At 51.2% G+C, this 115,343-nt stretch carries 100 protein-coding genes, 1 rRNA gene and 1 pseudogene (1 of these 102 running past the window's edge); 45 read left to right on the top strand and 57 right to left on the bottom strand.

The window, feature by feature from the left end:
* From CVU71_08945 to CVU71_08920, 6 genes are all read right to left on the bottom strand, one after another.
* Positions 1-242, bottom strand: the beginning of a protein-coding gene (locus CVU71_08945; GenBank protein ID PKN18908.1) for a hypothetical protein. It extends 433 nt beyond the left edge of the window; 242 of the gene's 675 nt are visible here — the first part of the coding sequence; the start codon lies at positions 240-242; its stop codon lies off the left edge, out of view.
* Complete coding sequence (locus tag CVU71_08940; protein PKN18907.1) at positions 197-754, bottom strand: hypothetical protein; 558 nt, start codon at positions 752-754, stop codon at positions 197-199. The genes CVU71_08945 and CVU71_08940 overlap by 46 nt, the downstream gene beginning before the upstream one ends.
* A gap of 296 nt (positions 755-1,050) precedes the next feature.
* Entirely contained in the window at positions 1,051-1,563 is a 513-nt protein-coding gene (locus CVU71_08935) for a hypothetical protein (protein PKN18906.1), read from the bottom strand.
* Positions 1,564-1,868: 305 nt separating this feature from the next.
* Positions 1,869-2,798 (bottom strand): haloalkane dehalogenase, encoded by a 930-nt coding sequence (locus tag CVU71_08930; GenBank protein ID PKN18905.1) that lies wholly within the window; start codon positions 2,796-2,798, stop codon positions 1,869-1,871.
* 133 nt (positions 2,799-2,931) lie between these two features.
* Positions 2,932-3,726, bottom strand: coding sequence for an enoyl-CoA hydratase/isomerase family protein (locus CVU71_08925; protein ID PKN18904.1), 795 nt, complete (start codon positions 3,724-3,726; stop codon positions 2,932-2,934).
* 81 nt (positions 3,727-3,807) lie between these two features.
* Entirely contained in the window at positions 3,808-5,523 is a 1,716-nt protein-coding gene (locus CVU71_08920; GenBank protein ID PKN18903.1) for a glutamate decarboxylase, read from the bottom strand.
* A 196-nt stretch (positions 5,524-5,719) separates the two neighbouring features.
* Here CVU71_08920 and CVU71_08915 point away from each other — a divergent pair, with 196 nt between their 5' ends.
* Together CVU71_08915 and CVU71_08910 are read left to right on the top strand one after the other, a co-directional pair.
* Positions 5,720-6,565, top strand: coding sequence for a hypothetical protein (locus CVU71_08915; protein PKN18902.1), 846 nt, complete (start codon positions 5,720-5,722; stop codon positions 6,563-6,565).
* 52 nt (positions 6,566-6,617) lie between these two features.
* A complete protein-coding gene (locus CVU71_08910) occupies positions 6,618-7,280 on the top strand; it encodes an oxidoreductase (protein PKN18901.1) in 663 nt (220 codons plus the stop codon).
* Between the two features lie 98 nt (positions 7,281-7,378).
* Here the strand turns inward: CVU71_08910 and CVU71_08905 are convergent, their stop codons facing one another.
* The 21 genes and pseudogenes from CVU71_08905 to CVU71_08805 form a co-directional block, all read right to left on the bottom strand.
* Positions 7,379-8,920: a hypothetical protein gene (locus CVU71_08905; protein ID PKN18900.1), complete on the bottom strand. Its 1,542-nt coding sequence runs from the start codon at positions 8,918-8,920 to the stop codon at positions 7,379-7,381.
* A 389-nt stretch (positions 8,921-9,309) separates the two neighbouring features.
* On the bottom strand, positions 9,310-9,552 hold the full coding sequence (locus CVU71_08900) for a hypothetical protein (protein PKN18899.1): 243 nt from the start codon (positions 9,550-9,552) through the stop codon (positions 9,310-9,312).
* 215 nt (positions 9,553-9,767) lie between these two features.
* Positions 9,768-10,316 (bottom strand): hypothetical protein, encoded by a 549-nt coding sequence (locus CVU71_08895; GenBank protein PKN19154.1) that lies wholly within the window; start codon positions 10,314-10,316, stop codon positions 9,768-9,770.
* 363 nt (positions 10,317-10,679) lie between these two features.
* Positions 10,680-10,966, bottom strand: a pseudogene (locus CVU71_08890) (hypothetical protein).
* Positions 10,967-11,011: 45 nt separating this feature from the next.
* On the bottom strand, positions 11,012-11,434 hold the full coding sequence (locus CVU71_08885; protein ID PKN18898.1) for a GNAT family N-acetyltransferase: 423 nt from the start codon (positions 11,432-11,434) through the stop codon (positions 11,012-11,014).
* A gap of 171 nt (positions 11,435-11,605) precedes the next feature.
* The gene (locus CVU71_08880) at positions 11,606-12,673 is read right to left on the bottom strand and encodes a hypothetical protein (GenBank protein PKN18897.1); all 1,068 of its coding nucleotides are present in this window, start codon (positions 12,671-12,673) and stop codon (positions 11,606-11,608) included.
* Positions 12,674-13,162: 489 nt separating this feature from the next.
* Positions 13,163-13,750, bottom strand: a complete 588-nt coding sequence (locus tag CVU71_08875; GenBank protein PKN18896.1) for a hypothetical protein — start codon at positions 13,748-13,750, stop codon at positions 13,163-13,165.
* 142 nt (positions 13,751-13,892) lie between these two features.
* A complete protein-coding gene (locus tag CVU71_08870; GenBank protein PKN18895.1) occupies positions 13,893-14,390 on the bottom strand; it encodes a hypothetical protein in 498 nt (165 codons plus the stop codon).
* Between the two features lie 69 nt (positions 14,391-14,459).
* Complete coding sequence (locus CVU71_08865; protein ID PKN18894.1) at positions 14,460-14,954, bottom strand: hypothetical protein; 495 nt, start codon at positions 14,952-14,954, stop codon at positions 14,460-14,462.
* A gap of 555 nt (positions 14,955-15,509) precedes the next feature.
* Positions 15,510-16,697: a hypothetical protein gene (locus CVU71_08860; protein ID PKN18893.1), complete on the bottom strand. Its 1,188-nt coding sequence runs from the start codon at positions 16,695-16,697 to the stop codon at positions 15,510-15,512.
* A 130-nt stretch (positions 16,698-16,827) separates the two neighbouring features.
* The gene (locus CVU71_08855) at positions 16,828-17,529 is read right to left on the bottom strand and encodes an ABC transporter ATP-binding protein (GenBank protein ID PKN19153.1); all 702 of its coding nucleotides are present in this window, start codon (positions 17,527-17,529) and stop codon (positions 16,828-16,830) included.
* A gap of 14 nt (positions 17,530-17,543) precedes the next feature.
* Entirely contained in the window at positions 17,544-18,314 is a 771-nt protein-coding gene (livG, locus tag CVU71_08850; protein ID PKN18892.1) for a high-affinity branched-chain amino acid ABC transporter ATP-binding protein LivG, read from the bottom strand.
* Positions 18,301-19,311: a branched-chain amino acid ABC transporter permease gene (locus CVU71_08845; GenBank protein ID PKN19152.1), complete on the bottom strand. Its 1,011-nt coding sequence runs from the start codon at positions 19,309-19,311 to the stop codon at positions 18,301-18,303. The genes livG and CVU71_08845 overlap by 14 nt, the downstream gene beginning before the upstream one ends.
* 35 nt (positions 19,312-19,346) lie before the next feature.
* Positions 19,347-20,222 (bottom strand): branched-chain amino acid ABC transporter permease, encoded by an 876-nt coding sequence (locus CVU71_08840; protein ID PKN18891.1) that lies wholly within the window; start codon positions 20,220-20,222, stop codon positions 19,347-19,349.
* 39 nt (positions 20,223-20,261) lie between these two features.
* Positions 20,262-20,630 carry a hypothetical protein gene (locus CVU71_08835; GenBank protein ID PKN18890.1) on the bottom strand — a complete coding sequence of 123 codons (369 nt, stop codon included), beginning with the start codon at positions 20,628-20,630 and terminating at the stop codon, positions 20,262-20,264.
* Positions 20,631-20,974: 344 nt separating this feature from the next.
* A complete protein-coding gene (locus CVU71_08830; GenBank protein PKN18889.1) occupies positions 20,975-22,141 on the bottom strand; it encodes an ethanolamine utilization protein EutJ in 1,167 nt (388 codons plus the stop codon).
* Positions 22,142-22,313: 172 nt separating this feature from the next.
* Positions 22,314-22,979, bottom strand: coding sequence for an amino acid ABC transporter permease (locus CVU71_08825; GenBank protein ID PKN18888.1), 666 nt, complete (start codon positions 22,977-22,979; stop codon positions 22,314-22,316).
* 5 nt (positions 22,980-22,984) lie between these two features.
* The gene (locus CVU71_08820) at positions 22,985-23,722 is read right to left on the bottom strand and encodes an amino acid ABC transporter ATP-binding protein (protein ID PKN18887.1); all 738 of its coding nucleotides are present in this window, start codon (positions 23,720-23,722) and stop codon (positions 22,985-22,987) included.
* Between the two features lie 12 nt (positions 23,723-23,734).
* On the bottom strand, positions 23,735-24,388 hold the full coding sequence (locus CVU71_08815) for an amino acid ABC transporter ATP-binding protein (protein PKN18886.1): 654 nt from the start codon (positions 24,386-24,388) through the stop codon (positions 23,735-23,737).
* Positions 24,389-24,407: 19 nt separating this feature from the next.
* On the bottom strand, positions 24,408-25,160 hold the full coding sequence (locus CVU71_08810) for an amino acid-binding protein (protein ID PKN18885.1): 753 nt from the start codon (positions 25,158-25,160) through the stop codon (positions 24,408-24,410).
* A gap of 237 nt (positions 25,161-25,397) precedes the next feature.
* Positions 25,398-26,489: an NAD(P)/FAD-dependent oxidoreductase gene (locus tag CVU71_08805; GenBank protein PKN18884.1), complete on the bottom strand. Its 1,092-nt coding sequence runs from the start codon at positions 26,487-26,489 to the stop codon at positions 25,398-25,400.
* A 418-nt stretch (positions 26,490-26,907) separates the two neighbouring features.
* On the opposite strand from CVU71_08805, the gene xth reads away from it, so the two are divergent.
* From xth to CVU71_08760, 9 genes are all read left to right on the top strand, one after another.
* Entirely contained in the window at positions 26,908-27,687 is a 780-nt protein-coding gene (xth, locus tag CVU71_08800; protein PKN18883.1) for an exodeoxyribonuclease III, read from the top strand.
* A complete protein-coding gene (locus CVU71_08795) occupies positions 27,687-28,259 on the top strand; it encodes a hypothetical protein (protein ID PKN18882.1) in 573 nt (190 codons plus the stop codon). The genes xth and CVU71_08795 overlap by 1 nt, the downstream gene beginning before the upstream one ends.
* Positions 28,252-28,599 carry a molybdopterin converting factor gene (locus CVU71_08790; GenBank protein PKN18881.1) on the top strand — a complete coding sequence of 116 codons (348 nt, stop codon included), beginning with the start codon at positions 28,252-28,254 and terminating at the stop codon, positions 28,597-28,599. Before CVU71_08795 ends, CVU71_08790 begins: the two co-directional genes overlap by 8 nt.
* 264 nt (positions 28,600-28,863) lie before the next feature.
* Positions 28,864-29,463 carry an NAD(P)H oxidoreductase gene (locus CVU71_08785; protein ID PKN18880.1) on the top strand — a complete coding sequence of 200 codons (600 nt, stop codon included), beginning with the start codon at positions 28,864-28,866 and terminating at the stop codon, positions 29,461-29,463.
* Positions 29,464-29,471: 8 nt separating this feature from the next.
* Entirely contained in the window at positions 29,472-31,331 is a 1,860-nt protein-coding gene (locus CVU71_08780) for a potassium transporter (protein PKN18879.1), read from the top strand.
* 311 nt (positions 31,332-31,642) lie between these two features.
* Positions 31,643-31,837, top strand: a complete 195-nt coding sequence (locus CVU71_08775; GenBank protein ID PKN18878.1) for a DUF2892 domain-containing protein — start codon at positions 31,643-31,645, stop codon at positions 31,835-31,837.
* A gap of 85 nt (positions 31,838-31,922) precedes the next feature.
* A complete protein-coding gene (locus tag CVU71_08770) occupies positions 31,923-33,314 on the top strand; it encodes a hypothetical protein (protein PKN18877.1) in 1,392 nt (463 codons plus the stop codon).
* The gene (locus CVU71_08765) at positions 33,311-34,435 is read left to right on the top strand and encodes a hypothetical protein (protein PKN18876.1); all 1,125 of its coding nucleotides are present in this window, start codon (positions 33,311-33,313) and stop codon (positions 34,433-34,435) included. The genes CVU71_08770 and CVU71_08765 overlap by 4 nt, the downstream gene beginning before the upstream one ends.
* On the top strand, positions 34,432-37,665 hold the full coding sequence (locus tag CVU71_08760) for a multidrug transporter AcrB (GenBank protein ID PKN18875.1): 3,234 nt from the start codon (positions 34,432-34,434) through the stop codon (positions 37,663-37,665). The genes CVU71_08765 and CVU71_08760 overlap by 4 nt, the downstream gene beginning before the upstream one ends.
* A gap of 101 nt (positions 37,666-37,766) precedes the next feature.
* Here the strand turns inward: CVU71_08760 and budA are convergent, their stop codons facing one another.
* Positions 37,767-38,459, bottom strand: a complete 693-nt coding sequence (gene budA, locus CVU71_08755; GenBank protein PKN18874.1) for an acetolactate decarboxylase — start codon at positions 38,457-38,459, stop codon at positions 37,767-37,769.
* A 424-nt stretch (positions 38,460-38,883) separates the two neighbouring features.
* Here budA and CVU71_08750 point away from each other — a divergent pair, with 424 nt between their 5' ends.
* From CVU71_08750 to CVU71_08735, 4 genes are all read left to right on the top strand, one after another.
* Positions 38,884-40,005 (top strand): 2-hydroxyacyl-CoA dehydratase, encoded by a 1,122-nt coding sequence (locus CVU71_08750; protein PKN18873.1) that lies wholly within the window; start codon positions 38,884-38,886, stop codon positions 40,003-40,005.
* Positions 40,006-40,295: 290 nt separating this feature from the next.
* Positions 40,296-41,480 carry a 2-hydroxyglutaryl-CoA dehydratase gene (locus tag CVU71_08745; protein PKN19151.1) on the top strand — a complete coding sequence of 395 codons (1,185 nt, stop codon included), beginning with the start codon at positions 40,296-40,298 and terminating at the stop codon, positions 41,478-41,480.
* Between the two features lie 94 nt (positions 41,481-41,574).
* Complete coding sequence (locus tag CVU71_08740) at positions 41,575-42,342, top strand: 2-hydroxyglutaryl-CoA dehydratase (protein ID PKN18872.1); 768 nt, start codon at positions 41,575-41,577, stop codon at positions 42,340-42,342.
* Between the two features lie 98 nt (positions 42,343-42,440).
* Entirely contained in the window at positions 42,441-42,881 is a 441-nt protein-coding gene (locus CVU71_08735) for a hypothetical protein (GenBank protein ID PKN18871.1), read from the top strand.
* Here the strand turns inward: CVU71_08735 and CVU71_08730 are convergent.
* The gene (locus tag CVU71_08730) at positions 42,878-44,650 is read right to left on the bottom strand and encodes a hypothetical protein (GenBank protein PKN18870.1); all 1,773 of its coding nucleotides are present in this window, start codon (positions 44,648-44,650) and stop codon (positions 42,878-42,880) included. The genes CVU71_08735 and CVU71_08730 overlap by 4 nt on opposite strands.
* 154 nt (positions 44,651-44,804) lie before the next feature.
* Here CVU71_08730 and CVU71_08725 point away from each other — a divergent pair, with 154 nt between their 5' ends.
* Complete coding sequence (locus CVU71_08725; protein ID PKN18869.1) at positions 44,805-45,239, top strand: acyl-CoA thioesterase; 435 nt, start codon at positions 44,805-44,807, stop codon at positions 45,237-45,239.
* Between the two features lie 356 nt (positions 45,240-45,595).
* On the top strand, positions 45,596-48,187 hold the full coding sequence (locus CVU71_08720; GenBank protein ID PKN18868.1) for a hypothetical protein: 2,592 nt from the start codon (positions 45,596-45,598) through the stop codon (positions 48,185-48,187).
* Positions 48,188-48,205: 18 nt separating this feature from the next.
* On the opposite strand, the gene feoB is transcribed toward CVU71_08720, so the two are convergent.
* Genes feoB through CVU71_08705 form a run of 3 tightly spaced genes read right to left on the bottom strand, consistent with a single transcriptional unit; the run spans position 48,206 to position 52,072 of the window.
* A complete protein-coding gene (gene feoB, locus CVU71_08715; GenBank protein ID PKN18867.1) occupies positions 48,206-50,443 on the bottom strand; it encodes a ferrous iron transport protein B in 2,238 nt (745 codons plus the stop codon).
* Between the two features lie 19 nt (positions 50,444-50,462).
* On the bottom strand, positions 50,463-51,323 hold the full coding sequence (locus CVU71_08710) for a hypothetical protein (GenBank protein ID PKN18866.1): 861 nt from the start codon (positions 51,321-51,323) through the stop codon (positions 50,463-50,465).
* A 35-nt stretch (positions 51,324-51,358) separates the two neighbouring features.
* Positions 51,359-52,072, bottom strand: a complete 714-nt coding sequence (locus CVU71_08705; protein ID PKN18865.1) for a hypothetical protein — start codon at positions 52,070-52,072, stop codon at positions 51,359-51,361.
* 98 nt (positions 52,073-52,170) lie between these two features.
* Between CVU71_08705 and CVU71_08700 the strand changes: the two genes are divergently transcribed.
* Positions 52,171-52,515 (top strand): mannose-6-phosphate isomerase, encoded by a 345-nt coding sequence (locus CVU71_08700; GenBank protein ID PKN18864.1) that lies wholly within the window; start codon positions 52,171-52,173, stop codon positions 52,513-52,515.
* Positions 52,516-52,580: 65 nt separating this feature from the next.
* On the opposite strand, the gene CVU71_08695 is transcribed toward CVU71_08700, so the two are convergent.
* Genes CVU71_08695 through CVU71_08685 form a run of 3 tightly spaced genes read right to left on the bottom strand, consistent with a single transcriptional unit; the run spans position 52,581 to position 55,565 of the window.
* Positions 52,581-54,284: a YgiQ family radical SAM protein gene (locus CVU71_08695; protein PKN18863.1), complete on the bottom strand. Its 1,704-nt coding sequence runs from the start codon at positions 54,282-54,284 to the stop codon at positions 52,581-52,583.
* A 1-nt stretch (position 54,285) separates the two neighbouring features.
* Complete coding sequence (locus CVU71_08690) at positions 54,286-54,765, bottom strand: hypothetical protein (protein ID PKN18862.1); 480 nt, start codon at positions 54,763-54,765, stop codon at positions 54,286-54,288.
* A complete protein-coding gene (locus CVU71_08685) occupies positions 54,726-55,565 on the bottom strand; it encodes an MBL fold metallo-hydrolase (GenBank protein PKN18861.1) in 840 nt (279 codons plus the stop codon). The genes CVU71_08690 and CVU71_08685 overlap by 40 nt, the downstream gene beginning before the upstream one ends.
* A gap of 159 nt (positions 55,566-55,724) precedes the next feature.
* Here CVU71_08685 and CVU71_08680 point away from each other — a divergent pair, with 159 nt between their 5' ends.
* Positions 55,725-55,901 carry a mercury transporter gene (locus tag CVU71_08680; protein PKN19150.1) on the top strand — a complete coding sequence of 59 codons (177 nt, stop codon included), beginning with the start codon at positions 55,725-55,727 and terminating at the stop codon, positions 55,899-55,901.
* Positions 55,891-58,380, top strand: coding sequence for a copper-translocating P-type ATPase (locus CVU71_08675; GenBank protein ID PKN18860.1), 2,490 nt, complete (start codon positions 55,891-55,893; stop codon positions 58,378-58,380). The genes CVU71_08680 and CVU71_08675 overlap by 11 nt, the downstream gene beginning before the upstream one ends.
* A 329-nt stretch (positions 58,381-58,709) precedes the next feature.
* Here CVU71_08675 and CVU71_08670 read toward each other — a convergent pair whose 3' ends face one another.
* The 3 genes from CVU71_08670 to CVU71_08660 all read right to left on the bottom strand — a co-directional run bounded on the left by CVU71_08670 (position 58,710) and on the right by CVU71_08660 (position 62,828).
* Positions 58,710-59,981 (bottom strand): hypothetical protein, encoded by a 1,272-nt coding sequence (locus tag CVU71_08670; GenBank protein PKN18859.1) that lies wholly within the window; start codon positions 59,979-59,981, stop codon positions 58,710-58,712.
* Positions 59,978-61,870: a hypothetical protein gene (locus tag CVU71_08665; GenBank protein PKN18858.1), complete on the bottom strand. Its 1,893-nt coding sequence runs from the start codon at positions 61,868-61,870 to the stop codon at positions 59,978-59,980. The genes CVU71_08670 and CVU71_08665 overlap by 4 nt, the downstream gene beginning before the upstream one ends.
* Positions 61,871-62,132: 262 nt before the next feature.
* Positions 62,133-62,828: a High molecular weight rubredoxin gene (locus CVU71_08660; GenBank protein PKN18857.1), complete on the bottom strand. Its 696-nt coding sequence runs from the start codon at positions 62,826-62,828 to the stop codon at positions 62,133-62,135.
* Positions 62,829-63,059: 231 nt separating this feature from the next.
* Here CVU71_08660 and CVU71_08655 point away from each other — a divergent pair, with 231 nt between their 5' ends.
* The 14 genes from CVU71_08655 to CVU71_08590 all read left to right on the top strand — a co-directional run bounded on the left by CVU71_08655 (position 63,060) and on the right by CVU71_08590 (position 74,462).
* Positions 63,060-63,650, top strand: a complete 591-nt coding sequence (locus tag CVU71_08655) for a bifunctional 3-hydroxydecanoyl-ACP dehydratase/trans-2-decenoyl-ACP isomerase (protein ID PKN19149.1) — start codon at positions 63,060-63,062, stop codon at positions 63,648-63,650.
* A 112-nt stretch (positions 63,651-63,762) separates the two neighbouring features.
* The gene (locus CVU71_08650) at positions 63,763-64,134 is read left to right on the top strand and encodes a hypothetical protein (protein PKN18856.1); all 372 of its coding nucleotides are present in this window, start codon (positions 63,763-63,765) and stop codon (positions 64,132-64,134) included.
* A 63-nt stretch (positions 64,135-64,197) separates the two neighbouring features.
* The gene (locus CVU71_08645; GenBank protein PKN18855.1) at positions 64,198-64,467 is read left to right on the top strand and encodes an acyl carrier protein; all 270 of its coding nucleotides are present in this window, start codon (positions 64,198-64,200) and stop codon (positions 64,465-64,467) included.
* Positions 64,468-64,535: 68 nt separating this feature from the next.
* Complete coding sequence (locus tag CVU71_08640; GenBank protein ID PKN18854.1) at positions 64,536-65,885, top strand: B12-binding domain-containing radical SAM protein; 1,350 nt, start codon at positions 64,536-64,538, stop codon at positions 65,883-65,885.
* Positions 65,886-66,695 carry a polysaccharide deacetylase family protein gene (locus CVU71_08635; protein ID PKN18853.1) on the top strand — a complete coding sequence of 270 codons (810 nt, stop codon included), beginning with the start codon at positions 65,886-65,888 and terminating at the stop codon, positions 66,693-66,695.
* Positions 66,696-66,870: 175 nt separating this feature from the next.
* Entirely contained in the window at positions 66,871-67,275 is a 405-nt protein-coding gene (locus tag CVU71_08630; GenBank protein PKN18852.1) for a hypothetical protein, read from the top strand.
* A gap of 13 nt (positions 67,276-67,288) precedes the next feature.
* The gene (locus CVU71_08625) at positions 67,289-67,540 is read left to right on the top strand and encodes a phosphopantetheine-binding protein (protein PKN19148.1); all 252 of its coding nucleotides are present in this window, start codon (positions 67,289-67,291) and stop codon (positions 67,538-67,540) included.
* 21 nt (positions 67,541-67,561) lie between these two features.
* Positions 67,562-68,641 (top strand): radical SAM protein, encoded by a 1,080-nt coding sequence (locus tag CVU71_08620; GenBank protein ID PKN18851.1) that lies wholly within the window; start codon positions 67,562-67,564, stop codon positions 68,639-68,641.
* 46 nt (positions 68,642-68,687) lie between these two features.
* The gene (locus tag CVU71_08615; protein ID PKN18850.1) at positions 68,688-69,683 is read left to right on the top strand and encodes a radical SAM protein; all 996 of its coding nucleotides are present in this window, start codon (positions 68,688-68,690) and stop codon (positions 69,681-69,683) included.
* Between the two features lie 217 nt (positions 69,684-69,900).
* Entirely contained in the window at positions 69,901-71,148 is a 1,248-nt protein-coding gene (locus tag CVU71_08610) for a beta-ketoacyl-[acyl-carrier-protein] synthase family protein (GenBank protein PKN19147.1), read from the top strand.
* 135 nt (positions 71,149-71,283) lie between these two features.
* Positions 71,284-72,549, top strand: coding sequence for a beta-ketoacyl-[acyl-carrier-protein] synthase family protein (locus tag CVU71_08605; protein PKN18849.1), 1,266 nt, complete (start codon positions 71,284-71,286; stop codon positions 72,547-72,549).
* 1 nt (position 72,550) lies between these two features.
* Positions 72,551-73,036: an acyl-CoA thioesterase gene (locus CVU71_08600; protein PKN18848.1), complete on the top strand. Its 486-nt coding sequence runs from the start codon at positions 72,551-72,553 to the stop codon at positions 73,034-73,036.
* On the top strand, positions 73,009-73,884 hold the full coding sequence (locus CVU71_08595) for a hypothetical protein (protein ID PKN18847.1): 876 nt from the start codon (positions 73,009-73,011) through the stop codon (positions 73,882-73,884). Before CVU71_08600 ends, CVU71_08595 begins: the two co-directional genes overlap by 28 nt.
* On the top strand, positions 73,866-74,462 hold the full coding sequence (locus CVU71_08590) for a hypothetical protein (protein PKN18846.1): 597 nt from the start codon (positions 73,866-73,868) through the stop codon (positions 74,460-74,462). The genes CVU71_08595 and CVU71_08590 overlap by 19 nt, the downstream gene beginning before the upstream one ends.
* On the opposite strand, the gene CVU71_08585 is transcribed toward CVU71_08590, so the two are convergent.
* Positions 74,459-74,716 carry a DUF493 domain-containing protein gene (locus tag CVU71_08585; protein ID PKN18845.1) on the bottom strand — a complete coding sequence of 86 codons (258 nt, stop codon included), beginning with the start codon at positions 74,714-74,716 and terminating at the stop codon, positions 74,459-74,461. The genes CVU71_08590 and CVU71_08585 overlap by 4 nt on opposite strands.
* A gap of 166 nt (positions 74,717-74,882) precedes the next feature.
* Here CVU71_08585 and CVU71_08580 point away from each other — a divergent pair, with 166 nt between their 5' ends.
* Together CVU71_08580 and CVU71_08575 are read left to right on the top strand one after the other, a co-directional pair.
* Positions 74,883-75,536, top strand: coding sequence for a hypothetical protein (locus tag CVU71_08580; GenBank protein ID PKN18844.1), 654 nt, complete (start codon positions 74,883-74,885; stop codon positions 75,534-75,536).
* A gap of 141 nt (positions 75,537-75,677) precedes the next feature.
* A complete protein-coding gene (locus tag CVU71_08575) occupies positions 75,678-75,962 on the top strand; it encodes a hypothetical protein (protein PKN18843.1) in 285 nt (94 codons plus the stop codon).
* A 74-nt stretch (positions 75,963-76,036) separates the two neighbouring features.
* On the opposite strand, the gene CVU71_08570 is transcribed toward CVU71_08575, so the two are convergent.
* The 8 genes from CVU71_08570 to CVU71_08535 all read right to left on the bottom strand — a co-directional run bounded on the left by CVU71_08570 (position 76,037) and on the right by CVU71_08535 (position 92,163).
* Entirely contained in the window at positions 76,037-78,286 is a 2,250-nt protein-coding gene (locus CVU71_08570; GenBank protein PKN18842.1) for a hypothetical protein, read from the bottom strand.
* Positions 78,287-78,879: 593 nt separating this feature from the next.
* Positions 78,880-81,333: a hypothetical protein gene (locus CVU71_08565; protein ID PKN18841.1), complete on the bottom strand. Its 2,454-nt coding sequence runs from the start codon at positions 81,331-81,333 to the stop codon at positions 78,880-78,882.
* Between the two features lies 1 nt (position 81,334).
* Entirely contained in the window at positions 81,335-83,089 is a 1,755-nt protein-coding gene (locus CVU71_08560) for a methyl-accepting chemotaxis protein (protein PKN18840.1), read from the bottom strand.
* Between the two features lie 471 nt (positions 83,090-83,560).
* On the bottom strand, positions 83,561-84,889 hold the full coding sequence (locus CVU71_08555) for an amidohydrolase (GenBank protein PKN18839.1): 1,329 nt from the start codon (positions 84,887-84,889) through the stop codon (positions 83,561-83,563).
* 17 nt (positions 84,890-84,906) lie between these two features.
* Positions 84,907-88,875 (bottom strand): hypothetical protein, encoded by a 3,969-nt coding sequence (locus CVU71_08550; GenBank protein PKN18838.1) that lies wholly within the window; start codon positions 88,873-88,875, stop codon positions 84,907-84,909.
* On the bottom strand, positions 88,872-90,989 hold the full coding sequence (locus tag CVU71_08545; GenBank protein ID PKN18837.1) for an outer membrane protein assembly factor: 2,118 nt from the start codon (positions 90,987-90,989) through the stop codon (positions 88,872-88,874). Before CVU71_08545 ends, CVU71_08550 begins: the two co-directional genes overlap by 4 nt.
* A gap of 169 nt (positions 90,990-91,158) precedes the next feature.
* Entirely contained in the window at positions 91,159-91,533 is a 375-nt protein-coding gene (locus CVU71_08540; GenBank protein PKN18836.1) for a hypothetical protein, read from the bottom strand.
* Positions 91,534-91,602: 69 nt separating this feature from the next.
* A complete protein-coding gene (locus CVU71_08535; GenBank protein PKN18835.1) occupies positions 91,603-92,163 on the bottom strand; it encodes a hypothetical protein in 561 nt (186 codons plus the stop codon).
* Between the two features lie 124 nt (positions 92,164-92,287).
* On the opposite strand from CVU71_08535, the gene CVU71_08530 reads away from it, so the two are divergent.
* The 7 genes from CVU71_08530 (at position 92,288) to CVU71_08500 (ending at position 103,331) form a co-directional block, all read left to right on the top strand.
* Positions 92,288-93,607 (top strand): cytochrome ubiquinol oxidase subunit I, encoded by a 1,320-nt coding sequence (locus CVU71_08530; GenBank protein PKN18834.1) that lies wholly within the window; start codon positions 92,288-92,290, stop codon positions 93,605-93,607.
* An 83-nt stretch (positions 93,608-93,690) separates the two neighbouring features.
* Positions 93,691-94,701 (top strand): cytochrome d ubiquinol oxidase subunit II, encoded by a 1,011-nt coding sequence (gene cydB, locus CVU71_08525; GenBank protein ID PKN18833.1) that lies wholly within the window; start codon positions 93,691-93,693, stop codon positions 94,699-94,701.
* 18 nt (positions 94,702-94,719) lie between these two features.
* Complete coding sequence (locus CVU71_08520) at positions 94,720-95,193, top strand: hypothetical protein (GenBank protein PKN18832.1); 474 nt, start codon at positions 94,720-94,722, stop codon at positions 95,191-95,193.
* A gap of 97 nt (positions 95,194-95,290) precedes the next feature.
* A complete protein-coding gene (locus CVU71_08515; protein PKN18831.1) occupies positions 95,291-95,899 on the top strand; it encodes a response regulator in 609 nt (202 codons plus the stop codon).
* A gap of 58 nt (positions 95,900-95,957) precedes the next feature.
* Positions 95,958-102,383 carry a hypothetical protein gene (locus CVU71_08510; protein PKN18830.1) on the top strand — a complete coding sequence of 2,142 codons (6,426 nt, stop codon included), beginning with the start codon at positions 95,958-95,960 and terminating at the stop codon, positions 102,381-102,383.
* Complete coding sequence (locus tag CVU71_08505) at positions 102,380-102,697, top strand: Hpt domain-containing protein (GenBank protein ID PKN18829.1); 318 nt, start codon at positions 102,380-102,382, stop codon at positions 102,695-102,697. The genes CVU71_08510 and CVU71_08505 overlap by 4 nt, the downstream gene beginning before the upstream one ends.
* Positions 102,687-103,331 (top strand): hypothetical protein, encoded by a 645-nt coding sequence (locus CVU71_08500; protein ID PKN18828.1) that lies wholly within the window; start codon positions 102,687-102,689, stop codon positions 103,329-103,331. The genes CVU71_08505 and CVU71_08500 overlap by 11 nt, the downstream gene beginning before the upstream one ends.
* A gap of 32 nt (positions 103,332-103,363) precedes the next feature.
* Here the strand turns inward: CVU71_08500 and CVU71_08495 are convergent, their stop codons facing one another.
* The 10 genes from CVU71_08495 to CVU71_08450 form a co-directional block, all read right to left on the bottom strand.
* Positions 103,364-103,543, bottom strand: a complete 180-nt coding sequence (locus CVU71_08495) for a hypothetical protein (protein ID PKN18827.1) — start codon at positions 103,541-103,543, stop codon at positions 103,364-103,366.
* A 28-nt stretch (positions 103,544-103,571) separates the two neighbouring features.
* Positions 103,572-104,642, bottom strand: coding sequence for a hypothetical protein (locus tag CVU71_08490; GenBank protein ID PKN18826.1), 1,071 nt, complete (start codon positions 104,640-104,642; stop codon positions 103,572-103,574).
* Positions 104,643-104,709: 67 nt separating this feature from the next.
* Entirely contained in the window at positions 104,710-105,840 is a 1,131-nt protein-coding gene (locus CVU71_08485) for a hypothetical protein (protein PKN18825.1), read from the bottom strand.
* Between the two features lie 168 nt (positions 105,841-106,008).
* Complete coding sequence (gene trmE, locus CVU71_08480; GenBank protein ID PKN18824.1) at positions 106,009-107,391, bottom strand: tRNA uridine-5-carboxymethylaminomethyl(34) synthesis GTPase MnmE; 1,383 nt, start codon at positions 107,389-107,391, stop codon at positions 106,009-106,011.
* Positions 107,392-107,438: 47 nt separating this feature from the next.
* Complete coding sequence (locus tag CVU71_08475; protein ID PKN18823.1) at positions 107,439-108,452, bottom strand: hypothetical protein; 1,014 nt, start codon at positions 108,450-108,452, stop codon at positions 107,439-107,441.
* A gap of 6 nt (positions 108,453-108,458) precedes the next feature.
* A complete protein-coding gene (locus tag CVU71_08470; GenBank protein ID PKN18822.1) occupies positions 108,459-110,150 on the bottom strand; it encodes a protein translocase component YidC in 1,692 nt (563 codons plus the stop codon).
* 23 nt (positions 110,151-110,173) lie between these two features.
* Complete coding sequence (locus CVU71_08465; GenBank protein PKN18821.1) at positions 110,174-110,401, bottom strand: membrane protein insertion efficiency factor YidD; 228 nt, start codon at positions 110,399-110,401, stop codon at positions 110,174-110,176.
* Between the two features lie 3 nt (positions 110,402-110,404).
* The gene (gene rnpA / locus CVU71_08460; GenBank protein ID PKN18820.1) at positions 110,405-110,761 is read right to left on the bottom strand and encodes a ribonuclease P protein component; all 357 of its coding nucleotides are present in this window, start codon (positions 110,759-110,761) and stop codon (positions 110,405-110,407) included.
* A gap of 39 nt (positions 110,762-110,800) precedes the next feature.
* Positions 110,801-110,938: a 50S ribosomal protein L34 gene (locus CVU71_08455; GenBank protein PKN18819.1), complete on the bottom strand. Its 138-nt coding sequence runs from the start codon at positions 110,936-110,938 to the stop codon at positions 110,801-110,803.
* 142 nt (positions 110,939-111,080) lie between these two features.
* Positions 111,081-112,028 carry a hypothetical protein gene (locus CVU71_08450; GenBank protein PKN18818.1) on the bottom strand — a complete coding sequence of 316 codons (948 nt, stop codon included), beginning with the start codon at positions 112,026-112,028 and terminating at the stop codon, positions 111,081-111,083.
* Positions 112,029-112,430: 402 nt separating this feature from the next.
* Between CVU71_08450 and CVU71_08445 the strand changes: the two genes are divergently transcribed.
* Positions 112,431-114,314: an acyl-CoA dehydrogenase gene (locus CVU71_08445; GenBank protein PKN18817.1), complete on the top strand. Its 1,884-nt coding sequence runs from the start codon at positions 112,431-112,433 to the stop codon at positions 114,312-114,314.
* Between the two features lie 640 nt (positions 114,315-114,954).
* Positions 114,955-115,343 (top strand): 16S ribosomal RNA (locus CVU71_08440); the annotation flags it as partial.

Here is a 115,343-nt window from a genome sequence, read left to right as displayed (position 1 = left end):
GTGAGGGCCCGAAAGAGGGCCGTGGCCCTGGAACTGCCGATATCCATGGATGCCCCCCAGGCGCCGTTGTAAGCCAGCCTGGGGTTGCGCACGTCTTTCCCCTTCTCCAGAAAGACGTCCAGCCCCGGGAGAAGTGTGTACCAGCCCACTCCGAATCCGATGACGGCGATCAGTAATAAAAACAGGATGATTTTTTTCATGATCGCTTGTCCTCCTGCTTGTATTGATTCAAGGGGGTGCATTTCATTTGATCCTGAAGGCGCACGACCGCGGGAATATCGGCCGGTCCATCGATCAGAATCCGGCCGAAAAGCCACACCCGTCCGGTGGGCGCCTGGACAACGTCAAGACCGTGGCTCTCTCCGGCATATCCTTTGGGAACCAAGAGCGCGCGTGCGGGTTTATTCAGACCCTGAAGGCGGGATGCCAGATAGTGAAAGGTGTCCGTATTATCCTGAAGAAACTGAATGGACCAGTAGCGGTCGACGGGAGGCATCTCGATCACATAAGGCCCTTTGGACAAATCGACCATGCAATAGGAATAAAGCGTGTCGTTGCTGGGGCGCGGGAAATCGGTAAAGTTGTGATCGTTTAGCTGGCGGCGGTGAACCCAGCGGGCTTCTCCGCCTTCGCGGACGATGTTCTCATAATGCTTTCCAAAAGCCTCCCTGGGATAGTAATACAGGTGGCTGATCAGTCCTGCCGCATACCCGGCCACTAAAATCAATAAGCCGATAATAATATTCTTAAACATATCCGTTCTCCAACTGGTCCTGTTGTCTTTTCCGCCCCGGTCACATCATCGTCTGCGGCAATCGAAATACCCTTTGTTCATAAGCGGTATTCACGGATATTTGCAAGTATATTATTAAAAAGGCATGCCCGCGTTTCAGTCATGAAAAATACGATGGCCTTGGTAAAATCCTCGTCTTTAGCTTCCTGAAGAAAATATCCCGCTCCCCTTGAATTTGCCGAAGAGAAGAGATCCGGTGGATATTTAAATCCTCAGGTCGTGTAAACCAGGAAAAATTTTCCCATCCCGGGTAAATTTTATTTAGTTTCATCCTTTTGAACGGCCGCTTGAAGAGCGGCATTTTCCCCCCCTTTTGTCTTTGGAAGGAAAACCCAGTCCATCCCTGCCGCCATTTCCGGCAAATTGTACATGACGGCCATCCGGTCATCGCCTTTTTGCAGGATAGACTCCGCCGCCATGCGTTTCTGAATTTCCTCTGCGATGGTTTTTTCAACGGCCGCTCGCTGCTCGGGGGTCATTTTTCCCAGATCTTCTTCTGTTAATCCCATGGATTCCAGGACCTCTTCCCGGAGTCTCCTGGCATGAAGCTCCATGATGTAGGCAACCAGTCCCTTTTCTTTAATGATGGCCATATCTGCGGTAAACGGATCATCCGGCCCGGCCTCCCGGTCGACAGCCGAATTCCCGCCACTGGCCATCTGTTTTTCCAAATGCAAAGCAAAAGGTTCGTTTGTAATGATGTTTTTAACATTCAATGCCTGCTTGCCTGCCGGGAAGCCTCCCATGGTATAGTTTGTATCGATTGCCATATTATCCTCCTTCCGGGTTGATGACAGACGAAATTATTAGCAATAATCGGGCCTGAACGGGTTAATGGAACCATGAGGCGCTGCAAAATGTGCAATGTGGAGTTTCCGGGATGCGGAAAACGGATAAGGTCATCCAGGCAAAGGCCTCCAATGCCGAAGAATGTTCCACAGCGGCGGAGGCAATCAGCGGGCCAATAGTTGAGAGCAATAGAAGGCGATGAATCTTAAAGATTCTCCGCTATGCCAGGGTCCGGGACCTGGGAAATATTATGGGCATGAAGTGTTGATGCAACCGGAGTCACCCGTTATTTGTCAGACATGAAAGCTGCAATGACGTTGGCAAATTCCTCTCCTTTATCTTCCTGAAGAAAATGCCCCGCTCCCCTGATGGTTGTGTGGGGTTGACCTTTGGCGCCGGGAATCAGCTTTTGCAAAAGAAGATCACCGCCGCGCGTTATCGGATCACCGTCGCTGAAGGCCGTCAGGAATGGCTTCTTAAAGGCGGAAAGCACTTCCCAGGCTTTGCGGTTAGCCGCAGCGGCAGGATCATCCGGCGTTGTCGGCACAAGCGAGGGGAAGATGCGGGCGCCTTCCTTGTAGGAATCATCGGGAAACGGCGCGTCGTAGGCGGCGGCAACTTCGTCGGAAAGGATCGGCAGATTATTGTCTTTTCCAAAAACCACGTTGGAGCTTTTAACAATGTTGCCCACGTCAAACTGCGGTGACTCCCTGGAAAATTTCTGCCAGGCGAGGAATGCATCCGAAATCGCGGCGTCCCCGGTGGGCAGTCCCGTATTGGCGGCGACTACACGGTCGAAGAGATCGGGCCTTGCGGCCACCAGGCGAAGCCCGATGAGCCCGCCCCAGTCCTGGCAGACAAGGGTCATCCGGTTCAACTTGAGCGTATCGAGCAGAGACAACATCCAATCGACGTGGCGCTGGAACGAATAATCATGGCGGCTTGCCGGTTTATCGGATTTGCCGAAACCCGCCAGATCGGGGGCAATCACCCGGTGCCCGGCTTTTACAAAGACGGGAATCATCTTTCGATAGAGGAAGGACCACGTGGGCTCCCCGTGAAGAAGCAAGACAACATCGGCATCTTGCGGCCCCTCATCGACGTAATGGATTCTCAGCACTCCGCCTTCACCGTCGGGAACTTCCACATAATGCGGCGCGAAAGGATAAGCGGGAAGGTTTCTGAAACGCTCGTCTGGTGTTCTAAGGACTTTCATTTTTTGCCACCTCCGGATTTCAATGCGTGCAATGTTAATCTTGAAGGCCCCGAAAGTAAACCTTCTTTTTGGCCGGGATCATTGCGTATATAAAAGGGGGCATTTTACGACGCCCCTTTTTGGGGGCCATGGTTTATCTTCCGTTAAATACGGCTTTGCCGGGGCCCTGCGACATCAGCACTTCGATGCCGTTTTTCATGTCTTCGCTTTCAAACAGCGGCGAGGCGATCTCCGGAAGGCGCTTGTCGGCTGCGGCAACGCCGTTATCCAGGGTTTCGCGGATCATGAGCTTGGTTGCGGCATGGGCAAGCGTTGGCCCCTGGGAAAGTTTTTTTGCATACTTCAGTGATTTTTCCATAAGTTCCAGTTTGGGCACAACGCGATTGATGATGTTCCACTTTTCAAAGGTGGCCGCGTTATAGAAACCCGCCCCCATGATGATTTCAGCCGCCCTGGCCGCTCCGGCTCTCTGCGTCAGCCGGGGTGTCCCCCCGCCCATGGGTGTCGTTCCGATCACCGCCTCGACCTGGCCGAAATTTACCGAGTCGGCCGCCCACGCCATGTCGCAGGCGAGCACCATCTCCAGTCCCGCCGTCAGGCAATCGCCCTGAACAACCGCAAGGCTGGGGAGCGGCAGTCTTTCAAACCGGTAAAGGGTCCGGTTGAACCGCTTCAACATGTCCAGCGCTTCCGGTTTCGATCGGCCTCTAAACATATCGTCAACCTGAACCCCCGCGGAAAACATATCGCCCTCCGCGCGAAACATCAGCGCCCGCAGGTTTAATTGGGGAATGTCATTCAGTATCTTTTCGATATCCTGGATAACTTCCATGTCGATCAGGTTCAGGGGCGGATTGGTCAACGTCAGAATACCGAGCGTTCCATCTACTTCAAATCTTGTCTTTGCCATGGTTGCGTGTCCTTTCATTTTTATTGAAACCGGCTGAAGGCCTTATCGGGTAGGGTAATGGACAGGGTTGAACAGGGTCAGGTCTTGAAACAGTAATTTTCAGTCCGGAGTTTTGAGGCGTCCTTTGGCGTCAAGACAACCCTTTTTCATGTCGCGCCATAGTTTGACGCCCATGCTTCTGTGCTCGCCCAGAATCTTTCTCAGCATGCCCCGTTCCGTGTTGGGGTTGATGGTGATGGCCCGGAGCACGACGGTCTTTCTGGGGGCGTATTGGGTGGATTCAATCTGGGTGCGGGATACGAAAGACATGTCGTGATCGCGGATGGTCTTGTGCAGTTCAATGTTGAGGTTGTTGATCAGCGCGTTGATGGCGGTGATGCGCGCCGAATTCTTTTGGGGATGCTTCATCAGCTTGTCCAGTTCGGATCTCAGTTCCCCGGGGATGAACCGGTAATTGATGATAAAGAGCTCAGGCACATTCATCAGTTCGAAAAGCGGGTCCCGTTCGATGAATTTGACGAAGGTATTTTGCAGATCACGCGCATGATCAAACAGGAGCTTGTAGCCGGTTTTGCCGAAGATCTTGATGGATGCCCAGGGTTTGAGGCAGGCAAATGGCCGTGAGCCTTCAATGGTAAATCTGCCCTGATCCACGGAACCTTTGCGGATGATGTAGTTGGATGTGTGGTAGAGGTATCGGGAATCGTCCACATTCCTGAATACGCAGATTCCCAGGCTGTTGGGGACGAAAAGGAGCTTATGGCCGTCCATGGTCACGGAGTCGGCCTTCTCGATGCCCCGCATCATTTCCCGTGCGCCATCCATCAGCAGCGCTCCGCCGCCCCATGCCGCGTCCACGTGAAAGTGGGCGCCCAACTCTTGCGAGATTGCAGCCAGAGCATCCAGGTCGTCAATGTTGCCTGTCTCTGTCGTTCCGGCAATGCCGATGACGGCGACAAATTTTGTCGGCTTTCCGGCCAGCTGGTCTTCTTTTCTGATCTTTCGCACAATGGATTGAAGTTTATGGATATCAATTTTATTGATGCAAGGCTGGACGGGAATACGGATGACCCCCTGATCGCCGATGCCGAGGATGGCGCCTGCCTTGCTGATGGAGTAATGCCCGCGCGTAGAAACGATGAAGATGGCCTGCCTGTATCCATAGTGATCAAGCGCTCTGGCCAGCCCTTCAGCGCGGATTCCCTTAAAGCCCCGGTGATCGGGTGGAAACGCCTTGGCCATGGCCAGCGTCAGGGCCGTCAGATTGGCGACTGTCCCGTCCGAGGTGATATTGCCCAGGGCAATTTTATGGTTCTGGATGTTCTTCTGATAAAAGTCAGGCGTGCCGTCATAGATCAGCCGGTGAATCCAGCACAAAAACTCCCTTTCTAAAAAGGATGAGGCCTTGGCGCTCTCAATCTTCACCTGGTTCTGGTTGAGGCTTACGGCAATCATTTCCAGCAGGATCATGAAGTAGGGAACGGCGCTGGTCATGTGGCCGATATAATAGGGGTTGGCTACTTTTACCGAATGTTTGACAACATTGTGTTTGATCTCGTCTAAGACATCCAGGATGAGATGAGGCTGGTCGGGCATCTCGGTGTTGTTGAAAATTTTTGCCAGATCTTCCATGGAGATGGAAGAATGGATGCCGCCCTTCTCTTTAAAAAAATCGTGAATCAGGTCGATCAGATGAACGCCGAACTCCACAAACCTGTCCGACGAGTCGGGCATGATGAAGAGCTTCCGCATGTATTCCGGCGTGCTTTCAATCGTTTTTTTTATCGGCTTCCCGCCGAGCTTGAGTGATTCCATTGCAGGGGGCTCTTCCTTCCATGAGCGGTAAAGATTATCTATATCATAAGACAGGCGCCGGTAAAAAGGATAATGTACAAAAGTTTGCGGATATATCGATCCTGGGATCATCAGCGTCGCCGCCCGTCAACTTTTGCTGGACAGAATTCTCCGGACGGCATAATTATAAGCCACACTTCAAAAAAGGGGATTGAATTTGTTTGAGTGGTTTGCCGATCATCGCCGTAAGAAACTCACCGTTGTTCCATTTCCCGCCTTGTGGGAAGACATTGTGCGGCGGAATGTCGCCCACTACTGCATGCTGTCGGAAGACGAGCGCGCACATCTGCGCGCGCTGATCCAGGTATTTATCGCTGAAAAAGACTGGGAGGGCGCGGGCGGCCTTGAACTGACTGATGAAATCCGCGTGACCATCTCCGCGCAGGCCTGTCTGCTGCTGCTCGGACTGCCCCATAATTTTTACCGGAATGTTGAAACCATCATCGTTTATCCCTCCACGGTGGTTCCGCCCGAACGCAAACTGGGCTTTTTTGAAACCGCGTCGGCGCCGGTGGAACTGAGCCATCCGATTCTCGGGCAGGCCTTTGCGCAGGGCCCGGTCATCATTATCTGGGATGCCGCATTGCAGGGCGGCCGCCATCCCGAGTCGGGGCATAATGTGATCTATCACGAATTTGCTCACAAGCTGGATATGCTCGACGGCGCGGCGGACGGCACGCCGCCGCTCAAAGACCGGGCTGAATACCGCGATTGGGTGCAGACATGCGAAAGGGAATATCTTCGTCTCAAGCATGATGCCGAACACGGCAAAAAATCGTTTCTCGATGCCTACGGGGCGACCAATGAAGCTGAATTTTTCGCCGTGGCCACCGAGCAGTTTTTCGACCAGCCCCTCTTAATGACGAAGCGCTCGCCTGATCTTTACCGGGTGCTCAAAGAATATTACCGTCAGGATCCTGTTTTGCGTCTGGGACAAAATAACTGCGTTGCCGAAGGCAGCGGGAACAATGGCCATGCAGGTAAAAAAGCCCGTGAGGCTTAATCGATATGAACCCTGCTGCGTCTTTAACCGTGATCATTGAAGGAGGCAAAAAATGTTAAAGCATCTTTATTTTAAGCTTTCTTTCTTGCTGGTTTTGTTTATTTTGCCGGGGGCGGCCAATGCTTCCGAAGAGCGCCGGGACACCGGCGAACTGAAAAGCTATCAGGGCCGGGCGCTGGGATCGGTAGAAGATTTTCGTGAAAATTCCATTGACGGCGTTCAAAAAGTCGACCTGAAGAAATACCGGCTGCGCATCGATGGGCTGGTCAAAAAACCATTGTCCTACAGCTATCAGGAACTGCAAAGTTTTCCGCATCAAAAGAAAGTTGTCACGACCCATTGCGTTGAAGGATGGCAGGTCACGGTTTTGTGGGAAGGCATTCCCGTCAGTGAATTCATCAGGCGGGCCGGCGTGGATTCCAAAGTGAATACCGTGATATTTCACGGCGTGGACGGCTACACCACGTCACTGGCGCAAGACGCCGTGACCGGCAAAAACATGCTGCTGGCCGATTCGGCAAACGGCATGACCCTTCCGGCCAGGCTCGGGTTTCCTTTTATTCTGGTGGCCGAGGACAAATGGGGTTACAAGTGGGCGCGCTGGATAGAACGGATTGAGTTTTCCGACCAGGCGGATTTCCGCGGCTACTGGGAGCAGCGAGGCTATAATCAAAAAGGGGATGCCTCCGGTCCCGAACTCGACGAGCTCCGCTGAAAAACAAGCGTGAAGGGAAGCAGGGGCGCCCTTTGGCATCAGTCGCACCGCGCCTCACAATTCAGCTTCTCACGACCGATTGCCGGATGATCCGGGTATCAATGCGGTGTTTCCTTTCGCTTCGCCAGTTCCGCCGCCGCCGCGCGTCCCGCAACGCGGCCGGTCAGGATGGAGGCCCCCAGGAAAGTTCCTTCCAGTGTGCACTTCCCGTTGACGCCGGCAAGGCCCGTCAATTCACCCGCGGCGTACAATCCGGGGATGGTCTGACCCGAGACATTGATGACACGGCAGGACTGATCAATGGCGACGCCGCCCATACTCTTGCGGGTCAGCGGCATGAAGTGCAGGGCGTAAAACGGCGGCTTTTCGATCCGGGGAGGATGCGCCCAAGTTGATCGTGAAGTGCCGATGCGTCCGAAATCCATATCGCGGCCTGCCGTCACCATCTCGTTCCAATGGCGCACGGTCTCCTCCAGGGTCTCGGGAGGAAGTCCCGCAGCCTGGGCCAACTCACGGATTGTTGCCGCCTGCTTTACGAAATCAAGGCTCTGCGGGTTGTTGAACAACTGGCTTTCTATGGCTTCACGCGTCCAGCCGGAAACGTGGAAATCCTTGCGTGCCGCACTGTCAAAAATTGCCCAGTACGAGCCGCCGGGCTGCCTCACAACTTCGGGAAAAGTTTTCCGGGTGTCGCGGGATTCTTTCATAAACCGTTTGCCCGTTTTATTGACCCAGATGGACATATCGCAGTAGGCATTCAAACCGCGATTGCCGGACGGGTCGGATGGACGTTTCAAACCGGTCGGGTAATTCAACTGATAGTGCATGTTTGTCAGGCGGGCGCCGGCGGCCTGTGCCATTTCGTGGCCCGAACCATCGGCATTCTGGCCTCCTCCGATCAGGATCTGATCGGGAAACGACAGATCCTTCGGCCAGTTCTTGCGGACCATGTCCAGGTTGCTCTGGAATCCCCCCGTGGCCAGGATTACGACCGGCGCCATGAAATCGGTCTGTACGCCGTCTTTAAGCCTTTGCGTGCGAACGCCCCCGATGCGGCCGTTGCCGTCCCTGAGCAGGGCAATCGCCTTGAACCGGTAATAAAATTTTACATTGCCTTTTTTGCCGCACTCCCGGTAGATCGGGGCAAGAAGACCCCGGCCTTTGCCGGCAACCTTGTGCCAGCGCGGCACGGTATTGTCGGGCATCAGGATGACCTTCTTTTCAAAACGGACGCCGAATCCGGTCAGCCAGTCGTAAATTTCACGGCGGGATTCATTGACGTAATAGGTGACCCAGGCGGCATCGGGACCGGGGCCCTGCTCATCATGTCCGGCCTTCATGAAATCCGCGTAGGCCACGCGGGGGTTGTCCGGTTCGCCGCCCTGTTCCTGCTCGGGCGTGCCGACAATACAGAGGGCGCCTTCGCTCATCAGTCCGGTCCCGCCATAGGTGGGTGACATCTCAATTACGGCAACGTCGAAGTTTTTTTGCGATAACTCCCAGGCTGCTGAAAGCCCGGCGATGCCCGCCCCGACCACAAGCACATCATGCCGTTGTTCTTGTTGGGCCGCCATGACCATAGCCGGTAAACACAAGACCATGGCCATGGAAAGAAGCATTACTTTTTTGAATATCTTCATCTCAACCTCTTAAAAATTTATTGCGTCAGACATTGCTTTTTGCAATCGATTCAAAAATGATTTCAGCAGCTGAAAAGGGTGCACGGATTCGGGTAAAAGTGTCATTGGAATAAGCGAATGTCTCCGAAAAGCAGGCGACCCCCGATGAACGCGTGTAACAAAATATCGGGTTAAATTCCACACTTTTTTCCCGGAGGGGCATCTCATGAGCCTGATAGGAAATGAACGTTGTCAGCGGCGGCAGGGCCTGCTTCCGGCTGCCGTCACCGGCATTATTCCGAAAGCGGCGGTGGATCCGGTTAAGGAAGTTCTCGAACTTTTCGGGTTTCTTGATCGGGTGATATCGAGTCAGGGACTAGCGGGCGTTATCTTATTTTTGCTTCTGCCGCTTATTTTCCCTTCAGGACTTGCCAGGCTTCTTCAAACAGTTCAATAAAGCAGCCGACAATGCCCAGCAGAAACAAACCCAGCATGAATATCGGTTTGGTGTCCAGCAGTTCATCCAGAAGGTGACCGAGCCAGAGAAACAGGAAGGAAACAACCACCAGCACAAATCCCCAGGCCGATAACATAATGATGATGTGAAACGACGTGGAGGGAGTATCGTGCGTTTTGTGCGGGGTCACCGGCATGATTTATTTCCTCCTTTCGTCTGCTTATCTTTATGATCGGAATAATCCGGCCCGAATATTAATGCATCCCGGCGCTGTTTTTATTCCTTATCCATAAGATAATCTTCATCTCACGGTTTTGCAAGAGGAGGACGCTTTTTACTTTATGGTTGATGTTGGATGATAGAACGCCCTTAGAATTCTAAGGGCGTCCTGTTGCCTGCGCATGACCTCTTCTATTTTGGCACATCTGTCGAGTTACCAAACGCGCAGTATGCCGGAGTTTCGTCTAACAAAGGATCTCTGACGCCATCATTAAATAATATTCTTCTGTATTCTTTCCAATCTACATTATCAGGAAAATCCAGACGATGGGGTGGAATTATCTTAGGCAGTCCTGCTTCTCTTTCTTTCTTATTTGAGTTCCATGCCGGTTCGCCGCCTTTCCTGACCCCTTGATAAACGGTGTAACATTTTCGTTTAGAAACGCTGCTTTCTTTCATGGCCATTAGAAAAATATTATCTGCTTGTTTACGCGTACATTTCTGCGTCCAGTAAAGATAATCATGGACTATTGCTGCTCTGCTGTAATTTTCATATGGTGACAGTATCGGCCATAAAATTCGTGGCACACTGGCAAAATCTGTCACAAAACCTTTGGGTACGGAAATTTTGACGCCTGAATTCCCAATAGAATATTCAAGATTTCTGACCAGAATCCAATCGCGATTATTTAAAAATGGTTGAACTGTTGGTGACGTAGGCGCGCCTTTGCTGATTTCCATTTCGTGACTGGATTCCTTGAAATCCTTGAGCAGAACCGAACCGTTGTCATCCCAGGCCGATTCAACGGTCGGCGGCAAAATAACCACATAACACCCGATGAAAACAAAAATTGTCAAAAATAATAATCGTTTCATTATTACCTCCTTCAAAATTATTTTGACCAACCCGTGCAGATATTAAGAACAGCGCCCTGTTTCTTTTTTTTGCTGATTCGCAATTATTTGATGATGTGAGGCATCATAATACAACTTATTCGGAACAATGCAGGGGGAAACAGGTAGTTGCCGGTAAAGAAGAAAGATTGCCAGATCCCGGCGCGGCAAGACGCGCAATGACAGGGGGTAGATGCCGTGCAGCACGCTTTACTGCCCGGCAGGGACGACCGCACTGCAGAAGCTTGGCCAGAAGAGCCATAACACCATCGACCCGATCATGGAAAAACGATCGGAGGTATCATCGCTTGTTACGGCGACATTCCGATGTTCTTCTCTGGTAAACGCCATGGCCAGTCCCAGCCCGAAGTAAGTGCCGAAGGCGTGAATAATGATGGAGTCCGCGAGTCCTGAAAGCCTTTCGTAATGCCCAGTCCGCCGTCGAGGACAAGCCATCCGTCTGCTGGTTCAATCTGCAAAATTGAACCAGCAACAATTCATTACCCGGCTAACCGATTCGGCGTTTTTATTTATATAAGTATTTACTCTGTGAAACCCCGTTCTTGCATTGATTTACTTTTTATAAATTTTGCCATTCCAGTTTTCATCTTTCGAAAACCTAGTTTTTCGTAGAAACCTTCCTTGCCAAGAGAGGCGTATAAGATGACATTACAATCTTGCAGTTTAGATAAAATGTTTTCCATTATCATTCTACCAATGCCTTTTCCCTGGTACTCTATAGCCACAGCACAGTCATATACTGCTGCCTGATAGGCGCCATCTGAAATAGCACGACCAAAGCCCACTAATTTGTCAGCGTCATACAAAAAAACTTTTGTGTAACTTGCTTCAAATGCTTTTCTGTGCTTTTCAGGCTCATGGTAGGCCATTCCGACTGACTTCAGTGTTTCCGATACTGTTTGCCAGTTCACCCTAAAACAATCATTTTTAACCGAGATTTCCATTTGTTCTTCGTCCTCCTGGTTCAATCATTCTGATTAAACCTTCTATTTGATCTTGCTATAAAGCAAAAACCTGTAAGTCAAATCAAGAATTGGGAAAACACTCTGGGGCAATCTGCAAAATTGGCCCAGCAACAGAAATTACTGTCCGGAAACTGATTTTCGTCCCGTCATTCATTGGGGGGAAGCATCCGCCAGTCCGAAAAGCGCCCGGGCGTTGCCGCCCAGCATCAGGTCCACTTCTTTCCCGGTAAAGTGAATGCCGGCCGGCGCTTTTTGCGGCAGGTCCCGGATGAACCCGATCATGGTTTTAATCGGATACAGAAGCGTCTGAATGGGAGCATCGGAGCCGAACAGAATTTTTGTGGGACCGGCCAGATCAACTGCCTCTCGCAACTGTCGGCAGAAAAGGCCGTAATTCTTATAGGCCAGCGTGTCCCAAACCGCCAGGTCTCCGTGCATATTGGATTGATAGGCGGCCAGAGATGCCCAGGGCCGCCAGTTGATGTAACCGCCCATGTGGGCGGCAATCACTTTTATTTCCGGAAAGTCCACGGCGATGTCGCAAAGCATCAGGGGGTCGGCAAATTTGCTGCGTCCCCGGGGCATCAGCGGGCCGGTGTGGGAAAGAAGAATCCCTTGATGTCTGGCCAGGACTTCCAGAACTTTGCAGGATTCAGGGCCCGCCGGGTCAAAGCCGTGATCCGGATGATATTTAATGCCCCGCAGGCCATACTCTTCCAGGCAGACGCAGGCCATTTCCGCCGCTTCCGGCCTTCTCGGGTCGATGCCCGCCAGGCCGATGATGCGACCGGGATGTCTTCGGACCGCTTCGCCCAGCATCCGGTTTTGCTTTTGCATGATTTCGGGAGTTAACGGTTTAATTTGTATGTTGTCCACATTCACGGCAACGGTGATGTCAATGCCCCCTTCATCCATCCTGTCGATGAGCCGGTCCGCCAGCGGATCTCCCCAGTTCTCCCCGGCGGTTTTTAACAGAGCGTCATAATCCGGATTCATCCCCATTGTTTTCGCTTCATGGGCGATCATTCCAACCATCTCCGCCGCTGCTTTCTCGCTCATGCCGGTCATATAGTGGTAATGGGAATCGATGATCATGCTGTCCTCCTCATTTTTCGTAATCACAATGCCACCGATATGTCTTTCCATAGCAATCGGCTGTGCATTTTTTATAATGGCATGTATTGTCGGTGGGCTTGCCGTTTTGCCATAACGGGACATCGCGTCCAAACCAATTGGCTGAAAGTTCTGCGGGCGTTGTGCCCCAGCAAACCCTTGCGGCCGCAGTCGGGTTGTCTATTCGTCTCTTGGCGCCTCCTCCGGAAGCTAAAGTAAGCGTCGGCGATACAGTCCCGCCGATCCAATAAGTAACCAGCAAAACATCTGGTGAATCGTTGGCCAAGGTCAACTGCATCGACCCAGCGCAGGCGGTATTGGCCGATAAACCAATAAAGAGCATCGCGGCCAGGACTCGCATGGTTTTTTTCATGACATTTCTCCTTTGATTTTTGAGTGAAAAAAGGGGACGGTCGTTCCCATTATATTTCTGTCGCTTTCGTTATCTTCGTCATTCCCGCGACGGCGGGAATCCAGTTTTTTCGCTCTTCTTAATCGCGGAACTTACTATTTTACGGGCGTCCCTCTCGTTCACCGCTAACGAAAAAATCACCCGGAGCGTAGCGATCGGGTGTATTGATTTTGTTATGTATTCTATTCAACCTCTTTGAGTGTTTTTGGAATATGGTTTATACCAAGTGCTAATTCTTCAACTAAAGCAGCCATGAATGCATTTCTATTCTCTTTCTTTTTCTTCCACCATGGCTCTTTTTCATTGCTTAAAGCAGTAATGGCTGCTCTGGTCTTTGGGCCAAAGTATATACTTGCTAAATATATTACACTATCAAATTCACCTTGGTAATCAGCTAGTTTTTCTGCTAATGGAACTGGCGCTTTGAAAACACCATTTTTTTCAAATTTAGTGTTCTGAAGATATTCTGTCCAGATGTCTTCTATTCCTGGAATTTTACCAAATATATTTGCAGCTCTCTCTATCACTTTCAGCCGTTGTTGGAAGAGAAATGTTTCCATATTGATTGCAACTTGCGTCCGTGCAACGCGATCATAATGCCGGTTGGCTATCATGACCCCACCTAAAGTGCCAGATACACCAACAAGACCAACTATTATTGGTATTATAATAAACTGAATTATTTGATTTATCCGCTTTCTTTCTCCATTGGGGTGCCTTCTTCTAACGGAATCGGGTGCCTTTTTGCAGCGGATTCTCCATTTATTCATATTTTAATCCTTTTACATAACGCAGAGTTGAGCCGGAGCGTAGCAATCGGCTCAAACAAATTGTTGGACAATTATTAATATTTTAGTCCTACTAATTTAGCTTCTCTCCCGATTTGTTGGTCCTAATTCAGAAAATTATTATTTATTTCAGTTCAATGGTTTTCTCGAATAGAGGATAAGTTCCATATCGCTGAAAAAACTCCCTTTGTATTTGTGATAACGTTCCGAATGCAAGCATGTACAAATACCTTTTAAGGGGGTTGCTATTTTTCTTCACGACTTGTTTCAAGTTTATTTCTCTCTGTCCTTCTTTGTCATTTCTGCTGTAACAAAAATCAATTTTCGCTTCGTCCAAGTTGAGCTTGTGGGCTAATTCATTCCTAATTCGATTAAGGCGGGTAATGTTGTTGAACACATGCTCTGGCAGGTCATTGCTCTCAAAGAGCAAGCGTGCCTTTACCGAGAAAGAGTAAGAGCGATGATCGCTTAAGATTGCGCGAGGTTGTTTAAATCCCTTCTCAATCATTAAATTCATGACATGTTCAAGAAGTAGGTGCCCCTTCAATACTATACCAAGTTCATCATCGTGTTTCTTGACACGGGCTACATACTGATAGGTTATGTCGTGGCTAATATCCATTCATTGTCCTTTTCGTCCAACGAAAAAATCAGCCGGAGCGTAGCGATCGGGTGTATTGTTCTTGTTGGCTTATATCAAATTTCTCTTTATCAAATACTCTCTGCCTTTTTGAGCAAGGGAATATGTAGTTTCATCTTCCATTATCAATGATGAATAGACGAACTCTTTATCTGATAGATCTTCGAGCCAATATTCAGTGCGAACACGATCAAGTGAAATACCAAGCGCAATTAGACCAGATGAAAGATCTTCATTCTTAGCGAGGAACAGAAGCATTTTTTCTGCGTCTTCCGGAAGTTTATCAATTTTATCCGCAGGTATATTTCTTATATTCGTTATTTCTCGTTGAAGTTCAGATATCTTTTGCTCCAAAGAAGATATAGTTTGCCTCAGATTTTCATTCTCCGTCATCAGTGCAATGCGTTTCTCGTGTATAGCCGCATGCTCGGACTGAATTCCGCCTATCATGCCTTGAATTTGGCGAAGTTCTGCAGCAAACTTCCTATCATCCATACTGCTGGAGAGTTGCGAAACCAAATCGACTAAATCTTTTATAGCACCCATGTTCACCCCTTTTGCAAATATATATTTCAAGCCAACAGTGTAATTAGCGGAAAACGTTCCCTCATATCAGACCATATAGATGGCCCTATTTTCCACTTATTATGATATTAAGATACAAAACATGGAAAATCAGACATTCTATTTTCCACTTATTACAATTATCCATACCAAATTCCACTTATTACGATATTAAACGGGTAAACATGGAAAATAAACCAATTCCGGCATTCCATTGCACCCTTTTTCCTCTCCCGTTCGCAAACTAAAAACAGCCTATAGATCCGTTGAAAACACAGGGGACCCATAATTGCTGGACTGAAATAAAAAGAGGAAAGTGACAACCGTCGCTCTCCTCTTACTTAAAAGAAGTTCCGTAAAATTTGAATTCGTCTGTCTCTGCATGCCGTGTTTGATCATGAGCCGTAGCCCCGCCGGAGATTTTTTTGCCGCAGACATCTTTTTTGTGAGTTGGTACTTATGACTGGTTGATTAATTAACGCAGGCTTCAGTAAATGTCAAAGAATATAATGGCCTCCAGCCTCCAGTCTTCGGCCTTCAGTCTTCAGCCTTCTTTTTCACAGTCAGGTACATCGCCATACCCGCAAGCAGCATCGCGGCTGCTCCGTAGAAAAGGGTTAGGTATCCGAAATGGTCGATCATCAATCCGGCGACGACCGGTCCGATGAGCAGCGTCCCGTTCTGACAGGAATGATAGAGGCCGACGAACGAGGCGGTATTGCCCTCCGGGATCAGGCTGAGGAAGAATGGGTAAGATACGGCCAGTACCGTCCCGTATCCCGCGCCGGAGATGATCATAAAAACAATCAGGGTCGAATACGATTTGATAAAAGGAATACAACAAAAACAGACGATCAGAGTGGCCACCCCGAGGATCGTTGTCTTTTTCAGTCCCAGCCTGGGCGCCAACAGCCCCGCGGGAAGCGCGAAGAAAACAAAGGAAGCATTCATCGCAAAAAACGCCTGGACCGCACGTTCTACGGTCAGCCCGAAAAGCGCCATGCAGGTGATGACAAAAAACGCGCTCACCATCCAGAGGCCGATCCATTGCAGCGTCATGCCGGCAAAGAAGCGCAGCAGATTTTTTTGGCCGGCAAGTCCCTTTAGAAGGTTTGAGTGGGTCGTCGGGCCTGGCGTCCTTGACTCCCGCACGGAGAAGGACATGATGGCAACGGAAACGGCAACTGCAATCACAACCCAGATAAACGGACGGGTATGCGACGTTTCCCACAGGCGGGCGGCAAACATCAGGTAGCTCAACATCCCGATGCCCCCGACAAGAAACATGATGCCCGAGGCGAAACTTCGCTGCGATACGGGGACCGTATCGGGAAGAAGCGCGAAATAGGGGCCGATGGCGAGAAAGAATCCCGCGTAGGCGAGAACGATCACGGGCAATGCCACAAGGAGGGAATCAATCCGCATCAGGAGCAGGACCATCATGCAGGTCAGAATCCATCCCCCCACGATCAGCGGTCTGCGCCGGCCCAGCGGCGTGTTAATCCGGTCGGATACCGCGCCCGCGAAAATCGGAAAGAACAGGCCGGTGATTCCTGTTGTCGATATGATAATGCCTGTTGCCGTATTCGAGCCGGTGAGTTCCTTCAGGTAGAGGGGCAGAGTGGCCCAGGTAAATCCCCAGAACGTCTGGACCGCAAACAGCCCCATGGCAAAACCCGCGAGTTTCGGAATCGGAACAAACGAAGAGCTATTGTAATCGGACATTACAACCTTTCGGGTTAATGTTTTAAACTGCCATCCTGCATCCGCCGGTCTGTGTACAAAGTGTTCCGTTTTTTACTATGCGCCATGAATGGTGAACCGATAACAGTGAACAGTGAACAGTGAACCGGTTTTAACCTCCCAAATACGCCTCTTTCACTCTTGGATTTCCCGTCAGTTCTTTGCCGGTGCCGGAAAGGACGATACGGCCGGTCTCCAGAACATAACCCTGGTGCGCGATGTGCAATGACATATTGGCGTTTTGTTCGACGAGCAGAATGGTTTTTCCCGCCCCATTAATTTCCTGGATGATCTTGAAAATTTCGCGCACCAATACGGGGGAAAGGCCCATGGAGGGTTCGTCGAGCAGCACCATTGGCGCATCGGTCATGAGCGCGCGGCCCACCGCCAGCATCTGCTGTTCGCCGCCGGAAAGCATACCGCCTAACTGCTTTGTTCGTTCACGCAGGCGGGGGAACAATTCAAAGACATGTTCCAGGTCGGCGGTAATTTTGGCTTTGTCCCTGCGCTGCCAGCAGGCGAGCTTCAGGTTTTCCAGCACTGTCAGGTTGCCGAAGATGCCGCGGCCTTCCGGCACGTGGGCAATGCCTGTGGCGACAATCTGATCGGCGGCGATGTTCATCAAATCTTTTCCCGCATACGCGATGCTGCCTGTATAGGGAATCAGGCCTGAGACGGCGCGCAGAATGGAAGATTTTCCCGCGCCGTTCGCGCCGATCAGTGTAACGATTTCTCCGCGCGCGACAGCAAAGGAAATGTCATCCACGGCCTTGATGCTGTCGTAGGAGACGGACAAGCCGGCAACAGACAGCAGAATATCAGCATCGGTCATGAGACAACCTCCTCACCCAGATAGGCTTCCAGGACTTTGGGATTTACCTGAATCTCGGCGGGCAGTCCCTGCGCGATGGTTGCGCCGAAGTCCAGCACCACCAGGCGTTCGCAAATGCCCATGACCAGACGCATCTGGTGTTCAATCAGAATGATGGTGACGGAAAAGGTTTGACGAATCCAGCGGATGAATTCCATCAGCTGGATAATTTCGTTGGGGTTCATGCCGGCCGCCGGTTCGTCGAGAAGCAAAAGCCTGGGTTCGGTCGCCAGCGCCCGGGCGATTTCCAGACGCCTCTGCAAGCCGTAAGGCAGGTTTTTGGCTTTTTCATTGGCGTATTCATCGAGTTTGAAGACAGCCAGCAGATCAAGCGCCTGATTGGTGATGCGTTTTTCCTCGGCGTGGAAGCGGCCGATGTGCAAAAGCGCCTCGGCGGGCGTGTAGGTAATCTGTCCGTAATGCGCGATGCGGACGTTGTCCAGCACGGAGAGTTCGCGGAAGAGCCGGATGTTCTGGAAGGTGCGGGCAATGCCTGAGAAAGTGATCTGGTGCGGCGTCAGGCCCACCAGTTCTTTGCCCTCCAGTTTGATACTGCCCTCGCTTGCCCGATAGACGCCGGTGATCAGGTTGAACACGGTGGTTTTCCCCGCGCCGTTGGGGCCGATGACGCCGATCAGTTCATGCGGTTCGACAGCCAGGTTGAAGTCGGACACCGCGCAGAGCCCCTCGAAGCGATGTGTGACTTTATTAAGTTCAAGGAGTGGCATCCGTGGCCTCCTTTTTCTTCTGCCGCCAGATTTTCTCCGTGACCAGGTCGCGAAGCGATGTGAACAGGCGGGCTTCCCGGAGCCCCATGATGCCGCGTGGACGGTAGATCATCAAAAGCACCAGCATGAGCGGCATGAGCACCATCCGCCAGATGCCCAGGGGACGCAGGATTTCCAGCAGGATGGTATAAATGACCGCGCCGAGAATCGATCCGGAAATTGAGGCGATGCCGCCTAAATAAACCATGATCAGAATATCGGTGGATTTGAGAATGTCGAACATGCGCGGGTTGATAAACTGCAGCGCGTGGGCGAACAGGCCCCCGGCAATGCCTGCAAAGAAAGACGAAACGACAAAGGCGATGATCTTGACCTGGCGCGTGTTGACGCTCATCAGGTCGCTGGCGATTTCATCTTCGCGGATGGATAAAACGCCGCGGCCGAAATTGGAATAAACCAGGTTGCGGATCACCCAGACGCTAAGCGCCGTCCAGAAAAATACCCAGGGCAGGGTGGTAAGCTTCTCCATGCCCAGAAGTCCGCGCGGCCCGCCGACGGCATCGATGTTTTCCAGAACGGATTTGACAATCATGCAGAAGGCCAGCGTGACGATGGCCAGATAATCGCCGCGTGTTTTAAAAGAAGGGATGGCCACCAGAAAGCCGACCAGCGCGGCGCCAACGCCACCGGCCAGAATCGCCAGCGGGAAAAGAACGCCTGCCGGGCCCTGCGGGAAAACATAAACCGTCAAAAGAGAGGCAATGTAGGCGCCCACGGCCATGAAGCCCGCGTGTCCCACGGAGAATTCGCCCATGTAGCCGTTGATCAGATTCAGGCTGACGGTAAGGATGATGTTGATGCCCACGTAAATTAAAATCAGTTGCAGGTATAAATCGACAAAGTCGAAGGTGTCGACGGCAATACAAAAAGCGAGACCCGCAAGCACGAAGACCGGCCAGAAATATTTGTATCCGGTCAGTGTATGCCAGTGTTTCATCAGGGCATGATGTGCGGTTTTGACTGAAGCCATACTTATACCTTTTGCGGATGGGGCTTGCCCAGAATGCCGTAGGGCCTGACAATCAACAGAATAAGCAGCAGCGTAAAGGCCACAAAGTCGCGGTAGGTGGAGGGGAAGAATGCGGCGACCATGATTTCCACACCGCCCAGAATAAAGCCGCCGATCATGGCGCCGCGGATATTGCCGATACCGCCCACAACGGCGCAGATAAACGCTTTCCAGCCGACCATGATGCCCATGTAGGGATCAATTACCGGATAGGCCAGTCCATACATGACGCCTGCCGCGCCGCCCAAACCCGTGCCGATGGCAAAGGTCAGCGAGATGATTTTATTGACCGGCACGCCCATCAGCGGGACAATGGTCTTGTCCCATGAAATGGCGCGCATGGCCATGCCTGCTTTGGTGTGCTGCACGACAAAATCCAGAATCAGCATCAGGCAAAGCGATAGGACAATGACGATAATCTGCAGGGAAGAAAGGGAAAGTGAGCCGACCGTCCAGGTGACGTTTTCGAGGAGCGGCGGAATATGTTTGGGATAGGGCGAAAGCGCCAGTGTGAAGTTTTCCAGAAAGAGGCCGACGCCCAGAGCGGTGATAATGGCGGAAACACGCGGAGCGTTGCGCAGCGGTTTGTAGGCGAAGCGCTCAATGACCACACCCAGGAAGGCCACCCCCAGCATGGATAAAAGCAGCGTCGGGACAAAGGACAGATGGAGATAGACGGCAATAATAAAGCAGAAGAAAGCGCCGACCATGAACAGATCGCCGTGGGCGAAGTTGATCATGGTCAGAATGCCATAGACCATGGTGTAGCCCAGCGCAATCAGCGCATAGATGCTCCCCAGCTGCAGGGCATTAAGAATCTGTTGAAAAATATAAGCCATATATTCGTGAAAATAACTTCCTTATTGCTCCCTCCTTTCTTAAAGGAGGGTTGGGGTGGATTTTAAATGTTCATGAATTCTTTCAATGACCCCGTCAATGTTTTTAAGCACGTCAATGTCGGAAAAGCGCAGTACGGATAATCCGAGTCCTTGAAGGTATTGATCACGCTCCTGATCTTTTTTCATGCCCTCTGTTTCATAATGCTGTCCGCCGTCTACTTCTATAATGAGCTTTCCTTTTGGGCAATAGAAATCCACGATGTAATTGCCAATGTTTTTCTGCCGGTAGAATTGTACATCTTTGATCTGCTTCCTTCTGATCTTTGACCAGATAAGCAGTTCAGCATCGGTCAGGTTGGTTCTTAAATTCCGGGCCAGCGGTTTAAGTTTTCTGTTGAAGGGCAGCATTAAATCCCCCTAAATCCCCCTTTAGAAAAGGGGGCTATCTTGAGCTCCGCTCAAATCCTCCCTCATTGTTCCCTCCTTTGCTAAAAGAGGGTTGGGGTGGCTTTGTAAAGAATCAAATCCCCCTTTAGTAAAGGGGGAAGAAAAACATGAAACCTGTTCCACTGCATTCCCCTTCTTTTGCTTGTGGCACTTCAGGCTATTTGCGGGAACGACAACTTTAAGATGGCTTGATAAAATGCCCAGAGACAAGGCGCACGAGTTGCGAGGAATGAGACGTACTTTATGTACGTCGCAGTGACGAGCAACGAAGTGCAACGCAGTATATGGGATATTTTATCGAGCCGTCAGGGTTTGGCGTTGGCAAACCACGTAAACTTCCCATCTTTAATTTTTAAAATAACGGCGCTTTTGATCGGGTCGCCGGAGCCTTCCTTAAACTGCATGTTGCCCGTCACGCCCTCATACTGCGGGATTTTAGCCAGCGCGTCGCGGACGGCCTGACGGTCGTTCTTTCCTGCGGTTTTGAGTGCCTGCAGCAAAAGGCCGAATGAATCGTAGGTCAGCGCGGCTACGTCATCGGGTGTGGAATTGTATTTGGCCTTGTAGTTCGCAATGAATTTTTTGGTGGTCTCCGTTGCGGCGTCGGCGGCATAATGCGTGCTGAAATAATAATCGTTGCAGTCAGCGCCGCAAAGTTTGATCAGCTCCGAGCTTCCCCAGGCATCGGCGCCGATAAACGGGACGGTGATGCCCAGTCGCTTGGCCTGCTGGATCTGCAGCGGCACTTCGCTGTAATAGTTGGGCAGGAAGATAATGTCCGGTCCGGCCTTTTTGATCTTCGTGAGCTGCGATGAAAAGTCCTTGTCATTGGTTGTGTAGGTTTCAAACGCGACAACCTTTCCGCCGTTTTTCTCATAAACATCCTTGAAGATTTCGGCGATGCCCTTGTTGTATTCGGAAGCCACGTCATAAAGGACCGCTGCTTTCTTCAGCTTCAGATTGTCCAGTGTGAATTTAGCCAGGACCCCTCCCTGGAACGGATCGATAAAGCAGGCCCGAAAAACATATTTTTTAGAGGCGTTGGTTTTGGAAGAAAGCGTGGCTTTCGGCGCGGTGGACCAGGGGGTGATTAAAACCACTTTGCCGGTTTCAGCGATTTCCGCGGCAGGCAGCGCGTAGCGGCTGGCATTGGGGCCGATGATGGCGAGAACTTTATTTTGCGTAATCAGCTTCTGCGCGGAGGACGCTGATTGATCGGCCTTTCCGGCATTATCTTCGATGATTAATTTGATTTTATATTTTTTGTCGCCCAGCTGAATGCCGCCCGCGTCGTTGACTTCCGCCGCGGCCATTTCCGCCGCGTTTTTGCAGGAGGCGCCCACGGCCGGAATATCGCCGGTCAGTTCAGCAATGATGCCGACTTTAATCTGGGAAGAATCTTCTTTGCCACAACCGCAAACACCCAGAGAGAAAATCACCAGAAGAATAATTAAAACAACTGATTTTTTCATGAACCGTCTCCTTGTCTGACTCGATATTGTGCCACCGTTTATAAGAGATACCTCCGGGAGTGTCAATACAAAAGATGCTTAATGGATGAAGTTCCGCCATGATGGGCCGCCATCCGGCATATCCGGCATGCGCCGGAGTTCCTGCCGGATCAACAAAAAACCGTCAAACGATTCAGGTCTGGAAACCTGGCAGACTGATGCGACGTTCCAGCCGCCGCGCCGCGATGACAATGATCGAAACCATCACCAGATAAACCAGTCCGGCTGCCATATATGTTTTGAAAAACTGGAAGTTGGTTGAAGCGATTTCCTGCATCTGGGCAAAAAAATCAGGGAACTGGATGAGGAAGGCGACGGACGTATCTTTAAGATTCTGGATGATCTGGTTGGTCAATGACGGGACGGACAGGCGCATCACCTGCGGCAGAATAATCAAACGGAATATTTCGGGATGCGTAAAGCCCTGGGTCTGGGCGGCTTCCAGCTCCATTCTGTCCAAACCGTGATAGGCGGTCATCAGGTACCTCGCGTTATAGGCCGATACATTCAGAGTAAAGCCGATGACGCAAACGGTGAACGACGACAAATGAACTCCGAATTGGGGCAATCCGTAATACATTAGAAAAAGATGGACCAGCAGCGGCGTCCCGATGAAGAAGGAGATGTAACGTTCCGTCCATGTCCGCACAGCATTCGTCCTGCTGAGGGTCAGGTAAAAGACAGCGATCCCGCCCAACAGTCCCGTGACCGACATGATGACCATGAGGAGCAGCGTGTTTTTCAGGCCGGCCATGATCTGGGGTGAATAAGCGATCAGGTCTTTGATTAAAGCGTCCATTCCGTTCACCTGTGGTCGATCACGCTCAGGAAAAACTGCCTGACGCGCGGATCCGGGTGATCATAAAAGAGCCGCTCGGCAATATCCTCCGCCACGACCACCCCTTCATCCATAAAAACAATGCTGTCGGAAATGTATTTGGCCAGAAAGGCATCATGGGTGACGCAAAGCATGGTGATGTTGTCCAGATAGAGTTTGTTGATGACCGTGACCACTTCCCGGGTCATTTGCGGATCAAGCGCGGACGTCGGTTCATCAAGAAAAATCACCGCAGGGTCCATGGCCAGCGCCCGGACGATGGCTACCCGCTGCTTCTGCCCGCCGGAAAGCTGCGCGGGATATTTGTTCCGGTGTTCGATCATGTCCACGCGTTCCAGTTCGTATAAGGCTTTCTCAACGGCTGCTTTGACCGGCATTTTCTTGAGCTTGCGAAGCCCCAGGGTGACGTTGTCCTGCACCGTCAGATGCCGGTACAGGGCAAAATGCTGAAACACAAATCCGATATCCTGGCGCAGCTTGCGGACATCCACTTCCGGACGGGTAATATCCTCACCCTTGAAGATGATCTGTCCCGACGTCGGCTGGACAAGAAGGTTCAAACAGCGAAGCAGGGTGGATTTGCCGCATCCCGACGATCCCATCACGACTTTGGATTGACCTTCATGAAGCGCCACGTTGATCCCTTTGAGGACATCCTTATCATCAAATTTTTTTACCAGATTTTTAACTTCAAGCAGGGCCATGGTTATTCCTTCTCATCCCGCAGCCAGTCCGGGGATCCGGAATTTTTTCTCAAGCGCCATAAAAAGCATCACAAACAACTTGTAGATGACAAAGTAGATCATCCCGACGGCCAGATAGATTTCAAGCCCCCGCAGGGTCACGGCGGTAAGACTCATGGCCTCTTTCATGATTTCGGGGATCCCCACGGTGTAAGCGAAAGGTGTATACTTCAAAACGGAGGTAAATTCATTGATCATGCCCGGAATGGACATTCTGAACATCTGCGGAAGAATGATGTAGAGAAAACTCTGCATCCGGTTCATGCCCATGGCTTCGGCAGCCAGGATTTCATCCCGATCCACGGCGGATATGGCCCCCCGGAATATTTCCGCGAGATACGCTCCGGAGACAAACCCCAGGCTCAAGACCATCGACGTGAATGGTGGAATCCGGACGCCGATGCCCGGCAGACCGAAAAAGACGATAAAAAGAAGGACCAGAACGGGGACCGAGCGGAAAACATAGATATAAGCGGCCAGGAAAAGCGCGACAGGCTTCCAGTGCAATCTGCTCAAAACCGCCATTAACAGTCCAATGGCCAGGCCGGCCCCGATACTGGCTATCGTCACCAGGATCGTATATCCCGCGCCTTTGGCCAGAACCATTAAGATATCCCAGAATGTCATTTTGCCGGTTCGCGCCCTTCTATTTCATCCACTTGTCGATGATTGCTTTGAGTTTCACGGGGCCCAGTTCGGTAAGATAGCGGTCGAAGTTTTCCCGCAGGGAAGATCCTTTGGGGAAAGCGAAACCGAAGACATCGAATCCCGTTAAAACGTAGCTGTCCTGGATGTCCATTTTTTTCTTGTAAACCATGGAAACCCCGCCTTCCACAAAGGCCAGATCCAGCTTCCCGTTTTTCAGATCGGCAAGGACCTCATTGTAGGTTGGATACAATTTGACGTCGATCAGCTTGTAAACACCCTGTGGTTCCCATTTGTCCTTGATGAATCCGCTGTAGGCCATGCCGCGGGGGTAGCCGATGGAATATTTTTTTATTTCGGCGAGGTCTTTGATGACAATATTTCTACTCTTCAAACTGACCAGATTCCAGGTATTGTCCATGTAGGGTTTGGAAAAATCCATCACCTCTTTACGTTTGTCGGTAATCGAGATGGCCGAAAAGGCAACGTCGGCCTGTTTTCCGATCACCGCTCCCAGCATGCCCTGCCAGTCGTAAGAGGTGATCGAATACTTAAATCCCCGGGCCTTGCAGAAGCCCTCAAATAATTCCAGGTCAAGCCCCTGGTACTTTCCGTTTTCTTCAAACATATTCGGCGGCGATGTCGGGCAGACGGCGACTTTAATCATGGAGGTTTCTTCTTCTTTTTTGCTGCAACCGCAAATTCCCAGAGCGAAAATCATCAAAAGAATAATTAAAACAGCTGATTTTTTCATGAACCGTCTCCTTGTCGGCTAGATATTTTATCCGCAGTTTATAAGAGATACCTCCGGGAGTGTCAATATAAAAGATGCTGAAAGTACGAAATCCCGATAGGATGGGACGCCATCCCGCGCATCCGGCATGCGCCAGCGTTCCTGCCGGATCAACGAAAAAGAATTAAAATGCTCACATCATCCATGCCGGTCAAGATTTCTCATCCCGTCATGACGGGAGTCGCAGTAACATTGATGTCAGATCATTTTCTTAACAAGACGGGCGATGGCGGGCGAGGCGGTCAGGCCCGGCGATTCAATGCCGACCAGATTGATAAAACCGGACGCGTCCCCGCGGATGACAAAATCGGCAAACGCATCACGAGGGCCCTGAAGCTTCGGACGGATTCCGGCCATGTCGGGGTGGACATTTTCCGGTTTCAGAAAGGGCAGATATTTTCGGGCATGCTCATAAAAAAGGGCGGCCTTTTCCGACGCCACGCTGTAGTCTTCCACGCGGTCAATGTAAGTTGCGTCCGGCCCAAGTTTGAGGCGTCCATTTAAATCCATGGTGAGATGCACGCCAAGTCCCACGTGGTTCTTAAGCGGCGCGGGATAGATCAACCGTTGTGTAAGCCCGGGTTTTACGCCGGAAATGCCGCAATAATCACCTTTGCAATAATGCAGGTGATATTTGCCGCCCGCCAGATTGGCCATGGTGTCGGAAGTGAGCCCGGCAGCGTTGATGACTGTGGCGGAAGCAAAAGTGAAATCCTCTCCCCAGTCGTTTTTAGCCAGGATGCGCCAGCAGCCCGGGTCGCGTTCAATATTCAGCACCTCTGTCCGGCAGACCAGATGGGCTTTCCCGGCCTGCGCCCGCGCCAGGTAAAGATTCATCAGATCATGAGCGCTGATAATACCGGTTTCCGGAGAGTAAAGGGCGGCTTCGGCCTGAATATTCGGCTCCATCCGGGCAATCTGATTTTTGCTGATCATCTCCAGCGAGGCGACGCCGTTTTTGCGTCCCTGTGCAAAAAGCCGCTCCAGTTCTTCGATTTCTTCCGGTCTGTTCGCCACAATCAGCTTGCCGATCTTTTTGTGGGGAATGCCTTTCCCTGCGGCCATGTCATAAAGCAGTTGTCTGCCTTCAACGCACAGGCTGGCCTTGAGCGACCCTTCCGGATAATAAATTCCCGCGTGGATGACTTCGCTGTTGCGGGAACTGATCCCGCCGCCATGCGATGGATTCTTCTCCAGAATGAAGACGTTTAAATCCGGGCGAGCCACTTCGGCGGCTATGGCCAGCCCTATAACACCGGCTCCGATGATAGTGATGTCCGCTTTTTCCATTCTCAACCCAAATTGTATGTTTTTTACTTCCCCCTTGGCAAAGGGGGATTGAGGGGATTTTCTTCTCTTAAAATCCTCCCTAACCCTCCTTTAGAAAAGGAGGGAACACAAGTAAAAGGAGGGAACACAGGCTATCGCCCGATCCTCCCTAACCCTCCTTTATACCCTGAAGGGCACAAGTAAAAGGAGGGAACACAGGCTATCGCCTGATCCTCCCTAACCCTCCTTTGTACCCTGAAGGGCACAAGTAAAAGGAGGGATGAGATCACTGATATCAGAAGTCACCCTGACTTACTTAGGTTGCTGCTGCTATCCATATCTTACCTATACACGATTTCATACTCCCCTGCAAAAAATCTTGAGCGTAATCGCCGGGCGTGATAATAAACGCCCATCCGATGAAAGGTGCTGCTGAAATTTGAAGATTGCCTCTTACAATGTCAATTCCATCCGTTCCCGGCTGCATATTGTTTTGCCCTGGCTGCAAAATAATATGCCGGACATTTTCTGCATGCAGGAGACGAAAGTTGAAGACGCCAAGTTCCCCGCCGCAGAGTTTGAAGCGCTGGGTTACACGGTGAGCTTTCGCGGCAACAAGCAATACAATGGCGTGGCCGTTGCCTCCAAAATGAAACCGCAGAAAGTCAGCTTCGGTCTTCCCGATGAACCGGCTGATCCCGACCGCCTGGCCTGCGCGCAATTCGACGACCTGATCATTATCAATGCCTATGTGCCGCAGGGGCAGGATGTTGATCGCCCGCAGTTTGCCTATAAGCTCGCGTGGCTCAATCGCCTGAAAAAATATCTGCAAAAGAATTTCAAGCCGGATCAAAAATTAATTCTGTGCGGTGATTTTAACGTCGCGCCCGGGCAAATCGACGTGCACGATCCCAAACGGATTCTCGGTCATGTTTCGTTTAATCCGGAAGTCTGGAAAGTCTATGAAGATGTTGTTTCCTGGGGATTGACGGATGTGTTTCGAAGGCATCACCCGGATGAACCGGGACAATATACTTTTTTTGATTATCGCGTCCGCGATTCCGTCGGCCGCAATCTGGGCTGGCGGGTTGATCATATTCTGGCAACAAAACCAACGGCTGAGGCATCCATCCGATGCACCATTGACATGGCGTCACGCCTGGCCGAAAAACCGTCTGATCATGCGGTGATCTATGCCGAGTGGAAAGGAAAATTCTGATGGGTAAGAAAGAAGATATTCAACTTATTAACGATGAAATTGCCGCGCGATTCTGTAAAATTGAATCCGGCATTGCCGCTGCTGAAACCATTGCCGGGCTTTTTGAATTCCTGCTGACCGGGATTGAAAAAGAATTTAAGGTCCCTTTTGTGTGGCTGACGATAATCGACAACGTCGGCACTGCGCCCCTGATTGATGCGGTTAACGCGTCGGAGATTTTAAAAAACAGACTTTGCGTCATCTCACAGGATGCGTTTGAAAAGATTCTCCCCCACGGTTTGAAGCCGGTATTGGCCAATAAAAACTTGCAGCCTTTTTATAAAATGATGCCGTCCAGCCGGAAATATTTTGTCCGGTCGATTGCCGTCGCGCCTTTTACGCTGGATGGTCAGGTCGTTGGGGCCTGGAACAACGGTGATGCGGACCCGGATCGTTATGCCGCGGATATGGATTCGACGCTGCTTGCGGCGCTGGCGCGCAAAATATCCCTGAAACTGACCGCACTTGTTGCAGGGAAAGCCGCAGTGTCCGATAACCGGAATACTGAACAACCGGGAGGGCTTCATGGTTGACGAGTGGCTCAAAGAGATAAAGAAATCGTGCCCGCCCGACCAGCTCGGGATGATCCTGGTGCATAACGGCATTGTGCGGGCGACATCCAAGCAGGGCGAACCTGTCTTGAGTATGAACCTTTCTTATGACAAGGTCGCGCTGGAAAAAGCGGTGCAGCGCTTTAAAAGCGTGAACGGAATTGTGGATATTCGGGCCCGGATCAATGAAGGGGCTCTGAAAATCGGCGACGATATCATGTATGTCTGTGTAGCGGGAAGATTTCGCAAGGACGTTCTGCCGGTTTTTCAGGAGTTGATTGCCCTGATCAAGACGGAAATTGTGAAAGAAGAGGAACTCTGATCGGAGATGGTGTTTCCCCTCCTTTCACTTGTGCCCTTCTGTGCATAAAGGGGGTAGGTAGGATCGGACGATAGTCAGGGTATAAAGGAGGGTTAGGGAGGATCGGGCGATAGCCTGTGTTCCCTCCTTTTCTAAAGGAGGGTTAGGGAGGATTTTAAGAGAAGAAAATCCCCCTCAAATCCCCCTTTTCCAAAGGGGGACTCAGAACCGGAATGACCAAGAAGAGATCTTTTCAAAGTCATCATAGTGATTAAGGAATGCCTTATGAACAAAGTTCTCATCCTTTTTGCCCATCCCCGGCTTGAAAAATCAAAAACCAACCAGGCCCTGCTTTCCGGCATTGCTAAGATTGACGGCGTCACCTTCAATGATCTCTATGAGCAGTATCCCGATTTCAACATAGACGTTGATCGCGAGAAAGAGCTTCTGCTTGCGAACGACGTTATCATCTGGCATTATCCCCTGTATATGTACAGCGCTCCCGCCATGCTCAGACAATGGACGGATCTGGTGCTGGAGTATGGTTGGGCGCACGGCGGCCAGGGGAACGCCCTGAAAGATAAGATCGTCTTTAATGTTCTGACCGCGGGCGGCGCCAGAGAATCCTATGCGGCGGGTCAGCACAATCGATTTACGATTCGGGAATTTCTTGTTCCCTTCGAACAGACCGCCGCGCTCTGCAAAATGATTTATCTGCCGCCTTTTGCCGTCCATGGCACGCACATGCTGACCCGTCAGCAACTGGCTGAACAGGTGGCGCTTTATCATGAATTGCTGAGGCGGCTGATCTCAGGTGAGTTTTCCATAGAATCCATCCGCGGGTATGATTATCTCAATGACTGGCTTTTAACAGGCAAAGGATAAGCGAAACGATGAGCAGTGCTTTTATACAGGATGCATTAATCTATCTGGCTGCCGCGGTTGTTTTCGTGCCGATTGCCAAAAAGCTCGGAATGGGCTCCGTGCTGGGCTATCTGATCGGCGGCATTATCATCGGCCCTTTCTTCCTGGGTTTTATCGGCGCGGAAGGCAAGGACATCATGCACTTTGCCGAATTCGGTGTGGTGATGATGCTTTTTCTGATCGGTCTGGAACTGGAGCCCACAACCTTCTGGCGAATGCGCCGGTTGATTCTGGGCGCCGGGATGCTGCAGATGGGCGCAACGACGCTCCTGTGCTTTGCCGCTCTGTCCATGCTTGGCTTTACCTGGCAGGCGGCGCTGGCCTGCGGGCTTGCGCTTTCCATGTCTTCCACGGCCATCGTGATGCAGACGCTCAAGGAAAAAGGGTTGGCCAAAACCGAATCGGGCAGAAGTTCTTTTGCCGTGCTGTTGTTTCAGGACATTGCCGTTATTCCCATTCTGGCGCTTCTGCCGCTTCTGGCGATGACCGGTGTGAAACCGCCTTCGGGAGGGCCGGCGTCACTGCTTACGGGATTATCCGGTTGGACCCAGACGCTGGCGCTGCTCGCTGCCGTCAATGCCGTTGTGCTGGTCGGCCGTTTTGTTTTTGTGCCGTTTCTGCGCTTTATCGCCCGCATCCGCCTTCGGGAGCTCTTTACGGCGGCGGCGCTGCTGATTGTGATTGCCACAGCCTATCTGATGATGCTGGTGGGTCTAAGCCCCGCCCTGGGAACCTTTCTGGCCGGTGTGGTGCTCGCGACGAGCGAATTCCGCCATGAACTGGAAAGCGACATCGAACCTTTCAAAGGCATCCTGCTGGGTTTGTTCTTCATTGCCGTCGGGGCGTCCATTAATTTCAAACTTATTTTTGATAATCCGCTGCAAGTAGCGGCGCTGATCTGCGGTGTTGTTGCGATTAAATCCGCCGTGCTGTATGCAACAGGAAAAATCACCAGGCTTAGTTTTGATCAGAATATGATTTTTACGCTGGGCCTGGGGCAGGTTGGAGAATTTGCCTTTGTTTTGTTCGCGTTTATTGCGCAGCTGCAAATTTTATCTGCAAAATGGACGGATATGATGATGGGAGCAACGGCAATCAGCATGACGATAACGCCGCTGCTTTTACTGATTAACGAGCGCCTGATTCTGCCGCACTTTGGGACAAAGGAAGCGGCCCGGGAGAAAGAAGCGGATCATATCGAAGGCGGGCATCGGGTGATTATCGCGGGCTTCGGCCATTTTGGCAGCACCATCGGAAGGTTTCTGCGGGCAAACGGTGTGGAGGCAACCATCCTGGATAATGATTCGGACCGGGTCGATGTCTTAAGAAAAATGGGTTTTACGGTTTTTTACGGCGACGCGACGCGTTTGGATATTTTAAGATCAGCGGGCGCCGATTCCGCTGAAATTTTAATTGCCGCCATTGATTCGCCGGAAATCAATTTTGATCTGATCGAAAAGACAAAGAAGGAATTCCCCTCTCTCCGGGTAATGGTAAGGGCGAAAAGCCGTTTGGATGCCTATGAACTTCTGGATATGGGCATTGATGATGTTTATCGCGAATCCCTCGACACCTCTGTGCGCCTCGGCGTTGATGTGCTGAGCAAACTGGGCTTCCGCAAATACGCCGCCACCCGCGCCGGTCAGAACTTTATCCGGTATGATGAAGCGGCGCTGCGTAAGCTGGCGGCTCATCGTCATGATCAGGAATCCTATATTTTCAATACCCGCGAACAAATTGAACTGCAGGAGCAACTCCTGACGGTTGACCGCGAAGCGGCGCCCAATGTCCATGACGACGCCTGGGACAGCGAAAAACGGGAAGAGTGAGGGCGCCTGCCGCCGGGCGCGGACAGGGCTTTGTTTCATCCTTGCGCGCCGGAGCAAAGTTTGGCGCGCAAGGATAAGATATTCCTGCTGTATTTGACCGGACGGACAGTCTCTCTTTAAAAAGCATCTTGATGCTTATTGCACCTCATGCTGAGCGAGCAACCGGCAGTATAAAATATTTTGCATCCGCGATGGATGACCGCTCTTCGTGGCGTCTGACTCATTTTTAGTGGACAGAGAAAAAATCATTATTATAATAAGGCAAAAGATTAAATGAACTCAAAGACATGAGAACAGGGAGGGTCAAAACCATGAAAATGGAACAATGGATTCGCGCTATTGCCGGTACGCTCATTTTGATCTCGGTCGGATTGGGCTGCTTCCATCACCGGTACTGGTTTTTTGTTACCGCTTTTGTTGGAGCCAATCTCCTGCAGTCTGCTTTTACAAAATGGTGCCTGATGGAAAACATTCTCGAGAAACTGGGCGTGGCCCGAAAGAGTTAATGCAAAGAAAAATATCGAAAATCGGCAGCGGAAAAGCTATGGCGGCGGTCGTTGTATCAGGAATTTGCTGCCGGAGGATTGAATCATGCTTGATGAGTTTTATCTTTTAAAGCGATGGAAGAGGGCGGCGTCTCTGCTGATTACGGGACTTTTCCTTTATTTTGTGCTTTTGATTCCATCTGTCCTTGCACAGGGACAAACGGAAGAGCGGCGGATGACGGTTGTTGAAGCTGTGAAGACAGCTCTTCAGGACAACCACGAAATAAAAGTCCTGCAAAGCGCCGCTCATGCCCGGGAAAGCGATATCGGCATTGCCCGCAGCTATCTGCTGCCCAGAATATCGTTCGAAGAACGTTATCTCCGGACAACAAATCCAAGTTATGCTTTCATGTCCAGACTCAATCAGGAACGCATCGAGCAGCAGGACTTCAATCCTGAACTCCTGAACCATCCGGATGCCATCAACGACTTTCAATCTTCCTTAACGGTTGAACAACCCCTGTTTGTGAAAAAGGCCTATGTTGGTATGGACATGTCCAGGACCGAAGCCCGGGCAAAGGAAAAAGAACTCCTCCGGAAACGTGAAGAAATAGCCTTTCATGTTGTCAAAGCCTGCCTCATGCTGGGAAGTTCCAAAGAGTATGCCCGCGCGGTTGAACTGGGAGTAAAGGATGCCCGGGAAAACAAGCGCGTGGCTGATTTGCGTTATCAAAACGGCCTCGTTCAGTATGCCGACAGTCTTCGTGCTTCTACCGCATTAATGGACGCCCGGCAGAAAATGAATGTTGTGGATAAAAATGTGAGCCTGGCCAAGCGGGGCCTGGGGCTTTTGCTCGCAACAACCGAATCAATTGATGTGGTGGATTCTGCGGCCAACCTTCCCCTGAATATCCTTTCTGTCTATGTGAAGGCCGCTGAATCACGAAGTGATTTGCAGGCTATGCAACTTCGTCATGAGAACGCCGAACAAAATATTCGAATGGCCGAGGCAGCGTATTTCCCCAATATTGGCGTGGGAGGAACCTATCAGCTAAACGATCATCGCCAGCCCTTTGGGTCCGATGGAAAAAGCTGGCAAATGACGGCTTTTCTGCGATGGGATCTTTTCGACGGAACGAAGCGGGAATATGAACGGACAAAGGCAAAACATCTGGCGGCAGTGGTCAGGGAGCAAGTTTCCGCCATGAAAAAAGGCGTCTCGTATAGAATTTACGAAGCTTACATGAATGTGGAGGAAGCGCGTAAAAACACAGCACTGGCCCTGGAATCTCTGAAAACGGCCGAAGAAGGCGCGCGTCTGTTGAAGGTGCGCTATGAGAACGGTTTTTCGTCTCTGGCCGAACTTCTCAATGCCCAGGAAAGCCTGGAACAGGCGCGTGCAGGCCTTGTGGAGCGTGAAAATAACTACAAAATGGCGGTGGCGACACTGAGTTTTGAAAGCGGGACAATTTTAAAGGATCTAAATCTCGAAAAATGAAACCTCTTGATGGAGAAACAACCATGAAAGAATGGCGTCATCGCAAATTTATCATATCTTGCCTGTTGACCGTAATATTCCTGTTTGCCGCCCTGACAACGGGCTGCAAAGGCAATCCGGAAAAAGAAGCAGTCAAGCGCCGCGAGGTGGCCGGCATAACGGCCACGCCTGTTTCCCTGTCCACCGTGGATGAAGTTTATGAGGCCACGGGGACCGTCCGGTCCGACAACACGAGCGTGATTGCCAGCCGGGTGATGGGTGTTGTCACCTCCCTCCTTGTTCGGGAAGGCGACACCGTCAAGGGCGGGCAGGTTCTTTTAATGATTGATAACCGGGATGCCCTACAGAGGGTGCATGCCGCAGAAATGGCTGTCGAGTCGGCAAAACAAAACAAGCTTCTGGCCGAAACAACCTGGCGGCGATATAAAAATATGTATGATGAGAAAGCCCTTTCCCGACAGGAGATGGATCAGATTGAAACACAGAAGAAAGTTGCGGAATCGGAATATGAGCGGACAGTAGCCATGGCAAGGGAAGCCCGAACCTATTTGTCTTTCGGCCGGGTTACGGCTCCTGTCTCCGGACGAGTGACGGAGAAACGCATTGATGCCGGCAGTATGGCCAGTCCCGGCTTGCCCCTTCTGGTCATCGAAAGCGGCGGCGGCTCTTTTATCGAAGCATCCGTCGATGCCGGTCTCGGAAACAAGGTAAAAACCGGGATGATGGTTGAGGCGGTGGTTGAAACGATCAGCCAGCCCCTTTCGGGAATGGTCCGCGAAGTATTCCCCGCCGTTGATCCCCAGTCCCGGACCTTTACGATTAAGGTGAGTCTGAAGGATGCCCGGCCCAGAAGCGGTTTGTTTGCCCGCGTACGGATTCCCGTCGGCAGAAAGCAAGCCATCCTTGTTCCGAATCAGGCTATTGTCCAAAAGGGACAACTGACGGGTGTTTATGTTGTTGACGACAACAATATCGTCATTTATCGTCTGGTCCGCGCAGGAAGCATCACTCCCCATGGAACGGAGATCCTGTCCGGTCTGACCGTTCATGACCGTGTCATCATGTCCGGCATGGAACGGGTGATGGACGGAGATAAACTGGCGGGAGGCAAACCGAAATGACAGGAATCGGGATTTCCGGGAAGATTGCCAGGTATTTTATCAGTTCAAAGCTGACACCCCTCCTCATTATCGCAGCCCTTCTCCTCGGCGTCTTTGCCGTCATCGTGACACCCAGGGAAGAGGAACCCCAGATCGTTGTTCCGATGATTGATGTGTTTGTAAGCTACCCCGGGGCATCCCCCAAAGAGGTGGAAGAACGGGTCACGATCCCGATGGAGAAACTCCTTTGGGAGATCAAAGGGGTTGAGTACGTCTATTCCACCGTCAAACCCGGCTCCAATATGACCATAGTCCGCTTCTACGTCGGCGAAAATATGGAAGAGAGTCTGGTGAAGCTCCACAACAAGCTGATGTCCAATTACGACCTTATTCCTCCCGGCGTCTCCCGACCCATGGTTAAACCCAAGTCCATCGATGATGTCCCCGTTCTGGCCCTCACCCTCTGGAGCAAAGAACCACAATACACGGGCTACGAGCTGAGAAGGATTGCCACCGGATTATGCGGCGAACTCAAGAAAGACGCCAATGTGTCGGAATTTTCCGTCATCGGAGGCCAGCGCCGCCAGATCAGAGTAACGATTGATCCCCAGCGTCTGCGGGCCTATCACCTGTCGGCTTTCCAAATCATGGACCGCCTGGAGAAAGCCAATGTGGTTGTTTCTTCCGGCGCTTTTTCGTCCGGCAACCGCGAAACGATCGTGGAGACGGGCCGTTTTCTGAACAATGCAGAGGATGTGGGCAATCTGGTCGTTCATGTATCGAACAGCCGCCCCGTTTATCTTAAGGATGTGGCGCAAATTGCCGACAGGCCGGAGGAAGCGGCAAACTATGTCTTCATGGGCCTGGGGGCTGCGGCTGTCAAAAAAGGAATGGCGGGAGACACGGCAGGACAGTATGAAGCCGTAACGATTGCCGTCTCCAAAAAGAAAGGAGCCAACGCGAGCATCGTTGCCGATGAGGCTCTGAGAAAAGTGGAGGCGTTGAAAGGGCCCCTGATTCCTAAAGATGTTCAGGTGACCGTTACCCGCAACTACGGGGCAACAGCCAGGGATAAATCTGATGAACTTTTGTATCACATGCTGCTGGCCACCCTCTCTGTAATCGTTCTGGTTGCCGTGTTTCTCGGTTTACGGGAAGCCGTTGTGGTAGCCGTTGCCGTACCGGTCACGCTGGCCCTGACTCTTCTGATCAACTACTTGTACGGATATACGCTGAACCGCGTTACGCTTTTCGCCCTGATTTTTTCCATTGGCATCCTGGTCGATGACGCCATTGTTGTCGTGGAAAATATCAACCGCCATTTCCGCATGCACAAGATTCAACCGCTGACGGCAGTCTATGCGGTGGACGAGGTGGGCAATCCCACCATTCTGGCGACTTTTACGGTGATTGCAGCGCTGATGCCCATGGCGTTTGTCTCCGGCCTGATGGGACCCTACATGCAGCCTATTCCCGTGGGCGCGTCGGCCGCCATGATTTTTTCCCTCCTGGTTGCATTTATCGTCAGTCCTTGGCTGGCTTACATCGTCCTGAAAAACGTCCGCCACGGCCTTGACCATGGAGAAGAAAAAAGGGGACTGGCCAAACTGTATGAGAAACTGCTCGGTCCTCTGGTGGATATCCGGAAAAAGCGCCTCATCGCTTTTGCCGTAATCGGCGCGCTGCTTGGGCTGGCCTTTGTCCTTGTGCCGTTAAAGCAGGTCACCATGAAAATGCTGCCTTTCGACAACAAAAGCGAGTTGCAGGTGATCATCGACATGCCCGAAGGAAGGACTCTGGAAGAAACGGCCGCCCTGACCCGCGAATTGTCCGAATATCTGAAGACCGTGCCGGAAGTGACGGATTATCAGGCTTATGTGGGGACGGCAGCGCCTTATAACTTCAACGGACTGGTGCGCCATTATTTTCTCCGCTCCGGTAGCAATGTCGCCGATATTCAGGTTAATTTTGTGTCCAGAGACGAGCGAAAAGCCCAGAGTCACGATATTGCCAAACGCATACGGCCTGGATTGAAGCGTATTGCCGATCGCTATGACGCCCGGATTAAAGTAGCGGAGCTTCCTCCGGGGCCACCGGTTTTGAGCACCCTTGTTGCGGAAATCTATGGTCCGGAAACATCGCGCCAGATCGAAATCGCTGAAAAGGTGCGCGGTATTTTTGAAAAAACCGACGGTGTCGTTGATGCCGACTGGCTTGTGGAAGCTGATCAACGTAAAATTATGTTTGAGGTCGACCAGAAAAAGGCGGCGGACAATGGCATCAGCACAGAAGCAATTGCCGGGAGTCTTCGCATTGCGTTATCGGGTGCGTCTGCCGGCCTTGTGCACATGGACAGCGAGAAGGAGCCCGTCATGATTTTTCTGCGTCTGCCGCAGGAGTTGCGGTCCAGTCCGGCCTCGCTTCAGTCCGTGACCATTCCCGCCCCATCGGGTAAGCTCATCCCTCTTGCAGAGTTAGTTAAGACCAGAGAGGGAATTGAAAATAAAACAATTTACCATAAGAATTTGAAAAGAGTGACCTATGTGACAGGTGATGTGGCGGGGACCGAAGAGAGCCCCGTTTATGCCATTCTGAAAATGAAGTCGGACATCGGGAAGTTAAAACTTGCCGAAGGGTATGAATTGCAGCAGTTCTACACAACGCAACCCTGGCTGGAAAACCGTTATTCCATGAAGTGGGATGGGGAATGGCATATTACCTATGAGGTTTTCCGGGATCTGGGCATTGCCTTTGCCGCGGTGCTGATCATCATCTATATCCTGGTTGTGGCCTGGTTTAAGAGCTTTGTAACGCCTCTGGTCATTATGGCCCCCATTCCTCTGACCCTCGTGGGCATATTGCCCGGCCACTGGATTTTCGGCGCTTTTTTCACGGCCACATCCATGATCGGGTTCATTGCCCTGGCGGGAATCGTCGTGCGAAATTCTATTCTGCTTGTGGATTTTATCCAGATGGAATGGCGCGACAAGGAAGACCTGCGTCAGGCGCTGATTAACGCGGGCGCCGTCCGTTTCCGGCCGATTGTACTCACGGCTGCCGCAGTCGTTGTCGGTTCTTTCGTGATGCTTTTCGACCCCATCTTCCAGGGGTTGGCCATTGCCATGATGTTTGGAGCCGTCGCTTCGACCATGCTTACCCTCGTCATTATCCCCCTGATGTATTATGAATTTTTTAAAAACAAATCATGTCCATTAACGAAGGAGCAGACAACCGGGGACGAAAATCTCTGATGCATCGGGCACTGGAATCGCGATTGTTAATGCATTCGAATGAACTTTTGTCAGGAATATTTTGTAAAGATTGGCGACCGTCGTCATGAACTCATTTTGATTCAGGTCTCGGCCTTTTCCAGATCCTTCTTCGCATCTCGTGTGAAAGAGACCGTCAGGTAATCAAGCGTTTTGGGCAACGTCAGCTCCATGCTGAAGAAAATCTGCAACCGGATGTCCAGACGTTCCGGTTGACAGCAAAGCAGGTGTCCGCCCGCGGAAAGCGTTTTATCGATAAAGTGGAAGTGGTATCCCGGTACGTTGACCGACGGCATGAAGGATGGTGTGTAAAACCCGACCAGATGCCCCTCGATTTCCTTGAAATGGCGGATTTTCTGATGATCCGTCGCTTCCGAAAGCGGCCGGTAGTTCTCGGTCCGCGGCACCGAGCGTGTTTCGACCGCCTGAAAGCGGCCCTCCATATGAATGGCGTAAAACATGTTATCCGACGGCAGCATCCGTTTCAGATGTTCGCCGAATTCCGCATAAGACAGCGGTGCGGCTATTTCCTCCGTCAATGCGGGTTGGAAATGGCACACCGTAGCGAACGGGGTTTTCATTCCGCTGGCCGCCGGATAGGCATCGCCGTTAAGATCGAGGTGGAAGAAAGAACCGTTCAGGGCAATCATTTCGCCGTCGAGGTTATTGAACGTGCCGATGCCGAAATCGCCCTTCTCTTTAAGCGTTTCGATCGTGATGTCATCCCGGTAAAGCCCTTCCAGCAGGGCATTGATCGGACTGCTGATATACAACATGGATCAGATCCTTCGCAGCGCAATGTTATTAGTCCGGCCGCCCATTTTCCGCCGGTACTTTAGATTGCGGGTTGTTTTTTACGGATACCTGGCTGCCCTGACGTTGTAACAGCATTTCGATTTATCCCAACCCCTCACTGATTTAAGTATCACATACTCGGGAAGGAAGATCAATGGTTACAGTTTGAAAGCCTGGATGTCTGTTAAAACCTGCGTCCCCCGCTTTCGGAAAGCAAGTCACTTTTTTTATATCCGATGGAAAAAAACGCCCCGGGGAAAGATAAAGACTCAAAACTGCTGGATTTTAGTCTGTCCGACGTGCAGCCTGTTAATAAGCATTCCACTTTTGACTTCAAATATGCTAGCTTGCCGATACAAAATGGCGAAGCATTAAATACTATATTCCGGCGGGGAAGGAAGCGCTATGGACAGAATCGCTGAGCTTTTGACAATCGTTGAAAATCCTTATTTTTATCTGCAACAACTTAAAGACAAAACTGGCAAAAAAATTGTGGGCACGGTCTGTTCCTACGCGCCTGAAGAATTGATCTTTGCGGCAGGCGCTTTGCCCGTCAGACTGTTTGGCTCCGATTCGGGTATTCATCGCGCCGATCTCCATCTGCAATCCTACTGCTGTTCGCTGGTGCGCGGCATTCTGGAAGAAGCCCTCTCCGGAAGACTGGATCTTCTGGATGGAATGGTTTTTCCGCATACCTGTGATTCCATTCAGCGGCTCTCGGATGTCTGGCGGCTGAATCTGGTGAAACCTTTTCATGCGGATGTTGTCCTGCCAGTCAAACTGACCACGCCCAGCGCCAGACAGTATCTGATCGATGTTCTGGCAAAATTCAAAACAGATCTGGAGCGCGGACTCTCTCGGGAAATTACGGAAGCGGGCCTGATCCATGCCGTTAAAATCTATAACGCGATCCGCGCGCAGATGACGCGTCTTTATCAGCTGCGTTGTGAAAACCCGCAAATCATCAAGGGGCAGGATTTTCACACCATCGTGCGGGCGGCGATGATCATGGAACGCGAAGCTTTCCTGGAAACGCTCAGCGCCATTGTCGCGGAACTTACGAAAACCGCGCCTGGGAAAAAAGCATCCGGCGCCCGAAGGCTGGTGCTCTCCGGCGGGATTTGCAATCATCCGGATATTTACGACGCGATTGAGTCTGCCGGGGGCGTTGTGGCCGGAGATGATTTATGCACGGGGTCCCGGTATTTTGAAGGCGTTATCAATGAAAATCTTCCGCCGCTTACAGCCATTGCCCACCGATATGCCGAACGCGGGAGCTGCCCGGCCAAGCATGCGGGGCTGACCCGGCGTGGTGAGAGCCTGGTCAGGATGGCTAAAGACTGCAAGGCGGACGGCGTCGTTTTTATGCTGCTCAAATTCTGTGATCCCCACGCTTTTGATTATCCTTACCTCAAGGAAATGCTGGATCGGGAAAAAATTCCTTCTCTGCTTTTAGAGGTGGAGGAGCAGACCGGGGCGGGCGGGCAGTTGCAAACGCGGTTAGAGACGTTCATTCAAATTTTATAATGCACGTGTTATGAAAGAATGTCATTGCGAGACGCCTCTCAGGCGGCGTGGCAATCTTAAAAAACAATATTTTTCGCTATGCTTCGAAACGAGTGACCTGAAAGGTTATGACATCATAACGAACTTTAACGCAATTTCGGATACCGGGTGAAACAGCTTTCCATGAATTTGAACCAAAAGACAGAGGCGGCGATATGAATAATGACAACTCTGATTTTCTGAAAATGCTCGGCATTTATCTGTTTGGGCAGGCGAAAAAGTTTTCTCTGAAGTTCAAGAAAGCGCCGACCATGAAAGAGCTGATGATGGTCTATTACAGCGAGGCCAAGTCGGCAAGACTCACCGGTAAGAAAGTGGCCTGGATCACCAGCGGCGGTCCGGTGGAGCCGCTGATTGCGATGGATATTATTCCCGTCTATCCGGAAAACCACGGCGCGATGATCGGCGCATCCAAGATGGGCGCGGGGCTTTGCGAAAAAGCGGAAGCCATGGGCTATTCCAATGATCTGTGCTCTTACGCCCGCTCGGACATTGCCTGCGCAACCGTCAACGGCGGACCCATCGGCGGACTGCCGCGCCCCGATATGCTGGTTTGCTGCAACAATATCTGCGGGACGGTGCTCAAATGGTATGAGGTGCAGGCGCGCTATTTCGATGTGCCGCTGTTTATTCTGGACACGCCTTTCTGCCATACGGGTTATTCGCCGGAGGCGGCCCGTTATGTCCGGGCTCAAATTGACGAATACATTCTTTTTATCGAAGAAGCCTGCAAGAAAAAATATGATTTTGAAAGGCTGAGAGAGGTCGGGCATCTGTCTTATGAAGGGCAGCAGCTCTGGCAGGCGGTGCTGGAGACGGCCGCGCACCGGCCCGCGCCCATGAGCGCTTTTGACGCTTTTTATCATCTGGCGCTGATTGTGACGCTCAGGGGCACGAAGGAGGCGGTGAATTATTACAAGCAGCTGCTGGCCGGCATGCAGGACCGGGTCGCCCGCGGCATCAGCGTGGTGCCGAATGAAAAATACCGTCTTTTGTGGGACAACATTCCCATCTGGCCCCGGACGCGCTGGCTCTCCAAGAAGTTTGCTTCACACAATGCCTGCCTGGTCGCGGACACCTACACGTCGGCCTGGTGCGGGGCAATGAAGTATATTGACGAAAGCAAGTTCCTCGATTCGATGGCGGAAGCCTATACCCGGATTTATCTGAATATCGGCGTTGATGAAATGGCGAGAATGGTTATTGAGATGATCGACAAGTATGACGTTGATGGGTTCGTGCTGCATTCCAACCGCAGCTGCAAACCTTATTCGTTCGGGCAACTGGACATTCAGCGGATCGTGGAAAAGGAAAGAGGGATTCCATGCCTGATGATCGAAGCGGATATGGTTGATGACCGGAGTTTTTCCGAAAGCCAGATTTCAACCCGGATCGACGCGTTTATGGAAATTATTAAAGAAAGAAAAAAGACGTGAAGCGTGGGTCGTGAAGCGTGAAGCGTGAGACGAACGACGAGCTACGAGATACCACACTGCGGGTGGCAAGCGAACGACGAGATGCGAGATACGAATGAAAACAGCGGGGATTGATATCGGTTCAATTACGGCGAAGGCAGCCGTTGTGGAAAACGGGAAGATTATCGGGACGAAAATTGTTTTTACCGGTTATAACGCGGAGGCGGCGGGTGTCAGGGTTTATGAGGAGTTGCTTGCCGAAACCGGTCTGGACACGTCCGCCATCGATAAGATTGTTGCCACCGGCTACGGCCGTAATTCGGTTAAGTTTGCCGACAAGACCTTTACGGAAATTATGGCCCATGCCGCCGGGGCCTATTCACTGAATCCGAAGATCCGGACGATTATCGATATCGGCGGGCAGGACTCGAAAGCCATGGCGCTCGATGAAAAGGGCAAGGTTAAGAATTTTGTCATGAACGACAAATGCGCCGCGGGAACGGGCCGTTTTCTGGAAGTGATGGCGCGGGCGCTGGAAGTCAATCTGGATGAGTTCGGCGCGATGTCGCTGCAATCGGAACGGCCCTCAAAAATCAGCAGTTTGTGTACGGTTTTCGCGGAGTCGGAAGTGATCTCGCTGATTGCCCGGGGTGAAAAAAGGCCCGATATCATTGCCGGGATCCATGAATCCATCGCTGCCCGCGTTTCAGCCATGCTCGCGCGCGTCGGGGTTGCCGAGCCGGTGATGATCACCGGTGGCGTGGCGCGGAACAAAGGCGTTGTGGACGCGCTCACGAAAAAACTTGGCGTAACGATAGAAGTGTCTTCCTATGCGCAGGTCAACGGCGCGATCGGCGCGGCTGTTTTGGCCTCATCCCTGTAATCTTATTCATATTAACACTTACGGTCAATTATTCATTAGGACATCTTCGGGCAATCTGATATAGCTGTCTTCCATATAAACATAAAAAGGAGAATATTGTGCTTGCTGTTGGTGAAAATATTGATGCTTATTGTCTGAAATGTAAGCTGGTTTTGGCTCATGTCATATTGTTCAAAGTTGATGAAGCGGTGAATCGTGTAAAATGTAAAACCTGCGGCGCCGAACACAAATACCGGGGAACGGGGCCTGCCGCCAAAAAGGCCGCCGCCGTGCGCGCTCCCGGTGTTGCTCGGACAAAGAAGCCTGCCGCGGCAAAGGCGGTGGTTAATGACGCGCCCCTGCAGTGGGATCTGAAAAGCCGTAACATGCCGCCGGAAACGTCCATACGGAATTATTCCATCAGAGAAATTTTCAAAGTTAATAATGTCATCAATCATCCGGTATTCGGGGTGGGTTTTGTCGAGAAAGTTGTCACGGACAAAAGCATATCCGTGTTATTCAGTGATTCCGTCAGATTGATGGGCATGAACGTTTCTTAACGCTTCGGCGGATCATCCGGTGAATCAATTATACAATCCTTTTGATCAGGGTCCTGCTGAAAATAAGCCTTAATCTTCATTCGGACTGAGTCAGGCAGATTGATGCCTATTTCTTTGATCCGGCGCTCATACTTTTTGAATGAACGGGTATGCTCCGACGTATTGATGAAGATTCTGAAATAGGAACGAATACTGCCTTCCAGTTCTGAACGGTATTCCATATCCTGATTGAGCAGATCCTCAACGGGGGCGATGAACCGGTAGTTGATCGGCCGGCAGATGGCGCGATAGGCTACAAAACGCATGGCCATTTCGTTTTCATAATCCTTTTCCCGGATAGCTTTTTCAACAAGGTTCAGATCGATGGTGTCCATGATCTGAAAAGCGTACTGGGGCCTCAAGACATCCTCGATAATCTTTTCGGCGTCCTTGTACTGTGAACAGGAATTAATCTCTCCCGTAAAACCGGGGTCGCAGCGGACGTAAACCACAAAGTCGATGTCCGATGTATTTTCACAAAGCCCCATGTTGGTCGAACCCATAACATCCATGGCGATATCGCCGTGAACATTCTCTTCAATCAGCCGGGCAATCTGTTCGAGCTTTTCCAGGCGCTCTTCCGTTTCTTCGGTCTGGAACGTGCGGTAAAATTGTTTAATCTCATTATAAAGCCGGACTTCCGGAATATGCGAATATTTTACTTCCTGAGCATCGAAATTACGGCCTTCTTTGAGTGCCGCGTACCGCTCGGCGTCGACCAGTGATTCACGCCATTGGCCGTTTTGGGGATAATAATCGGCAATGTCATGAATCCGGTCTAAAACGAGCTTTCTAAAGATGATTTTCTCTATCCGCCTGCCGTTCATTTCAATGTCAAAGAAAAAACCGCCTTCCGCGACACCGCCGGAAAGCGTCGTGACTTCTCCGAAATTGGAGGGGTTAAGATAAATCGTGTTTTCGGTCATCTGAAATCCCCAGTCCATGTGGACATGGCCGGTCAGACACATCAATACCGGGTTGTTGTCGCAATAATACCGCAGCGCCGGCGATCCCGATGTTCCAAATTGATTCACCCGGTCATGAATGCCGTGCGCGGGTTGATGACTGACAATGATGTCCGGTTTCACGGCCTTGAAGAAATTATACATTTCGTTGCGGCCGCTTTCCAGCGGCACGCTTCCCTGATAGTTTACGACGTAGCGTTCCGGGATTCCCGGTGTCCAGATATCCGCGCCGCCGTAACCGGCGATTTTAAGATTTTTCATGTTATGCCAGTGGAGATGGAGGTCCCGCTCATGCAGGGATGTGTATTTCAGGTCCATGTCATAATTGCCGGGCAGGGCGAACATCTGTGCTTTCTGTTTGATGGAAAGAATGTTTTCCAGGACTTTGTATTTTTGCTGAAGGACCCGGCGGGCGCGGATGGTATATTGCTGATACTTTGTCCCGTGTTCTTCAATTTCGGGCGACGTGTTCGGCATGTCGAGCAATTCATCCACGAAATCTTCGACGGTCATGGATTCTTTATGCATCCTGACGCGCAGACCATGAAAATAAGATTGAAGTTCATGATAATTAATCGCGGTGTTCATGTTGTAGAAGGGGATATCGATCAGATCGCCGGCAATGATATAAACATCGGCCACCGTTTCGGACAACAGCTGTTTGACACGGTCAAAAGCGCCATGAATGTCAGCGATATAAATAATTTTCAAAAGATATATCCTCCAGTATCCGCCGGGAAACTTACCCCGGGCGTGTCTGCGCATCCCATGTGTTGCTGTAAAATTGTCATATGTCCGGATAAAAGTCAATTCAGGATATCCCGCATTGCTTTTTGAATAACCGGATATTATATTGATAACGATTCGTGGCGGTTATGTTTTCAATTTTTAAAAATAAAACACGAAGCAGGGAGGAAATATGGAAGATGTCTTATCAGCTTGTACGGTGACGATGAATATTCCCGTGGCCTGGGGCGAAATGGACGCCATGGGGCATGTCAACAACATTATCTATTTTCGCTATTTTGAAACCGTGAGAATCGAGTACTTCAACCGTCTGGACATGATGGGTTATCAGCGCGAATCGGGCATCGGGCCGATTCTGGCTTCTACGGAATGCCGCTTCAAGATGCCCCTGCAATATCCCGATACCATTATTGTCGGAGCCAAAATACTGAGCATGGAAGAAGACCGGTTTGTAATGGGCTATGAAGTCTTCAGCACAAAGCACAAAAGAATCGCCGCCGACGGCGAAGGCGTTGTGGTGACCTATGATTATAAAAACAACAAAAAAGTAAATATTCCCGACGCTTTAAGAGCAAAAATTCTGGAACTGGAAAAAATGGGGGAGTAAGGGTTCAACGGTTCACGGTTTAACGTTTACGGTTAAACATTGAAGGTATCCATCGAATCAGGTTGGACGGCGGGAAAGGTGCTGCCGGTATTGATAATCTGAACCATGAACCTTCAATCTTCAGTCTAAATCCCCAACCACCTGACCGGTTGATACGCCCCGCCCAGACAGGAAACCATTCGCTTCATGACGACCAATAGCGGCAAAAATGAAACGGTCCTGAGCCTGCCGGTATTTTGCTGGTTGATATTTTCTTGACATCCAAGTTTTCGTTTCTTATGCTTATCCACCAGATGATGTTCTGATCAAATTAAGTTTGTTTTTTTCTGCAAGGAAACTTTTTCCGGGGGCGCTATATGAAAAAAAAGTCTGAACATGCAGGAGTTTCTTGTTTCTCCGTCATTAGCCTGATCGTGGTGATGATCGGCCTGACCATGGTGCAAAACGCCTTCAGCTGGGGCGTCATGGCTCCGGCAACCATCCATCAGCATATTGCTCGCGGGGCGTATGATCTGCTGAAGTCCGATCCGGCTTTTGACGCCGCGACGTTTCCCTCCCTGGACGCCATCTTGTCCCACGAAGGAGTATACTGGGCCAATATCGAGTTTACGGGCGAAGGGACCACGGGGCTCGACGTCAGCAAGATTGAAGGTCCCGGCCCCGACAGCAAGGGCAATTCCCCCTTCTCCTGGCATTACTACAACCCGGTCAGGAAAGAAGGAGGCGCGCCCGACGCCGTGAAGAAGTTTTACCGGTACCTGGCGGCGGGCATGGCCGCGTCCAAAAAGGAAGCGCTGCCCAAGTCCGCGGCCTGGGGCGCGCATTTCCTGGCCGACATGTATTGCATTTATCACGTGAACGGCGTGAGCCGGGCGACGGCCGAAGCTATTTACAAAGAGCAGCTGGGAGGCTTGTCCACCGATAAAATTGTCACGCTGGGCGACGATATCAAGGGTTCAGTCAAACTCAGTTACCTGACGCCCGTCAAGGGGTATTCCAATAATTTCCATACAGAGCTCATCCGCTTTCTCAAAACAAGCGAAGACTGGTTTGACCCCTGGTATTTCAACGGCAATACGGAAGCCATGATGTCCAATATGTCCAGCCATATCGCCTGGGAAACCATCATCAATCCATCGCCGTACGATCTTAAGGGGTTTGCCCCGGGCTGGGAAAACGGACGACGTTCGTTTGAGGGAGCCCTGGATACCCGCTCTGATCAGGTGACCGCGCTGGCGAGGAGAGCGGCGGGCCAGACGTACGCACAGCGGGAATACCTGTTTGACTATCCCCAATCCGCCGTCAACGAGGCCATCCGCGGCGTCTACACTCTCTGGCGATCGTCCTTTTCGGCACTGAAGCCGGAGCTCAACGTGAAAGAGGAAAGCGGCATCCTCATCGTAACCGGCAAAGTGACCAACCGGGGGAGCGCGGAGATGAAAAATGTGGAGATCCGTTTGAAAGCCGACGGTTGCCAACCGGAGAAGGAATTAAAAAACCAGCGCTTTGACGCGCTGATTGCCGGAAGTGCGAAAGAAACAGACGAATGGCGCATCAAAAAAGGCGAAGGAGAGTGCCGGTTTACGCTTGAGGCCATTGCCGATTCCCCTATTCCGGACCTGCAGTATGCGGCGGTTCAGACGGTGGATGCTCCCTCCCTCATGATCAAGCCCGGCAAAGCGACGTTGACCAAGGGAACCCAGCTGCCGTTCAAGGCGCTCTACCAGGGCCGGGAGATAAGCGACGTGGTGTGGAGCGTCAAGCAGGGCAGCACGGGAGGGTCGATTGCGGCCGACGGCCTGTACAAACCCCCGGAGGGCGGCGGGACGTTTACAATCCTTGCCAGGGGAAAGACCGATCCCAAGCTTTCGGCTGAGGCCGTTGTCGTGATTCCCGGCATATTCCTGGAGACGACCATCACCATCGGCGAGCCCAACGCGCTTCTGCCCTTTACGGTCAAGGTGACCCATCCTCCGGATCAGCCTGTTTTCCGGTGGGATTTCGGAGACGGCGCGGTGATCGAAAAAACCGATCAGAAAACCGTGACCCACGCCTATGCCAAAGGCGATTACCAGATCACGGTCACGATGACGGACGCCAAAACAGGCGCCGTGATCGACAAGGCGACGGGGAGTGTCAAAATTGAAAAAGACGACAAGGCGGCCAATGTCAGCCGCCAGTATTGCTACAACAATAAAACCCGGATCGAGCGGGAATACGGATACTATAAAAAAGACGGCAAAGAAATGCTGCACGGAAAGTACATGACCTATCACTGTTCCAACGGCCAGCTGGCCTTCCGGGGCCAGTACCGTGATGATCAGCCGGTGGGGCTGGCAGAGAGTTTCGACGAGGATGGCAAGCCGACCAACATCACGGACAACGAGGCGAAGACGGTTGTGCGGTATGACTATTACGACTCACGGCAGTTAAAATCCGTTGTGCGAACCAGGGACGGGAAAAAACACGGTTTACAGGAATCTTACTATCCTTCCGGCAGGAAGATGAACGAGAACGGGTATGAAGCCGACCAGCAATCAGGAAAATACGCCGCCTGGTGGGAAAACGGCAACCAGGCCTCGACGGGATTCTACAAGCTCATCCGGCATCCCGAGGGGTATTACAACAGCGTGAAGCACGGAACGTTCAAGGAGTACCAGGAGAACGGCGCCCTCCAGCGGGAGGAAACTTACATGGACGGCAACCCCAGCGGTATCTTCCGAAGATATTATAAAAACGGCAAGCTCTTGGAAGAAGGCGAATACAAAACCGAAAACAACAGGGCCAACAAAACCGGCGTCTGGCGTTATTATTATGAATCCGGAGCCAAGAAAAGGCAGGAGGTCGGTGGAAAATACCCGCAAAGCTACGGTGTCATCACCTACGAGGGCGAAATCGAATGGGATGAGAAAGGAAACGTTACCTTCAAGAGGGGCGTGTATAAATAAAACCGGTTCGTGCCGATTTTAGAGTCCCAGGTACCTGACCAACTGGTACGCTGCCATGCCGCCCAGATAGGAAACCATCAGCGTCATGACGATCGTTGCGTAAAACCACTTATTACTGTTCATCTCCTGGCGCAGGACGGCGATGGTAGCCACACAGGGGATAAAGAGCATCATCACAACCAGAAAAGCGGCGGCCGACGGATGGCTCATCACCGTCGGAAGAACGGCGACCAGTCCATCCTTGCCCACGGAATAAAGCACGCCCAGTGTGGCCACGACGTTTTCCTTCGCGACAAGTCCGGTCAAAAGTGCGGTGATCATCTTCCAGTCCAATCCCAGTGGTACACCCAGGGGTTGAAGCAACCGGCCGAAATAAGCCAGGAAGCTTTCGTCAACTTGCCCTGTTGGAAAATACGATAAAAGCCAGATCAGAAGCGAAACACCCAGGATAACCGTTCCCGCCTTGCGGACAAACGAAATGGTTCTTGCCCAGATGACCATCAGAATCGTTTTTAAAGCGGGGCGGTGATAAATCGGCAGTTCCATGATGAACGGCGCGTCCTGCTTCCAGAGAGTCTTATTGACAAAAGCCCCGGCAATACCCAGCACCAAGATATTTAACGCCAGGATGCTCCACGACACATAAGCGGCGTTTTCCCTGAAAATAGCCGCCGAGACCAGCGTCAGGACGGCAAGCCTGGCGGTGCAGGGGACAAAAGGAATCAGCAGCAGGGTAATCATCCGGGCTTTGCGCGTTTCGATGATGCGGGCGCCGAGCACTGCGGGAACATTGCAGCCGAAGCCCAGGAACATCGGAATAAAACTTTTGCCGTGCAGGCCGACCAGATGCATAATTCTATCCATCACAAAAGCGGCGCGCGCCATATAGCCGATGTCTTCCAGCAGGGCCATAATGGCAAAAAATATTAACAACACCGGTAGAAAAGTCAGGACGGAACCCGCGCCGCCGATAACGCCGTTGAACAGCATTCCCTGAAGCCAGGCGGGCCAGCCGCTGGTGGCGGGTGTGCAAAAAGCAATAAATTGCTGGATTAAATCGGCCAGACGGGTTTGCAGGGGCACGCCGATGGAATAGGTCAGGAAAAAGACAAAGGCCATAATGGCCAGCAGAATCGGAATACCGAAAACCGGACGCGTCAGGATATGATCGATTCGGTCGGTCAGGACAACTTCGCCCATCTTAAAGCGCGACATGGATGCGCGGGTGACTTTTTCAATCCAGTCATAGCGGCCGTTGACAACCGCGTGCAGCGCGTCTTCATGTTTGCTCAAGAGGGACTGGACATGTTTCCACGCGGTTTTGTCGGCAAGTTTTTCGACCAGCCCCGTGGCTTCCGGGTCGCCTTCCATGATTTTAACGGCAGTCCATTCGGCTGTATAAGGTTCGGGAATCAGGGGACGGACTGTCCGTAAAATCTCCTGGTAAATCTGGAGGTGATCCGCGGAGACTTCCGGCCCATCCGGCTGAATTTTAACGCCGCCCACGGCAAAAGCGGAGATCTGATCCACCAGTTCCTTGATGCCGCTGTTTCGCTTCGCGACCATGGGGATAACGGGAATGGCCAGTTCGTCCTGCAGAGTTTTCATGTTGATCTGGATGCCCTGTCCGGAGGCGACATCGAGCATGTTGATGGCGGCGATGACCGGACGGTTAAGCAGCAGCACTTCGGAAAGCAGGTAAAGACTTCTTTCGAGTGCTGCGGCATTCAGCACCAGGATAACGAGATCAGGCTTTTCCCGGATGATGAAATCGCGGGCGACCCGTTCCTCTTCGGAAAACGAAGTCAGACTGTAGGTGCCGGGCAGATCGATAATCCGGATCAGGAGATTGTCCGCGCGGTGTTCGCCCTCTTTTTTTTCCACGGTTTTGCCGGGCCAGTTTCCGACATGCTGCGACAGACCAGTCAGAATATTGAAAATGGTGGACTTGCCGACATTCGGCTGTCCGATCAGCGCGACCGTGATTTCCTTTTCAACGGGAGGTTCACAGACCGCGTCCGCCGGATCGATTTTATAAACCGAAATCTTTGAGGCTTCTCCCTGCCCCAGGGCGATGCGGGTGCCGGACACCTGAACAACGATCAGCCCGCCGCTGACCTGAGCAATCCTGAATCTGGCGCCCGCGACAATGCCCATGCCGGCCAGATGGCTGGTCAGGGCGGAACCGCCGTCAATGGCATGAATAATTCCCTGATCGCCTTCGCGTAAACTGGTTATGATATCCGGAGGTGCCATGTTTCCTATCTTTCGGGCGTCAACGGGCCAGACTGACGCGATATTTTTTTAAAATTTGTTCCGGGCCGTAAGAACTTTTTGTTTTGCGCAGATTTTTGTTGCCCATGTCTTCTTCCAGATTCAAATAGCGGTACTGCGGCTGCAACTTAACGGCCGTGTCGTTAAACATAAACTCATAAATGCCATGATATGCTTTGGACGCTTTGGCAAAATGCAGACAAAACATATCGTCGTTGAGCGCCTCGCCGATGATAAATCCAGCCGGTTTGTTCTCAATATAATACAGGGTTCCCCACAACGCAAGCTCCGGGAATTTTTGTAAAGCTTCCTTGCATACCGCAAAATCGGTTTTGCCTGCGGCCGTGATGGATTCTTCCTGCCAGGCCTCCAGAACGGTCATGGCATCCTGCAGATTATCCGCGCCCAGAGGAATATCCAGCGGATGGTAAGCGCCAACAAACTGATTCAGGTGATTGCGGTGGCGTGTATATTGTTTGCCGGCGAATGACGCCATGTTTTTAGTCAGATAAATGTAATCCGATTCACTGTCGTCCGATGATATGCAAAAAATATCGGCGGGGAAAAAAGGCAGCCATTCTTCCGCGATGGGAAAGAAAAAATTGCTGCCGTTCAATAAATGTTTGAGTGTGTCCGGCGAACAGGTCTGCGGGGTATCGAGCGGCATGATGTAATTCTGGTTCTGCCGGTTGTATGCCGAAATGAACGTGCCGCAGTCTTTCGTCAGGATTGTATAACGGCTGACATTGCGGAATAAATAGACATTGGCAAACGTATAGTCGGAAATATTCAAATGCATTTGCCGGAAACGGCAGGAAAGAAAAGGCTGGTGCGGGAGGTCAATGGTTTCGATAATATCCATATAAAAAATGTCTAAAGCCTTTCTTGGTCATGCGTTTAAAGATTAAAATAATGCTGATGTTCGCGAAGCCAGCGCCGGTGCGCTTTGTAATCCGGGAGCACTTCTACCACCAAGTCCCAGAATTTTGAAGAATGATTTTTCTCCCGGATGTGCATCAGCTCATGCACCACCACATAATCAACGACCTCGGGCGGCGCCATCATCAGGCGGAAGCTGAAGGATAAATGATTATCTTCCGAACAGGACCCCCACCGCCTCTCGGCTGCCGATATCCGAACACCGCCGGAAATCAAATTAAGCATGCCGCCATAGAAATCAACCCGCTCACTTAAATATTGCAGTGCTTTTTTCCTGTACCAGGACATAAAGTAATGTTTTCTCATTTCCGTATTTACGGGGCAGTTCAGAAAAAAGCGGTTATTCCAGAAAATAACGCCTGCGTTTTCCAGTGGTTCAAAATAAGCTTCCAAAGGATAGGCCTGCCCCAGATAATAAAAGTTTTCACCGGTCACAAAGGCTTTTTCCTGATGCGATGCCTGCTGCGCGGCCTGCCTGCGGATGGCCTTATCAATCCAGCTTTGTTTTTCTTCCACAAAGCGGGTGATTTCTTTAACCGGCGTAAAGTACGGCGCGTGAATCGTTACTTCCGAGTTATTGCCGATTTGCAGTGAAATCGTTTTCTTTCTTTTTCTGCTGCGTTTGAGTGAATATTTGATGTCCATAATCATGATCCGGGAACGATTTATCATATCATTTCCATAAAAGCGAGACGGGAAAAGGGGACAAGGACGGCTTTTCAATAACCTGTAAATATGGTAGGGTCGTTTAAAATTTGTGCGGGAGTTCAATGGAAAACATCAACAAACGTCCCTGGGGCTATTATCAGGTCTTGTCCGACGCTCCGGATCATAAAGTCAAAAGGATTGTGGTCGAGCCGGGCGGCAAATTAAGCCTGCAGCGCCATCGGTTGCGTTCCGAACACTGGTATGGCATTGCCGGCGAAGGACTCGCCATCATCGACAGCCGTGAGCAAACGCTGCGCGCCGGTTGCGCCGTGGATATCCCGCAGGGTGCGACGCATCGCCTCGAAAATATTTCCAGCGTAAATCTGGTCATCATCGAGGTGCAAACAGGCACGTACTTCGGTGAAGATGATATCGAGCGGCTGGAAGATCAGTACGGAAGAGCGTGAAGAACAGGCTGTAGTCCATCAGCAGAAACGTAATAAGTGCAGTGCGCCCGGCCAACCTGACAGCCTCAGGCGTGGCGCCTTGTCCCGCCTGCTGTTGCAATATCCTTCTGCTGCTGCTTTTTTGCCGTGTCTTTTTCCACATAAATCTTTTTGCCGGTTGCCGGATTGATGCCCGTCCAGTACATGAGCGCCGAGGTGGTGGAGGGAAGGGGCGTGAAAATCTGCACCTGCTGCGGTGTGGTATGTAGTTCACGTGAGGCGAAGGATTTCAAGTCCCGCATATCTTCTTCGGTGCAGCCCGGATGAGCGGCGATAAAATAGTAAGTCAGAAATTGTTTGAGTCCCGCTTCCGCATTCATCTTTTCGAAAAGATTTTTAAACCCGACCAGCGTCTGTGGATTCGGTTTGCCCATGAGCGCCAGCACAGCGGGTGTGGCATGCTCCGGGGCGATCTTCAATTGTCCGGAGATGTGATGTTTAGTGAGCTCGCGCAGATAAGACGCGCCATGTCTTTTATCCGCCAGCACCAGATCGTGCCGGATGCCGGACGCGACAAATATTTTTTTGATGCCGTCAATGGTGCGAAGATTTTTCAACAGATGAATTTGTCTCCCGTGATCGGCTTTCAGAGAGGGACAGGCCTGAGGATACAGGCATCGTTTGTCGGGACAGGCGCCCCGCTCCTGTTTGCGGGAGCAGTCGATGCCATACATGTTGGCCGTCGCTCCGCCCACATCCAAAAGGTAGCCTTTAAAATCAGGCAGCGCCGCTATTTTCCGGGCTTCAGCCATGATGGATGCTTCGCTGCGGCTGAGAATCGTCCGGCCTTCGTGCAGGGCGATGGAGCAGAAATGACATTCGCCGAAGCAGCCCCGGTGCGTGGTCAGAGAAAAAGCGATGGTATCCATCGCGCGGACGTGGCCCTGTGCCCGGTAAAAGGGATGGACGCTGCGTGAAAAATTCAGGCCGTAAACCGTGTCCAGTTCACTGACGGAAAGATGCCGGGCGGGCGGATGATGCGCCAGATAGCGGTTGCCATGCTGCTGATAAAGGCCGCAAGCGGTGACCGGATCATTGTTGGAGGCAAAAATATTAAACATGTCCGCGAATGTTTTTTTAGAAGCGGCGGCATTTTCGAAGGAAGGAAGCTCCCGGTAGCCCACAGGCTGCTCGCTTTCAATCGTGCAGGTGCCTGGAATGTTCCTGATATCCATTCCAGCCGCCAGCCTTCCGGCGATTTCAACCACGGCCCGCTCCGCCATGCCGTAGGCCAGAATATCGGCGCGCGCGTCAAACAGAATCGAGCGGCGCACGGCATCCGACCAGTAATCATAATGGGCGATGCGGCGGAGGCTTGCCTCAATGCCTCCCAAAACAAGGGGTTTTGTGTTTTTAAAATATTGCCGGATGAGATTGGCATAGACGACGGAAGCCCGGTCGGGACGGCGGTTGTTCTTGCCGCCGGGGGTCAGGTCATCTTCATGCCTTCTTTTTTTTGCGGCCGTGTAATTGGCCACCATGGAATCCATGCAGCCGCCGGTGATGCCCCAGAAGAGGCGCGGCTCACCCAGCCGACTGATATCGGCGGCGCTTTTGATATCCGGCTGTGCGATAATCCCGACGCGATAACCCTCATTGGCCAACACCCGGCCGATGACGGCCACACCGATATGGGGACTGTCGATATAGGCGTCGCCTGTGACCAAAATGACATCAAGCCCGTTCCAGGCTCTTTTTTTTAATTCTTGAGGAGTGGTCGGAAGAAACATTTTAAAGGACACCGATCATTCTTAAACCCAGAGCCAGCGCGGTACCCATGGCGAGCATGGAGATCCGTCCCGTCCACCGGTGCGCCATGCGGACATCGGGTTTGTTTGCGGTTTTCAACAGGGAGAATCCGAGATACAGCGTCACAGCAGTCAGAACGAAAGTGATCAGGCCGATCCATTGATGAGGCCCCTCCAGATGCTCGTCGCCGGATATCGCAACATGGGTGAAAGCCATCGCGGCGCCGGAGGCGAGCAGGCAAAAACCGGCTGTATTGAAGCGTCTGTGCCATTTCAACCAGAATTTCTTTTTTCGCCCGAACATGGCCAGGCCGATGCCCGCCGCGACGCACAACAAAGCGGCGATCATCAGAGACAGGTGAACAATGATCAGCATGGTGTATTCTCCCGGTAATCTTTCAGTCAGAAGGTTTGCGACGAATGCTACAGGGCCAGTTCCATTCCCTGATGGACGGCAAAACATTCCAGCGGAGAATTCTTTTCAGAGATGATGCGGCGGCATGCGGCGACCATATCGTCAATGTCGGCATCGAAACGGTCCTGATTGTGATGGAAAAGCCCCAGCTGCTTGACGCCGGCGTTCAGCGCGAGATTTACCGCCTGCTCGATGGTGGAATGCCCCCAGCCGCATCGCTTCGGGTATTCTTCGTCCCGGTATTCGGCGTCATGAATCAGCAGATCGGCGCCTTGGCAGAATTCACGATAGTCGTCATACGCAAGCCCGCCTTCATGCCGGAATCCCAGTTCGTTGTCGGTCAGAAAAATAAAGTTTTTGCCGGCCTCTGAAAATTTATAACCGTTTCCCTGATTGGGATGGGAGAGCGCAATAGGCGAGATGGCCATGTCCCCCATCTGATAAGTGTCTCCACAGATATTCGCATAAGAGACATTGGCGTGAATGGCATCATAGTCAATCGGGAAGTAGGGAGCGGACATGACGCGCGCCAGCATTTCCTTAATGGAGTCCTGAGCGAAAGCGCAGCCCCAGACGGTAATATTGGTATCCTGCCGGTAAAGCGGCTTAAAAAAAGGGAATCCTGTGATATGGTCCCAGTGGGCGTGTGTCAGGAGCAGAATTAAATCCCGGCGTTTTTCCGCCAAGAAGGCATTGCCCGCTTCGCGGATTCCCGATCCGGCGTCAATCAGCAAAATATCATCACGGTTGTTTCTGATTTCCAGACAGGTGGTGTTGCCGCCGTAGCGCAAATAATTATTCCCGGAAACAGGTATGGATCCTCTAGCACCCCAGCAGCGTATGATCATAGCTCTCCCTTTGTAGGATAATCATACAGAATATTTATTTTTTATCAAGTACGATGTCATAAAAAAAATTAAAACTTGCAATTAATTAAAAGACTCTTATCTTAAAGCAATATAATTTTCAACAGGAGGCTATCCATGAAAAGCATCAAAATAAAAGGCATGAGTTGTCAGCATTGTGTCATGGCGGTTACCCGGGCGCTTGGCGCCTTGGACGGAATCAAAGATGTTCGGGTCGATTTGAAAACAGGCGTGGCAACCTACGAGGAAGTAAAGCCGGTGGATGCGCAGGTGGTTGCCGAGGCGGTAAAGAAAGCGGGTTACGACGTTGTCGGATAGAATCCAGCTGCATATTCAGGGAATGACCTGCGCCACCTGTGTAAGGCGCGTGGAGGAAGGCTTGCGCCAGATGCCCGGTGTCCTTTCCGCCGTGGTGAATTTTGCAACGGAAAAAGCGCAGGTGGAATATGACAAAGATATTACCGACGCCGCTGCTCTGCAACGCAAGGTGCTGGACCTGGGTTATGAAGCTTTTGTCGATACCGCAGGCCTCCGGCAGCAAAAAACAACGATTTCAGTCGGCGGCATGACTTGCGCCGCCTGCGTAAGGCGCGTGGAAAATGCCCTCCGGGAAGTTGAGGGTGTCCTGGATGTCAACGTCAACCTGGCGACCGCGCGCGCCACCGTCCTTCATGAGGCAAGGTGGGCGGGGGTGCAGGCGCTGGCCCGGGCCGTAACGGAACAGGGTTATGAATTTCTGGGCGAACTTACAGATTCCTTTGATGATCCTATTGAGAAAGCCCGCGCACGGGAACTGAAGGAACTGACCTTAAAAGTCGTCTGCGGCGCGATATTGAGCGTGATCATCTTCTTCGGTTCCATGCAGCACTGGTTTGGTTTTCTGCATTTTATTCCCCATCAGGTTATGCTTCTATCAATGTTTGTTTTGACTGCACCCGCCGTGTTCTGGGTCGGGAGCCGTTTTTTTGTCGGCGCTTGGAAAGCCGCAAAACAAAAAACATCGGATATGAATACCCTCGTCGCCGTTGGAGCTTTATCAGCGTATGTCTATTCAGCGGCGGCAACTTTTTTTCCGCATTTCTTCGAAAGCGCCGGTGTGGCGCCTCACGTCTATTATGACGGCGCGGCCATGATTATCACCCTGATTCTTCTGGGCAGGCTTTTGGAAGCCCGGGCCAAAGGCAAGACCTCCGGCGCGATCAAGAAGCTCATGGGGCTCAAACCTAAAACCGCGCATGTTTTGCGGGACGGGGATGAAATGGAGATTCCCGTGGATGCGTTGCAGATGGGTGATATTGTCCTGGTTAAGCCGGGCGAGAAAGTTCCCGTAGACGGCGTGGTTTTATCCGGTCAATCAACGCTCGATGAATCCATGCTGACCGGTGAAAGCATGCCGGTCGCGAAAGAAACCGGTCAAAAGGTATTTGCCGCCACGATGAATAAAACCGGCAGCTTTACGTTTCGCGCAACCGGTGTGGGTTCGGAGACCATGCTGGCCCATATTATCCGGATGGTGGAAGAGGCGCAGGGCTCTAAAGCGCCGATTCAACGTCTGGCGGACAAAGTGGCCTCCATTTTTGTGCCGATTGTATTTGTGATCGCTTTTGTGACATTTGCCCTCTGGTATTTTCTTCCAGCCGATGCCGGATTCAGCCGCGCTTTAATCAATTTTGTTTCGGTGCTGGTGATTGCCTGCCCCTGCGCGCTGGGGCTGGCCACACCGACGGCCATTATGGTCGGCACGGGTCTGGGCGCGCAAAGCGGTATTTTGATCAAGGGCGGCGAAGCCCTCGAAAAAATCCATCAGCTCACCGTTATTGTTTTTGATAAAACCGGGACGCTGACGCGCGGCGAACCGGAAGTCACCGATGTTGTCGCCGCCGCAGGCTTTGATGAAGGCTTTGTGCTGGCCGTGGCCGCCGCGCTGGAGAAAACATCGGAGCATCCGCTGGCCCGGGCCATTTTACGGCGGGCGCAGACCCGTCAGACCGTATCGGGTCCGGCGGAACAATTTCTCGCGCTCTCCGGCATGGGGGCCAGAGGTTTTGTGGACGGCAAGCTTTGTTTGATCGGCAATCGGCTGTTAATGAGCGATCAGGGGATTTCGATTGATCTCCCGGACAGTGCGGCGGCCGGACTGGAAGGTGAGGGGAAGACCGTCGTTTATGTCGCATCGGAGAAAAAAATAATCGGCCTCATTGCGCTGGCCGATGTGCCGAAAGCGTCCGCCGGGCAGGCTGTGAAAAGCCTGAAGCACAGAGGTTTGAAAGTGGCAATGGTGACCGGAGATAATAAAGGCACGGCCGCAAGTATTGCCGCTCAACTGGGCATTGAAAGGGTGATGGCGGAGGTGTTGCCGGGAAGCAAAGCGGATGAAATCAGAAAATTGCAGGCGGAAGGTGAAGTCGTGGCGATGGTGGGCGACGGCATCAACGATGCCCCGGCGCTGGCGGCAGCCGATGTGGGCATAGCCATCGGCGCGGGAACCGATGTGGCAATTGAAGCCGCCGATATTACCCTGATCCGCGATGATTTGAAGGCCGTACCGGAGGCGATAGCGCTTTCGTTTGCCACCATGCGGGTCATCAGGCAGAATCTTTTCTGGGCGTTTATCTACAACATCATCGGGATTCCGATTGCCGCGGGTGTGCTTTATCCCTTTTTCGGCATCCTGCTCAATCCGGAATTTGCCGCCGCCGCCATGGCCTTCAGTTCCGTTTCAGTCGTCAGCAATTCGCTCAGACTGAGAAGGGTTTGGGGGAAGGGCGAAGGTTCAAGGAGCAAGGTTCAAGAATAAGGGAAATAGTGACTGGTAACATTGACGAGTAGCATGCAGGGGCGGGATTTTCCCGCCCTTTTGTTTGGTGAAGCAAGCAAAAAGGAACGCAGGTGAACCGGGGTATGCCTTCGCTCAAATACCCTGGAACTGTGGCTCGGATACCAACTTTAAATCAACGATGATATCGCGACGACTAGGAGGAGACGACGAGGCGTATAGTTTTGTGTCTTCTGTCTTGAACCTTATCGCTTTTTCCACGCCACAGGCCGGGCAGGTCCATGAATCGGGCATGTCCCCAAGCGAGTACCGCAAGCGATGCTGTTGCCCGGTAGAAGATGATCCGTTAGTTACGGTTTCGTCTGCCGGAAGACACGGTATTGAAGAAAAATAAGTCCGGCTATTCCCATGATCACTAAAATATAGAGCAGATATTTGTAACGTTCGGTGAAAGGCAATCTTGCACGGTTCCCGGCAAATTCAAGGTTGGTGTGTGCTTTACCGAGAGCGGCTAGCGGCAGCGCATCTAAATTCTGCTTTGTAACCATTCCGGCTAAATCATACTGAGGTCGTCCGGCCAGCGGATTGCCCCAGAAAAGATACATTTTCTGATCAGACTGCTTAAAAACAAGCAGGCGTTGATAGCCGTTGCCGGATACGCCGGTAACGGAGAGAGGCTGGCTGTCCAGGTTTTTGAAAATCAGGCGAAATTCCTGAGCGGCAATTTCCGGAATGTCTATGGCTAATTTCGATTCATGCATGGCGGGTGTATCGAAGCTGTAGATGGTTCCCTGTGCCCAGTGTTGCCACTCGCCCGTCTCCCTTTTGATCTGCACATCTACGGTGCGTTGAAAGTTACGTTCCGGCGTTGTAATGATTAATCGATCAATCGGAAAAATCGTGTTCATTCGGACAATAGCGCTGTTTTCCTTCCGGGAGGCATTGATCTCCGACTTTTCGATTTTTCCGGGGACAGCATAGATTTGCTCCCGTGAAACGGTTTCGCGCAGCACTTTGACGTCATCAATGGTTAAGGGCTGTCCATTATTGTTATTAATTATAAGCATCAGTTGATGAAAATTGGTTTGCGGAAAAGTTATACGGGTATGCCGGAGCATTTCCCTCCTGGGAATATCAAAAATAATGCCGTCTTTACGAATAACATTCCATTTCTTTCCATCAACGCTGCCCAGCACCTGTACCTGACGGACAAAGTCGGTGTCGGGCGTGACGATGTCCACGGCATTTATGCTTGTGGCTGGTTTGTCAATCAGCAGTTCCAGTGAGGTTTCACCTTTTTCCGTGAGCGAAAGATTCTGCATCCGGTGGGGTATTTCTTCCTGAATTTTTTCCGGCCTTCTGGTCGCGATCTGCCAGGCAACGTCCTCCTTCCGGTTTGTTACCACCCGTAAATCGGCAAAAGCCGTTTTACCGGGCATGTCACCTAATAGATTCGGATACAGATGAAGTTTGACCAGGCTGCCTGTGCCATTGTCCTGCGGCGTCTGAATTTCGGCGTACTTTTCCCAGAGCCGTTCATCAAAGGGAGCACAGAATCCGGTTGCTGCGGAAAGCAAAACAAGAACGATACAAAAAAGAATGCAGGAAAAAAATCTCGTCATGATTCATCTTCTCCGAAAATAATATGTTTGAAACGATTATAGCCATACGCAACGATCAGCAAAAGCAGGCCCAGCACAATAAATGAAATGATGCGATAGAAGGTTCTGAGTGAGGAAAGATCAAGCATGAAGACTTTCAACGCCGTCGCGCCCAGCAGCAGGATGCCCAGCAGGCGCGCTCCGCGCAGCTGTTTAAAAATACCCACGCCGATCAAAATAGAAGCATACAGCGCCCAGAGGACGGAGAGTGAAAGCTGATAGGCATAATGGGAGTCCGCCCAGTCCAGAACATGCCGGGGAGACTGGAAGCGGAAGAAATCGTGGACTTCGACGGACAACAGGACAAGCGACAGGGCCTGAGTGATGATGAAAACGCATTTCAGGACGGGCTCTTCGTCCCGGTTGAGCTTGGCTTTATAATACCAGAGGGCGTACATCAAAATATAAAAACCCGTTATCGCTGCCGCGCAAACAAGAAATCGGCCATTCAGGATTGGCATGAAATTCTGGAACGGTTCAAAATGAATGCTGACATCCTGCATGAAGCGGAACAGTACTGCAAAACCGATCAGATATGCCGCACGCCTCAATATCGGCAAATCCATTTTGAGGCCGATCCATCCCAGAGCGGCCATCTCGGCTGCCAGTGCGGGCATAATCCAGTGTTGCTCAAGAATAATAAATGTTGCGGCAACGGTCATGATCACCGAAGCGATGGCATAGGCAACTGTGGTTGTTTGAGCTGCGGGGGCACCTCGCCTGATGATCAGGGCAAGGATAATCTCAATGGCGGCCAGGATTAAGGTAAAAATCTTTACCGGCCAGACCAGTAAAAAATGATATTGGAAGAAAAAAGCCAGAAAGAAAAAAGCTGCCGAGCCGAAAATAATGAATTGGTCAAAGGTGGAAGCATCATTTTTTGAATAAAGGCGGGCCAGCAGAATGTAACCATTATAGAAGATGAAAAAAACAGCTATAACGCCAAAGGCAAGCAAGCGTTGGGCATCCGTGTAATATTCCGCATGCCAGCCGAGATAAATCAATACTGTGCCGCAAAGGGATGCTGCCGCCAGTGACGGCCAGGGACGGAAACGAGAGAGCAGCAGGGTGCCCGCATCCAGAAGCAGAATGTATCCGAACAGCGTAAAAGGCTGGTTTTGTCCGGTGGACAGCATGATCGGGGTGAGAAAGCCGCCCGTGAGGGCAATGGCGGCCAGGGAAAAAGTCGAATATCGGACGGAAAGCGTCATCCCGGTGGTTGTAACCGCCAGCATGCAGGCTATTGCGAGTGGTGCGGGGATCAGATGATAGAGAGCAAAGGCTGCGTATAATGAAAGGTAAAGCACCGCCAGGCCGCCTCCGCTTAACATCTGTCCATACAGTCCGAGGTTTTTCTTCTTTTGCAGATATTCCCCCGCGCCAATAAACACGGCCCCCCAAATGATCCCCAGAATGACACGACCCGTTTCGCCGATCAGTTTATTGTCAAATGAATATTTAAGAAAGAAGGCAATTCCGAAAAGAATTGCCAATACCCCGATACGGCCGATCCAGCGTGTGCCGATTACGTTTTCCAGTGAAGGGTCAATCGATTTTTTTGTTTCTTTTTTGGATTCCGGTTCGGGAATGAAAATGCCCCGTGATGAATCATCCCCTTTATTTTGCTGTGCCGGCATCCTTTGCATGGCAGGAGGGACGTTTTTTAACTTTGCTATTTCATCTTCAAGACTTTTAACCTTCGCAATAAGCACATCGATACACTGGTCACGTTCTTGTTCGGATCGCATAGGCATCTCACCCTCGGATTCAGTAATGTCGGCAACACGGCTGGTAGTTCTATGTACTGGTGATTTATGATTTTGTTGCTGGCTAATACCATTATCCGGCATTTTCCGCAATCCGGATTTTCTTTGGTTTCTCAGGAGAGGTGTCTGGTCATCGGCAAAAAAGCACTGAATGGATCAGTGTAAAGCTTCAAATGATGATGAGCATAGGTCATTGCGATCGATGACCGCTTTATTTTCCTTTGTGCCTTTGTGCCTCTGTGCCTCGCCATCTCGTTGACCTTCAGGTTATCAGGTGGTTGGCCTTCAGCCTTCAGTCTTCAGTCTTCAGTCTTCAGTCTTCAGTCTTCAGTCTTCAGCCTTGCCCCTACTTCTCAATCTCAAACATCGATTTTTCCGCGCCGCAGACCGGGCAGGTCCAGGAATCGGGAATATCCTCAAAACGGGTGCCGGGGGCGATGCCTTGGTCCGGGTCGCCTTTTTCAGGATCATAGACATAACCGCAGACGCTGCACACGTATCGCGCGGCGGTTTGTGCCTGCGGCTTGGTGGAGTTTCCGTTCGGATCAAATGTTGGTGCGTTTTTGGGAGATTTGCCGCCCTTAACATTCTGGTAATAGGCGTAAGTCATGGGCGTCCCGTTTCCGATAGCATCCGCATCGACAACCTTGCCTAAAAAGATGGTGTGCGTGCCGCAATCCAGGTCACCCACCACTTCCGCTTCGATAAATCCGATGGAGTAATCCAGAACCACGGGTATGCCGGTGGCGCCGGTTTTTGTTTTGATGTCTTTGAGTTTATCAATGTCACGGCCACTTTTAAAACCGAACAGGCCGATGAAAGTCATCGGAGCGTCTTGTGTTATAATCGAAACTGCAAATTTCCGGCTGCTCTTGATCAATTCATGTGTGAAATTTTCCTTATTAATGCAGATGGCCAGCGTGGCGGGGGATGATGTGGCCTGCATGATGGAATTGGCGATCTGGCCGTTGAATTTGCCGTCCTGACCGGATGTGACAATATAAACGCCGTAGCTGATGTGATGGAGGGCTGCTCTGTTCATGTGTTCTTTCCTCTTTTCCGGGTGAATTTCATGGGTTGATCTTATAGCCGAATTTTATTTTTCGTGCCATGAAATTTCTTCCGGGTTTTTTCTTTTGACAAATTGCGGTTTCTCTTATAGTGATTTTAAAACTAGATATTCTGCCGTTTTATCCACTCCAGCCGGGCTTAGAGCGCTGGAATTCCAACCTGATGGATCAGGACCCTTAAATGGAAAGAGAAGAGTTTTATGATTGCCTATCAAGAATTTTTGCAGAAGAAGTCTTTTACGTTTGAAGAAATCCTTGCCTTTTCCCACGGGACGCTGATTGATAGCCCGCCGGCCGGGCTGGAAGCCCGTTTGCCCGCGCCGCCGTTCCTGATGGTGGACCGCATTACGCTGATTGAGAGCACCGGCAATACCGGGAAAATTATCGCCGAACAGGATGTCCGCCTGGATGCGTGGTATTTTCAGTGCCATTTCCTGGGCGATCCGGTGCAACCGGGATGTCTGGGGGTGGACGCGATCTGGCAGCTTTTAGGTTTTTTCTGCGTCTGGCGCGGATCGCTGGGAACAGGTAGAGCGCTGGGATGCGGTGAAGTGGTTTTTAACGGCCAGATCCGGCCGTTCAATAAATGTATCCGTTTCGAAATCGATGTCCGGCGTTATTCTCAGCTCAAGGATTCCGGGGCATCCATGGTGATAGGCGACGGCCGGATTTATGTGGATGATGAACTGATTGCCACCGTCGGACAGGCCAGGACCGGTATTTTCAAGGATATCCGATACCCCGATTATCCGAACCGGTCAAAAAATTCTACAGGCGGGATTATGCAAAGGTAAAGAAAATCGCCTTCCCTTTGTTTTATAACCGGTAAAAAAACATTGAAAATCTTTTCCGCCTGGGGCTATGATCGCCCAATTTTTTAAATAACTTGTTTGATTGGGACAGGTTTTGAACATTATTAAAAAATCGGCTATTTATTTTGCCCGGAAGAATTATTGCAAAACAGCCATCGAGGACCGCGCCGATCTGTCGGCCATCCGGAAAAAACCGACGCTTCCGATGATTGTCGGCCTTGTCATGGTCGCCTTCAGCTATGTGATCGGCATGCCGACGGTTATTGCGCTGGGCGTCTATGCGGTCTCGATAGGACAACCCCTGATGGGCGTCATCGGCGGGGCCGTGATCTACGCGATTTCCACCATTCTCTTTTTCATCGGCATCAAGATGGCGGGGGAAAAATATTTCCAGGTGTTTTGCCGATGGCTTACGCGGATTGTGCTGGAAAAAATTCTCGGCGACGATATCCGGGAGATTTCCTGATCCGATTTTAAAAATATACAGGGTGAAGCGTTTATCCGCTTAATTAAAATATTGAGGTATTTCATGAGCACGGTAGAAGAAATCATTGATGAACTGAAGGTTAAAATCATTGCGACACTGGGATTGCTGGATGTAACCCCTGCAGATATTAAGGATGATGATCCGCTGGTGGGCGGCGATACGGGCATTGATTCCATTGATGTGCTGGAACTGGTCATGATGATTGAAAAGGATTACGGCGTTAAGATTGAGAGCAAAGAACTGGGCGCCAGGGTATTTGCCTCGGTTCGCGCCCTGGCAACTTTTATCCTGCAGGCAAAGGCATCCAAGTAGGGAAAGGTCGCGACCGTTCCCTGCTGATACAACTGTTAGGTCACGGCTGCCGGGAGCATGATGTTTTCATGAAGAAAGTATTGCTGATTTCCGCCAATATGATGAAAAATCCCTATCCGGTCTATCCGCTGGGGCTGGATTATGTGGCAGGCTCACTCCATTCCCGCTATGAAACAAAAATTCTGGACATGAATGATTTTCCCTTTCTGGAAACTCTGGGGGAACAAATTCGCAGGTACGCGCCGGATTATATCGGCCTCTCCATTCGCAACATTGATAATACAGACACGATCAACAGCCTGGGATTTCTATCCGACTATCAGGATCTGGCCGCCGTGATCCGTCAGAATTCAGATGCCGCGCTCATTCTGGGGGGGAGCGGCTACACGATTTTCCCTGTGGAATTTGTCCGTGCGCTCCATGCGGATTACGGCATTGCCGGAGAAGGGGAGAGGTTGTCTGCGCTCCTCCACGCGCTGGATAACAAAACCGATGTCACGTCCATTCCGGGTATCGTGACCGGACTTTCACAAAAGGTTTCCTGCCGGGCGTGGGACGGCGCCATGAACCGGGCGTTTGAACCGGATGCCGCGCATGTGAAATATTATCTGTCCTGCGGCGGTATGCTTAATCTCCAGACGAAAAGAGGCTGCCCGTTTCGATGCAGCTACTGCACCTATCCCCACATTGAAGGCCGCCGGATGCGTTTTTTCGCCCCCGCTGAAATTGCAAAACAGGCCCGCGATTTACAGGAAGCCGGTGCAAAATACATTTTTCTGACCGATTCCGCTTTCAACGCCAGCTACGACCATAGCCTGCAAGTGGCGGAGGCTTTCAGGAAATCCTCGGTCACCATACCCTGGGGAGGGTTTTTTGCTCCCACGGTTCCTCCGGATGATTATTACCGGAAGCTGGCCGCGGCAGGACTCACACATGTGGAATTCGGTACGGAGTCGATGTCTGACGCCATGCTGACAAACCTGCAAAAACCGTTTGCCTCCGCCGACGTTTTCCGGGCGCATCAAAGCGCACTTGCGGCGGGTTTGCATATCGCCCATTATTTTCTGCTGGGAGGACCCGGTGAAAACGAAGAAACGCTGCAAGACACCCTGAACAAAGTTGATCAGCTGAACCGCGCGGTGTTTTTCTTTTTTTGCGGCATCCGTATTTACCCGCATACGGATCTGTATGATACGGCGCTCCGCGAAGGCCAGATCAGCGCCTCGCAGAATCTGATCGAACCGGTTTTCTACCGGTCTCCCTTTATCTCCGGTATTGAAATTCTGAAAAGAGTCGAGACGCATGCGGGCGGCCGGCAAAACTGGCTGGTCGGCGCGGGCGAAAACAAGACCAGCGGTATTTTGCCCAGGCTCTATGAGCGGGGGTATACGGGACCCTTGTGGGAGTATCTGATCTAAATGAAAATACAGCTGCGAAACATGAATCGGGCCGAGGTCGCCGGTATCATTCTGCTGCTGGCCGCCTTTGCGGCTTTTTTCATCCATCCGCTGCTTTCAGCCGCTGTGGCATTTTCTTATATCGTTTTATGTGTGGGCGCCTGTTTTTTTCCGGGAACAAATTTCCTGGGGCAGGTCATCAGCCGCGGTAATACAGGGGAAAATAAGGTGTCCCTTACCTTTGACGACGGGCCTTCTGAATTTACAACCGTCAGGATCCTTGATTTGCTTGACCGGCATCACGTGAAAGCGACGTTTTTTGTGACGGGCATCAATGCCGCGCAATTTCCGGATCTCATCTCTGAGATTGTCCGGCGAGGCCACAGCATCGGCAATCATTCCCACCATCATGATCCCTTTGTGATGATGAAGAGTTACCGGACGCTTTTTTGCGAAGTTGACGAGGCCGGGCGTGTTTTACAAAAAATGGGTATTGATGCGCTGGCTTTTCGTCCGCCGGTCGGCATTATCAATCCTAAACTTCCTTCTATTCTCAAGCAGTTGGGGCTGTTTTGCGTAACCTTCAGTTGCCGGGCGCGGGACGCGGGTAATTTACGCGTAAAAAATATGGCCGCGCGGATTCTGGATAAAGTTAAAGGTGACGATATCATTCTTCTGCATGACAAGCCGCCGCGAAGGTCTGAAGATGATGATGTTTTATGGCTTGAATTTGAGAAGATTCTGACGGGCGTTTTGGAGAGGGGATTGTGTATTGTACCGCTGTCCGAGTTGATCGGAAAGAAGCTGATGAACTTGGAATCACAGACATAAATAACCGTTCCCGAAAGCGAATTTACGCTCTTTGAGTTGATTGACCGTCGCATGCCGCGGGGTTGGTTCATGGATTGACCGGAGAAAAAAATTTTGATTGAAAAAACAAACAGTGATATAGGGTCTAACCCTTGACTCATGATAAGGATAAAAGAAAATGACAAGGTGAAATGTTTTGGCGGATCGATGGAAATTACTCAATGAAGTCAAAAGGATTACGCCTAACACACTTGACGCCCGGGCTTGTGTGCCAAAGGACTCCATCTGGTTTGCCGGGCATTTTCCGGGCGAGCCGATTTTGCCGGGCATTGCGCTGCTCCATACCGTTTATGAAGCTATTTTGGGGGATGCCCGGGCGAGAGGGGAGTCCGTAAAAGTTTCTTCCCTGAAAAGAGTAAGATTTACAGGCCCTGTTTTGCCGGGAGAAACGCTGCTTTTGAGTCTGACCCGCGAAGATGGGACCGAAGAAATATTGTTTAATTTTAAAATATTAGTTAAGGAAAGTATTGTTTGCAGCGGCATGATCGCCGTCAACAATGTCATAGACAAAAAAGTTGAAAAGGAGGATGGGAATGCCTGAAAGTAAAGAAGCAATGGGCATTGTGCGGCATGTGGCCGAAATCATCATAGATGAGCTCAAGCTGGAAGACGTTACCCCGGATACGTTCAATCCGGATATGGATCTGGTGGACGAACTGGGTATCGACAGTATGGATCTGGCAACCATCGCGCTGGTTTTGCAGGATGAGTATAAAATTACCATCGATGAAGACGATTATCCCAAGTTAAAAACCGTGCGTCTTATTTGTGACTATATAGAAGAGAAGATTGCCCAGAGGCATTAGGGGTAATAACCAGACATCTCTATGACACTAAACGATAAAATATCCGTTCCATCCGATAAACCTAAATTTTCGGATCTTCTGGCCAGTCCGGACGTCCGGACGCGCTGGGAGAAAGTGCGGAAATATTTTTTCCTGCGGGAATCGACATACGATATGAGCAATCGCTGCAATATCCGTTGCGACGGCTGCTATTATTTTGAGGGTGATAAACAGTTTGCCGTAGAGAATCTGTCACCCGAAGACTGGCGAGCGCTGATGCAGGGGGAAAAGGCCCGCGGCATCACCTATGTTGTTCTGGCGGGAGCGGAGCCCTCGCTGGTGCCGGATTTGCTGGATGTCTGTTATTCAGAAATGCCGCTCGGGAGCATCGCCACCAACGGCTTTAAAAAAATACCGGAATCAGTCGGGTATAAAATTCATATCTCGGTCTGGGGAAATGATGAAACCAGCAGCAAAACAAGACAAGCTAAAAATCTTTTGAAAAAACAGATTGAAAATTACCGGAATGATCCCCGGGCGGTCTTTGTCTACACGTTTACCAGGGAAAACATTGATGAAGTGAACGAAGTGGCTGCCGAGCTTAAAGCCAATGGCTGCAAACTGACTTTTAACGTTTTTTCTTCTCCGGTCGGTTACGCGGGGCCGCTGCGCCATGATCGTGAGTCGTTAGCCCGGACACGCAAAGCGATGATCGCACTTTTGAACCAATATCCGGAGCATGTCCTTTTTTCGGCCTACAACGCTGTCGCGCATACCAGCGAAAAAGGGCTGCATGATCTGTACAGCTGTTCCTATCCCCGCTGCAATGCCTCGCAGGATATCGGTTTGGGGCGCTCCTTCCGCCAGTACCGGACGGACTTGAACTGGGATCGGTCCGTGGCCTGCTGCGTGCCGGATACGGATTGTGACGATTGCCGTCATTATGCGGCCGGTTCCGCCGTTGTGACGGCGCGACTTTACCGCCACGTGACCTCTCTTGCCGCCTTTCAATCCTGGCTTGATTATGTCGATACCTATCTGGCGGTTTGGGTGATGGGGTACGAAAAAGGAAAAAATCTCTGCTCGGAGATCATTTGTCCGCCGGGTGCGGCCGTAAGCTGAGTTGACGCTGAAAATAGTCTGGTGATGCACAAAAAGGAAGTAATGAATGAAAACCATTAGCGCACTGTTGGATTCCGGCTGGCATGATCGTTACCGGCGGATCGCCAGTCTCAACATTCGCAGTTCTATATATGATTTGACCAACCGCTGCAATTTACGCTGCAAAGGATGTTTCTTTTTTTCTTCCGGCGAACATCAGGTAACGGAAGAAATGGATATTAAAAAGTGGGAACAGTTCATTGACCGGGAAAAAGCCCGCGGGGTGAATCTGGCGATTCTGATCGGAGGCGAACCGACGCTGTGCATGGACAGGCTTGAGGCCTTCTATAAGCGGGTGCCCACTTACTGTGCGACCAACGGCCTGATTAAGGTGCCGCGGGACAGATTTCCCGACATGATGGTCGGCATTTCTCTGTGGGGCGGCGGTGAAGATGAAAAGGTTCTGAGGGGGAAAGATACCTTTGCCGTTTCCAGCAAAAATTACGAAGGCGATCCCAACACCTACTATCTGTACACCATTACGCCCCGTCAGGTGGGAAAAATCGAACCGGTTATTAAACGGATTGCCGATGTCGGTTTAAAAGTGCACTTGCAGCTTCTTTCCAACGATGAAAGCGTTGACGGATTTTACTGGCGGCCGGGAGCGCTTGCGGACTTGCGCGCAGAGATGGATGAGATGCTGGATCATTATCCGCGAACCATCATTTCCAGCAAGTATTATCATGAAGTGATCACCACCGGTATGATGTTGGGGCGGCGTTTCGGCTGGAATGAATGCCCGTCCGTCACGGAATCTCTGGATAACCGGCAGCCGCCCGTGCGCCGGCTGATTCATTTTTACCGCTGGGCTGCCGATCTGAAAGCGGTTCACCGCTGCTGCACATCCGCCACGCGGGAGTGTTCCACCTGTAAAGACGGCGCGGCGCATATGAGCTGGGTCATGGTCAATAAGCGTGAGCACATGAATACAACCCGTGATATGCAGAACTGGATTGAAGTTTATGAAATGTTCGCCAAGTTGTATCGGTTGATACCGTGGTAAAAAAGGTCATACCCCTTTGGGGCACAAGCGGTTCAATGGTTCAAAGTTCAAGGCTGAAAGATAAAACATATCAGGGGCGAAAGATCTTTTGCCCCTGCTTTTTTTGTCGGGAAATAATCAAAAAATATAATTGATATTTTTGAAAAGCTCTTGCATGATGACGCTTCATCAAAAATGCCTGTGGAACGGCTGATGGATTGAAAGGGATGAATTGATCGTGTCGGGGAAAACACTCATATTGGGCTATGACGCCGTTTCTTCTTTAGGAACGGATTGGGAAACCCAGTGGCGGCGCGCCGTGCGCGGGGATTGCGGCGTCGGGCTTCTGACCCGTTTCCCTTTGTCCCCGGTTTTTCCTGTGCGTGTGGCGGGTCAGGTGGATGACATCGATGTCAAACCTTATCCGTTTCTGCAGCCGCGGGAGATGGCGCACTGGACATCTCCCATTTTTAAACATGCGCTTCTGGTGGCTCATCGGGCGCTGAAACGAAGCGGCCTGGAAATTACATCCGGCATTGCGCCGCGCGTGGCCGTTACCTTCAGTTCGGCCGTCGGCGGTCTGGATGCGGTTTTAAAAGCGGACCGCCAGATGATTGCCGAAAATAAAATGCCGCATCCCTTTGCCAATCCCAATTCCTGCATCAACATGGTAGGCGGCAAGGTTTCCATCCTGACCGGGGCGACCGGCCCCATCAGTTCCACGATTACGGCCTGCGCTACCGGCGTTACGTCCATGATTATCGGCGACATGATGCTCAAACTCAATCTGGCGGATGTGGTGATTGCCGGTGCTGTTGATTTTCCGCTGGTTGAGCCGATTCTGGCCGGTTTTGCAACGATGAACGGCGCGTACCGTCCTAAGGAAGGGCAGCCCGAAGAGTCTCCCGAAAAAACCAGCCGTCCTTTTTCCGTCAACCGCAGAGGTTTTGTGGTGTCTGAAGGGGCGGGCTGTATCATCATGGCAACGGAAGACTTCACCCGGGCGCACGGCCTTGAAGCAAAAATTGAACTGGCGGGTTCGGCCATGACATCGGATGCCAGCCATTTTGTGGCGCCGAATCTTCCAACTGTGCAGAAGTGCATCGAACTTTCCATCACGGGTGCGGGGTTGCAGCCGCAGGATATTGACGCGGTCAATGCCCATGCGACATCGACCAAAATCGGAGATAAGGTGGAAGCGGAGGCCCTTCATAATATTTTCGGAAATGACGTGCCGCCGACGTCCGCTAATAAATCGCAACTGGGGCATGCGATGGGCGCCTCTTCTGCTATTGAAACGATTCTGTCCATGGAGGGAATGCTCAGGGATACCCTGCTGCCGACGATCAATTATGTTCCCGACTCTGCCCTGACGATCGATTGCGTGCCGGAAGGCGCCCGGACATTAGAACAGGAATTTGTCTTGAAAAATGCGTTTGGTTTCGGCGGCTGCAATTCCTGTCTGATCCTGCGCCGAATCGCTTAGGGGCCGTTAGGAAATAACCACCCATGCGGGTGGCAAGACGGTTGCATTTATTATGTTACGGCCCCTGATGCCGGTTATGATATCAAAATGATGCAGTGATTATTGAACGACGGCTTAACGGATACAGGGTAAATTATGAAACCTCCCCAAAACCGCAGAGTATTTGTTGTGGGCTACGGCACGGCCACCCCGCTGGGTGGCACATTCGAAAAAACCTGGCAGCGCGCCATAAAAGGCGAGGCGGGTTTTCGCAAGGTCACCCGCTGCAAGGTGGAATCAGCCTGTGATATCGTCGGCGAGATACCGGACTGGTTTCCACTCACGCTTGATTTCACGGACGCCAAGGAAGTGTATAACTGGAACGCGGCTTTTGTGATTTTGACGATGGCGGTCTGCAAGGACGCGCTGGCTGACGCGGGCATCACGATGGATGATCAAATTGCGCCGCGAATGGCGTGCCTGATCGGATCGGCGCTTAACGGATCGGATGCGTACCGGGTTGCCATGCACGACCTGGAGCACCGCGGTCCACTCAGAGTGAGTCCCTATCTGCTGCCGAATTTATGCGCCAATCTGCCCGCAGGCAAAGCGGGCATGCTTTTAAAATTTACCGGCCCCATTTTTTCGCCGCAGGGCGCCTGTGCGTCCGGCAATCACGCAATAGGCATCGGGGCGCGCATGATTCGCGACGGGGATTGCGATTTTGTCCTGGCGGGAGGGGCGGATGCGCCGATTCTGCCGGAGCTGATTCACGGCTTTGCCAATATGAATGCCACGATCAAGGTGCATCCTGATGACCGCGCCGCAAGCCATCATGCACAAGCATCGCGTCCTTTCAGCGTCGATCGCAAAGGGTTTGTTCTTTCGGAAGGCGCGGGCGTTGTCGTTCTGGCGGCCGAAGAAGTGATCAAGGCGCACGGATTGACACCGCGCGCCGAAGTGCTGGGCGTGGGATGGACATCCGATGCCCATCATTATACCAGCCCCAATCCGGTGACGATAATCCGGGCACTCAGGGAAACCATTGAAGATGCGGGCTTGAAGCCTGCCGATATTCAATATGTCAACGCCCACGGCACGTCCACGCCCAAAGGCGACCGGACGGAAGTCAAGTGCCTGCGCGAAGTCTTCGGCAGGGGAATAGAAAAGATTCCCGTATCATCGAACAAATCCCAGCTCGGCCATACGCTGGGAGCGACCGCGGCCATCGAAGCGGCGCTGACCATTGAAGGCATGAAGCAGGGCATCATTCTGCCGACGATCAATCATTTTCCCGATCCGGAGTTTGCCGATATTGATGTGGTGCCGAATACCGCCCGCAGACAAAAATATGAAATTGCGCTGTCCAATGCATTTGGCTTCGGCGGTACAAACTGCTGCGTGATCTTCCGAGGAGTGTGATATGAAACCGAAACCCTTTATGCCGGAGATGTATAAGGATAATGAAAAATATGTTCGCGATCGAACCACCGGGCTCGTCTGGCATCGGGCCATCTATCGCACGCTTTATGCCGATACCGACCGTTCGCAGGTTGTCTACCATTCCAATTATCTGCGTTATTTTGAATTCGGCCGCACCTCGCTGATGCGCGATGTGGCCTACTCCTACAAGGAAATAGAAGAAAGCGGCTATGTTTATCCCATTATCGATCTGGGGATTTCCTTTTATCAACCGCTGCATTATGACGACCTGATGTTTATCCACACGCGGCCGGTGAATCTGGAGCGGGTACGCCTGCAGTTTGACTATGTCGTCACGCACGCGGAAAAGGGATACCTCGTCTGCACAGGCTTTACCAAACATTGCGCGGCAAACACGTCGGGCAATCCGGTGGCGGTGGATAAGAAGACGGTTCATTTATGGCAAACCTTTCCCGGCAAAATATGAAAAACCGCTTTCCTTTTACGCTGGAAATCAGACCGTATTTGCGGGATCATTGTTTTGAAGGAAAGATCGTTTTACCCGCGGTGGAGGCCATGATTACTCTGGCTTGCGCCGTGAACAGCCATTTTCCGCAAACCGGCCTCCGAATGCTTGCTCAGGCAAAATTTCCGCGGATGTTAACCCTCGGGTCTGCCGACCATCAGGATGCGCAAGTCGAAGTGGAGTTTACCGGGGAAGATATCCGTGCTTCGCTTTTAACCTCCGTAAAAATAAATAACGGTGCAATGAGACGCACTCTGGAACACGCGCGGGTGACTTTTATCCAGAAGAAAGTTCTGCCCGGGCCGTCATTATCTTATCGGGATGCCCGGAAACTGGCGGGTGAGTGTATTCATGTCCCCGCCGCCTCGATCTATCGTGAGCTGATTCCTTTTGGTCCATCCTATCAGAACATCATCGGAGATCTTGCGGTATCGCCGGATGGCGCGCTGGCGGATATTGCGGGCGGCAGCGGCGAGGCCTGCGACCGGCTGCTGGGGTCTCCCTTTGTGCTGGACGCCGTGATGCATGCGGCCTGTGTCTGGGGGCAGCGGTTTACGAATATCGTTCCTTTTCCGGTCGGCATCGATCAGCGGATTATTCATCTGCCTGCAAAAAAAGGAGCGTCCTATCTGGCTCGGATTGCGCCGGTGGATGTCTGTCGCGAGTCTTTGATATTTGATGCCTGGATTTTTGACCAGAATGGTATAATGCACGAAAGCATCAGCGGTTTGCGCATGCGCGACGTGACTCATGGACGCATGCGGCCGCCCGGGTGGTTGAAGGAAGGGACATGGAAAAAGCTCTTTTGATCTGCCTACTGGCGTATCTGGCCGGGTCCGTCAATTTTGCGATCCTCTTTTTCAAAATTGCAGGCCTTGCTGATCCCCGCCTGAGTTTCAGCGGCAACGCCGGGACGACCAATGTTTACAGGCAGGCGGGTATGCTGTGGGCGGTGCTGGTTTTCACTCTGGATATCGGGCGGGCGCTGGCTGTGGCGGCCGTGGCCATGCATTTCATCCATGGCGAGTGGCTGGCCTGGGCTGCTTTTTTTCTGGTTTTGGGAAACAGCTTTCCCTGTTTTCATGGATTTCGCGGCGGCAAAGGCGTGGCCAACTATCTGGGATTTACGCTGCTTGTCGCCCCCTGGGCGACACTGCTTGCCGCTATTATCTGGGTTTCCGTTTACTGGGTGAAACGAACGCCGTTTATTGCGTCATTATTTATGGCGGCCACACTGTCCGTGGGAAATGCCGCGCCTTTTCAATGGTCGTTGTCCGCCACCCTGGGCGCTCTGGCAACCTTTGTGCTGATTTTTGTTAATCACGGAAGCAATATGACGCAATACGCGAAAGACAAGCAGGCGGAAGGGCAGGATGAACAAAGTTAAAGAACCAGTTTGATGGCCCGGTGGGCTTTCAACGCTTCATATAAATCCGTCCGATGGGCCTCACTCTCCACGGTCAGTTCCACATTCAGCGAAAAATATCTGGCCGTGTCACTTTGACGCGACAGGGATATCCTGCATTGACGATCCCGGATAATTTCAGAAACAGCGCTTTTCATTTCGTTTTGATCCGTGCCGATAATTTTATAAATCCATAAACACGGATAGTCTAAATGAAGTTTTTGTTTTTTGTCCATGGCCTGCCAGCTTTTTTATAGCGTTAAATTATCCGGAAAAGCAAATAGAGTCAAGCCGTTTCGCGGCTTTTTCCTCTTCAGAATTCACTTTGACAAGGTATGATGACTCTGGTAGAAATCCATCTGTAATGCGTCGTCTGCAAAATTTTAATTAAAAGGAGGTATTATGGCGAAAAAATCATGTTTCATGTTGTTGAAGAACCATGGCTTAATGTCTTTTACGTTGATGATGTGCGCCGTCATGGTTGTAGGACTGTGGGCGGCTCCGGCTGCGGCTGCCAGGAAAGCTGATGCACAAAAGAGTATTGCCGCTCCGGTCGACCTCAACAGCGCGACTCAAAAAGAATTGGAGGATGTCAAGGGCGTCGGTCCGGCCACGGCAAAAAAGATCATTGCCGGCCGTCCATACAAATCCGTCGATGAACTTTCCAAAGCCGGACTCAAACTCAAGGCCATTGAAAGCATAAAGCCTTTTGTTACCGTCGGCAAGGTACAGGCCGCTCCCGCGGCAACGGCGGCGGTGAAAACGCCGGTCAAGGCAGCCGCTGCGGCATCTGCCGCGCCGGAAAGCGCCAAGGCGGCAAAAGAGGTCAAGGCGGCGTCTAAACCGGCCGCCGCGGCAAAACTTGCCCCGGGCACGAAAATTAATATAAACACGGCCGATCAGGCAACCATCGAGAAACTTCCCGAGATAGGCCCCGTAAAGGCGAAAGCCATTATTGACGGCAGACCATACAAGACCGTTGAAGATGTTATGAAAGTCAAAGGCGTCAAAGGCAAGACTTTTGATGCTATCAAAGACTTTATCGTTGTTAAATAAGCAGTTATTCAATTAATAACTGTGACATTTTAATGTCATAACCGGCATAAGGGGCCGGAACGAAACAGGCAGCATGTAACAGTTGCTTTTTAACGGCCCCTGAATGTTGTGAACTCTAAACTGAAAGGGAGGATTGTATTTATGAAAAAAGTTTTGATTTTAGTATGTGCGTTTATGTTTGTTGCCACCATGGCCTTTGCCGCGGGACCCAAAACCTACCAGGTAACCGGACCGGTTCTGGAGATTAAAGGGGATGTGATTGTGGTCGAGAAAGGCAAGGACAAATGGGAAGTGGCCAAGAGTGCCGCAACGAAGGTCACCGGTGATTTAAAAGTCGGTTCCAAGGTTACCATTGAATACACGATGACGGCGGTGACGGTGGATGTGAAAGCCGATAAGAAAGCGGACGCCAAAAAGAAGAAATAAAAAACATGATGAAGATCGGACGGCGCTTCCCATTCGAAAGGCGGGAGGCGCCGCTTTTTTATTTTTCAGGGGCATCACGTGATCGATGTGTGATGAGTGCGGTCCAATTCCAGCAGCATGAGTTTGATGCCGGATAATTCTTTGAGTTTTTTCTGCAGAAGCGGAGAATGATTTCCCTGCTTTAAGTCGTCATCCGTGACGCGCCGGTAAATCATATCGATGGTGTCCTGAAGATGCAGCAGGAACTTGTCCGCGCTGATATTGCCGCAGGCCACGTGATAAACGGAAATATTGTCGGCGATGAGCTTTTCGGCATCCTTGCGGGCTTTCTTTAACCAGTCCAGCGCCAACCGGCAGATTTGCGGTGTGATGCCGGGGGCAAAATCCCACATAATGAGAGCGAACATGTATTTCATGAAAGGGATGTTGCTTCTGCACAGCACCAGGTTTTCATAGTGGGCGATGAGCAGATTGAGCGTGAGCAATAAGGATTGAAAGGCTTCTTCCGGTGGATGGTCAGCCATCTGCGGCTCATCCCTCAACCAGCCGATGTTGCGGAATACCCGCATGCTGATGTCTTTGAAGATGGTGCGGACTCCGGCTTTCGGCGTTTTTTTGTTTTTGCCGGCCGGTTTTGTCTCCGCCTGCAGCAATTCCATCAGACAAAGGGTGTAAGCGAACATGTAAAGGGAATTCAGGGCTCTGCCCGTCGCCGAAACGGTCATGCTTTTCAGAAAAGCCTCTTTGGCTTTTACCAGTTGAGCCGTCAGGTCCGTCTCCCGCCTGTTTGCTTTTACCGCCGGATTGTTTCCGCGAAGGTATTTTAAATATTCCATGGCTCTGATGAAATGAAGCACGCCGATTTCATGCCAGATATCACTTTCCGGTTTGCAATAACTTACAATGAAATCTCCTTCGGCTTCTGCGCGTTCGAAGGCCATCTGCATGGAAAGAAAATCGGACTGCCGTTGAGCAATGTTCGAGTTGATCAGCATGCGCATTAATCTGGCCGACAGGTTGAACGGCGTGGAAAGCAGCAGATTGGCCAGTACTTTGTCCGCTTCAAAAGGCATTTGCCGGGCGTGCAGGACTTTGGCGATTTCGGTCAACAGAAGAGCGCTTTGCGGGAAGCGATGCATGGCCGTAATGGCGCCAAAAGAGCTATGGCCCGCATGCTCCGGGAAATACAGCACCCGTTTGAAATCATCATAAGAAGATTCTGTTGTGGATCGGGGCAGCATTTTTTCCGTGAGCAGACACGGGATATAATCATAATAGCCGTAAGATAAAAAATGATTGATGGACCAGATGTCGCCGTTGTAATCCGTTGCCCGGTGGGTATTTTTCGAATAGAGTTCAAAGCCGGCCTTGACCGACGCGAAAAGAGCGCACAGATGGGCAAAATCGGTCAGATAAATGCCGGATTCGGCGTTCAGGCGGATTTCCAGAATCCGCTGGATGGTTGGATTGGAATCCGCCATCAGGCCCGTGTAAATGATGATGATCAGTTTCTTCTGGGGGCTGCTTGCGGCGTAAAGCAGCCAGCGGGCGGCCATCTGATGGGCGATGGCGATGACATTACGGATGGCCTCGTTATAGAGCCTGGGTTCATCCAGCGCCCCCGGTTTCTTGGGCGTCCTTAAATTAAAGGTCGTCGCGCCGATCGTTTCAATAACTTTTTTATGCAGATGGTTTTCCAGACGCAGATATTCGATGCAATCGGAAAGTTCATTTTTCAGCCAGGCCACGTCCGCGGGGACGATAATGTCTCCCTGGCCCTGCAAATGGAAGGTGATGGTTACCCCGGCTGTTTCCTGATGGTTTTCAGCTATGTTCTCCGAACTTTCCGGCAGCTGTAAAAGCAGTTCGTAATGCCAGTTTAAATCCGGATGTTTCTGCGCCAGCTTGAAGGCCAGAATCCTCAGCAGCGCGCGCTTTTTAGGCGTATTGATCAGGAATCTTTGCTTGAGCCGAGTGATCATGGGGGCCTGAATTTCAGGCAGGGAAAGCTCTCTTGCGGTGACTTCCAGCTGTGCGATCAGGGCGTTGACGGATAAATTCCCCGCCATTTTTTCCAGAACATCCGAAAAGGTTAAACCCACAGGAAGTTTACGTTCGTCGTCGGGTTTGCAGTTTTTTTCCAGAAACGCCACAAAGGCCGCTTCGGTATTGGTTTCAATAATGCCGCGGTTGAAGGCGTATTTGATAACGCCGGGCATGGCGCGGCGGGAAATCTCCCGATCGTTTTCCTTGAAGTCATAAAAACTCTTAACGGTGGGGAATACATTCAGCAGGGCGTTAACGATCATGTTATTATCCGCCATTTTGATTTACTTGATTTATGCCGTTTCTCGCATAAATCCGCTCCGGTTTCAACCGGTTTTTGCGATAGTTTTTTTCAAGCGTGTCGATACCATCTTTATTTTTCGGAGAGCGGGGCCGGTAAGGAATCCGGATGTTGGAGAATGCATGGAATGGTTCGCAGTCTGTCCATCTCCGGTCAGACTGCGAATGTTGACTCGCGGATTGCGCATAACGATACGCATCAGTGGCTGCTGGAATGGTTTCCCGCGCTGTTCAGGAATTTGACCGCCCCGGAATCGAGATAGTACAAGGCGAGGACGACCTTTAGTTTCCCGTCATGGATCAGCTCTTTCAGAATCGGGCTTTTTGTCAAGATTTCCTTGTAGACGTTTCGGACATTTTCCTGGATGGCAGCATCAATAACATCGACGCTTTTGGCCTTCTTTGCCGCGCTGCGCAAGGCGGGCTTTCCCGTTTATACCAAAATTCAGGACGCCATTTATGCCATTGGCACCTACTATGAATGCGTGGCCCGGCAATCCCGCCGGGAAAAGAAAAACGAGGCCTTGCGGGATTGAGAATTTCCTGTGCCGCTTCAAAAAATCTGGATCAATTATTGTATCGCGTTTGATTTGGCAAGGATCCTCCGTAAGGTAAAAGCAATATCCTGTCGAGTTATTGGTTTTCTGATAAACTCGTTTACGTTGGCTTCTTGCGCTTTTTCTTCCATTGCTTGATCAATATAGCCGGAGCAAAGGATGATCGGAATATCCGATCTGATTTCTCTTAATTTTTTTGCCAATTCATACCCAGTCATCTGGGGCATCGTATAATCCGTGATAACTGCATCAAAATCGTTCGGAACCTGCCGGAATGCATTCAATGCCAAAAGGGGCTGGGTAAATCCCTGCACTTTATACCCGAGATTATCCAGTAAGGCTTTTCCTACATCAACAATTACCTCTTCATCGTCCACGAGCAATATCATTCCCTTACCGACCGGTATGTCTTTGGGCATCTGCTCGGTTGTGAGTGGTGTCTTTATCCGAATAACCGGTATGAATATTGTAAATGTCGTACCTTTACCCTCTTCGCTGTATACGGAAATACTGCCATCTAAACTTTTCACAATGCCATGAACAACGGAAAGACCAAGCCCTGTTCCTTCGCCTGGCGGTTTGCTGGTAAAAAAAGGATCAAAAATACGGTCCATTACTTCCGGAGGGATACCGCAGCCGGAATCGGAAACCGTCAAACGAATATGCCTACCGGGTTTTATCCCCGGATGAAGAACAGCGAAATCATCATCGATATCGATGTCATCCAATCTCACATTAAGCACACCGCCATTGTCCCTCATGGCGTAACCGGCATTCGTGCAAAGATTCATAATCACCTGATGTATCTGGGTGGGATCGCCCAATACTAATTCATCGCTGACGATTGTTTGCTGAATTTCTATTGTTGCCGGAAGTGAAGCACGAATTAGCTTCAATACTTCTTTAATGATAATTTGGGGCATCAACGGTTGCTTTTCCTGATCTTTCTGGCGACTGAAGGTCATGATCTGACTTACAAGATCGCGGGCACGCTCGGCGGCAGTTATAATTTCTTTCAGATAATGCAGCGATTTTGCCCGGTCTCCCAGAGAACTAATCGCTAACTCCGTATAACCGAATACTGCACTGAGAATATTGTTGAAATCGTGGGCAATCCCACCCGCAAGAGTTCCGATAGACTCCAGCTTTTGACCTTGGCGCATTTGCGTTTCCATTTTTAATTCCCGTGTAATATCGCGCCCTATAGCCAGGAAACAACTGATCTTGCCGGTCTCACCCCGCACAGGCGTGATATTCACATCCATGAAGAAACTAACCCCATCTTGTTTATTGTCGGTAAGGCAACCGGTCCATATTTTCCCCTGCTCAAGAGTTTTCCATATTTCCTCGGCTTCTACTTGTTTTGTGTTGTTGAGAAGCGGTTCACTGCCGATGAGAGCCGGTATGGATTGACCGACAATCGTCGCCATAGCAGGGTTGACAAACTGCACCTTATGGTCGAGTCCTATAATAACGATAGCTTCCATCGCCTGCTCAATTGCCTGATTCAGTGTAGTCAGCGTTTTCTGTATCGGACTGCTGATGGTCCGTGAGAAAAAAAAGACAGCTAATATTGTTATTCCCAGAAACGTGCAACTGATGATGAAAATAAAATTGAGATTGACGTAGGCGAGGGTCATGATTTCATCCATATCTTGTGTTACCCCAACACTCCAGCCAGTCATTTCAACGGGAGCGAACCCTGCCAGCTTCTTTTTCCCCCGGAAGATATATTCTTCCGAACCCGTTTCCTGTCGGAGCATCTTCTTAGTGATGGCCTCCAGCCCCTCTTCGTCATGCATATCAATTTTCAGGACGTATTCCTTATCAGGATGAGCGATAACGATCCCTCGGGCATCGATCATGAAGGGATAACCTGTTTTCCCCACCTTGTTGTAGGTCATTTGGTTTATCAGAAAATCAATCTTTACCACGGCAAGCGCAGCGCCAATGAACTTGCCATTGTTTGACCGGACCGGTGCACACACACCAATAATTGGCTGGCCTGACGCCTTGGAGAAAACGGGTGTACCAATATAAGTTTTGCCCTTTTTTGCCGCTTGAAAGTAATCTCTCTCGATAAGATTGATGCCGATACGTTTTTTATCGACACCCTCAGAACGGACATTGCCATCCTTATCTAAAACGGCCAAGCCCTCATACTCTGTACCGATCTTTAGGAACAAGTCCCTCAGCTTTCTATCTATAAGGCTATATTTCCCACGGGATACACTTTCAACAATCTGACGATCCTCAGCCAAAGCGCTGACGATTTTCAGTTCTCTGGAAAGGTTAATCTGGATCATGCCGGCCAAACCTTGGGCAATTTGCGCAGATCTTGCTTTCGATATTTCTTCCAGAGTTTGAGACGATTTTATAAAGGTAACGGCCCCCACAATTACCAGCGGGACAAGCACCATTGATATTCCACCAATCACCATTTTTGATCGTAAAGAGATGCTTTTCATCTTAGTCACGGGCACTACTTTCTGATACTCCACTGATAACAGCCGTCAGGCTCTCTACGCTGCTTTTCATCTGCATGGCCTGCGCATTCATTTCTTCGGAGGCGCTGGCTGTTTCTTCCGCACTGGCGGCATTGCGCTGGACCACGGAATTCATTTCTACAACGGCCTTACTGATCTGATCTATTCCCTGGGCCTGTTCTCCGGAGTCCTTAGAAATTTCACCGACCAATTCCGCTACCTTGAGCGAACTTTCCGCAACTTTTGCAAAATCCTGATTTGTTGTCGTTACAATCAAAGTCCCTTCTTTTATTTTATTGACTGTTTCCGCAATCAGGAGAGATGTATTCTTTGCTGCTTCTGCCGACCTGATAGCAAGATTGCGGACTTCCTCCGCCACAACGGCAAATCCCGCCCCTGCTTCACCTGCCCGCGCCGCTTCCACCGCTGCGTTCAGCGCCAGAAGATTTGTCTGAAACGCAATCTCATCAATAGTCTTTACGATTTTTGACGTCTGCACACTTGCCGCTGATATATCATTCATTGCATGAGTCAGGGTATCCATGGAGTTGTTTGCTCGATTGACAACCGTTTTGCTGTCTTCCATCAGAGTGTTGGCATGCCTCGCATTATCCGCATTTTTCCGCGTCCTGAAGGATAGTTCTTCCAGAGAAGCAGATGTTTCTTCAACTCCGGCCGCCTGTTCGCTGGCCCCTTCCGCCAGAGACTGGCTAGCTGCTGATACCTGCGTCGATGCCGCTGTGATTTGGCTGGCCGCATCCTTCAACTCAGTAACAGCACAGTAGATTGGCGCACTGATATTATTGGAAAAATACATCACGGCGGCAATCGTGATAACCAAGAAGACAAATCCAATGATTAATATGTAGTTCCGGATAGCATTTGCCGAAGCCAGAAGTTCATCTCTGTCCTGAGTCACCGCGATACTCCATCCGGTCAGTTCAACTGGGGCGTACCCGGCGATCTTCTTTATTCCCTTGTAGGTATAACCTTCCGTTCCCGCTTGATGTTCAAGCATTTTCCTGCCGATTTCCTCCATTCCTGGTATTTTTGCCGCATTCAATTCCAGGATAAATTCCTTTTTCGGGTGGGCAATCGTAATTCCGCTCCGATCGATCATATAGGCATATCCCGATTTCCCCATTTTAATGGATGCGACTCTGTCAACAAGGAAATCAATTTTGAGAATAGCGGCAACATACCCGGCGATCTCACCTCCGGGACCTTGAATGGGGGTTGCGATCGGAGCAATAGGTGTTCCGGATAATTTGGATTTTACGGGCTTACCGAAACTCTCCTTCCCTGTTTTGGCCTCAATCATGTAATCACGCTCGGCAAGATTAATGCCCACGGACTTACCGCCAATCCCGTCCGCACAAACCACCCCTTTTTTATCTATCAAGATGATCGATTCATAATCGCTGCCGATTTTTTTCATCATTTGCCTCAGTTTATTGGAGGCCTGATCCATATTTCCCGACATCACCGCATCAACAATTACCGGATCAACCGAAAGCCCGTTGATCATTTTTACTTCCTGGGAGAAGGCAATCTGAACCATCCCCGCCAGATCCTTCGCAACCTGGACCGCCTGCTGCTTGGCTAATTCCTCAAGAGATGAAGCTGACTTCGTAAAAGAAATGATTCCAACCACCAGAAGCGGGATAACGACAATCAGCGTTCCACCCAGAATCAACTTCAATTTTAAAGACATGCTTTTCATTACGTTTCCCTCCATTTTTTAGGAATAATAAAGTTTACTTATAACTAATCCCGGGACCGCATTTACTTTACTGAACTAAAGATGGTTTGGATGATTGGAGAGACGTTGATCTTGCCCAAAAAAACGGCTCCATTTTGAAAATGGAGTTTTTCGAGTTAGCGGTTTAAAATTATATATAATTCGGGGTAAGGCTAAAGCCATAAAAAACACCCACACAATTCTATCACATGATATAAAATATACCCTATCCTGTCAACGAAATTTGGATAACTTGTAGGAAGCAAATAATATGTCCGGTTTAGTAGCACATAAACTGTCCGGTTCATAAGTTACCCGATGGAGGTGCTGGATGAAGCGGCGGAGATATGGGGCGTATGCAGCCGCACAGTTCGGCGGCAACGTCTGGAAGTGGGACGGTTGGGAAACTGAGAGGTTCATGCCCCTGCGAAATACGCGCGGCCATAAGACAGGATCAACTGGTGGCGACTAGATTTTGGAGGGATGCTCCGCCGCAATAGGGGCGGCAATCTCGCGGACATTGTTCATGACGGCTGACAGATCAATCGTCGACAGCTGTCGATTGTCCATAACGATTTTTCCATCGATGATGCTGGTCTTCACATCCGCGCCGCGCGCCGCATAGACCAGCTGGGAGTATGGGTTGTAAAGCGGCGTCAGGTGGGGCTTATTCATATCCACCATGATGATGTCTGCCTTTTTGCCCACTTCGATGGAGCCGATCAGGTGATCCATTCCCAGGACGCGGGCGCCGCCGATGGTCGCCATGCGGACAACGGTTTCGGCGCTCATAACCGTGGGATCGAGCGTGGTCACTTTATGAATTTTTGCCGACGTGTCCATTTCCCGGAACATGTCCAGGGCGTTGTTGCTGGCGGAGCCGTCCGTGCCCAGACCGACCGCTATGCCGCAGGCGAGCATTTGCGGAACAGGCGCGACCCCGGAAGCCAGTTTCATGGAACTGACCGGATTATGGGACACACTGACCCCCAGATCGGCGAAGATGGCCATGTCTTCGCCGGTCAGCCAGTTGCAATGCACGGCAATGGTCCGATGGTCGAGCACACCCAGATCGAGAAGATGCCGCACCGGTTTCTTGCCGTAGCGTTTTTCAATCGTGTCGGTCTCGTCTTTGTTCTCCAGCAGGTGGGTCAGGTACAGAATCCCGGATTCGCGGGCCGCCGCCTTCACATTCACCAGTGTTTGCGGGGAACAGGTATAGGGGGAATGACAAAAGAAGGCCGGCGTGATCATCGGCGCACAAGGCAGCCAGCGTTTGACAAACCGGTCCGCCGCCTCCATCATTTTCCCGAACCGGGGATTGTCCGGCGTGGCGAAATCGGCAAAGCCCTGGGAAACCACCGCGCGCATGCCGCAGGTCCGCACGGCTTCGGCAATTTGATTCTCAAAAAAATATCCGTCGCAAAATGTTGTCGTGCCGGACAGGATCATTTCGGCCATGGCAAGCAGCGAGCCGTCATAAACCATTTTTTTGTTGACGAAGCGCGCCTCCATGGGAAAAATATGATGCGTGAGCCAGTCCATGAGCGGCAGATCGTCCGCCAGTCCCCGGAAGCAGACCATCGGCAGATGGGTATGCGTGTTGACCAGTCCGGGTAGAATAAGACAACCTTCCGCATCAACGATTTTGCCGGCCGGAAGGCTGCGGTTTTTATCCACCAGGGCAATGCGGCCGTCCCTGATGCCGACGACGGCGTTTTCAATCTTGTCCATGTTCGCGGACATGGTCAGCAGCGTCCCACCTTGAATAATCATATCGAAATGATCTGTTTGCATGATTGCTTCACTTTCCGTCAGTTGAATTCCAGCTTGTAGTAGATATCGACGCCGCTTGTCTGCCCGGTCTGTGTTTCAACCTGCCAGCTTTTGGAAATATCATAGCGAAGAAAAAATAAATTGCCACCGGAAAACAATGAGCGTCCGTAACTGATATACAATTCCGGCGTCAGATATTTGCCCACGACCAGCATGGTTTCCGAAACGCTTCCCGCCTGCGTTCCCGCGGGGGCCATGTTGATGCGTTTATATCCCATCTGGCCGTTTTGCGCCACGGTATCCGCCGAGATGTCAAAGGTGCTGAGCCCCAGTCGGTTTTTCAGTTGACTGAGCAGACTCTCGGACTGGCTTGAGGTTAAAAGCGCGCCGGCTGCCGTGGCCAGGAGATTGGCCTGCTCGGTGCTCGAACCCAGCGGGCGCCCGAGGACGATGTAAGCCAGAATGTCCGTATCCTGCATGAAGGGTTCCGAGTACAATTTCACCAGGGGGTTCGGAAGGGTGCCGCTGATCGCGACGCCGGCGCGAACATCGCCCACTTTGCGCCAGGCCAGAATATCCAGTGATGGCTGGTTGATCCGGCCGCCCGAGTAGAAAAGACGCCCGCGGACTATATCCAGATTGACGCCGTAAGTCCGGTACCGGCCTTTGATAACGCGGATTTCGCCCCGACCGGATATTTTAGCCGGATCCTGAAATTGCAGATCGATTTGACCGCCCAGTTGCGCATCGATTCCGGACGCTTTAAACTGAACGGATTTACCCAGAACCATCTTCACCTGAATATCCAGATGGATCGGCAGCTTTTGGGCCGCCGGTTTTGTTTTTCCCTCCCTGATCACATCGGGGCTCGACGCGACGGAGCCCTGCGATTGCGGCCCGATAATCTGAACGTCCGGCAGCAGTATTTCCCCCCGGACGGATATTTTCCCGGTTGTTCCCGTGAAAGTAAGCCTGGGCGAGCTTTGCACCTGAAGTTCCGGGAAGTAAACGGTTTGAAACCGCTCTCCGCTCACTTGCCCTTCATAACTTTCAACCTGCATTCCTTTCATCCGGACAAGCGCCGACCCCTCAATGTAGCCGGGGCCGGAAACCGCCCGGAAGGAATCGATATACACGGCATTCCTGTCGAGACGCGCTGTCATCTGCGCATCTTTAATGGCAATGCCGGCTTCGGGCAGATAGCCTTCCGCCTTTGATAAATGAACCGTTCCGAATGCCTGCGGCTGGGACCAGCTGCCGCCCATTTTTAAATCCAGATCAAGATTGCCGCGGCTTTCGCGGATCAGTCCGGGGAACAAAATACTGAGGGCTCCTTTTTCACGGAGTTGTCCGGTAAGCGATGCCTGAAGGCTTCCTCCCGCATTTACGGAAACCGGAAGACGCGCTGCAAAAGGCATTCGGAAATTGCCCTGAAGTTTTCCGTATTCCGTGGTCATGGTGATCTCGCCGCTCAGCGCTTCTTCCCGCCAGACCCAGTCGAGGGATGCGCCTCGCAGATCAACACTCACATCGCCTTTGGGTCCGTGCCAGGTAATTCTGGACGGAGTGAGTGCCGTATGACCCGTCAGGGAAAAACGATGGTTCGGCAGGAGTCTGCCGCTCACCTCGCCTGCCATCTCGCCCTTCAATACGGGGCGGCCGGGCACCCATGCCGAAAACGGCGTCAGATCAAATCCCTGCCAGCGCAGGTTTAAATCTCCCTCATCCGGCAGTGAAAGCCGCGCGGGCGACGAAGAGGAAAAAGCGCCTTGAAGGCTTCCGCCCTGCGCCAGAGATATATTCAGTCCGGCCCGTATGCCTTGTTCATTGGCTTTCAGGGTCAGCTCGCTTTGCCGGATATTAACGGATTGTCCCTGCGATTTAAGTGTTCCCGACAGAGAAAGTTTTCCCGTGAGTGCTATCTGATTCCGGGGCAGAAGGTTTAAATGGAGGGTCCCGCTGCTTTTGCCGGTGACGGGTTCCTGATCCATCCAGGCGCCGGCTCTGGCCGGATTCAGCTCATTCCAGGTCAGGTCAAGGGAACCGGTCAGCGGTTTCCCGGCAAGCTTCGCGGATAGTCCGAGTGTTTCCTGAGCGCGGCCCGTGAATCTCAATGGTTCAATAGAGAGGCTGCTCGACGAGATGGACAGGGAGGCCTGCTGAACAAGCCGAAAGGGCCCGACGCCGTCCAGGCCGTCGAAGCGCAGCACATTCCCCTGCCAGCTGCCCTGACGATAAGCTCCGGACAGGACCAGATGCATTTCATGGCGGCTGCGGCGCGCCGCAGCCGTAAGTGTGTGCGACGTGGCGGTTCCTTTGGCCTGAAACGTCAGTGAGTCGGCTTTAAAACTCCGGTAGCGAAGCGCGTTTATCGTCGCGTTTATGGAGAGAGGAGATTTCTCCTGATCCTCCATGGCGGCGGCAAGGTTAGCCTGCGCGATCTCCAGACCGCCTGCGGTTAAACCACTGGCTACGGCGGAAATGACGCCGCTTGGTCTGCCGTTATGCCAGCGCAGAAAGCCTTCAGCCGCTATCTTGCCTGTGGTCCTGGGAACAAGCCGGGAAAGATCGCTGATTCGGGCGCTAAAGTCCAGTTTGTTTCCGATAGCTCCCCGGGCGGTAAGTTGGAAGCCCTTTCCCTGCAACGACAGGCGGGCAATCCGGACATCGTCGTCCGCAAAGATTGCGCGCACATCTCCGGTCAGTTGCTGTCCATGGAGACGGCTTTGCCGCAGCGTGCCGATGACTTCGCCGCTCATCGTTTTCCCGTGGGGCAGCGATACCCCGCCTTCCAGATCGAAATTAATAATGCCCGCCCAGTCCTGGTCAATGCCTTTCGGATTGAGATTGCGGCCGGTAAGGACACCTTTTACGGCAAGATCGTTTTGCCAGTCGATGGTCAGGTGTCCGCCGAGAGTGCCGCCCAGTACCGTTCCCTGTAATGCGCTTAAGGCCGCACGTTTATCGTTTCCCGAGTAATTGCCTGCCATCCGGACGGATTGCCAGCCTTTTCCCTTATTGGAAAGGGCGATGCGCCCGCGGTACTGGTTGACGCTGCCGGCGAATGTTAATGTTCCGGAGAGATTCGTCGGGATTTTAAATTCCGGTGCAAGATCCATCTCCGATGCCGAGGCTTGCAGATCCAGGAAAGGCAAAGGCTGGTTCATGGTCAGCATGCCGTCTGCTTTGATCAGCCCCGGCTTGCCGGGACGATGCAGACGAATATTGCCCAGGGGGAATCCTTTGGATGTCATACCGGCGTCCGCCGAAAGATTCCAGAGGGGGCGTTTGTTCTGATGGCCCGTGAGATGAAGGGTCCCCGCCAGCTCACCCGATTGTTTTCCCGGTCCGAATTTTGCTCCGATCCGGAAGGATTCCATGCCGGCCAGCCGCTGCGAAAGGACCGCGGTGAGATCCGCTTCGAGCAGAGGGCGGTTGAATCCGGCCAGTATATTTCCGCGCGCGGCGCCCGGGCCGGAAGCCATCTGAAGATTGCCGATGGACAAGCGTGCCCGTCGAAAAGCCACGGAAGCGGTCAGCGTTTGAATCTGCAGAGGCTGTTTGTCCCGATGGCGATAAGCGACATTGCTGATTTCCAGACGTTCAATGCTGCCGCTTGCCCACGCGATCAGACCGGATGCCCGGGGCCAGACAAGTGTGGGCGGCGCATCGGGCGTTTGGTCTGCAATCGATACGTCCCGCAACGAAAGATTTTGAATGCCGATCTGACCCGCCAGCAGATCAAGCGGGGCGGACGTCAGCGTCAGATGTCCTATCCTGATCCTGCCCTGCAGCCATTGGATATCCATGTTTTCCAGGCGCAGCGTGGAGGCCAGCTTTCCTTCGATTTTTTCCGCCGAAATCTTCAGGCCCGTCTGACGGGAAACCAGATCCAGCAGACGGTGCGCGCCTGCCTCGGTGCCGAAAAGCCAGACAGCAGCGGCAAAGCAGGCCAACAGCGCCGTCGGAATCAGTGCGATGATCAGATATTTCAGCACACGTTTCAAAATTCAAACCCCACCGTAAAATGGACGCGAATCCCCGGATCATCCACACGGATCTGCCGCGCGACGGACAAATTCAGGGCGCCGACCGGCGTGAAGTAATGGATGCCCACACCCGCGGCCTGATACAGCGTCAGCTTGTCGAAATTATCAAAGGCGTTGCCGGCGTTATAAAATGCCGAAACAGCCCAGTCCTCCAACAGGGCGCGCTGCAGTTCAACGCATCCGGTTAAAAGGTGCTTGCCGCCCACCACATTTCCTGAAGCATCACGGGGACCGAGCGACTGATAGGCGTAACCGCGGACGCTTTGATCACCGCCCGCAAAGAAGCGCAGAGACGGCGGGAGATCGCTGATCGGGTCCGAAAAAAAAGTAACCGCCGTTTTGGCGCTGGTGGCAAGAGCCAGACGCCAGGGCAGCGGCAGGACATGACTGGCTTCGGCGAGCAGCTGCAGCAATTGCGTAGTCGAGCCCATCACTTCGTCTGTACCGCGCAGATCAAAGGCATAGCGGAAACCGCGGCGAGGCCTGATCAGACTGTCATAATGATTGTCGGAAAACCGGACGCCCGGCAGCACATACCGCGACCATGAATCCTGAATGCCGATGGTGAATTCCTCCTGTTGAAACCTGACATAAGCCGTGCCCTGTTTCTGATTGCCGAAGCTGGTCGTCCTGGCCAGTTCCAGAGAAATGAGTTGACTCCTGTAGGTTGTAATATCTTCTTTTTGCAGATTGACCTGAGCCGACGTATAGGACCGGATGTCTTTGTCGCTCGGAATGATGTAGTTGGTCGTAATCCCCTGCAGCCGCTCTGAAATGTATAGCTGGGAATTCAGCTCATGGCCTTTATGCAGCATGTTGAGATCGCGGTAACGCAGGGCAAATCTCGCGCCCGTGTCCGTTCCGTATCCGACGCCGGGTCTCAGGCTTTTCGGCGGCGCGGGTTTCAGCAGAACACTTACCGGTATTCTGTAATCTTTGGCCTGTTCTTTTTCCGCCAGAACCGTCACTTCGCGGAACCGTTCCGAATTGTTCAACTGGAGTTGAGATTCGGCCAGTTTGGTATAAGAAAACACGTTGCCCGGCGTGAAGGTCAGATAGCGCCGCAAGAAGGCGTCGGGATAATTGGGGGCGCCTTTCAGGGTAATATCGGAAAAATAATACCGCTCACCGGTTTGCAGAATGAGCGTAATGCGGGCTTGCCGGCCGGTTTCATCAATGCGGATTTCGTGGACGGTATATTCGGCGTCCAGATATCCCAGCTCCTGCGCTCTGGCCTGAATCGTCTGCCTGCCCTGCTCGTAGGGTTGATGCAGAAGCACGGCGCCCTTTTGCAGCGGAAAGGCGGAAGCAAGCGCCAGGAGCGACGATTCGGACGCGCCGGAGCCGGTGATGGCAACATGGACGTCCGTCACGATCGCGGGCGGTCCGGTTGCGACTTTTACCTGTATCCGATAGGTGTCTGCTTCGGGTGTTTCAATATTGATATTAACCTGGGCGGAATAGTAACCGAACGGTTCAAGAGCCGCGGGCACTTTCTGGCGGGCTTGATCGGCAAAACGTTCCACCCAGATTCTGTCCGCTTTTCCATCTTTTACCAGACCGTAGGGAAGTTCAAGCGCCGTCAGAACATTTTTACGCGCGTCTCCGGTTACGCCTTCCACGACAATTTCAACCGGCCGGGCTGCGTCTTTGACCAGCGCGGAGGGCAGTTCAATTGCTTTCAGAACATTTTTTCGCACACTTGCCTCAACGCCCTGCGCAGTACTTTTGACGGCTTCGACGCTGTCAGCGGCGGCGGCAAGCGCCGGTCCCCAAAGCAGGCAGGTTATGAGAATGACGCAATTCAACAGCCGCTTCCGCAAGGGGTTGGAAGCGGCCGGCCTGCCGTCCATCCTTTTTACGGAGATCATTTTAATCAACCACCGCGAAGCAACCAGCCGTAGTATGCAATAAACGCGTTTATGTCGCAGCAAGCCGCGGCGAATCAACGCTCGTTCCGCATAAGCGGGATGAAAAAACGGCCTTTGCATCCATCTGCTGATATGCCTGGCAGGCCTGCTTAATTTATTCATTTGCCATTGACCTTGTTTCCCGCCGTAAGCGTCCGGCACCGGGTTTCCCGAAGTTTAAGGTATGTTACGGGGTAATGCAAGAAGATGTTGTTCCATTTCCAGATACCCCCATGCGACCTTCAGGTTATCAGGTGGTCAGGCCATCAGGGTATTTGGAACCGGAAATGCAGCTGGGATGATGCACGCTCTTGAAAAAAAAGGGCGCCTCTTAATTCTTCTGTTCGCCAACCTTCAGCGTTGCCGTTTTTTTGCCCTGGATATTGCAAAATGCGGTGACCTCCAGAACATCATTTGCCGCAGTCGGAATCCTGTAGGTGTAAACAAAGCTTGTTTTGCCGGGTTGCGATGTATAATCGTTCTTGCCGGCAGGCTCGTTGTTTTTCCTGATGTCAACCTGTTTGACGTAATGCGTGCCGGTGAAAAATGATTTATGCGTGATGGTCACCGTCAGCGTTTGTGTCAGCATATCATAATTCAATGCCATATCCCGCGGTGCGTCGGCACAGGCATAGTGAGGCACTGACAGGCAGGTTAACAAGAGCCCTGCGTAAACAAGCATGAGACTTGAGAAATACTTTTTCATGATTCATTCTCCTGATGAAATTTGATGGCGTTGCCTTGCCATTTTTCAGTTATTGACCGGCCGGTAGAATCAACCGGGGAATTTTGCATCTAAAAGCCCGCCGCCAATGAGACCCAGCAGGGCGCCGCACAGTGAAACGAAGATGGTCAACAGGAAAAAGATGATATGTGCCGGAGATGTTAAAAGCTGTCCGGATAAGGCAATGGCGGCCAGAGCGATGGATGTGATGAAAAAAACCAGACTCAGGATGATTTTCTTTTTTAGCAGGGGCGTCGTGATTTTCCGAAATCTTAACTTACCGTCCGTCAGACCGGTGGCTATCGCCAGGATCAAAAAGAACGGCAGCATGACCGACAAGACTTTTATCGTGGAGGACAGAGTTTCCATGAGGGCCTGTGGAACAAAAAAAGCGAAGAAGGAGAGCATGCACAGCGTTAAAGAGAAAGCCTGCGGAAAATGAACCATCACCGGGTGGGTGTGCAGATCCAGAATCCTTCTCCTCTTGAGGGACACGGGATGCGTGTAAGGCTCCAACATCTTGGCCGGAACGCCACAGGCGGGGCAGACATCCCGGACATTGGATTGATCGGTGACATAACCGCAAGCTTTGCATCTGACCAGATTCTCCATGACATTTCTCCTTATTTGCTTAATAAGGTCATAGAATATACATTCACGCGACAAATGACAATAAGAAAAGTAAAATAAGGTTGAAAAAAGCAATGTTATTCTATATTCTGCCGTCACTTACATCATGGAGGTCGCTATGGACGCGTTACTTCTCGCCCGCATGCAATTTGCCTTTACCATCGGATTCCATTTTCTCTTTCCGGCCATGACTCTGGGCACCGCCCTGGTTATTCTGATCTCCGAGACGCTTTATCTGGTCAAAAAAGACGACACCTATCGCCGGATCACGGATTTTCTGGCGAGATTACTGGGCCTGATCTTTGTGGTCGGCGCGGCCACCGGCATTGTCATGGAATTTTCTTTCGGCACCAACTGGTCGCAGTATTCCCGCGCGGTGGGGGATATTTTCGGACCGATTCTGGCCGCTGAAGGCGTCATTGCTTTTTTTCTGGAATCCGTTTTTATCGGGGTGCTGATTTTCGGCAGGAACAGAGTGTCGCCCGGGGTCTATTGGGTGGCGGCGCTTCTGGTCTTTATCGGCGGGCATCTTTCCGCGTTCTGGATTGTGGTGGCCAATTCCTGGATGCAGACCCCTGCCGGATACGAGATCAGCCCCGCCGGGAAGATTGTCCTGACCAGTTTTTCCGCCGCCGTTTTTAACCCGTCCACTGTTGCCCGTTTTCTTCACACCGTCCTTGCCACCTGGGTTGTAAGCGCCGTCATGGTTTGCGGCATTGCCGGCTACTATGTTCACAAAGGCCTGCACGGCGAGACCGCCCGGACCATGTTGAAACTCGGCATTATTCTTTTTGCAATTACGCCGCTTTTGCAGCTGGGCGCTGCGCACGGCCATGCGATTCAGGTCATCAATACGCAGCCGGTAAAGGCGGCGGCGATGGAAGGCCACTTTCATACGACCCGCGGCGCGAATATCTACGTCATGGGATTTGTTGACGAGGAGAATGAAAAAACCTACGGTATTTATATTCCCAGGGGGCTGAGCTTTTTGTATAACTTCGATTTAAACTCGGAAATAAAGGGCCTGAAGGAAACACCTGCGGAAAACTGGCCGCCGGTGAATCTGGTATTTCAGTCCTATCATATCATGGTTACACTGGGCATGATTTTCATCATCCTGGGGCTTCTGGGCGCGTGGCTTTTGTGGACGGGAAAGCTTTATACCGCGACGTGGTATCTGGCGGGGCTTCCCTTCCTGATTCCGCTGCCGCATCTGGCCCACGAAACAGGCTGGATTACCGCGGAGGTTGGCCGCCAGCCCTGGGTTATTCAGGGCTTGATGAAAACCGCCGCCGGCGCGTCGGTTGTAGTGTCCGCGGGTGAATTGATCTTCAGTCTGCTGATGTTTTCCGCCGTATACCTGCTTTTGTTTGTGATGTTTATCATGCTGTTTGTGAAAATTGTCAGGCAGGGGCCGGCAATCTAGTGCCTGCTTGCGGTAACGGGGACTTATGCCTGTCGGCACGAATTCAAAAAAATTATGGTTATGAAAAATAGGAGAGAGGCGAGATGGAAAATATCCAGAATTTTCAAATCCTGTGGTTTGTGCTGATTTTCATGCTGCTGCTCGGGTACGCGCTTTTGGATGGATTTGATCTTGGCGTGGCGGTCCTGCTGCCGTTTCTGGGAAAAACAAAAGAAGAGAAAGACACGTTGATCGCATCCATCGGCCCCTTCTGGGACGGCAACGAAGTGTGGCTGATTACGGGAGGGGGCGCGCTGTTTGCGGCCTTTCCCCATGCGTATGCCACCGCGTTTTCCGGTTTTTATCTGGCGATGATGCTGGTATTGCTCGCGCTGATCTTCCGGGCGGTCTCGATGGAATTTCGCGCCAATGATCCGGAGCGCGCGGGGCTGTGGGAAAAGGCTTTCGTTGGCGGAAGCGCTCTGGCCGCTTTGTTGTTTGGCGTGGCTCTGGGCAATGTGATTTACGGCGTGCCCCTGACCGGGAAAATGGAATATGCCGGAAGCTTTTTTACGCTGCTCAGGCCTGTGCCGCTCTTGTTCGGCCTGACCGGTCTGGCCGCGGTATTGCTGCAGGGAGCCTCCTGGGCCGTGATGAAAACAGAAGGGGAGTTGCAGGAGCGCTCCTTTAAAGCCGTGAAGATTTTGCTGTGGATCAATGCCGTCGCAGCGGTGATTTATTTTGTTGTGCTGGCGGCGGCATTTCATCGCCTGTGGGCGAATATTTTATTTTATGTGGCGGTAGAGTTCACATTTGCCGGGCTTATCGGATTGTATTATTCACTCGGCAGAAAACATGAAGCAGCCCCGTTTTGGGAATCGTCCTTATCCTTTACCGGCCTGTTTCTGGCCGCGGGCGCTCTTCAGTTTCCCCGTCTGATTACCGCGTCCAATAACCCGAATTTCAGCCTGACGATCTATAACAGTTCGACCGGACTCTACACATTGCAGGTGATGGCCGTCATTGCGCTTATCGGCATGCCGATAGTCGCAGGCTATACCATCTTTGTTCACCGTCTATTTAAGGGGAAGGCCAGGACGGACGACCATTATTAAAATATCCGGAGAAGTTTCATGATTGTTGATCAACTGATTCATTGGAAGAAATATCTGGCAAATCCGGTTTGGGAAACCATCTTTGCCGAATTGAAAGCCCTGAATGAAAGCACACCGGAGACGGAGAAAAAGATTTGCGGGGATGATATTATTCTGAAGGTCTTCAGTTATCAGACGCTTGATCCCCGCGATAAACAGGTTTATCCGGAATCGCACCGGCTTTATTTCGACATTCATACGTCCATCGTCAACTCGGAGCGGATTGACTGGTACCCGGCTTCGTCATTGACCGTGGACAAACCTTATGATGCCGTGGCGGATGAAACAGGCTATGTAAAACCGCCATCGGCTTCCGCCAGCCTCCTGATGACGCCGGGACTGTTTGCCATGTTCGGTCCGGAGGATGCACACATGCCCCGTTTGCACGAGGCAGCCCAACCTCAAACAGTCAAAAAAGCCGTTATGAAAATTTACGCCGGCATCCTGCTTTGAAAAACAGGGTGACTTTGCCGCTTGTTCTTCCTGATTGAATTCAGCACTGAACCAGTATATACTTTGCCACGGTTGCTTAAACAGACGGAGGCAGAGAATGCGGCTGTTAATAGCGGATGACGATGCGAATACCATCAATCTTTTGCGCAAATACCTGACGCAATGGAACTACGATGTCGTTACCGCCGGCAACGGTCTGGAGGCCCTCGAAATCATCAAGGGTGAAAACTCGCCTGAAATCATAATTCTGGACTGGTTGATGCCCGGTATGGACGGCATCGAAGTCATCAGAAATGTACGGCAGATGAAATCTTCCAGTCCCCCTTATATTATCCTTTTCACCGTCCGTGATGAGAAGGGCGCGATCATCGAAGGCCTGGACGCGGGGGCTGATGACTACGTCACCAAGCCCTTTGATAAAGATGAGTTTCATGCGAGAATCCGCGTGGGCGAAAGATATGTCCGGCTGCAAAATGCGCTGGCACAAAGAATTAAAGAACTCCAGGATGCCATTGCTCAGATCCATACCTTGCGCGGCATTATCCCCATCTGCTCATTCTGCCACAAAATACGCAATGATCAAAAAAGCTGGGAGCGGCTGGAAAAATACATCGGTGATCATTCGGAAGCGGAATTCAGCCACGGAATATGTCCCGAATGCGCGAAAAAACATTATCCGGGTTTTTTGGAAAAAAAGATTGATTGATCAAGCCTTTGCATCCGTCATGAACAAAATATTTGCCTGTTTGCAATAGTGAGTTGATATGAACATTCTGGACATGAAAACGGTTCTTTTCAGCTATGTCATCAGCAACGCGATTTGCACCATGATCATGATTTCGCTGTGGACGCAGAACCGCAGGCGCTTTTCGGCAATCGGGTTCTGGCCGGCCAGCTTTGCGGTACACTTCCTGGCAATTTTATTGCTTGTCCTGCGCGGCCTTATTCCGGATTTTTTTTCCATTGTTATCGGGAATGCTCTGATTCCGGCGGCGATCCTTCTGGTCTGCATCGGTGTGGAGCGCTATGCGAACATCAAAGGCAGACAGTATCTCAATTACATTCTGCTTGCGGCTTTCATTCTGGTTCAGGGTTATTTCACCTATGCCGAGCCCAGCCTTCTGGCGCGCAAGCTCAACGTATCCATAGCGCTCTTATTCATCTGCTCCCAGCACATCTGGCGGATCATACGCCTGAGGGATGCGGACAAGGAACGCGTCATCAAGCCGGCGGCTATTGTTCTTGCGGCATACGGTGCGGCCAGCGTTGCCCGTATCTTCATTGATCTGACGACGCCTTCCGGAAGCGACCTGTTTTTGTCCGGCATATACGACACGGCCGTCATCATGATCTACCAAATGCTGATGATTACCATGACTCTGGCGCTTTTTCTGGCGCTCAATCGCGGGTTGATCAACGATCTGGAAAGTGACATTGCCGACCGCAAACGCGCGGAGCAGGAACTGCGGCAAAGCGAATCACACTACAGAAAACTGATCGAGAACGCAGGTCAGTCGATTCTCGTTGTCCAGAACGGCATGATCCAATATGCCAATCCGATCCTTTCCAGGATGATGGGCTATTCGCTGGAGGATATCTATACCCGGCCGTTTGTGGAATTCATCTACCCTGACGATCGGGATATGGTGGTGCAGCATTATCAAAAGCGTCTTGCGGGCGACATGGCCGATTCATCGGTATACAAGTTCAGAGCGGTTACCAAAGGCGGAAGTGTCTGCTGGTTTGAAATCAATGCCGTCATCATCGAATGGGAAGGCTCTCCCGGAACCTTGAATTTCCTCACCAATCTTACCGAGCGCATGCAGACGGAGGAAGCCCTGCGCAGCAGTGAGGAACGGTATCGCCGGCTGGCGGAGAATGTTTCGGATGTGATCTGGACCATGAACTTTGAGGGCCGTTATACTTATGTCAGTCCATCCGTGGAGAAGTTGTCCGGCTATACGGTTGACGAGGCTATGCAACTGTCGATTGATGAGGCGCTGACGCCGCAGTCGGCGGTCATTGCCAAATCCAGTCTGGCCGCCGTGCAAAGCGAAGCGACCATGCAGGCATATCGCGGTGAATGGGAAGTGCCCTGCAAAAACGGCAAGACCGTGTGGACGGAGGCAACAATCACCGGTATGCGCAACACCCAAGGAGAACTGATCGGCATTCTGGGCATCTCCCGGGATATTACCAAGCGCAAGCAGATGGAAGAGGCGCTTCGCGAAAGCGAGGGCAAATTCAGAAAAATTTTCGAAAACGTTCAGGATGTGTTTTACCAGACCGATCAGGATGGCATTATTGTCGAATTAAGCCCTTCGATTGAAAAATATGCGGGCTTCAGACCGGAAGACCTGATCGGGAAACCGGTGGAAACCATCTATTGCGATTCTCAGGATAGAGCTGAACTGGTCAGAACAATCATGGAGCAGGGAGAAGTAACCGATTATGAGCTCAGGCTCAAAGCCAAAGACGGCCGCGTCATTATTACCTCCACCAACTCCCACTTTTATTTTGACGCCAATGGAAAACCCGCCGGTATTGAGGGGTCACTGCGCGATATCACCGAGCGCAGACGTAATGAGGATTTGCTGCGTGCGCGCCTCGACCTGCTGGAATTTGCCGCTTCGCACGCGCTGGGCGACGTCCTGCAAAGAGCGCTCGATGAGGTCGGCAAGTTAACGGACAGTCCAATCGGTTTCTATCATTTTGTGGAAAGTGATCAGAAAATGCTTTCATTGCAGGCCTGGTCCACCCGGACGGTGAGGGAATTCTGCAAGGCCGAGGGTTACGGCCTGCATTATCCGATTGAAGAGGCCGGTGTCTGGGCGGATTGCGTACATACCGGAAAACCGGTCATTCATAATGATTTTGCCTCTCTGCCGCACCGCAGAGGATTACCGGAAGGCCACGCCCCCGTCATCCGGGAGCTGGTTGTGCCCATTCTGCGCGGCGGGAAGATCGTTTCCATTCTGGGCATCGGGAACAAACCGGCAGACTATACGGAAGAAGATGTGGCGCTGGTTTCTTTCTTTGCCGACGTCGCCTGGGAAGTCGCCCAGCGAAAACGCGCCGAAGCGGCTCTCGTGGCGAGCGAGGCCCGCTATTCCGAAGCGCTTACCGCCGTGAATGACGGGATTTGGGACTGGCATGTTCCGAGCGGCCGCGCGTATTTCAGCCCTTCCTATTACACCATGCTTGGTTATCAGAATGGAGACTTTGAATCGTCATATTTGAAGTGGCGTGAGTTGGTGCATCCGGAAGATGTTGACCGCGTCGAGCAGGAATTGAGCAGGAGCGTCAGCAACAGTGAGAGTTTTAATATTGAATTGCGGATGAAAATGAAATCCGGCAGGTACTCCTGGGTGTCTACGCGTGGCAAAGCGGTTGAGTGGGATGCGGACGGGAAAGTTTTGCGGATGATCGGGACCTTGAGCGATATTGCTGAACGCAAGCAGGCGGAACGTTACCGCAGCCTTTCCACCGAAGTGTTGTCGATTCTCAACGAATCATCCAATTATCATGATTCCATCCGCCATATTCTTTCCGCCATAAAAGCGGCAACCGGTCACGATGCTGTGGGAATAAGGCTGCAAAACGGCGAGGATTACCCTTATTATGACCAGACCGGTTTCCCTGCCGATTTTCTGATGAAGGAAAATTCGCTGGTCGTCCGCGACCACAATGGTTGCGCCTGCCGATGGTCGGACGGCAGTGTGATGCTGGAATGCACCTGCGGTCTGGTCATCTCGGGAAAGACCGATCCGTCTCATCCGCTCTTTACGCCGGGTGGAAGCTTCTGGACCAACGATTCTTATCCGCTTCTTGATCTTCCCGCAAAAGAGGATCCCAGGCACCAACCCCGCAACGAATGCATGCATTATGGTTATGCTTCCATCGCACTCGTGCCCATCCGGGCCAGTCAGCAGATTATCGGTCTGCTGCAGCTCAACGACCGCCGGAAAAATCAGTTCAGCCTCGATACGATCAACGCTCTGGAGAGCCTTGCCAACCATATCGGGGAGGCGCTGATACGCAAGCAGACGGAATCGGCCCTTCAGGAAAGCGAGTCGAAGTACCGCCTGCTGGTCGATCACTCCTCCGACCTGATCTGGAACCTGACGGTGGAAGGCATCTTCACGTATCTTTCACCGTCGTGGGAGCGGATCACCGGGCACCTGCCTTCATCCCTGGTCAATACGTCGTTTCAGCTGATCGTGCATCCGGATGACCTTGCCGTCTGCCTGAAATATCTTCACTCCATGGTTCAGGACGCCGCTGTTTTACCGAGTCCGGAATATCGGGTCCGGCATGCCGACGGCACGTGGCATTGGCACGCGGCGAACGCCACGCCCGTTGTGGGTCCGGATGGCAGCGTTGTCTCCGTGGTCGGTGTTTCGCGTGATGTGACCGAACACAAGCACATGGAGCAGGAGCTTAAAAAAAGTGAAGAGAAGTACCGCTCGATATTTGAGAATTCCGTCAACGGGATTTTTCAGAATACGATGGACGGAAAATCCATCAGTTTGAATTCCGCTGTGGCTGAGATGTTCGGGTACGCATCGCCGCAGGAAATGATCGAGAATATCAAAAACATCGGCCTTGAACTTTATGCGAATCCATCCGACCGGGAATATCTGCTGCAGACGATCAGACGCGCGGGCAGATTGGAAGGCTATGAGGTGGAATTGATCCGCAAGGATAAAAGCAGCTTCTGGGGGTCCATCAACATCTACGCGGTATACGATGAAGCGGGTGATATCCAGTATCTCGAAGGCACGCTGGTGGATATTACGGACCGCAAGAAGGTTGAAACGGACCTGAAAGAAGAGCGACAGCGTCTGGGCAGCATCATCCGGGGCACCAATGTCGGAACCTGGGAATGGAATGTCCAGACAGGCGAAGCGGTTTTTAACGAACGCTGGGCGGAAATTATCGGTTATACGCTGAGCGAGTTGTCCCCGATCTCCATTAAAACCTGGATGAAATTTGCACATCCCGAAGACTTTGCGGCAAGCAATCATCTGCTCGAGAGGCACTTCCGGGGCGAGTTGGCTTACTATGAATACGAATGCCGGATGAGACATAAAGACGGCCGCTGGATTTGGGTGCTTGACCGCGGGAGTGTAGCCAGTTGGGATGCAGACGGCAGGCCGCTCCTGATGTCCGGTACGCATCAGGATATCACCCAACGCAAACAAGCGGAGGATGCGCTTCACCTGAGTGAACAAAGATACCGTCTTCTCGTGGAAACCGCCAACGAAATCATTATGGTGGTGCAGGATGGGATGGTAAAATTCGCAAACCAGAAGGCCATAGAGTCTTCGGGCTTTTCGGAGCAGGAATTTCTGTCGATTCCCGCTTTCGACCTCGTTCATCCGGATGACCGTAAACTGGTAATGGAGAGATATCTTCAGAAGATCGGCGGAGATGCGACTCCCACCAATTACATATACCGATCCCTGAACAAGAGCGGTCAAACCAGATGGACGCTGAACAATTCCGTCCTGATCGACTGGGAGGGGAGGCCTGCGACATTGGGTCTGATTACGGATATTACCGATCAGAAGCAGGCGGAGGAAGAACTGCGCGCGGAGAAGGAAAAGGCCGAAGAAGCGAACCGGGCGAAAAGCGAGTTTCTATCCATTATGAGTCATGAGATCCGCACGCCGCTCAACGCCATTATCGGCATGTCCGATCTGCTGGCGGAAACAAGACTCGACGACGACCAGCAAAACTACGTCCGGACCTTCCATAATGCGGGAGAATCGTTGCTTGGCATTATCAACAATATTCTGGATTATTCTAAAATTGAGGCGGGCAAAGTTGAAATGGAATATGCCGGATTTGATCTGGTGGATGTGATCGAAAAAATATCCGCGATTCTGGCGCTGCAGGCTCACAAGAAACGCATCGAACTGATCATCGATATTCCTCATCATGTGCCGTCCGCCCTGGTGGGAGACCAGCAGCGCCTCCGGCAGGTATTGATGAATCTGATCGGCAATGCTATAAAATTTACGGAACAGGGAGAGGTCACGGTCTCGATTGAGGCGGTTCACGAAGAATCGTCTCCCGGAGAATGCGCTATCCGTTTTTCCATCCGGGATACAGGGATCGGCATACCCGCCGAGAAACTGCCGATCATTTTTGAGCGGTTCTCCCAGGCAGACTCTTCCGTGACCCGCAAATTCGGCGGAACGGGACTGGGTCTGGCTATTTCCCAGAAGCTGGTGGAGCTGATGGGAGGGAAACTATCCGTGGAAAGCGAGGATGGCCGTGGTAGTCGTTTCTTCTTCACGCTGAAGTTTGGGCGGCAGAAAGATACAGGTCTCAAGACGCAGGAGCCTGCGATCGATATGAAGGGTTTGAGGGTGCTGGTAGTCGATGATAACGCCACGAACCGTCTGATCGTCAATCGAATGATTTCACCCTGGGGCGCGATCGTGACCGAGGCCTTTGACGCGAAGGATGCGATGAAGGAACTCAGACGGCAGATGCGATCCCGGAGCTTTCCTTACGATTTGATTATCGTGGACCGTCATATGCCGGGCATGGACGGCTTTGAGCTTGCGGAGTTTATCCGAAACGACCCCAGATTGAACGACTCCAAAATGATCATGATGACGTCGGATTCCTTCAATATTGACATGGCCCGGGTTCATAAATCAGGTATTTCCGGTTATCTGGTCAAACCGGTAAAAAAATCCGATTTGAAGGAAATTATCATGAAGACCCTGGGGCTTCAAGGGGTTGTCGTCAAAATGGAAACACCGGTTCAGCCGTTTGATCAACTGGCGCCGCTTAAAATCCTGCTGGTGGAGGATGCCGAAAACAACAGAATGCTCATTCGCTCCTATTTGAAGAAAACGCCCTTTATGATCGATGAAGCTGAGAACGGCCAGGTTGCGCTCGCCAAATTTCAGGCGGGTGTTTATGATGTGGTTCTCATGGATATGCAGATGCCGGTGATGGACGGTTATACGGCAACCCGCGAAATCCGCAAGTGGGAAGAAGAAACGGGAGCGGGGCCGACCCCCGTACTGGCGCTGACCGCCCATGTTTTCAAAGAAGATGTTGAAAAAAGCCTGGCCGCGGGCTGCAATGCGCATCTGACCAAACCCATCCGGAAAGATGAGCTGGTGGCGGCAATTCTGGAGCAAACCCATCAGGAGAAACTAAAATGACGACGGATAAAAAAAATGCCATCATCGTAAAAATCGATCCGGAGCTGGAAGACCTCATCCCCCAGTTTATGGAGAATACCAGAAAGGATATCGATGCGATTGTTAAAGCCCTCTCTGAAAATGATCTAGGAACCGTTCGCAGGATAGGCCACAGTATGAAAAGCTATGGCAGCGGTTATGGTTTTGACGATATCAGTAAGACGGGCAAGGCCATTGAGGGGGCGGCGCTTTCGAATAATCTTTCCGCCGTCAGTGAATGTGTGAATGCTCTGACCAATTATCTGAATCAAGTGAAGGTTGTTTATGCTGAGTAATGATGAAATAAATGCTCTGATCGGATCGGACGGGAATTTTACAGGAAACAAGATAAAAATATTGATTGTCGAAGACAGCCCGAATATCAATTTGCTCTATAATCGCGGTTTGCCCGACAGTATTTTTGAAAAACGCTTTGCCGCAAACGGCCATGACGCGCTGGTCTGCTATAATGAGTGGCAACCGGATATCATCATTTTGGACATCATGCTGCCCGTGATGACCGGCTATTCCGTCCTGAAAGAAATCAGAAGCAAATTCAATGACAAGTCCACGACAATCATCATGTCCACCAGTCTGAACAAAAAAGATGATGTGACCCTGATGATGAAACAGGGCATTCAGGGATACATTGTCAAACCCTTCAGCGTCAGGGAAATCGGCGACCGGATTTTAAAGTATTATGAAAAAATTGATCATACCCGAGCATCGGCTGCTCTGATTGCCTGCCGGAGGTATCTGGAGGCGATGGCCAGAGACGCGTTTAAACCCGAAACGCCCGTAAAAGAGCCGCCTTTAAAAAAACCGGTTGAAAAGAAAGAGGAAAAGACGGAGGGGAAAAAAGAAGAGAAGAAAGAGGAAAATCAGGATATCAAAGACAAAGAGGAAAGCGCAGATGAAAAAAAGGAATAAGGCAACAGGTTTCCGGGAGGTGTTGTTATGAATCAGCCGGCAGGGTGATGATAAACGCGGTCCCTCTTCATTTTTGATTTTGCGCGCCGAACTGATGTGCGGAAAGATCCCGCTTCCGCCCAACCAATCATACAAAAGGCGGCCAGGTTACGCGCCGGTTGCTGCGCATGACCTCGGCCGCCTTTTACGGTCTTTCGCAACCACCAGGCCATCCGGTGGTTGTGTCTTGGTTTTGCTGCTCTATTTTTTACCCAGCGCTTCTTTTATCTTGCTGCGATTCTTAATGGCTTCGCCGACACGGGAAAGCGCCAGGGAAATATCGTCGTTCGGTTTGCCAAGGATCCGATCGGACTGCCTGTAAAGAGACAGGGCTGCGTCCAGATCGCCTCGGCTTTCCGCGCAGACGCCCAGATTGTAAAGCAGGGCATAAGAGCCTGCGGCGATATTGTGCGCTTGTCCCCAGAGTTCGCAGGCGCTGTCCATGCGGTTTTTGTCCGCGTATTCCATGCCGCGTTTGAGTTTGTCAATGGCTTCCTTCGATTCGATGCCGTCGGTTGCATCCATCAGCCGGATTTCCCGGGTCACATAGTAAGGCGCGACATCGCGGCGGAATTCCTGCTTAACCTGATTTTTTGCTTTATCCAGAAGAATCATTTCGCTTTCCGCAGGCGATGTGTCCTCGCAGCCGGATGAATCTTTTGTCGAGGAGAGATTGCGGGAGTACAGGACCCGGCCGGTTGTTACATCGACCAGTTTCGGGGAGACTGCAAAATTAGCGACGCGTCTTGTGCAATTGACGTTATAATAGCGCCAATGAAGGCAGGCGCCCTGGTAAGTTCTTCCCTTGTCGTCTCTTTTCTGCTCATATCGTGTGCAGGTTTGACGTCTTTCAGAATAGGGGCTGTCATCATAGTTGTTTTGCGTGACGACGCCCGTATAGATTCCCTGAGCGCCGATCATCTTGCCGAGTTTGACGGCTGTTCTCGAATCAACCAGGCCGCTTTGCGAAAATTTCATTTCGCTGATGGTTTTGTCGACGGAGGCGCGGTCAACCAGCGTGAAATACTGTTTGTCATCAATGCCGATTCCGGCCAGTACCCCTTCGATTTCGGCGGCAAATTCCTGTCCGCCGGGGCCTGAAAAAGGCAGAACGGCTACGGCTTTGGTGAGCGATGCTTCGTGATATTGCGCGGGCTGGAGCATGTTAACTTTGATTTTTGTGGCGCATCCGGAGAAGGCAAGCAGAGCGACACACACAACCGGTAAAATAAAATACTTAAAATGACGGGGCTTTCCGCGCAAAATGAACATGTTTCCCTCCTGATTTTTATTCGTCTTATTGGGTGGTTCCCTTTCTGAAACAAAGAACCTTTTTTTGTTATCTCAGATACTCCAGCGTCAGGGAATAATTTGAGAAGTTTGTAATTTTGAAATTTCCTTTTTGCTTGATGCTGTTAGCCAGATACAGGGTGTTTTCGGGATAGCTGACCATAAAATCGCCCATCTGTTTTTCCTGCACTTCGGATACCCAGACAATGCTTTGCAGGATTTGCTTGACCTCCAGGACTTTATCGATGTCATCAACCCCTTTGATCTGAACGGCCACTTTCTTCGTGTTGTTTTTAATGTATTGAGACACTTTGTCCAGAATATCGGGCGCCAGATTCTGTGCCAGTTCCTTCATGGCTTCCGCAGTGGCATCTTCAACGTTGTTGGCCAGTCCCTTGGCCTGTTCCACGCCGTTTGCCAGAATTTCCATGCTTCCGGTCTTGTTGTTTTTGGCAATGATCCGGTAAGTAAGCCTTACGGTGACGTTGTTGAAAGGCATGGAAAGGCCGTAGCCGATATCTTCGCCTTTTTTGGTGGAAATGGTGTAATCCACTTTACCGATGATAATCAGGTTGGACAGGAATTTGTACATCATGCTGCGCAAGGACAGTGTGCTGTTGGACCGGATGGCTTTTTCTATTTCTCTGGCGTCAATAGCCTGCGTCGGAGCGACATCAACGACCGTGTAATTCTGTTCGATCAGTTTGCCGATGAGTGTTTCGGATAAAATATTGGTTTCTTCAAACACATCGCCCCGGTGGCCCGGTCTGCGCGCCGGAATGAAAAGGGCGATGGAGTTGTTTAATCCCAGTTGCGAGACGGCATCCCTGGCCTGGGATGGTTCCACGCAGGCGTTGATTTTAACATTCAGGATATCGTCCTTGACGTTTTCACCGATGACTTTATAGCTCTTCACCATGCCGCCTGCTTTGGTTTTAATCACATCTTCGACCAGGGTGAAGTTCTGCACCAGACTGCCGGCCTTCACCTCCGTGCCGACGACCTGTTCAATCGCCGTCCATTTGGCGCGGGCGACGGCTTCCAGCTTGGCTGACGGTACGTCCTGGTTGACAATCGCCGCTTCACCGCCGGCATTGATGCATTTTATCTGCGAGAATGCGTCGGGGACGGCAAAGCAGGACAATAGAATCAGGGCAAGCAAACAGGACTGTATTTTCATGGTTCCACCTCATAACCGTTTTATTGTGTTCACCGGCGAAACAGCCTCTTGGGAGGGAATCCGGTCATTCAAGCATCTTATGGATTTCTGGCGCTACGGTGGTCATCAACAACGTCTAAAATTGTTGAAGCCTGCAAAACTCTAACACAAAGCGGGTCGATTTTCAAATTACTTGCCGATGCAGAAACTGGAAAAAATTTTGTGAAGAATGTCGTCGTGGATTTTTTTGCCGGTGATTTCATCGAGAGCATCCAGGGCGCAGCGCAGTTCGAACGCGCCGAATTCCGGCGAGCGGCCGGATGTGACGGCTTCATGGGCTGCCGCAAGGCTGGCAAGCGCTTTTTCCAGAGCCAGTTTATGGCGCAGCTGGGTGATCATGCCTCCGTCGCTTGTGAAATTGTTTGAACCGGTTAAATCGGTCACAGCTTTTTTCAGTGCATCGAGCCCATCGCCGAATTTGGCCGATATTTTTAAAATATTGAGGCCCTGCAGGGGATAATCAAGGAGCAGATCAGGGTTCCAGGCTGCGGGCAGATCGGATTTATTGATGGCCGTGATAATTTTGCAGTCGCGGTTTTTGTTTTGTTCCAGAACATGCCGGTCTTCAGGTGTCAATGGTTTGCTGCCGTCGAGCAGGATGATGATGATGTCGGCTTGTTCCAGGTGTTCCCAAACCAGATCGATGCCTTCTTTTTCAATGGCATCCTGGGGTTTCCGGATACCGGCTGTGTCCGTCAGGTGAACAGCAAGGCCGTTCAGGGTAATGGTCTGGTGGATCAAGTCCCGGGTGGTGCCGGGGATGTCGGTAACAATCGCCTTTTTCCTGCCGGCAAGGCTGTTGAGCAGGCTGGATTTGCCTACATTGGGTTTGCCGGTAATAATAACGTTGATGCCGCAAGTGAATAACCGGGCCTGCCGGTAGGTGGATAAAAGCAGTTCAATCCCGGCGATGGCCTCATGGATCTGCGGGGGCAGGGACGGTGTTTCGTCTTCATGAACGTCATCGGTAAAGTCGATGGCCGCTTCCAGCCCGGCCAGGGCGTCAATCAGCAACGTCCGCAGGTCGCCAATTTTACGGCCCAGCGATCCTTTCAACTGGGCCAGCCCGATTTGCCGGGCTTTTTCCGACTGGGCGGAAATTACGGCGGCCAGGGCCTCCGCCTGTGACAAATCCATCCGGCCGTTGAGATAGGCGCGTTCGGTGAATTCTCCGGGCCTTGCCGGGCGGCAGCCCAGAGTCATTAATTGTTCAAGGATGGTCTGAAGGATCAGCGGGTTGCCATGACAGGAAATCTCCAGCACATCCTCGCCGGTGAAGGAGTGCGGGCTGCACATCAGGGTTACCAGAACTTCATCAAGGATGGTTGTGCCGCATGCGCTAACGATGTCGCCGTAATATGAATGATGGCTTTGCCAATTGCAGGTTTGATGTGCGGGGCGGAAAAGCAGCCGTCCCAGTTCAGAGGCCATGGGGCCGCTGACTCGGATGATGCCCAGTCCCGCCGTGCCGAAAGGTGTGGCGATGGCTGCGATGGTGTCCGGTGTTTCCACTTTTCTCGCACTTTCCCTTCATATTCACGGTGTGGCGCAAGTCCGGTCTATTCCCGGCTTCTGCTTCTGCCGCCGTTATTGCCTTTTCTGGCCGGCAGAACGATGACTTTTCGATACTCGCCTTCACCGCGGCTCTTGGTGACAATCGTTTCATCTTCCTGCAATGCAAGGTGAATGATGCGGCGGTCATGAGCGTTCATATGGGAAAGCGACAGGGGTTTTTGCGATTTTTTGACTTTTTCCCGAATCCGTTCGGCCATGCCGAGCAGAGATTCTTCTCTTCTTTTGCGATATTCTTCCGAATCCACAACGATCATCTTGCGGTCCGTATCGGCTTTGTTGACGGCTTTGTTTAAGATGTACTGAAGTGCGTCCAGATTCTGTCCGCGCCGGCCGATTAAAAGACCGCTGTCGTCGCCTGCGATGCTGAGGATAACCGTGTCGTCCGTTTCAGCGGCTGTCACCTGGCACTCAAAGGTCATTTTGCTTAATATGCCGGCAAGCAGGTCCTGGGCCTTCAGAGCCGCGGGGGTGGTTGCGGGAACCGCCAGGATTTCCGGGATGGCAAGCGCGGGAGATTTTTCGGGAACGACGGCAGGATCAGCCGGTGTGATCACGGCGGGCGCTGGTCTGGCAACGTGCGGTTTGGGTGTTTTGGGGGCAGGCCTTGCGGTCCGCTGCTCAGCTTTGCGTCTGACTTCCGGCTTTGTTTCACGTTTGGTTTCAGGTTTCCTGTCCTGTTTTGTTTCCCGCTCCATACCGGGCTTGCTATCCGGCTTTTTTTCCGGTCTGAAATCGGCTTTTTCTTCCCGTCTGGTTTCATGTTTGGCGGGCCGGTGAGAGTCGTCTAAAGAAAAATCCATATCGAACGAAAGCAGGGAAGCTCGTATTTTGGCCTTCTTGGACATCAGGCCCAGAAATCCGCTGGAGCCTTCGGAAATAATCTCAATATTTAATTTTTCTCGAGGGACGTCAAAATCACGGCAGGCTTTTTCAATAGCACCGTCAATGGTTTTCTCTTCTATCTCTAAGGTTTTTGAACTCATGTTAACTCCATGCATCTGGTATCATGCCGCCAGCTTTTTATTGATGTAGTATTGCTGACCGATTTGTAAAATATTGTTGAACAGCCAGTAAATAACCAGCCCCGACGGGAAATTTAAGAAAAAGAAAGTAAAAATGACCGGCATAAACAGCATGATTTTCTGCTGCATCGGGTCGCCCATAGCGGGCGTCATTTTCTGGGTAATGAATTGTGTGGCGCCCATGATGATCGGGGTGATGTAATAGGGGTCTTTAGCCGACAAATCCTGTATCCAGAAAAACAGCGGCGAATGACGAAGTTCGATGGAATACATCAGTGCTTTATACAGGCCGAAAAATACGGGAATCTGAATCAGCATCGGCAGACAGCCGGAAAACGGATTGACTTTATGCTCGCGATAGAGCGCCATCGTTTCCTGCCCGATTTTGGACTGGTCGTTTTTATATTTTTCCTTCAGCGCTTCGATTTTCGGCTGAAGCTTTTTCATCTCGTTCATGGATTTGTAGCTTAAATTTCCGAGCGGCCAGAAAATAATTTTAATGATCGTGGTCAGGATAATGATCGCAATGCCGTAGTTCAGGACAAAACCATACAGGAAGTTGAGTATCCATATCGCGGGGATGGCCAGCCACCAGAACCAGCCGAAATCGATTGCGCTTTCCAGGCCGACACCCAGAGTCTTCAGCAGATCATATTGCTTGGGGCCCAGATAGAGCGAGTAAGAGAAAACACTGTTTTGTCCGCCGGGAATGAGTTCCTTGCCGCCCTTCATTCCAACGGCAATCATATTGTTTGCATCGCGGGTCATTGCGACGCTGGTCACGGATGGTTTTTCCGGTATGAATGAGGCGATAAAGTATTTGCTTTCAAATGCGCCCCATAATACGTTGGGACCCAGAATGCTTTCGTTTTCAAGCTTCTTGACTTCCTGCCTTTCAATGCTGCCCCCGACTGAGACGGCGGGACCTTCATGTCCGTATTCGTCATCAATTTTCTGAGGATCGACATGCTGGTACCAGTTAATTCTGGGAATTTGCGTGATGGGCGATCCCGTCAGATTGTAAACCTTGACTTCCAGCCCGATGACATAGCCTTTCGGGTCAATTGTGAAAACCTTTTCTATTTTGATGTTGTCATAAGATTTTGAAAAAACAAGCTGCTGCTTTTCTTTGGAATTGATTAAATCCAGTTTGCCCGCTGTTGTATCAAAAACGGCATCCGGGGCGACATCGGCGCTGGAGTCCGGGAATGTCACGGCCAGCGGATAGGGCATGCCGTCGCGAACATCAACCAGTTCAACAAAATCCTTTGTTTTGGGTTTGACGGCTTCCTTTGTGTTTGTGAAAATCCCTTTTACTTTCGGCCAAATGTCATCGGTGCACTCGTAGCAATCCTGATAATATTTTTTGAGTTTCAGGGATTTCAGGGCAGCGCCTCGTGTTGAGAAAATGGCCGTATAATTGGGCGTTTCCACTGTTACGTCGCGGGCCGGCGCTTCCGGTTTGACAGCCTTTGTCCTTTCAGCGGGTTTGGCCGCGGTGGCTATTGCCGTTGCAGCGGATACCGTTGATGCGGCTTTGTCCTTCTTGATTTGATCAGCAGACTGTTGCGGTGCTGCGGCATTTTTAGGAACAGGCGGTTTGGCAATAAATAACTGATAGCCTAAAAGAACGGCCAGTGACAAAGCGACGGCTAGAATGGTCCTTTTGTCCATGAGAGTACCTCCAATTTTTTTGTTTACTTGACGGGATCATAACCGCCGGGATTGAGGGGATTGCAACGCAGAATTCTTTTCGCGCCCATAAAGGCCCCCTTCACCGGTCCGTGCAATTTAATCGCGTCAATGGCATATTGCGAACAGGACGGGTGAAAACGGCAAGCTGGCGCAAAAAAGAATGGTGAAATACAGGCTTGGTATAAACGAATAATGAAAATAAAGAAGTTTACCAACGTTTTTCTGAGCATTTTTTATCTGCCGGCCTTCCGTGTGAAGAGTTCGGTCAATTCTCTCTCTGTTTCCTGATAGGTAAGAGGCGGCATGTTTTTTTTGGCCATGACCACAACGTCATGTTCCGCTGGAAACAAGTTTTTGTTGCGGCGGAAGAATTCCCGAATCAGCCGTTTCGTCCGGTTGCGGAAAACGGCGTTGCCCGTTTTTTTCGTGACGGTGATTCCCAGGCGTTTGGCGCCATTCGAGTTGCCGCATGTTATCATGGTAAAGAATCGCGAACTTCTCCAGACCCCCTGATCGTAAATAATCCGATACCTGCTTTTGTTGGTGACTTTTTCTGCTCTTCGGAAAGATTGCGCCTTCATACACAGCATAGCAACCCACCCTTCCTGTAAAAAGATAAAGTCACGACGTTATACGGTTAAGCTCTTTCTGCCCTTAGCTCTTCTGCGGCTTAAAACCTGCCTGCCGGTTTTGGATGCCATGCGGACCAGAAATCCGTGTGATTTTTTTCTCTTGGTATTTGATTTATTCGTTAATGTCTTTTTCATGTTTAAACCCCTAAAAGTAATAAGGCAATGCGTAAACCACAGTCATATCCATTTGTCAAGGTTAAAGTGGTTCGGCATAGGTATGAGAAATCTGCCGTCTCATTTTGAAAATGATATTAAAAGCTCCTATTCCGATAATCAATTAAAATACTTTTTTAGCTTTCATCTCAAGATAATCTCTCATCTGCGGCGGATCCAGTTCAATCCAATCCACTTTTTTTAAGAGATTCCATTGCGCCACATCATAAGAGCGGGTCTTATTATGAACAAAGACGCCGACAAATTTCACTTTGCGCGTGTTTTTCCAGTAATCGACCAGGTCGGGTTGCTCAAAGAAGATGTCGTCCTGAATTAATACGAAATCATGAGGGTATTCTTTCTTGCCCAGAAAACCGAGAAAGAAAGTTGCCTTGCTGATCGGGGTTATATCAAGGGAGGTATATTTATAACTGAGGAATTGGAGTCCCCAGTGATCATTGAAAACCAGTCCTCCCACCAGGCATTCCGGACAAGCTGCTTTGAGAGGAGCGATGTTGTTTAAGAAAAAAGAAGAGGCAAAAACATGATCCTGAAATCCATATTGTCTGATCATTCCACCTATCCATTTGGCGAAAGCTTCGGCATTCCTGCTTTCGTCCTTCATATCCAGCGACACGATCGGTGTGACGCCCCGGGCTTTTCTTTCTTTGATAAGGTCGAATAACTCCACGACCGTCATGAACGGCTGCGGTTTTAAGTCAGGGTTGGCGGCATTTTGCGGCAGCCGGGACACGTCGTTGTATTTTTCGCCAAACGCACCGTCAAGGCCGGTAGCCCTCTTCATTAAATAATCATGTGAAACCAGACCGACCCGATTGCCTTTAGAATCGACAAAATCAATGATGTCCAGTTCGATATTCGGGTTGGTGGAACCGAGCGCTTTTTCCAGAGCGGCTCGGGAGTTTTCCTGGGCGAATGCCGCGTCGCCCCGGTGCCAGCCGGTCGCGGGAAAATTGAAAGCGGCGCAGTCCATACTCAGGGAAAAGACGATGATAAGGGCTGGAACAAAAAGCGCGACAGACTTGCTGAGCGGATGCCTGAAAAATTTCATGGATTACCTCCGTTGCTTCATTTTTATTGGAAAAAGCGATCGCGGCTGAAATATTGCCATATATCGTGATTATCCGTGCAGATCTAACTGATGCTCATTGCTTAAAACAGTATAAAAAAAGAATCAATGAAAATGTCATCGGCAAAACAGGGTTTTCAATATAGCCGCCGATGTCGAATTCGCAGTAAGGGTAAAACCGTTCTGCTTGCTGCGCAGAGCTTAAATCTGATTGGACTTTCGACAAGATAATTTTTGTAATACTATCAGTCAGAGATATGATGACTTTTCATTTTAACTGTGCTAAGCAACAAAAAAAATTTTATGAACCAGGTGGGAACCATTGCTAATATCCTGTGTGAATAAGGGTAGGGCAGCGGGCATCGCCTGAAAAAAATAACTAAAATGAGGAGTAAAATTATGGCATTAAATCCGTTACTTGATTCAAGAGACTTAAGGTTTGTCTTGTTTGAGGCACTCGATGCAGACAAGCTCAATCAGTATGAAAAATTTGCTGACTTTGACAAGGATACCTATGAGGCAACCCTGGAGCTGGCCGAACAGATTGCGGTCGAACAGGTTTATCCGGCCAACGCTGAAGCCGATAAAACGGGCGCTCAGTATGATCCGGCGACTAAAACCGTCAAAATCCCCGAGGGATTCCATAAAGCCATGAAAAGCTACACCGAATCGGGATTTTCGGGCTTGAGCAACGGCCCCGAATTTGGTGGGACGGGCATGCCCGAGACGATCTACCGCGCTGTCATGGAATATTTCTGCGCAGCCGGTGTGGCCTTCAGTTCTTATGATACACTGAAAGTCGGCGCCTGCAATCTGATCATCAACCACGGTTCCGATGAACTCAAAAAGATCTATGTAGAGAAAATGGTCGCGGGTATCTGGGGCGGCACGATGTGTCTGACCGAACCGGGTGCCGGTTCCGATGTCGGCGCGCTGAAAACCCGGGCCGTCAAACAGGCGGATGGAACTTACAGAATCACCGGCCAGAAAATCTTCATCACCGCCGGTGACAATGATCTGTATGAAAACATCATCCATCCCGTACTGGCAAGAATTGACGGTGATCCTCCCGGAACGCCCGGCATTTCCATTTTCGTTGTTCCTAAATTCTTTGTGAACCCCGACGGCAGTGTCGGCAAGCCTAATGATATGTCGACAACGGGCATTGAGCACAAAATGGGCATCAAAGGGTCGGCCACGTGTTCACTCTCTTTCGGCGACAATGATCAATGTGTCGGTTGGTTATTAGGGCAGGAACGTCAGGGTATGAAGATCATGTTCCAGATGATGAACGAAGCGCGTCTGGACGTTTCTCAGCAGGCATTGGGGACCGCCAGCTCGGCGTATATGCATGCCGTCACGTACGCAAAAAACAGAATTCAGGGTGCGGATCCGGCCAAAAAGGGCGATTTTACCTCTGTGCCGATCATTAAACATCCCGATGTCCGCAGGATGCTTCTGTGGATGAAGTCGCAGGTGGAAGCCATGAGAATGCTGACCCTGCTTGCCGCTTATTCCGCCGATGTGGCTCATGCGGACAAGGGCGATGTGGCCAAGGAAGCTTCCGCACTGCTGGAATTTCTAATTCCGCTGTGCAAAGCGGGCAATTCCGATCTGGCGTGGCTGGTGACATCAGAAGCCATGCAGATTTACGGCGGTTATGGTTACTGTTCGGAATATCCCGTCGAGCAACTGGCGCGCGATTGTAAGATTCTGGCCATTTATGAAGGCACCAACGGCATTCAGTCGATGGATTTGACGATGAGAAAGCTGCTCATGAATCCGGATATGTTTAACTTCAAGGTCTTCAAAAAGAGAATCGCAGAGACCTGTGAAAAAGCCCAGGGTGTTGTTGATGAAAAATACATCACGGCCATGAAATCCGCCGTTGAAAAAATGGATGCAACCGTGCAGCATCTGGCTGCATTGCGTGACCAGAAGAAGATACTCGATATTCTGGCGGTTGCCCAGCCTCTGCAGCAGGCGATGAGAATGGTAGCGCACGCCTGGATGCATTTGTGGTCCATGTCTATTGCTATTCCTAAGCTCCAGGCTATTGCCGGCGGTATCGAAGGAGAGGCGGTTGTTGCCAAGGCCCGGGAAAACGCCGAGGCTGCCTTCTATTACGGTAAAATCGTGTCGGACAAGTTCTATCTGGGGACGGAATTGAAGCATCTTACCGGCTATCTGGACTATATTACGGCAGGTGAACCGGCTGCAGTTAACGGGTGTTTTGAAGAAATGTTTACCGGCGCTCTGGCTCAGTAATTTAAGAGTATGATTTTATGATAGGTCCTGGATATTTTCAGGCCGTGAAGAGATTTGCAAAGCCCCTGAATGTTCATTGATTCAGGGGCTTTTTTTATGATAAAAAGCAATGGCGGCTGCAGGGTATTTTCAGCGATAACTTACTTTTATTATTAATTATTTAGGTTGATTAAAATTGTTTGGTATGACAGGTTTGAAGCCTGGGCCAAATCGTTCTGAATTTTAAAATTGTTCCAGATTTGTTTGATAAATATTTATTATATAAGTATTTGTTATAATTGCGTATATAATTTTTTGTAAAATAATTATAAAATAATTAAAATTATTTCTTGACAGTTTTTGCCATAGGGAGTAGAAGCTCACTTCTGTTCGTCAGAGATGTGCTTGAAGGTAGTTGAAGTTTTCAACATGTTCACCGATGGTTTTACTCTTAGTTGTCGGATGATTCCTGGTTACTGACGAAATAAAAAAATTGAAAATTAAGCTTGACAAGAAAATCAAATTGATTTAAATGTCATGGCTCGTTTCAAGAAGGCTCTTTGGAAATTGAATAGTGGGAAAATGAATTTGTGGGTCCTATTAATTTATTGAAATGTCAAGCGAGTTTAATAAGGAAGAGCAATCTTCCTTTACAGGATTAAAACTGGAGAGTTTGATCCTGGCTCAGAACTAACGCTGGCGGCGTGCCTAACACATGCAAGTCGTACGAGAAAGTTGGCTTCGGCTGATGAGTAAAGTGGCGCACGGGTGAGTAACGCGTGGATAATCTGCCTTTTAGTTGGGAATAACGTACCGAAAGGTGCGCTAATACCGGATAATACTGAGTGACTACTGTTGCTTAGTCAAAGAAGGCCTCTGTTTACAAGCTTTTGCTGAAAGATGAGTCCGCGTACCATTAGCTAGTTGGTAGGGTAATGGCCTACCAAGGCTACGATGGTTAGCTGGTCTGAGAGGATGATCAGCCACACTGGAACTGAGACACGGTCCAGACTCCTACGGGAGGCAGCAGTGAGGAATATTGCGCAATGG

Source organism: Deltaproteobacteria bacterium HGW-Deltaproteobacteria-6, assembly GCA_002840435.1.
GTDB lineage: Bacteria > Desulfobacterota > Syntrophia > Syntrophales > Smithellaceae > UBA8904.
This window is presented reverse-complemented; position numbering and strand designations above follow the sequence as displayed.

Coding starts and splice junctions, on each gene's coding strand:
- CVU71_08940 (PKN18907.1), bottom strand. CDS start 754: ATGTTTAAGAATATTATTATCGGCTTATTGATTTTAGTGGCCGGGTAT.
- CVU71_08935 (PKN18906.1), bottom strand. CDS start 1,563: ATGGCAATCGATACAAACTATACCATGGGAGGCTTCCCGGCAGGCAAG.
- CVU71_08930 (PKN18905.1), bottom strand. CDS start 2,798: ATGAAAGTCCTTAGAACACCAGACGAGCGTTTCAGAAACCTTCCCGCT.
- CVU71_08925 (PKN18904.1), bottom strand. CDS start 3,726: ATGAAAGGACACGCAACCATGGCAAAGACAAGATTTGAAGTAGATGGA.
- CVU71_08920 (PKN18903.1), bottom strand. CDS start 5,523: ATGGAATCACTCAAGCTCGGCGGGAAGCCGATAAAAAAAACGATTGAA.
- CVU71_08910 (PKN18901.1), top strand. CDS start 6,618: ATGTTAAAGCATCTTTATTTTAAGCTTTCTTTCTTGCTGGTTTTGTTT.
- CVU71_08905 (PKN18900.1), bottom strand. CDS start 8,920: ATGAAGATATTCAAAAAAGTAATGCTTCTTTCCATGGCCATGGTCTTG.
- CVU71_08900 (PKN18899.1), bottom strand. CDS start 9,552: ATGCCGGTGACCCCGCACAAAACGCACGATACTCCCTCCACGTCGTTT.
- CVU71_08895 (PKN19154.1), bottom strand. CDS start 10,316: ATGGAAATCAGCAAAGGCGCGCCTACGTCACCAACAGTTCAACCATTT.
- CVU71_08885 (PKN18898.1), bottom strand. CDS start 11,434: ATGGAAATCTCGGTTAAAAATGATTGTTTTAGGGTGAACTGGCAAACA.
- CVU71_08880 (PKN18897.1), bottom strand. CDS start 12,673: ATGTCCCGTTATGGCAAAACGGCAAGCCCACCGACAATACATGCCATT.
- CVU71_08875 (PKN18896.1), bottom strand. CDS start 13,750: ATGAATAAATGGAGAATCCGCTGCAAAAAGGCACCCGATTCCGTTAGA.
- CVU71_08870 (PKN18895.1), bottom strand. CDS start 14,390: ATGGATATTAGCCACGACATAACCTATCAGTATGTAGCCCGTGTCAAG.
- CVU71_08865 (PKN18894.1), bottom strand. CDS start 14,954: ATGGGTGCTATAAAAGATTTAGTCGATTTGGTTTCGCAACTCTCCAGC.
- CVU71_08860 (PKN18893.1), bottom strand. CDS start 16,697: ATGTCCGATTACAATAGCTCTTCGTTTGTTCCGATTCCGAAACTCGCG.
- livG (PKN18892.1), bottom strand. CDS start 18,314: ATGCCACTCCTTGAACTTAATAAAGTCACACATCGCTTCGAGGGGCTC.
- CVU71_08845 (PKN19152.1), bottom strand. CDS start 19,311: ATGAAACACTGGCATACACTGACCGGATACAAATATTTCTGGCCGGTC.
- CVU71_08840 (PKN18891.1), bottom strand. CDS start 20,222: ATGGCTTATATTTTTCAACAGATTCTTAATGCCCTGCAGCTGGGGAGC.
- CVU71_08835 (PKN18890.1), bottom strand. CDS start 20,630: ATGCTGCCCTTCAACAGAAAACTTAAACCGCTGGCCCGGAATTTAAGA.
- CVU71_08830 (PKN18889.1), bottom strand. CDS start 22,141: ATGAAAAAATCAGTTGTTTTAATTATTCTTCTGGTGATTTTCTCTCTG.
- CVU71_08825 (PKN18888.1), bottom strand. CDS start 22,979: ATGGACGCTTTAATCAAAGACCTGATCGCTTATTCACCCCAGATCATG.
- CVU71_08820 (PKN18887.1), bottom strand. CDS start 23,722: ATGGCCCTGCTTGAAGTTAAAAATCTGGTAAAAAAATTTGATGATAAG.
- CVU71_08815 (PKN18886.1), bottom strand. CDS start 24,388: ATGACATTCTGGGATATCTTAATGGTTCTGGCCAAAGGCGCGGGATAT.
- CVU71_08810 (PKN18885.1), bottom strand. CDS start 25,160: ATGAAAAAATCAGCTGTTTTAATTATTCTTTTGATGATTTTCGCTCTG.
- CVU71_08805 (PKN18884.1), bottom strand. CDS start 26,489: ATGGAAAAAGCGGACATCACTATCATCGGAGCCGGTGTTATAGGGCTG.
- CVU71_08795 (PKN18882.1), top strand. CDS start 27,687: ATGGGTAAGAAAGAAGATATTCAACTTATTAACGATGAAATTGCCGCG.
- CVU71_08790 (PKN18881.1), top strand. CDS start 28,252: ATGGTTGACGAGTGGCTCAAAGAGATAAAGAAATCGTGCCCGCCCGAC.
- CVU71_08785 (PKN18880.1), top strand. CDS start 28,864: ATGAACAAAGTTCTCATCCTTTTTGCCCATCCCCGGCTTGAAAAATCA.
- CVU71_08780 (PKN18879.1), top strand. CDS start 29,472: ATGAGCAGTGCTTTTATACAGGATGCATTAATCTATCTGGCTGCCGCG.
- CVU71_08775 (PKN18878.1), top strand. CDS start 31,643: ATGAAAATGGAACAATGGATTCGCGCTATTGCCGGTACGCTCATTTTG.
- CVU71_08770 (PKN18877.1), top strand. CDS start 31,923: ATGCTTGATGAGTTTTATCTTTTAAAGCGATGGAAGAGGGCGGCGTCT.
- CVU71_08765 (PKN18876.1), top strand. CDS start 33,311: ATGAAACCTCTTGATGGAGAAACAACCATGAAAGAATGGCGTCATCGC.
- CVU71_08760 (PKN18875.1), top strand. CDS start 34,432: ATGACAGGAATCGGGATTTCCGGGAAGATTGCCAGGTATTTTATCAGT.
- budA (PKN18874.1), bottom strand. CDS start 38,459: ATGTTGTATATCAGCAGTCCGATCAATGCCCTGCTGGAAGGGCTTTAC.
- CVU71_08750 (PKN18873.1), top strand. CDS start 38,884: ATGGACAGAATCGCTGAGCTTTTGACAATCGTTGAAAATCCTTATTTT.
- CVU71_08745 (PKN19151.1), top strand. CDS start 40,296: ATGAAAGAGCTGATGATGGTCTATTACAGCGAGGCCAAGTCGGCAAGA.
- CVU71_08740 (PKN18872.1), top strand. CDS start 41,575: ATGAAAACAGCGGGGATTGATATCGGTTCAATTACGGCGAAGGCAGCC.
- CVU71_08730 (PKN18870.1), bottom strand. CDS start 44,650: ATGCGCAGACACGCCCGGGGTAAGTTTCCCGGCGGATACTGGAGGATA.
- CVU71_08725 (PKN18869.1), top strand. CDS start 44,805: ATGGAAGATGTCTTATCAGCTTGTACGGTGACGATGAATATTCCCGTG.
- CVU71_08720 (PKN18868.1), top strand. CDS start 45,596: ATGAAAAAAAAGTCTGAACATGCAGGAGTTTCTTGTTTCTCCGTCATT.
- feoB (PKN18867.1), bottom strand. CDS start 50,443: ATGGCACCTCCGGATATCATAACCAGTTTACGCGAAGGCGATCAGGGA.
- CVU71_08710 (PKN18866.1), bottom strand. CDS start 51,323: ATGGATATTATCGAAACCATTGACCTCCCGCACCAGCCTTTTCTTTCC.
- CVU71_08705 (PKN18865.1), bottom strand. CDS start 52,072: ATGATAAATCGTTCCCGGATCATGATTATGGACATCAAATATTCACTC.
- CVU71_08700 (PKN18864.1), top strand. CDS start 52,171: ATGGAAAACATCAACAAACGTCCCTGGGGCTATTATCAGGTCTTGTCC.
- CVU71_08695 (PKN18863.1), bottom strand. CDS start 54,284: ATGTTTCTTCCGACCACTCCTCAAGAATTAAAAAAAAGAGCCTGGAAC.
- CVU71_08690 (PKN18862.1), bottom strand. CDS start 54,765: ATGTTTTGCCGTCCATCAGGGAATGGAACTGGCCCTGTAGCATTCGTC.
- CVU71_08685 (PKN18861.1), bottom strand. CDS start 55,565: ATGATCATACGCTGCTGGGGTGCTAGAGGATCCATACCTGTTTCCGGG.
- CVU71_08680 (PKN19150.1), top strand. CDS start 55,725: ATGAGTTGTCAGCATTGTGTCATGGCGGTTACCCGGGCGCTTGGCGCC.
- CVU71_08670 (PKN18859.1), bottom strand. CDS start 59,981: ATGACGAGATTTTTTTCCTGCATTCTTTTTTGTATCGTTCTTGTTTTG.
- CVU71_08665 (PKN18858.1), bottom strand. CDS start 61,870: ATGCCGGATAATGGTATTAGCCAGCAACAAAATCATAAATCACCAGTA.
- CVU71_08660 (PKN18857.1), bottom strand. CDS start 62,828: ATGAACAGAGCAGCCCTCCATCACATCAGCTACGGCGTTTATATTGTC.
- CVU71_08645 (PKN18855.1), top strand. CDS start 64,198: ATGAGCACGGTAGAAGAAATCATTGATGAACTGAAGGTTAAAATCATT.
- CVU71_08640 (PKN18854.1), top strand. CDS start 64,536: ATGAAGAAAGTATTGCTGATTTCCGCCAATATGATGAAAAATCCCTAT.
- CVU71_08635 (PKN18853.1), top strand. CDS start 65,886: ATGAAAATACAGCTGCGAAACATGAATCGGGCCGAGGTCGCCGGTATC.
- CVU71_08625 (PKN19148.1), top strand. CDS start 67,289: ATGGGCATTGTGCGGCATGTGGCCGAAATCATCATAGATGAGCTCAAG.
- CVU71_08620 (PKN18851.1), top strand. CDS start 67,562: ATGACACTAAACGATAAAATATCCGTTCCATCCGATAAACCTAAATTT.
- CVU71_08615 (PKN18850.1), top strand. CDS start 68,688: ATGAAAACCATTAGCGCACTGTTGGATTCCGGCTGGCATGATCGTTAC.
- CVU71_08605 (PKN18849.1), top strand. CDS start 71,284: ATGAAACCTCCCCAAAACCGCAGAGTATTTGTTGTGGGCTACGGCACG.
- CVU71_08600 (PKN18848.1), top strand. CDS start 72,551: ATGAAACCGAAACCCTTTATGCCGGAGATGTATAAGGATAATGAAAAA.
- CVU71_08595 (PKN18847.1), top strand. CDS start 73,009: ATGGCAAACCTTTCCCGGCAAAATATGAAAAACCGCTTTCCTTTTACG.
- CVU71_08590 (PKN18846.1), top strand. CDS start 73,866: ATGGAAAAAGCTCTTTTGATCTGCCTACTGGCGTATCTGGCCGGGTCC.
- CVU71_08585 (PKN18845.1), bottom strand. CDS start 74,716: ATGGACAAAAAACAAAAACTTCATTTAGACTATCCGTGTTTATGGATT.
- CVU71_08580 (PKN18844.1), top strand. CDS start 74,883: ATGGCGAAAAAATCATGTTTCATGTTGTTGAAGAACCATGGCTTAATG.
- CVU71_08575 (PKN18843.1), top strand. CDS start 75,678: ATGAAAAAAGTTTTGATTTTAGTATGTGCGTTTATGTTTGTTGCCACC.
- CVU71_08570 (PKN18842.1), bottom strand. CDS start 78,286: ATGGCGGATAATAACATGATCGTTAACGCCCTGCTGAATGTATTCCCC.
- CVU71_08565 (PKN18841.1), bottom strand. CDS start 81,333: ATGAAAAGCATCTCTTTACGATCAAAAATGGTGATTGGTGGAATATCA.
- CVU71_08560 (PKN18840.1), bottom strand. CDS start 83,089: ATGGAGGGAAACGTAATGAAAAGCATGTCTTTAAAATTGAAGTTGATT.
- CVU71_08555 (PKN18839.1), bottom strand. CDS start 84,889: ATGCAAACAGATCATTTCGATATGATTATTCAAGGTGGGACGCTGCTG.
- CVU71_08540 (PKN18836.1), bottom strand. CDS start 91,533: ATGAAAAAGTATTTCTCAAGTCTCATGCTTGTTTACGCAGGGCTCTTG.
- CVU71_08535 (PKN18835.1), bottom strand. CDS start 92,163: ATGGAGAATCTGGTCAGATGCAAAGCTTGCGGTTATGTCACCGATCAA.
- CVU71_08530 (PKN18834.1), top strand. CDS start 92,288: ATGGAGGTCGCTATGGACGCGTTACTTCTCGCCCGCATGCAATTTGCC.
- cydB (PKN18833.1), top strand. CDS start 93,691: ATGGAAAATATCCAGAATTTTCAAATCCTGTGGTTTGTGCTGATTTTC.
- CVU71_08520 (PKN18832.1), top strand. CDS start 94,720: ATGATTGTTGATCAACTGATTCATTGGAAGAAATATCTGGCAAATCCG.
- CVU71_08515 (PKN18831.1), top strand. CDS start 95,291: ATGCGGCTGTTAATAGCGGATGACGATGCGAATACCATCAATCTTTTG.
- CVU71_08510 (PKN18830.1), top strand. CDS start 95,958: ATGAACATTCTGGACATGAAAACGGTTCTTTTCAGCTATGTCATCAGC.
- CVU71_08505 (PKN18829.1), top strand. CDS start 102,380: ATGACGACGGATAAAAAAAATGCCATCATCGTAAAAATCGATCCGGAG.
- CVU71_08500 (PKN18828.1), top strand. CDS start 102,687: ATGCTGAGTAATGATGAAATAAATGCTCTGATCGGATCGGACGGGAAT.
- CVU71_08495 (PKN18827.1), bottom strand. CDS start 103,543: ATGGCCTGGTGGTTGCGAAAGACCGTAAAAGGCGGCCGAGGTCATGCG.
- CVU71_08490 (PKN18826.1), bottom strand. CDS start 104,642: ATGTTCATTTTGCGCGGAAAGCCCCGTCATTTTAAGTATTTTATTTTA.
- CVU71_08485 (PKN18825.1), bottom strand. CDS start 105,840: ATGAAAATACAGTCCTGTTTGCTTGCCCTGATTCTATTGTCCTGCTTT.
- CVU71_08475 (PKN18823.1), bottom strand. CDS start 108,452: ATGCATGGAGTTAACATGAGTTCAAAAACCTTAGAGATAGAAGAGAAA.
- CVU71_08470 (PKN18822.1), bottom strand. CDS start 110,150: ATGGACAAAAGGACCATTCTAGCCGTCGCTTTGTCACTGGCCGTTCTT.
- CVU71_08465 (PKN18821.1), bottom strand. CDS start 110,401: ATGCTCAGAAAAACGTTGGTAAACTTCTTTATTTTCATTATTCGTTTA.
- rnpA (PKN18820.1), bottom strand. CDS start 110,761: ATGCTGTGTATGAAGGCGCAATCTTTCCGAAGAGCAGAAAAAGTCACC.
- CVU71_08455 (PKN18819.1), bottom strand. CDS start 110,938: ATGAAAAAGACATTAACGAATAAATCAAATACCAAGAGAAAAAAATCA.
- CVU71_08450 (PKN18818.1), bottom strand. CDS start 112,028: ATGAAATTTTTCAGGCATCCGCTCAGCAAGTCTGTCGCGCTTTTTGTT.
- CVU71_08445 (PKN18817.1), top strand. CDS start 112,431: ATGAGGAGTAAAATTATGGCATTAAATCCGTTACTTGATTCAAGAGAC.